Raw genomic sequence first — 113,021 nt, forward strand, 5'->3', positions numbered from 1 at the left:
GGCGTCCCCGAACCCGGGGGCGTGCCCGGACCAGCCGGCTCCGGATATCCGGCCGGATATCCGGGATGGCTGACCGGGGAACCGAAACCGTCCGGTGGCGCGGACGGCTGTCCACCACCCCAGTGCCCCGGACCGCTCGCGTGGTCCTGATCGCCCCAGGGGTCGACCGGCTGGCCGTACTCGTCGGTGGTCTGCCGGTCCGGGTCGTTCCACGATTGCGCCGGACCGGGGTACGGTCCGCCGGGCGGTCCGTAGTTGGCCATCGACTGTCCTCCTGGTACGGATCGGTGAGAGGCTCGCCACCCGCCTGGGACGAGCCTGCTGTGTCACCGTAGCGTGGCCCCCCAATGAGCCCACCTCCCGGAAGTGCGCCAACCTCGCCGCGAAGCGTGTCAACCTCGCGGCGAAGCGGGCCGACCTCGCGGCGAAGCGGGCCGACCTCGTGGCCCGGCGCCGGCTCGGCCGACGGGTGCCCTGCCCGCGCCTCGACCCGGTGGCGGGGCGGGGCGTGACCCCGTGACGGGGCGGGTCGTGACACCGGGCGTGGTGGCGGCGGCCGGACTCCTCGGCATCCTGCTCGGACCGCTGCTGCGCCGGCAGATCTTCCGGTACGTCCTACCCGGGGGACGGAGCTGTCCGCACTGCGCGGCGTTGCTCGGCGTGCCGACCCGGTGGAACCCGCTGGGCGTGCCGTCGCCGACCGGGCGTTGTCCGCGCTGCCGGGAAGCCGTCGGTCCGCGCACCGGTCTGGTCGAGGTCGTCGCCGCGGCCGTCTTCGCCGCGCTCGCCGCCCGGACCGACGGCGTACTCCCGCTGCTGGCGTACGCCTGGATCGCCGGCTTCGGCATCGTGCTCGGCTTCGTCGACGTCGCGGTACGGCGGCTTCCCGACCGGCTGACCCTGCCGGCGGCGGCCGGTCTCGCCGGACTGCTCGGCGCCGCCGCGCTCACCTCCGGCCAGGTCGGCCGGTACGCGGTGGCGGCGGCCTCTGCGCTGGCGCTGGCCGGTGCGTACCTCGGGCTGGTCCTGCTCTCGCCCGGCGGGCTGGGGCCGGGGGACGTCAAGCTCGCGATCGGGCTCGGGCTCGCCACCGGCTGGTACGGCTGGAGCAGCACACTCTACGGCGCGCTCGCCGGCCTGCTGCTGGCCAGCGGGTACGCCGCCGTGCTGCTCCGGCTGCGCCGGATCGGCCGCCGCGACCACCTGCCACACGGCCCGGCGATGCTCACCGGCGCGCTCGGCGCGGTACTCCTCGCCGCCTGAACCAGGAGCCGCATGGCGCGAGCGGCGGTGACGGGCGACGGCTCAGAGCAGCCGCAGTTGGCGGTCCCTCGGGCGGCGGGGTGCGCTGTCGCCGAGCCGTTCGAAGAGCCCGGCGTCGATCGCGTCGAGGAACGGCGACGGTACGCAGTCCCACTCCTTACCGTGTCGCAGTCGCCGGGCCACGTGGCTCAGGTAGAGCCGGTCCTGCGCCCTGGTCAACCCGACGAAGAAGAGCCGCCGCTCCTCCGCCACCTCCTCCTCCGACGGAGTGGAGCCCGGGAAGCGCAGCGGCAGCAGCCCGTCCTCGCACCCGGGCAGGAAGACCACCGGGAACTCCAGCCCCTTGGCGGCGTGCAGGGTGAGCAGGGTGACCGCCTCGGCGCGCGGGTCGAGCGCGTCCACCTCGGCGCCGGTGCCCAGCTGGGCCAGGAACAGCTCCAGGTCGTCGCCGCAGCGCCGGGCCAACGGGATGAGCAGGTCGGCGGCGGTCCAGATGTCGTCCGGGCCGATCCCGCCGGTGGCGTCCAGGGTGGGGGTGGCGTGCCGCTCGGCGAGTACCTGCCCGGCCAGGCGTACCCGGGCGGCGACGGAGCCGCCGAGGCCGTCGGCGTGCCGCAGCTCACGGGCGATCACCGAGACGCCGGGTCGGTCCCGCAGCCGGTTGTGCGAGCGCTTCTGCACCGGGATGTTGGCCCGGGCCAGCGCGTCCAGGATCGGTGCCGCCTGGGCGTCGGTCCGGTACAGCACCGCGATGTCGGAGAACGACACGTTCGAGGTGCGCCCGTCGATCCGGCCCGAGTCGAGGGAGCGGTGCGACAGCCCGCCGACGAGTTCGTCGACGGTGCGTACCACGAAATCGGCCTCGTCCGCGACGGAGGCCGCCGGATAGCGGCCGACCAGCGGTGCCTCCGGGTCGAGCCGGGCCGGGTCCAGCCGGCGCCCCCGGACCAGGGCGGACGGCGCGATCGCCTGCACGGCGGCGGCCAGGATCGGCGCCGACGAGCGGTAGTTGCGGGTCAGCCGCACCAGCCGGGCGTCCACGAAGTCCTGCGAGAACCGCAGGAAGTACGTCACGTCGGCGCCCCGGAACGCGTAGATCGCCTGGTCCGGGTCGCCGATCGCGCAGAGGTTGCCGTCGGCCGGGCTGAGCAGCCGGAGCAGTTCGTACTGCGTGGCGTCGACGTCCTGGTACTCGTCGACGAAGATCCACCGCCACCGGTCCCGGTACCGCCGCACCAGTTCCGGATTCTCCCGCAGCAGCGTCACCGGCAGGCCGACCAGCTCGTCCAGGTCGACCAGGTCCTGGCCGCGCAGCAGTTTCAGGTACGTCGCGTCGTCGTCGCCGGCCTCGGCCCGGGCGGTCGCCCGCTCGGTGTCGTCGGCGATCCGGAAGTCGTCCGGCAGCCCGGCGGCCCGGGCGTTCTCCCGCAGGATGGTCAGGCCGAGCGAGTGGAAGGTGCCGACCGTGACGTCCTCGGCGACCGGCCCGAGCAGCCCGTCGAGCCGGTGCCGCAGCTCCTCGGCGGCCCGCCGGGTGAAGGTGATCGCCAGGCAGTGCTCCGGATAGACGTGCAGCTCGGCGCAGAGGTACGCGATCCGGTGGGTGAGGGTGCGGGTCTTCCCGGTGCCGGGGCCGGCGACGATCAACAGCGGCCCGCCCGGTGCGGAGGCGGCGACCCGCTGCATCGCGTCGAGCCGGTCCAGCAGCCCGGTGCCGACCTCCTCCATGCCGGCGAGCATCGGCTCGAACGGCTCGTGCGGCGACGGCGGCGGGGCCAGCGGTGGCGCGGGTTCGGCCGGTGGGGCGGCGGCCCGGACCCGGCGGCGCGGTTCCGGCGGGTCGGCCGGCGCCGGAGACGCCGATCGGCCGGTCCGGGCCGGCGGCTTCGGCTCCGTGGGCGGTCGCTGCCGGGGGACGGGTACGTCGAAGAGCGCGTCCGCGAAGAGCGTCTCCGTCTGCCCGGCCCCGCCCCGGCCGCCGCCGGAGCCTGCGGAGAGTTCACCGGGTTCGAAGAGGGTGATGACGCCGTACTCGCCGTCGTAGCCGGGAATCCGGCGTACCTGGCCGCGCCGGAGTCGGGTGATCGCCTCGGCGAGGAGTTCGCCGCCGACCCGGCGGATCTCGTCCACCGGCGTGACGGTGAGGATGTCCAGCTCGGCACCGAGGCCGGCGACCAGGTTGTTGAGCTGCCCCTCCACCGTCTTCGACTTCGGGCCGACACCGTTGATCTCGCCGAGGATCTCGGCGAGCTGGATCAGATGGGTGACCTGCGGTCCGGCCGCCGGCCGGTACCCATCCGGCCGGTCGGCCAGGTCCTCGACCCGGCTCAGTACGCCGACCGTGAGCGGCTTGCCGCACTCCGGGCAGCGCCCGCCCGCCGCTCTGGTCCGTTCCGGCTCCCAGTTGATCCCGCAGAGCCGGTGCCCGTCCGCGTGGTACTTCCCCTCCTCCGGGAAGAACTCGATGGTCCCCCGCAGCCCGTTCCCGGTACGCAGCGCATCCCGCACCGCGTGGTAGTCGAGGTCGGTGGCGAAGACGGTGGCCTCCCGGGCCAGGGCCGGCGGGGAGTGCGCGTCCGAGTTGGAGACCAGCCGGTACCGGTCCAGGCTGGAGACCCGCCAGTTCATCCCGGGATCGGAGGAGAGCCCGGTCTCGACCGCGAAGATGTGCTCGGCGAGGTCGGCGTAGCAGTCCGCGATCGCGTCGAAGCCCGACTTCGAGCCGAGCGCCGAGAACCACGGAGTCCAGATGTGCGCCGGCACCAGGTAGCCGTCCGGGCTGGCCTCCAGGGTGATCTCCAGCAGGTCCCGGGAGTCCAGGCCCAGAATCGGCCGCCCGTCGGAGCCGATGTTGCCGATCCGGCCGAGCGTGGTGTTGAACCGGGCCACCGCGTCCAAGTCGGGCAGGTAGATCAGGTGGTGCACCTTGCGGGTGCGGTCGTCCCGCTTGTAGATGGTGGAGATCTCGACGCTGAGCATGTAGCGCATCGGGCTCGACTCGGCGGCGCTGGCCAGCCGGGGTGGGAGCCGGCGGACGATCTCCCGCTCCGCCTCCGGGCTGAGCCGGTAGAGCCCCGGCTCGGCCGGGTGCAGCGTCTCGCGCAGGTGCTCGTACCAGGCGGGGTGGGTGAAGTCACCGGTGCCGAGCAGGCTGATTCCCTTGCGCCGGGCCCACCAGGCCAGGTTCGGCATGGTCAGGTCACGGCTGCACGCGCGCGAGTATTTCGAGTGGATGTGCAGGTCAGCGACGAAGGGCGTAGCGGCGGAGGGAGAGCCGTCAGCGGGTGCGGCGCGCAACGGAGACACGCCGCATCCTGTCACGGACCCGTACGCGAGCGCGTGTCGCCACGCGCGAGTGTGATTTCTCGCCGATCAGGCGTCCTGAGTGGGCGGTAGAGCCCCGTGGGCGCCGCTGCGGTGCTCAGCTCGGGCAGGGGACCGGCGTGGCCGGGCCGGCGGCCGGACCGCCCGGTGTGGGGCAGGGCCGGCTCAGCGTCGATCGGGGCGGTGTCGCGGGCATCCGCCAGGTGACTCGGTCGCCGGCGAGGTTGGTGTAGCGAAGTGTCGTTTCCCGGGCCGGATCCGGGGGGCCCACCCGGTAGGCGAGCCACGCGGTGCCGCACTGGTGGTGATCCAGGCTCGTCGCGTGTGGGATGGGACGACCGGGCAGACCGATGAAGCCGGTTCCTGCCGCCTCGCCAACCGTCAATCCGAAACGGTCGAAGCCGAAGTAGTTGCGTTGCAGGTGCTCGCCGCCGGCGGGTTCCTGGGTGGAGCCGCCGCACATGCGAACCCGCACCGCGTAGGCGTACGGCGTCTCCGGGTTGAGGTTGACGATCAGTTCCGGCTGGTCGGCGGCCACCATTGTGCCGTTGGGCAGCGAGACGACGGTGCCCGGGTCGACGGTCCGAGACACCCGCGGCGCCGGCTCCGGCCGGTTGGCGCCGGAGGCGACCAGCGCACCCACGAGCACACTCGCGATCACGCCGCCGCAGGTCGCCGTGATGGCCAGGTCGCGGCGCCGCTTGCGTATCGCCCCGGCCACCTGGGCCGCCCAGGCCGGGTTCGGTGGTCGCCGGATCGCCGGCACACCGACCGTGCGCGCGTCGACCATCCGCCGGAGGTGCTGCCCTGCCCGGTAGGCGCCCCAGGTCAACGACACGGAGGAGAGCTGCCGGTCGACCAGGGAGGTGGCCTGGTCGCCCGTGTGGACGAGCAGCACGATCTGGTCGAACGCCACGCTCGACGTGGTGACCACCAGCCTGCGCGGACCGGCCCAGTGCTTCTCGACGACGGTGTCGAGCACGCCGATCCGGGTGGGAGAGCAGACAACCGCCCGCCGAGGCACCACCCGGTCGCGGAACCGGCGCCCGGTCGCCGGCTCGGGGGCCGTGCGCTCCGCCAGCGGGAACGGCGGCTCGCCGACCGCGGCGCCCGGCACCGAGTAGATCAGGCTGTTCCGCAGCCCGCGCAGCGCGTCCCGGACGGCATCGTCAGAAAGGTTCCGGTACTCGTCGGCGACGTGTTGCGGTGTCGGGTGGTCACCGCGGTGCAGGTGCCGCCGCGCGAGCCAACGCAACGCGGCCGGCTCATGTGGTGCGGCGGGCAGCGGTGCGTCGGCGAGCGCCCGGCGGAACCGTTCGACCTCCGCGTCGCTCACGGTGGCCTCGGTCAGGTCCAGCACCGTTTGCAGGGCGGCTTCGCCGGCCGCGACCTCCTTGCCGGTCACCGGGGCGGCGGCGCCGCAGACCAGCACGCGGTCGTCACCGACCGGGTACGTCGAGAGGTTGGCCTCGGTCGCGAGCGGCTCGAACACGACCAGCCGGCGGTGCAGCCGGTCTGCCAGCATGGAGAGCGCCACCTCGACGGCGGGCGTTGCGGGCGGCGCGATGCTGAACAGCTCACCGCTGCGCTGTAGCACGCAGCGCGGCGCCCCGAACGCGTCGACGGGCAACGGCGGCAGAGCCGGCGCCCCTGGTGCCGCCGGCCGATCGTTGCCGGCCAGCGTCGGCACATCGGTGCCGTTCGTCCAGTACACCCGGTTCGCGACGCCGAGCCGGGTGCGCGCGAAGTCGGCAACCGCCGCTCCGTCAAGGGTGCCGACCGCCAGCGGACCGAGCGCGGCGAGCTGCGGCAGGTAGCCGGGCCACCGGGCGACCAGATGTGAAGTCCACGGCGCCAGGGCGGGCAGTGACAGCGACGCCCGCTCCCGCAGCCCGTCGTCGAGCAGGATCTCCGGTGGCGCGGCAAGGAGTCGCTCGACCCGGTGCAGCCCGTCGACCACGGCCGCCGCCGAACCGACCAGCAGCAGCGAGCTGTCTGCCTGCCCGGCGACGAACTCCACCTGATCGAGCGGCTCGTGGCCGGCCCGGTCGACCGCCTCGGCCGGGCGGGTCAGCGTTCCCGTCAGCCACGCCCCGAGCAGCGCGAGGACGCCGAGTTGCTCGGTCGGCTGGTGCGCCAGGCCGACGGCGAACGTGACGCCCACGAAGGTCGGGCCGTCGACACGCGGCGCCAACAGCCATGGCGTGCCACCGTCCCGTTTCCAGGACACATCCACCATCGCGTCAGTCCAGCAGCCAGTACGCGGAGGCCGGGCCGTCGGTCAGCAGCAGCGCCCTGAGCACGACCGCCCCGCCGTCGACCGCCGTCCTCGGCTGGTCGAACACGAGACTGCCGCTGATCCGATCCCCCGCCGATATCGAGCCAAAACTTATCGAGTTGAACTCGTCTATCGGCGTAGGGGTGTCCGGGGTCTTCTTCAGACTGAAGTCCGCCTTGCTTCTCCAGGCCGGCACCTCGCTGCCCCGGATGAGATGGAAATGCAGCGGGTTGAACTCGTAGGTGCCTTCGACGCCTTCGAGGACGACGTCGAACACCACGAAGGCTCCCCGCTTGGGCTTGATCCGGACCCCGTTGGCGCTCTTCACCTCGGTGTGCACCTTCGGCCTGGAGAGCGTCACCTCGATGGTGGCGGACTTGTTGCCGAACAGGTTCTTGCCGCTCACCGTCACCGTGTTGCCCGGTGTGCCCGCCACGGGATCGGGCTGCGGCGCCTTGGACGCCACCTCCGGCAGACCGGGCGCACTCGTCCGGACGGCAGGAGCGCTGGGGGTGGGGGTTTGGGTCCGGTCCGCAACGACCGGCGGCTCGTCCGCGCCGCATCCGCCGACCGACACGGTGATCATCAGAGCACCCGAGGCGACGACCACGCGGAACAGCCGCCTACCGGTACGGTTCACGCATTCTGTCGGTTGAGCGACCTGTGATGCCATAGCCAGGAAACGTATACCACCGCGACCACCCGCGCCGGGCTCAGATCACCGGCCAGAACGCCGCGGCCGGACCGTCGGTCAGCAGCCATGACTCGATGACGACCGCCGCGTCGTCGACCGCGGACCGGGGCACGTCGAAGACGAGGTTGCCGCTGTTCCGATCGCCCGCCGACATCCTCCTGCTCTTCACGATCGGTTCGAACCCACCGGCGACAACCTCGGGTTCGAACCCGCCGCCGCCTTCCCGCCAGCCGGCCACCTCGGCCCTCGGTACGAGGTGGAAATGCAGGGTGTTGAAGTGGTAGACGCCGTCGATGACCTCGATGATGACCTCGAACGTCAGGTATCTGCCCTGTTTCGGCACCCCCACCTTGCCGCCGGGAAGCTCCACCATGGTGCTCACCGTCGGACCGGACAGGGTCACCTCGACCGTGGCGGACCCGGTGCCGCCGGAGGTCGCCCCGGTAACCCGCACCGGCTCGCCCAACGTCGCCGCCACCGCGTCGGTTCCGGTCACGCCGGTCGTGGGGCTGCGGCCGTCCGTCGGATTCCGGCCGGACCACGGTGTGTTGTCGACCAGGAGGACCGCCGCGACCGCCACGACCACGACGGCGGACATCGACGTCCAGGCGCGCCACCCGGGCCGGCGGCGTCGCGGCCGCGCCACCGGGGGCAGTGCGCCCGGCCGGGGCGGCACCGCTCCACCCGGTCCGGACGGCGCCGGCGCACCGCCGCCGGGCGGCGGCGACGGCTGGCGACCGTGCACGGCGGCGCCCCCGCGCACCAGGTCCGTTGGTTCGGCCCGTCCGATCGCGCTGCCGAGTCCGCCGAGCGCGACGACCTGTTCGGGCTGATCCATGACCGAAGGCGGGATGCCCAGCTGCTGGTGCAGCAGCGTGCCGACCAGTGGCACCCGGGTAGCGCCGCCGACCAGGAGCACCCCGGCGACGCGATCCGCGGCGATCCCGCTGCGGAACAGCGTCGCGGCGGTGAGCGCCACCGTCCGATCCAGCAGCGGCCGAGCCGCCTGCTCGAACTCCTCCCGGGTCTGGTGCACCTCCACGCCGTCCCACGGCAACCGGAGCGTCGCCACGGACGCCCGGGACAGCTGCTCCTTGGCGGCCCGCGCCTCGTCCCACAGCAGTTGGTGCTGCTGCCGCTCCTCGACGGTCGTCGGGTGACGCAGCCGCTGCCACCGCGCTGGATCCCGCCCGCCGGCCACCCCGCCGACCTGGTCGAGGACGACGGCGTCGAGGTCCAGCCCGCCCAGGTCGTCCAGCCCGTCGGTGGCCACCAGATCCCAGGTCCCGTCGCCACGATGCCGGATCACGCTGATGTCGAACGTGCCGGCCCCCAGGTCGTACACCACCAGCGCCGAGCCGGCCGGGACCTGGCGGCCGACGGAGCGGGCGAAGAACCGCGCGGCGGCGAACGGTTCCGGCATGAGAGCCACCGTGCCGAGCCCGGCGCGGTCGGCGGCATCAAGGAGCACCCGCCGGCGCTGCGGGCCCCAACTGGCGGGGTGGGTCAGCAGGGTACGCGCGACCGAGGCCGCGGACACCCGGCGGGCCTCGTCCGCGACCCGACGCAGCACCGCGGCGATCAACTCCGCCGCGGGGTATTCCTCCGTCCCCAGCAGAACCGCCGGCTCGTCCACGTGCCGTTTCGGGTACGGTTCGAACCCGGCCGGGTCGATCCGCGCGGCGCGCACCGCGTCCTGCCCCGTCAGCAGTCGCCGCCCCTGCCCGGCATGGACCGCAGAACGCAACAGCGGCGTGGCGTCGAACAGCAACGGGCTCGCCTGACCGTCCGGCAACCGTACGGCCGCGACCGTGTGCGCCGTACCGAAGTCGATCGCCAGCGTGAACCCGTCGACGTTCGGAACGCCCAGCCCGCCATTGAACACAGCCGCATTATGCCCCGGGGTCGCGGCGAGCTGGCTGCGCTGGGCACGGACGTTCACCGGGTCTGCCGTTCAGGCGGCCGGGCTGCGGGGCGCGTACTGGCTAGGCCGTCGAGCGCAGCTCGACCAGGGTCACCTGCGGCGGCGCGCCGACCCGGACCGGCGGCCCCCAGAAGCCAGCGCCGTTGGTGACATAGAGCTGGGTGCCGTCGATGGTGGCGTGCCCGGAGACGACCGGCTGCTGCGACCGGACCAGCAGGTTGAACGGCACGATCTGGCCGCCGTGGGTGTGCCCGGACAGTTGCAGGTCGACGCCGTGCCTCGCCGCCTCGTGCACGTTGATCGGCTGGTGCGCGAGCAGCACCACCGGTCGGTTCGGGTCCCGGCCGCCGAGTGCCGCGTCGAAGTCGGGGCCCTGGCCGAGCCCCAGTCCTTCGCCGGTCGGGTCGTTGACCCCGGCCAGGTCGAGGGCGCCGCCCCGGGCCAGGATCTCCTCGCGCCGGTTCTGCAGCACCCGAAGCCCGATCCGGTCCAGCTCGACCACCCACTCCTCGACCCCGGAATAGTATTCGTGGTTGCCGGTGACGAAGAAGCTGCCGTACCGGGACCGTAGGTCGCGCAGGGGCGCGGCGGCGGGGCCGAGCTCGCCGACCGTGCCGTCGACGAGGTCACCGACCACCGCCACCAGGTCGGCGTCGAGCCGGTTGATCATCGACACGATCCGCTCGGTGTGCGCCCGACCCGACAGCGGCCCGATGTGGATGTCGGAGACGGTGGCGATCCGCAGCCCGTCCATGCTCCGGGGGAGCTTGGCCAGCGGGATCTCGACCCGGTCGAGCTGCGGCGGACCGAGCGCGGTGCGGACGCCGTACCCGACGACCCCGGTCGCGGTGAGCCCGGCGAAGATGGCGGCACCCCGGGCGAGCAGCAACCGGCGGCCCGGGTCGTGATCGGGTGCCGGGGGTGCGGCCGGTGCGGGCGGTGGCACGGCGGTGCCTCCGGCGTCCGTCGCGCCGAGCGACGGTCCTCCGCTGGTGGTGCCGTCCGTATCGACAAGCGACGGCTCCGGGGTGGCGCTGCCCGCGGCGTCCGCGTCGCCGGCACCGAGCGTGGTGACGGCGCCGGACCCGGCCTCGACCGGGGCGACCGCCGGTACGGCCGCCCGGACGCGGCGGCGGCGCAGGGCCAGCCGGGCCACCAGCATCGGGATCTCCAGCACGGTCAGCAGGACCAGCAGGTAGAACATCACGGCCAGCCAGAGGTAGCCCGGCCAGGCCAGCCAGTAGAGGCCCCGCTGGGTGCCGACCAGCGTCGCCGGGGTGAGCAGGGCCAGCACCAGTACCGTCACCCCGCCGGCCCGGCGCCATCGCCCCGGCCGGGTGGTGTCCCGGACCAGTCGCTTCCACAGGTAGAGGTGGATCAGGCCGGTGACCAGCACCAACGTGCCGACGAAACCCAGAACTCCGAGCAAGGTGGCTCCTCAGCCGCCCGCGAACGGCGGCAGCACGTCGATCGTCGCACCGGGCGGCAGCGGTGCCTGCCGGTCGTGCCAGGTCACGCCGTCGACCAGGAAGCTCGCCATCGCCAGTACGGTCGCCAGCCGGTCGCCGTGCCGGTCGACCAGCTCACCGGCGAGCTGGTCGAGGCTGCCGCAGCCGGGAACGGTCTCCTCGGGTACGCCGGCAGCGGCCCGGGCGGCGGCGAAGTAGCGTACGACCAGGGTGGATGTGGACGTCATCGTCAGCCTCCGATCGCCGACATCGGGCGGGCCGGCTGAAGGAAAGACGGATCGTCGATCCCGTGCCCGGCCCGCTTGCCCCACATCGCCACCCGCCACCGGTCGGCGAGTTCGTCGTCGATGGCGCCGCCGCGCAGCGCGGCCCGCAGGTCGGACTCCTCGGTGGCGAAGAGGCAGTTCCGCACCTGCCCGTCGGCGGTGAGCCGGGTGCGGTCGCAGTCTCCGCAGAACGGCCGGGTGACGCTGCCGATCACCCCCACCCGGGCCGGTCGGCCGGCGGCGTCCGTCCAGCCCCGCACCAGCCAGGTCTCGGCCGGCGCCCCGCCGCGCTCGGCCGGATCGGGCAGCAGGGTGAACTCGGCCCGCAGCGCGGCGAGGATCTCCTCGGCGGTGACCATCGTCGACCGGTCCCAGCCGTGCTGGGCATCCAGCGGCATCTGCTCGATGAAGCGGAGCTGGTAGCCGTGGGTGAGGGCGAAGCGGAGCAGCTCCGGCGCATCCTCGTCGTTGACCCCGCGCATCAGCACGGAGTTGATTTTCACCGGGGCCAGCCCGGCGGCGACCGCCCCGGCCAGCCCGGCCAGTACGGCGTCCAGCCGGGGCCGCCGGGTCAGCTCGGTGAAGCGGGTCGGGTCGAGGCTGTCCAGCGAGACGTTGACCCGGTCGAGTCCGGCCTCGCGCAGCGGCCCGGCGAGCCGGTCGAGCCCGATCCCGTTGGTGGTCAGCGAGAGCACCGGCCGGGGGGAGAGCGCGGCGACGGCGGCGACGATCTCCGGCAGGCCGGGGCGGATCAGCGGCTCGCCGCCGGTGAACCGGACCTCGGTCACCCCGAGCAGGCGTACCGCGATGCCGACCAGGCGGATGATCTCGTCGTCGGTCAGCACCTCCGACTTCGGCAGCCAGGGCAACCCCTCGGCCGGCATGCAGTACGTGCACCGCAGGTTGCACCGGTCGGTGAGCGAGACCCGCAGGTCGGTCGCGGCCCGGCCGTACCGGTCGACGAGGCCCCCGACGTCCGGCCGCTCCGCCGACGTGCGGTCCGGCGCTCCCCCGGATCGACCGGAGCCGGATCGAACGGGAATGGTCATCGCTTGACGGTAGCGCGTCACACCGACAGCGCGGCGCGGGCCGTCCTACCTACCGCATCCCGGTAGGCCGCGCCGAAGAGCGCGGTGTGCACCAGCAGCAGGTGGAGCTGGTGCACCGGCACCCGCTCCCGCCAGCCGTCGGTCAGTGGCCACACCTCCCGGTAGGCGTCCATGATCGTGTCGAGGTGCGGGGCGCCGCCGAAGAGGGCGAGCTGGGCCAGGTCGGTCTCCCGGTGCCCGCCGTGCGCCGCCGGGTCGACCAGCCAGACCCGCCCGTCGGCACCCCAGAGCAGGTTGCCCGGCCACAGGTCACCGTGGATCCGGGCGGGCGGCTCGGCGCCGCCGTACTCCTCGATCCGGGAGATCACCCGCTCCACCAGGGTGATCTCGGCCGCGGCGAGCGCGCCGTTGTCGACCGACTGCCGCAGGTAGGGCGCGAGCCGGTGCTCGCCGAACCAGACCGGCCACGGGCCGGCGGACGGGGTGTTGTCCTGTGGCAGTGCCCCGACGAAGCCGGGCCGGTCCGCGCCGAAGGTGCCCGCGCCGGCCCGGTGCAGCGCGGCCAGCTCGGCGCCGAACCGCCCGGCGGCCGCCGGGCTGGGCTCACCCGGCTCCACCCACTCCAGCGCCAGCAACTCCGGCAGCGCCGCGATCACCTCCGGCACCGGGACCGCGCCGGCCGCGCGCAGCCAGCGCAGCCCGGCCGCCTCGGTGGCGAAGAAGTTCTCGGGTACGCGCTGAGTGGCCCCCTCGGGCCAGGACTTGGCGAAGACGGAGTTGCCGTCGTCCAGGGTGAGCCGGGTGGCGGCGCAGATGTCGCCCCCGGGCACCGGCGTCTCCCGGATCCGCTGGTGGGTGAGGAAGAGCGGAAGCTGCCCGGGATGCTCCCGCAGGTACGCCAGGTCCATCTGGGCAAGGTAGCCCTTCGCCGGACGCTCTTGGCCAACCAGGTGTCGCGACGCGGCGATCGGGAGTAGATATGAGAACGTGGCCGCTACCGCGATCCGACCGTACCGGCCGGCCGACCATCGGGCCGGTCGGCGGCTCTGGGTCGAGCTGGCCGAGCAGCACCGCGAGCTGTACGACGATCCGACCTTCGGCGGGACCGACCCGGGCGCGGCGTTCGAGGAGTACCTGACCCGGCTGGACCTCTCCGGGGTGTGGGTGGCGGAGCGGGGCGATGCCGGGGTCGTCGGGCTGGTCGGTCTGATCATGGATGGCCGGGACGGCCGGGTCGAACCGGTGGTGGTGACCGCCCGGCTGCGGGGCCAGGGGATCGGCCGGGCACTGCTCGACCAGGTCGCCGAGGAGGCCCGGCGGCGCGGGCTGGCCCGGCTCACCGTGAAGCCGGAGTCCCGCAACGCGGCGGCGCTGCGCTGCCTGCGCGGCGCCGGCTACGACCTGCTCTCCGCGATCGAGCTGACCGTCGAGCTGCGCCCCCGCTCCGGGGCCCGGGGCAGCGCCGTGGAGTTGCACGGGCAGAGCTTCCACACCTGAGCCCGCGTGTCGTCCGGTCTCCGACCCGAGGCCGGAGGTCGATCATCCGGAGCCGGTCCACTGCCGCTCACCTAAGATGTGGCGTTCAGGTCCCCGGACAGGAGGAGCCCGTCGTGACGCCCTCGGCGACGTTCCTGGCAGAGTGCCTGCGCCGGGCCGGGGTGCGCGACGTCGTCGCGGTGGAGCCGGTGACGGGTGGGCTCGCGGCACTCGCGGGCATAGCGACTCGCCGGGATGCGCCGTCGGTGTTCGTCAAGGCCTTCGCCGACGCGCCGGCCGACGACGTCTTCGGCGCGGAGGCCGAGGGGCTGGCCGCACTGCGCGACCTCGGCGGCGTGACGACGCCCGAGGTGATCCTGGCGGACCGGGAACTGCTCGTGTTGTCGGTGCTGCGGCCGAGGCCGCGCAGCGAGGCCTTCTGGGAGCGGTTCGCGCACGCGCTCGCCCGCCTGCACACGGGCACGGCCCATCCTCGCTTCGGATGGCACCGCGACAACTGGCTGGGCCGCCGCCGGCAGATCAACACCTGGCACGACGACGGCTTCGCGTTCTTCGCACAGCATCGGCTGCTCCGGTGGCTGGGGCAGCCCCGGGTCGAGGTGGCACTCGACCCGGGAGACCGGACGGCGCTGGAGCGGCTGTGTCACCGACTGCCCGACCTGCTGCCGGACCGGCCGGCATGCCTGACGCACGGGGACCTGTGGGCGCAGAACGTGCTGGCCACCCCGGACGGCCAGCCCGCGCTGATCGATCCGGCGGTGTCCTACATGTGGGCCGAGGTCGACCTCGCGCACGTGTGGTCCACCTCCCCGCCGCCCGAGGCGCACCGGTTCTTCGAGGTGTACGCGGAGCTGACCTCCCTGGACGCCGACTGGCAGGCCCGCATGCCGATCCTCCAGTTGCGGCAGCACCTCGCCGTGCTGGCCCAGTTCGACGACGACTGGGGTGCGGGCGACCAGGTCCGGGCCACCCTCGCCCCGTTCCGGACGCGCACCTGAGCAGCGGCAGCGGCACAGCGGCGCTACGGCTGGCGGGCGATCTCGGTGACGAGGGCGTACCAGGCGGCGGGAGTGAAGGCGAGAGTGTGGCCGTCGCGGTCCTGGGCTGGCTTCCGAAGGCGTCGAAGAATCCGATGCGAATGACTACGGGTCGCGGTTGGTGGCTGAGCAGCGGAACTACGAAGAGTAGCTGTGGATAGCCCCGGGCGTGTCGTCCACAGGCAGTGGACCGGGTACTCGATCATGTTCGTCGCTTCGGCACGCTCCCCGCCATGACCCCGATCGACCGAGCCGTCCTCGCCGTCCGTTCGACCGCCGACCTGCTCGCCGCCGTGCCGTACCTGCTCGGCTTCCACCCGGCCGACAGCGTGGTGGTGATGGCGCTGCGCGGCAACCGGATCGTCTTCGTCGCCCGTGGCGACCTGCCCGGCGTCCCGGCCGGGCCGGCGGCCGGCGGAGAGGTCGGCGAGGCCGCCGCGCAGGTCGCGGCGGTCGTCGCCCGGCAACAGGTCGAGACCACGACCGTCATCGGGTACGGCGAGCCGGCCCGGGTCACCCCGGCGGTCGACGCGGTGACCGCCGCCCTCGGTCGGGTCGGGCTGCCGGTGCTCGAAGCGCTCCGGGTGACCGGGGACCGCTACTGGTCGTACAAGTGCGCAGACGTCGACTGCTGTCCGGCCGACGGGCGGCGGTTCGACTCCTCGACCAGCCAACTCGCCGCGGCGGCCACCTTCGCCGGCCAGGTCGCGCTACCCGACCGGGACGCCCTGGTCCGGCGGATCACCCCGCTCGACGGGCCGGCTCGGGACGCGCTGCGGGAGGCGGCCAGGAGGGCGGAGGTCCGCCTCGACACACTGCTGGACCGGGCCCGGCCCGGGGATCCGCAGGGTCGCCGGGCGCTGCGCCGGGCCGGACGTACGGCGGTACGCCGGGCGATGCACCGGTACCGGACCGGCGGTCAGCTCACCGACGACGAGGTGGCCTGGCTCAGCCTGCTCCTGGTGCACCTGCCGGTCCGGGACGACGCCTGGCGGCGGACCGGCGGCGAGGAGTGGCACCTGGCGCTCTGGACGGACGTACTCCGTCGGGCCGAGCCCGATCTGGTGCCCGCTCCCGCCAGCCTGCTCGGCTTCGCCGCCTGGCGGGCCGGGCAGGGTGCCCTGGCCGGCGTGGCGGTGGAGCGTGCGCTGCAGGCGCGGCCTGAGTACTCGTTCGCCCAGCTCCTGGCCGAGGCGTTGCAGGCCGGCATCGGACCCTCCGTCCTCGACGACTGGCTCGACTCCGACCCCGACCCCGACCGGCCGTCGCCCCGGCCGTCGTCCCGGCCCGGAGACGAGGACGGGTGACGCGGCTTCGCGGCACCGGCGTCACCGCCGGGTGCCTCGGCACCTCGAAACCGGAGGTCGCTCGCAACCAGCCCCTTGCTCGGGGCGGGAGACATAGGAAAAGATGACCGACGATACGAGGTGTGCGGGGGCTCACTCGTCGGGTTTGGGTCCCGGGCCGAGGTTGGGGGACCGGTGAGACTCAAGCCGTTGATTATCGCGCTACTGCTCACCGCGGCTGGCGGCCTGGTCGGCACGCCGGCGGCAACCGCGGCACCACCCGCCGGTCCGCAGCCGTCCGCCAGCGCCGCCGACACGCTCGCCATGGTCGTCGGACAGTTCAACATGGCCGGTGGTCACCCGACGCACGGCGTCAAGGGCAACGAGGTCGCCGACGCGCTGGCCCAGGACATCAACCGGCGGGTTCCCCAGCTCGCGTTCCTGACCATCAACGAGGGCTGTCTGGACTGGCTGGAGCGGGTGGAGGCGCAACTGCCGGACCCCTACACGGTGCGCTTCGACCCGATCCGGGGCGGCAGCGGCCAGGTGGCGAACTGCAAGCACGAGTCGCCGTTCGGCAACGCCATCATCTACAACGAGGATGTCCTACCCGACCCGCAGCCCGTGGCGCATGACCTGCGTGCGCTGGAGGGCGCCGAGAAGCGCGAAATGCTGTGCCTGCGATCCGTCGCCAGGATGCTGGTGATCTGCACCGCGCACCTCGTCGCCTCGGGCGAGAACGTCGAGCAGCGTCGGCGGGAGGCGGCAGAGGTCAAGCGGGTGCTCGCGACCGACTATGCCGGCTACACCGTGATCCTCGGTGGCGACCTCAACGACGACCCGATCTCCCAGGCGACCAGCAATCTCTACCACAGCGGCTACGAGGGCATTCCGGGCCAGGAGGCGCACGGCGTCTTCAAGGAGGCGTTCAGCCCCTGCCGCAACGAGATCAAGGTTCGGTACCTGGGACCCGGCGGTGAGGAGAACTGGTGCCGGAGCGGACCGGACACCCACGGCATCAACAAGTTCGACTACCTGTTCGTGCCGCCGGAGGCGGTCGTCCACTCGTCCAGCGTCGTCTCGTCACCGCACTCCGACCACAAGCAACTGTGGGCCGAGCTGACGGTGCCGGTGAGCATCGGGCCGCTGGTGGACTCGATCATGGTGGTCGGAGACTCGATCAGCCAGGGTCTCGAGGGCGACTACACCTGGCGCTATCGGCTCGCCCAGCACCTGAAGGCGGCCGGGCGTGACGTCACCTTCGTCGGCCCCTACCGCGGCACCACCCGGCTGCCGAGAAGCCTGCCGGCGAACTTCCCCGACGAGTCGGCGCCGCCCTACTTCAACGGTGTCTACCGCGACGGTCTCACATTCGACAGCGACCACTTCGCGCAATGGGGCCGCCAGGCGCACCAGGTGAAGGACGACATCCGCGCTCGCGTGGGCCAGTACCAGCCGACCTACCTCCTGGTCGAGCTCGGCTTCAACGACCTGGGCTGGGGCGTGTCCGACCCGGACGGGCTGGTCGCCGACATGCGCACCCTCATCGCCAACGCCCGGTCCGCCAAGTCCAACATCCGAATTCTGGTCGCCACCGTCCCCCAACGCACACCACTGGACGTGCAGCCGGACCTGGGCGCCCGGATCAGCGCGTACAACGCCAAACTGGGGCCCGCCGTGCAGGCGCTGAACACGACGACCTCACCGGTACGGCTGGTGGACATCACCACCGGTTACGACCCGTACGCCGACGCCTATGACGGCCTGCATCCGAACCCGTTCGGCGAACACAAGATCGCGAAGGCGTTCGCCAACGTCCTGTGGAGCCAGTTCCAGGTCGGCGCGCCCTACAGCGACCCGTCCGGAAGCCTCCCGCATCTGGTGCCCGTGTCGCCCGCGTGGATGCGGGCCACGTCCACCGTCGCCGGGATCAAGCTGGAATGGCAGCACTCCTTCGGCGCCGGTGGCTACTGGCTCTACCAACGCGACGCAACCGCCGGCGAGGGGTTCCAGCGGCTGCCGTTGCAGATCCCGGCCGACTCGTGGAGCGTCAACTGGGTGATACCCGGCCACCGCTACGAGTTCTACGTGGTGGCCACCCGCGGGAACTGGCAGGCCAACGGGCCATCGCCGATCGCCTCCGTCACGGTTGCCAACCAGGAGACCGCGGCCGGCCCACCGAACATCACCGCGACGTCCGGGCCGGGCTACATCGACGTGCGCTGGGACGCCGCGACCGGGCCGTACAGCGACACCGTGCACCGGTACACCGTCTACTACCTGGACAACTCCGAGCCGGGCGCCATTGTCTCGACGAAGTCCACCACCGGCCGCTCCATCCGGTTGTCCGGCCTGGTCAGCGGTCATTCTTATGTCCTGGCCGTGTGCTCGGTGAACGCGGCCGGGGAAGGACTTCCCGCGCCCGGCCCAACCCTCACCGTCGGCTAGTTCCGGCACTGGCCGGCCCTGCTCCTGCCGGAGGTCGGGTCGCGGGCGGAGTTCCCCGATGCGTTCGGGTGTCCAGTGGTGTCCATCCATGTCCAGATCCACGCTCCGGGCGCGACGGGCGCTGCGAAGCCGCGGCATGGTCCACCCGGGCCGGGCAACGCCGGGTACCGGACCGGCGGTGAAGCGGGCGGACGCAGGGCCGTGCGCGGTCAGGTCGTGATCCGGGGATCTCCGGCGTACACGTTCATGGTGCCGCCCCGGAGGAAGCCGACCAGGGTCATCCCGGCCTCGGTCGCCAGTTCGGCGGCGAGGCTGCTCGGCGCGGAGACGGCGGCGAGCAGCGGGATGCCGGCCATCCACGCCTTCTGGGTGAGTTCGAAGCTGGCCCGGCCGGAGACCAGCAGCAGGTGTCCGCGCAACGGCAGGCGCCGATCCCGGACCGCCCAGCCGATCACCTTGTCGACCGCGTTGTGCCGGCCCACGTCCTCGCGCAGCACGACGAGTTTCCCGTCGGCGGTGAAGAGTCCGGCGGCGTGCAGTCCACCGGTACGGTCGAAGCCGCGCTGGGCAGCCCGGAGCTGCTCCGGCAGGCCGGCGAGGGTACGCGCCGGCACGGTGACCGGGTCCGTCGACACGTCGTGTCGGGACCGGGTCCGGACGGCGTCGATGCTTGCCTTCCCGCACACCCCGCACGAACTGGTGGTGTAGAAGTTCCGGGTCGGATCGGTGGCCGGTGCCGGTACGCCGTCGGCCAGCACGATGTCCAGCACGTTGTAGGTGTTCGGGGTGTCGGTGCCGGCGCAGAGCTGCGCGGTGCGTACGTCGTCGGCGGTCCGGATGATTCCCTCGGTGAGCAGGAACCCGATCGCCAGGTCGATGTCGTCGCCGGGGGTACGCATGGTGACCGCCAGCGGGGCGCGCCGGTTCGTCCCGGCCGGACCCACCCGGATCTCCAACGGCTCCTCGGCGGCGAGGTTGTCCCGGCGGCGCACCGAGACCCGGCCACCCGCCTCGGCGGAGTCCAGGTCTATCCGCAGTACGCTGCGCCGGCCACTGGCTCGTCCCATGCCGTAATCCTGCCTCGCTGCCGGCCGCACACCACCGGAAGCCTTGGTTACCGTTACCGGATGACCGGAACGGAACCGTCGACCGAGCCCTCGCCGATCGAGCCGGAGCTGGCCGGGTTCGCGGCTGTGGTGCTGGCCGGCGGGGCGGCCCGCCGGATGGGTGGTGCGGACAAGCCGGCGCTGCCGGTGGGCGGTCGCTCGATGCTGGACCGGGTACTCGCGGCGGTCGCCGACGCCGATCTCCGGGTCGTGGTCGGCCCGGCCAGCGCCCTACCGGCCGGGGTGCGGGCGACTCGGGAGCAGCCGCCCGGCGGCGGACCGGTCGCGGCGGTCGCCGCCGGCCTGGCCCTGTTTCCCGACACGGTCCCGGCACACACCTGCGACACGGGCAGTTCGAGTGCCGCACCGTCCGGCACCGGAATCGTCGCGCTGCTCGCCGCCGACCTCCCGCTGCTGACCACCGAGGCGGTACGCCAACTCCGTACCGCGCTGTGCCGGGCTGCCGATGCCGACGGCGTGGTCTACGTCGACGACGCCGGACGGGCGCAGTTTCTCTGCGGGGTCTGGCGGGTCACCCCGCTGCGGGCCGCGTTGGGTCGAGTCGCCGCCGCCCGCGACAGCGTCCTCACCGGTACGTCGATGCGCGCCCTGATCGCCGAGCTGAGCGTGGCCGAGACGGCGTGGCGGGGCACGGGACCGCCACCGTGGTTCGACTGCGACACTGAGGAGGACGTACGCCGGGCAGAGGAGTGGACCAGTTGAACGCGATGGAGCGCTGGGTGGCGGCAGCCTGTGCCGAACTCGACCTCGATCCCGCGCAGGTCGACGTACCCCGGGTCCTCGACCTGGCCCGCGACGTGGCGCACAACGTACTTCGGCCCGGCGCACCGGTCACCGCGTACCTGCTCGGGGTCGCGGTCGGTCGCGGCGCGGACCCGGCGGTCGCGGCGACCGCCCTCACCGCCCTGGCGACCGGCTGGCCGGCCGACCGGGCGCCCGCCGCACCCGACGGCGATTCCGAGTAGCTCAGCGGCTCCGGCACGTCACCCACAGTCGATCGCCGTCTGGGGATCGTCCGCGCCCCGGCGTTCACGTCACCAGCCCGGACCGGTACGCGTACACCACCGCCTGCACGCGGTCGCGTAGGTCGAGCTTGGTGAGGATGCGCGACACGTACGTCTTGACGGTCTCCTGACTGATCACCAGGCGGGCCGCGATCTCGCCGTTGGACAGGCCGTCGGCGATCAGGCGCAGCACCTCCAACTCGCGCGGGGTCAGTCCCACATCGTCCGGCGTGCCGTCGGCGGGGCGGATGCGCGCCGCGTACCTGCCGACGAGCTGCCGGGTCACCTCGGGCGCCAGCAGCGCGGCGCCGCTGGCGACGGTGCGGATGCCGTGCAGCAGCTGTGCCGGTGGGGCGTCCTTGAGCAGGAAGCCGCTCGCTCCGGCGCGCAGCGCCTGGTAGACGTACTCGTCGAGGTTGAACGTCGTCACGACGAGCACCTTGACCGGGTGGGCCACTCCGACGCCAGCCAGCAGGCGGGTCGCCTCGATGCCGTCGAGTACCGGCATCCGTACGTCCATCACCACCACGTCCGGGTGCAGCCGGCCGGCGAGGTCGACCGCCGCGCGCCCGTCCCCGCACTCGCCCACCACCTCCAGGTCGGGCTGGGCGTCGATGATCGTCGCGAAGCCGGTACGGATCAGCGCCTGGTCGTCGCAGACCAGCACCCGGATCGGCGCGGTCACGACGTGCTACCGATAGGGATGCGGGCCCGGACGACGAAGCCGTCATCCTCCCGGCTTCCCGCGCTGAACTCGCCGCCGAGCACGGTGACGCGTTCGCGCAGCCCGGCCAGGCCGCGTCCGCTCCCACCCGGGTCTCCGGGGTGCGTGCCCGAGCCGTCGGTGCTGATCTCCACCGTGATCTCCCCTTCCCCGTGCCGAACGTGCACGGCGGTGCGGCTGCCGTGGGCGTACTTCAGGGCGTTCGTCAGCGCCTCCTGCACGACCCGGTAGGCGGCGACCTCCGCGCCGCCGGTCGTCGCCGCCGGGCTGCCCTCCTCGGTGAACTCCACCGGCTGCCCGGCCTGCCGGGTCTGCTCGACCAGAGCGCGCAGCTCGCCGACGGACGGCACGCGCGGGTCGGCGCCGTGGTCGGGGTTGAGTAGGTCGAGCAGGATCCGCAGGTCGGCGATGGCCCGCCGGCCGGTGTCGGTGATGGCGGTGAGGGTGGTGTCGAGGCTGTCGGGGGCGGCCGTCAGGTAACGCGCCGCCTCGGCCTGCACGACCATCGCCGTCACGTGGTGGGTCACGACGTCGTGCAGTTCACCGGCGATGCGGGCGCGTTCGGCGGCGCGGGCGGTCGCGGCGACGTGACGGCGGCGCTCGGCCTCGGCGGCCCGGCTCTGCCGCAGCCAGGCCCCGGTACCCCAGGCGAGGGCCAAGGCCAGGTAGAAGGTGAGGAAGCCGCTCACGCCCTCGGTCGATCCCTGCCGGTGGAGGGCGACGGCCAGTGCGACGTACGCTGCGGAGCCCAGAACCAGGGTGGTGCGGCGACGACGTTCCAGGTGGGCCCCCGCGCTCAGCAACGCGATGGCCAGCGCGGCGCCCGCGACCGTGTGGTAGGCGCGCAACTGGTCGATGGTGAAGCCGAGCGACACCAGGGCGAGGGAGATCCCGGGCCAGCGCCGGCGGATCGCGAGCGGGAGGCACTCCAGGGCGATCGCCACCACGGCCAGCTCGTCGAACGGACGGCCGGGCAGGTTGCCGAGCTGCGTACCGCGGTCGTGCAGCACCGGGACAGCGGAGGCGAGGGCGATCAGCAGCGCCAGCGGGAGATCCCGGACCGTGACGGGCCAGCGCCGCCACGAGTCCGGGAGCCTCCGCAGGTCGACCATCAGGAGACAGTAACGCTCGCCGCCGGGGCGTCGACCGCGCGGCGACGCGGGACGATGCGACCGCGGCGGTGGGCCAGCCACATGAACACCACGGTCAGCACCAGCCCCGCCATCACCGTGTACAGGCTGCCCTCCGGCCCGAAGTCGCCGCCACTGAGCAGCGTCGGACCCGACGTGGTGGCGTCCAGCAGCCCCTTCGACTCGCCATTTCCGGAGACCACGACGCTGAAGATGCCCCCGGCGGCGAAGTTCCAGCCGAAGTGCAGCCCGATCGGCACCCACAGGTTGCGGGTGGCGACGTAGCAGGCGGCGAGCATGAAGCCCGCCTCGATCGCGATGGCAGTCGCGCCCCAGAGGCTGGCGTCCGGGTTGACCAGGTGGATCAGGCCGAACAGCACGCCGGTCAGCAACAGCGAGAGCCAGGTCCCGAGGCGTTCCTCGACGAGGCGGAGCAGCAGGCCCCGGAAGATCAACTCCTCGGTCGTGGCCGCGGCGGCCATGAACCCGAACAGCCCCACCAGGCCGGACACCGAGCCCATTCCGTGCACGTGGTAGCCGCCGAGCATGGCGATGTTGACGATGACGGCGGCGAACATGGCGAACCCGATCAGCGCCCCCCGGGCGATCCGGGCGCCGGCCCCGGCCCGGGCCAGCTCCGTGACCGCACGTCGTTCGGTACGGCGCACCACCCACCCGTACACGAGGAGCGCGGCCACGGCGGTCGCCACCCCGAGGGCAAGGGAGAGCCAGGGGTTGCCCGGCACCGCCATGACGGCCCGGTTGCCGACGAGGCTTACCGCCACCACGGCCAGGATCTGCTTCAACGCACGCATGATGGTTCCTTCGAGAGGTGTGGCGGCCGGAGCGCCGCGGTCACCTGGAACGCTATGGATTCGCTGGCCGGGAATCGTCACCGTGCGGTGGACACTTGCGGGTAGCTCTCTCGGGGGACAAGCCCGGTGCCGACGCCTACTGGGACGGCTCCCCGGGCGGGGGTCCGGGCGATTCGCGTCGCCGCCGGGCGAGTTCGGTCATCCGCTCGGCCATTCGCGGCGATCGCGCCGGTCAGCGGAGCCTTCGCCAGTGGTCTGGCCGCCAGTGACCCGAACTACAAGCCGAGCAGGCCGGTTTCGCTGATCACCTTCGTCGGCCGCGACGACCGGATCTCCTCCCGGATCTACAGCGGGCTGTCCCGATGGCAGAAGAACCTGGGCTGCACCGTCGGGGAGCCGGTCTGGGTCGACACGGCCAGAACGGTGAACCGTACGGTCAGCAGCTGTCCGGACGGCAGCCAGGTCGTCGACTACACGGTGAACGGGATGGGTCACGCCTGGCCGTCGGCGAGCGGCTACCGGGCCGCTGTCGACGCCACCGTCGCGATGTGGGAGTTCTTCGCCGCGAATCCCCGCCGGTAGCGCGGTTCTGTCCGATCGGGGTCCGCACTGTCCCGGCAAACCAATCGGCTGGGTAGGGTGTGCGGTGCCCTGACGGACGGAGGCGGTTATGGCGGCTGACAACCCTGAGGCGCCCAGGGACCAAGTGATCGAGGGGAACCCGGCCGAGCATCACGAATCGATCCTTCTCGACGAGCCGACCACCGCAGACCTCCGGGTGAAGGTGACCGAGGCGTGGCAGGAGTTCGCCCGCGCGCTCGCCGGCCAACTGCGCGGCCTGCCGACCGGTACGCAGATCGCGCTCACCCTCGACCCCACCGCCTCCGGCACCGGGGACGCGGTCTACTCGGTGAGCATCGAGGTCGGCGGGGACGGCCAGGTCGACCTGCGGGCGGTGGGCAACGCCGCCCTCCCCCAGGGGTACCGGCTGGACCGGGCCGCGGTCGCGGACATGATCGCGCTCGGCTGGTCGCCGCCCGGCGTGGTCGAGGGCTCCGGTGGACACTTCGGGATGCGGGCCGACACCAGCGAGGCGATCCGGCTCGCCAGCACGGTGTCGCGGACCCTGCGCGACGTGTACGGCGCACCACACCCGGCCTTCCTCGTCTTCCTGGTGCACGACGAGTCCGACGAGCCACTCACGGTCGAACCGCTCGGCACCGCCCGGCCCGAGATCGCGGCCGATCCGACCGCCGACCTCGACCTCGATCTCGACGAGGCGCTGGCGGCGGCCCGGACCGCGCAGAGCGGCAGCGACGCGATGCCGCTTCAGGAACGGGTCCGGACCGTGGTCTCGGCGATGCTGAAGTCGTCGGCGGACCAGCTCCAGGTCGACTCCGACGGCGACATCGGCATCCGGGCCGGTTCGGCGATGGTCTTCGTCCGGGTCCGGGACAACCCTCCACTGGTCGATGTCTTCTCCCCGGTGCTCACCGAGGTCGAGCCGACCGAGCAGCTCTACGTCAAGCTCTCCGAGTTGACCAACAGGATGCCGATCGGTCGGCTCTACTGCACCAACGACACCGTCTGGGCGTCGATCCCGGTCTTCGGCCGCAACTTCCAGGCGACCCACCTGATGCTCGCCATCCAGGTGATGACCGGGCTCGCCGACGAGCTGGACGACCGGCTGCACGGCGAGTTCGGCGGCCGGCGGTTCTTCGGCGAGGGCGACAAGGCGCAGCAACGGGACGCGGGCGAGCACCGCACCGGGATGTACCTCTGACCCTCGGTGCGGTGCTCGCCCGTCCCCGACTTGGTGACCGGAGGAGGAGCGCCCTCCAGGTCAGATCCGGATCACCGCCAGCGTGCCGAGGGTGCCCGGGTCGGTCGCCTTGATCGCGCCGTCGGACACGGTCCAGAGCACCCCGTCGACCATCAGCGAGCGGCGGATCGTCGCGCTGGAGTCGACGGACCGGGCCGCGGGGTGCTCCACCACTCCCGTCTCGGTGAAGCCGCCGTCGGCCACCCGCAGCACAAGCGCGCGGCCGATGGGCAGCTGCCCGCCGCCGCGGCCGGTCTGCTCGTACGTGGTCACCGGCACCACCAGGGTGTTGGTGGCCGGCCAGTAGAGGAAGGCGTGCGGGTCGAACTCGGCCTCGGAGTGGCCGTACCGGACGTGGTGTTGGGCGATCCGGGTCGGCCTGGTCGGGTCGGAGACGTCGAAGAGTGAGATCTGGCTCCCCTTGGTCCGCCCCTGTTGGTCCGCCTCCTGGCCGATCCCGATCAGCCGCCCGTCCCCGAGCGGGTGCAGGTACGACGAGTACCCGGTGATCTTCAACTCGCCGGTGACCTTCGGCGCGCGGGGGTCGCGCAGGTCCACGGTGTAGAGCGGATCGGTCTGCCGGAAGGTCACCACGTAGCCGATCCCCTGGGCGAACCGCACGCTGTAGATGCGCTCACCCTTGCCCAGCCCGGTGACCCGCCCGGCCTCGGTCAAGGTCCGCCCGTCGGCGCGCAGCACGTACACCGCCGAACTGGACCTGGGGTTCGGTCCCCAGGTACGTCCGCTGGTGGTGGCCACCCGCAGGTGCCCGTCCCACTCCGACATCGCGTACTGGTTGATCAGCCAGCCGGGCACGGTGGCGGCGGTGACGTAGCGGGGCCGGTCCGGGCCGGAGATGTCGAACTGGTAGATGTGGGTCTGCTCGTCCTTCGGGTCGGGTGCCCGGTCGCTGGCGGTCAGCGCCGGCAGCACCCGCCAGCGCTGGTCGCTGGCGAGGTAGAGCCGCGACCCGTTGCTGTAGACGGTGTCGCCGTCCGCGGCGACCGACACCGGGTCACCGTCGCCGAGGCTGGCGGCGCCGAGGTCGAAGCTGAGCAGGGTGATCAGTGAGGCGCCGGAGTAGACCGCCGGTCGGCTCAGCCGGTCGCAGCCGACCCGCCCGGTGCTGGTCTGCCCGCCGGTGCTGGTCTGGTAGCGGGGCAGCCAGGCGTCGATCGGTGCCTGCTCCACGATCTTCCGGTTGGCCGCGAGCCGCTTTTTCTCGTTGACCGGCCCCGCTCCCTTCTCCAGCGGAAAGTCGAGCCGTGGCCAGGAGCGGACCACCACCCGGACGGTCGGGCCGACCTGCCGTGCGTCGATCAGGCCGCCGTCGATCCGGTAGTCGCCGATGACCTTCGGGGCGCCGGTCAGGTCGACCAGGATCAGCCGGGGACCGACGATGGCCTGCGGCTGGTCGTCGGCGGGTGGCACGTCGGGCTCGCCCCGCCGGATCCCGCCGGGGCGGGCCACGCCGTGCTCCCGGACGAGTACCAGCGCCCGGTCGCCGTGCAGCAGCAGATCGCTGTCGGCCCAGCCGAAGTCCGGGATGGAGCTGACCTTCAGGGTGCCGGTCAGCCGCCGGCTCGCCGGATCGATCACCCGCAGGATGCCCCTGTCGACCGTGACGATGCGCCGGCCGTCGGTCTTTACCAGGTCCGGCTCGTCGACCCCGGCCTCGTGGGTGTTGGTACCCGAGTAGTCGGATCCGGCTCCCGGCGCGGCGGCGTTGTCCCGCTTCGCCACCCCCGCGTCGGCGTCGGCGGCGCGCTCGGCTCCACTGTTGGCCTGAAATGCGGGGGTGAGGGCGCCGCCGGGGAGACCGTACGGCCCGACGTGCGCCTTGGCCGCGGACCGGAGCCCGGCCAGCGCGCTCGCGCAGGAGTCGAAGGCGACCAGCCGCAGCCCGTCGGCCGGTACCCCGGAGTCGCGCGGCGGCGGCGGGACGGTGGGCTCGGGTTCGGAGGTGCAGCCGCTGAGCAGCGTGCCGACCAGCGCCAGGCCGGCGACGAGCGCCGTGCCGACGGCGGCACCGGATCGCGTTCCCCGTTCGCGTGTCATACGTCGTTCGACGCGCCGACCCGCCCCCACGGTTCCCCGCCCCGAGTCCGCGACCCGGTTGCCCCGGGCGCCGGCTGTCTGGCGGTGGGGCCGGTCACGACGGGGCGGGCGCGACGGTTGGGGAGTCGACCAGCCGGGACAGCACGATCATGCTCCGGGTCGAGGTGACGAAGGGCTCGGCGCGGAGCCGTTCGAGGGCCTGTTCCAGGTGCGCGATGTCCGCCGCCCGGAGGTGGACCAGCGCGTCGGCCTCGCCGGAGACGGTGTACGCGGCGACCACCTCGGGGTGCCGCCGGGCCGCCACGGTGATCTGGGTCGGAGTGGTCCGCCCGGTGCAGTAGAGCTCCACGAAGGCCTCGGTGCTCCAGCCCACCGCCGCCGGGTCGATGACGGTGGTGAATCCCCGGATCACCCCGGCCGCCCGCAACCGGTCGACCCGCCGCTTCACCGCCGGTGCGGAGAGCGAGACCCGGGCGCCGATCTCCGCGTACGAGGCCCGGGCGTCGGCAACGAGTGACGCAATGATTCGCTGGTCCACGCCGTCGATCTGCAACGTTCCGCCTCTCCCAGGCAACAGTTCTGGCTGTTGGTAAATCTGTACCGTACCTACCCTTGGATCCGTGAACCAGCCGAGGATCCCAAGAAAGCGGACATATCTCCTCTGTCCGCCGGAGTACTTCACCGTGGAGTACGCGATCAACCCGTGGATGGACACCACCACCCCGGTCGACCGGGAGTTGGCGGTCAAGCAGTGGCACGGGTTGCGGGAGACGCTGCTGGGCCTCGGTCACACGGTGCACGAACTCGACCCGGAGCCCGGGCTGCCGGACATGGTCTACGCGGCCAACGGCGCCTTCGTGGTCGACGGCACCGTCTACGGCGCCCGGTTCCGGCACCCGCAGCGGGTGCCCGAGGCGGCGGCGCACCGCTCCTTCCACGAGGCGCGGGGTGCGCGGTTCGTCGCACCCGCCGAGATCAACGAAGGTGAGGGCGATTTCACCTACCTGCCGGAGGCACACGGCGGGCTCATCCTGGCCGGGTACGGCTTCCGGACCGAGCCGGCCGCGCACGCCGAGGCGCAGGAGGCGCTCGGCCGACCCGTCGTCTCGCTCCGCCTGGTGGACCCGCGCTTCTACCACCTGGACACCGCCCTGGCCCCGCTCGACGACGGCAACATCGCGTACTTCCCGGGGGCGTTCTCGGTCGCCGCCCAGCGGGTACTGGCCCAGCTCTTCCCGGGCGCGGTCGTGGCCGACCAGGTCGACGCGTTCGCGTTCGGGCTGAACCTGGTCAGCGACGGCCGGCACGTGGTGCTCAACAGCGAGGCCGGCGACATGGCGGCCAAGGTCGCCGCCGCCGGCTACCTTCCGGTCCCGGTGGACCTCTCCGAGCTCAAGAAGGGCGGCGGCAGCGTCAAGTGCTGCGTCGCCGAACTGCGCGACTGAGCCGGCACCGCGCGGTCACCGTCAGCCGAGCGTCGCCAGTTCGCTGATCATGACGTTGGACAGCACCTGCCCGTCCAGCTGCACCTTGCGGAGATACCACTTCTGTTGCGGGGTACGCGGCTGGTTGAACTGCCATGGGCCGCGCGGGCTGTCAATCTGCCCGATCCGGCCGAGCGCCAGGTTCAGCTGCAGCGGGGTGAGCTCCTCGCGGGCGATCCGGATCGCCTTGCCGAGCACCTGCGCGGCGTCGTAGGAGGCCATCGCGTACGTGGTCGGGGTCGAGCCGTGCGCCTTGCGGAAGGCGGAGGCGAACCGGCGATTGGCCGCGTTGTTGAGGTCGGCGGAGTAGTTGAGCGAGGTGACGATGCCCTCCGACTCGCGCGGCCGGAGCTGGTCGAGCACCGTCCCCTCGGTGAGGAAGCCCGGCGCGTAGATCGGCTTGCGGTAGCCGGCCAGATGCAGCTTCTTGAGGAACTCGACCGCCGAGTCGCCGGAGAAGAAGCAGTAGACGGCGTCTGGATCACGGTTGACCAGCGTGGCGATGTGCGGGGCGAACGCGTTCCGGGCCGGCTTGCCGGGGAAGTAGTCGGTCCAGATCACCGGGTCGGCGATCCGGTCGTCGGACTCGCCGAAGCTCTGCCGGAAGCCCTGCACCGCGTCGAGGCCGACGTCGTACTTCGGGCCGATGATCGCCACCCGGCCGTCCGCACCGACCTGCTCCTTGACGTACGGCGCCAGCGCCCGTCCCGGCTCGTCGTTGATGTACGAGGTACGCCAGATGTAGACGACGCTCTGCAACGTCGACGGGGACGCGTTGGAGGCGATCATCGGGATCTTGGCCTCTTCCACGGCGTCCCGCAGGCCGAGCAGGACCGCCGAGTTGACCACTCCGGTGAGCGCCAGCACCCGCTGATCGACGAGCTGCTTCAGGGCGGCCTGCCCGGATTCGGGGGTCTCGCCCTCGTCTGCGATGATCAGGTCGACCGGATGCCCGCCCAGCCGCTGGTCGTTCAGGTCGAGATAGAGCTGGAAGCCCCGCAGCATCTCGTCGCCGATCGGCTTGTAGACGCCGGACTGGGCGACGATCATGCCGATCCGCACCGGCTCGTCGCTGAGCGGCTCCTCGGTCTCCGGGCCGTCCGCCCGACCGCACGCGGCGGCCAGCCCGGTGGCACCGAGCGCGCCGAGCGAGCCCAGCAGCTTGAGAGCTCGTCTGCGGTCCATCTCCGACACGGATCCCTCCCGGAGCGGCGCCGTGGGACGCAGCCCTCCCGGGGGTTCTACCGGGAACGCGATGCTACGTCAATGCCGTCGTCCGATCCTCCAGTCAGCCAATGTAACTCGGCCAGCACGGTTGTCCACCAGTGGGACAGCGGGTCGATCACCCCGAAGTGCTCGCATTCCGGCAGCTCAACGAAGCGCAGAGCGGTGTCGTCGGCCCCGGCGGCGTACCGGCGGCTGGCCGCCACCGGCACCTGCCGGTCCAGGGTGCCGTGCACGATCGAGGTCCGGACCGGGGGCGCCGCCGAGCGGGCGGGATCGGCCGCCGCGTACCGGTCCGGCACGTCCTCGGGACCGCCGCCGAGGAGCGCGGCCACCGCCCCACCGTCCAGATCCAGCCGGTACGCCTCGGCCAGGTCCGAGACCGGCGCCAGGGCGAGTACCCCGCGTACCCGGTCCGGGGCGCGCAGTGCGGCCCAGAGCGCGAGATGCCCACCGGCGGAGTGCCCGAGCAGCACCGGCGGGCCCGGGGCCATCCGCCCGGCCGGCAGCACGGCCTCGACCAGTCCGGTCAGCGCGATGATCCCGGCCGCGACGTCGTCGAAGGTGCCCGGCCAGCCCCCACCCGGCTGCCCCGTCCGGCGGTATTCCAACTGGGCCACCGGGTAGCCCCGGCCGGCCAGGTCCGCCGCGAGCGGGTCGGTGTGCCGGCGGTCGTACTCGGCCCGCCAGAAGCCGCCGTGCACGACCACCACCAGCGGCAGGGCCGGACCGGTGGCGGGCAGCCGCAGGTCGGCGACCTGTTCCGGCCCGGTGCCGTACCGCAGGCAGCGGTCGGGCGGGGGTGCCGGCCGGGTGAGCACCTCCCGCGGATCGGCGGGTAACTCGGCGGAACCGTCTTCGACCATGGTGCCGACCGTACGGTGCGGGCACCGCACACCGTCCCCGGCCGGTGGCCGGCGCGTGTCGGGGAAGGTCGTTGCGGGAAGATGGGGGGCATGACCGACGTGCCACATTCCCAGGAAGACAACGACGACTCGGCTCCGGCGGGCTCGCGCCCCGGCGGCGGCGCCGTACTGGTGGTCGGCCCGGACGGGCGCCCGGTCGGCACGGTGCCGACCGACGGCGATGCTCCCGGCGAGGACCCGTCGCGGTTGATCGAGCAGCCGGCGAAGGTGATGCGGATCGGCAGCATGATCAAGCAGTTGCTGGAGGAGGTCAAGGCCGCACCGCTCGACGACGCCAGCCGGCACCGGCTGCGCGAGATCCACCAGCGGTCGATCGTCGAGCTGGAGGACGGGCTCGCCCCGGAGCTGCGCGAGGAGCTGGAGCGGCTGTCCCTGCCGTTCGGCGAGGAGGCCGCGCCGAGCGAGGCGGAGCTGCGGATCGCCCAGGCCCAACTGGTCGGCTGGCTGGAGGGGCTGTTCCACGGCATCCAGGCGGCGCTGGTCGCCCAGCAGATGGCGGCCCGGATGCAGTTGGAGCAGATGCGTTCCGGTGGGCGCCCGGCGCTGCCGGTCGGTCCCGGCGGCTCGCTTCCGGGGATGCCGGGCGGTCACCCGGGGCAGCCCGGCGAGGGCCACAGCCCCGGCCAGTACCTGTAACTCCGGAGCCGCTCGGGCGGCCTCGGACCCACCGACCCGCTCCCGACCGGGCGGGAAACCCCAGCCCGGTCGGGTCGGGCGTGGTCGGTCAGGCCGGGCCGCCGCTCCGGCCCGTGGCGTCGCGGCCCGGCTCGGCGGCGTCGGGGACGTGAGTCGGATCGGAGTCGCCGGAGGCGTCCGTCGGGTCGGAGTCGAGCAGCGCCTCCAGGTACGCCGCCACCCCGTCCTCCTCGTTGCGCGCCGTCACGTCGTCGGCGATCTCCAGTACGGCCGGATGCGCGTTGGCCACCGCCACCGCCCGACCGACCCAGGTGAGCATCGGTATGTCGTTCGGCATGTCCCCGAAGGCGACCACGTCGGCGGCGTCCACCCCCCGCCCGGTGCAGTACCAGGCCAGCCCGGCCGCCTTGGTCACCCCGGCCGCCGAGATCTCGATCAGCCCGCTGTACGACGAGTGGGTCGCCTCGGCGAGCCCGGCCAGCGCCCCGGCGACCACCTTCACGAAGACGTCCGGGTCCTGCGCCTCGGCCCGGGCCAGCAGCTTCACCGCCGGTACGGCGTGCAGGTCGGCCGGATTCTCGATCGCCCGGATGTTCGGGCGGCCCCGCTCCCATCTCGGCGGATAGTCCATCTCGTGCCGGAACTCGCGGCCGTCGGTCACCTCCACCGCGAAGCTCACCCCGGGCACCTCGGCGCGGAGCCGCTGGACCACCTCGGCGAGCAGGTCGGGAGCGAGCGGATCGGCCCGGAGCACCCGGTCGGCGACCGGGTCGTACACCACGGCGCCGTTGGCGCAGACCGTCGGCAGCGGCTGCCCCAGCTGGTCGTAGACGTGCGGGAGCCAGCGGATCGGGCGGCCGGTCACCAGCACCACTCCGGTGCCCTCGGCGGAGATCCGGGAGATCGCCTCGACGGTACGGGGGCTGACCGTGTGGTCCGCCCGCAGCAGCGTGCCGTCGAGATCCGTGGCCACCAGCCGGGGTAGTCGTCCCATCAACGCGAGAGTAGTCGATCGAGGTAGACCGCTACCCCGTCGTCGTCGTTACGTAGCGTCACCTCGTCGGCGGCCCGGCGTACCGTCGGGTGGGCGTTGGAGACCGCCACCCGGCCCCAGCCGGCCCACTCGAACATCGGCAGGTCGTTCGGCATGTCCCCGAAGACCAGCACCTCGGCCGGGTCGACGCCGAGGGTCTGGGCGACCACCGACAGCCCGGTCGCCTTGTCCACCCCGGGCGGGCAGATCTCGATGAAGCCGAGCCCCGCCTGGGTGATCGAGGCCTGCTCCGCGGGGATGAGCCGGCGGGCCGTTTCGAGCAGGGCGTCGACGTCGTGGTCGGGCGTCCGGGCGAACGCCTTGATCACGTCCCTGGCCAGGCAGTCGACCCGGGTCCGCGCCTCGAACCGGTCCTGGTACGGCCAGGTCGCGTCGAAATCCCCCCAGAGGGGAGCATCCGGGACGTCCAGCGCCTCGACCATCACGGTCAGCGGACCCACCTCGGCCTCCAGCACCCGGAGCAACTCGGCCAGGGCCGGACCGGGCAGCCGCTCGTCGCGGAGGATCACCGGCCCGGCCGGGTCGGTCTGGTCGACGACCCGACCGCCGCCGGCCATCACCAGAAAGTCGGCGGCCCGGATGTCGTTGCGGGTGAGTTCCGCCAGCCTGGGCCCGCGCCCGGTGGCGCCCACCACCGGAATCCCGGCGGCCCGGACCCGGTCCAACACCTCGTGGGTGTACGCCGAGACGGTCTCGTCGGTGCGTACCAGCGTGCCGTCGAGGTCGGTGGCGATCAGCTTCGGCAACCCGGGTCGGGGCATAACTCCTCCTCCACCCCCGCCAACGCGCCAGGCTGGGAGGACTCGCCGGACCTGCTGCTACCGGATCAGCCGGCGGTGACGGGGCAGCAACCGTATCTCACCTTCCGGGGTGGCTCCATGACATTTGTGTGAAGTGCGCTTCACTGGAGGGTTCACTTCGGTTCGAGTACGTCCCGGCCGCCGAGGTAGGGCTGGAGAGCCTTGGGGACCCGTACCGAGCCGTCCGGTTGCTGATGGTTCTCCAGGATCGGCACCAGCCAGCGGGTGGTGGCCAGGGTGCCGTTCAGGGTCGCCGCCGTCTGCGGCCGGCCCTGTTCGTCGCGGTACCGCACGTTCAGCCGGCGGGCCTGGAAGGTGGTGCAGTTCGAGGTCGAGGTGACCTCCCGGTAGCGGCCCTGTGACGGTACCCACGCCTCGCAGTCGTACTTGCGGGCCGCACTGCTGCCCAGGTCGCCCGCTGCCACGTCGATCACCCGGTACGGCAGCTCGACCTTGGCCAGCATCTCCTCCTCCCAGGCCAGCAGCCGGAGGTGCTCGGCGTGCGCCTCCTCCGGGCGGCAGTAGGAGAACATCTCGACCTTGTCGAACTGGTGCACCCGAATGATGCCCCGGGTGTCCCGGCCGTACGAGCCGGCCTCCCGGCGGTAGCAGGACGACCAGCCGGCGTACCGGAGCGGCTCGGCGAGATCCAGGATCTCCCCCGAGTGGTACGCCGCCAGCGGCACCTCGCTGGTGCCGACCAGGAACAGGTCGTCGGCCTCCAGCCGGTAGATCTCGCTGGCGTGCGAGCCGAGGAAACCGGTCCCCTCCATCGCCTCCGGCTTGACCAGCGACGGGGTGATGGTCGGGACGAAGCCGTGTTCCACGGCCTGGGCGACGGCGAGCTGCAGCAGGCCGAGCTGGAGCAGCGCGCCCACCCCGGTCAGGTAGTAGAACCGGCTGCCCGAGGTCTTCGCGCCGCGCTCGACGTCGATCGCCCGCAGCGCCTCCCCCAGCTCCAGATGGTCGCGTGGGTTCTCGATCTCGGGCCGGGTGCCGACCTCGCGGAGTACCACGAAGTCGTCCTCGCCGCCGGCCGGGGTCCCCTCCTCGACCACGTTCGGGATCGCGTACTGCGCCTGGCGCAACGCCGCCTCGGCCTCGCCGACCGCCGCCTCGGCCGCCTTCACCTCGGTGGAGAGTGCCTTGGTCCGGGCGAGCAGCCCGGCCCTCTCCGCCGGGTCGGCCTTCGGCATCCGCTTGCCGAGCTGCTTCTGCTCGGCCCGGAGCGCCTCGAAACGCCCGACCGCCGCCCGCCGCTGCTCGTCGGCCCGGAGCAGGTCGTCCACCGCGGACTCGGACTCGCCACGGGCACGCTGGCTGGCACGTACGGTATCCGGATCGTCGCGGAGCAGACGCAGGTCAATCACGGGAACCGAGCCTACCGGTGCGCGGCGTTGCCGGTGTATCGAGATACGCCCGCCGAATCCGGGCGGTCCGGCGGCTCAGTGCGCGACCTGCCGGTCGATGCGCGACCTGCCGGTCGATGCGCGACCTGCCGGTCGATGCGCGACCTGCCGGTCGATGCGTGAACGGCGGCTCAGTGCGCGAACGGCTTGGTCGGGGCGACCGTCAGGTCGATCGGCGGCTGCCGGTCGTCGTCGTCCTCGTCGGAGACCTCCGCCGCGCCGGCCGCCCGGGGCCGGCGCCACGGCCAGTCGGACTCCTCCGCCGGGACGGGCCCGGCGGGTGCGGCCGGATCGGCGGCGAGTGCCGCATCGACCGCGCCTCGCCTGACGAAACGCCCGGCGAGCAGCAGGGCCAGCCCGAGCCCGCAGGTGCCGACGTACGCCAGCACGAGGCCCTGGCCGTACTCGACGACCAACCCGTCGAGCTGGCCGTACAGCTCCCAGCGGGAGCTGACGGTCTCCAGCGATCCGGTGGTGGCGAGCAGTATCCCGAGCAGCGCCACTACCCCGGCCAGCCCGGCGACCCGGGCGTTGTGGCGTATCCCGGGTGAGCCGAAGAGGACCAGCGCCAGGCAGCCGATTACCCCGACCACTCCGACCAGGTACGCCGTGCCGAACGCCTTCATGTCCGCCACCCCGCTGCCGAGGGTGATCGCGTTCTCGGCGGCCTCGACCGGCATGCTGGTGACCGCCCAGTCGCCGATCAGTGAGGCGAAGACGGCAGCCGCCCCGGCGGCACCGATCACCGGCACCAGTCGACTGTCCCGGCCGAGCCGGTGCAGGGCCAGCCCGGCTCGCCCACCGGTAGCCGGAGGGTCGCCCCACGACACGACGCTGGCACCCTCCCGCGTGGTATCCGTCGCGTCACCCGGGCGTGCGGAGTCCCGGGAGCCGGCCGGTCCGTCCTGGCGGGGGATGGAGACGTCGTCGGGCATGGTCGATCCCTTCCACGGCGGGCTCCTGGATCGATGATGGCACAGCGGTGGCCCGCCGGCGCCGTACGCGGGCCGGGGGTGGTCCGTCTGCCGACCCGGACCGTCGCGGGTGCTCGTTGGCTCGGATCGCCGCAACGCACACTGTGACCCGGATCGTCGCGCGGCCGGGCGCCATGGGCTAGCGTCGGCATTATGCCTATCCGTACCGCATCCGCCCGCTGGCAGGGAAATCTCACCGATGGTTCCGGCACGATCCGCACCGGAAAGGGCGGGTTCCAGGGGAACTACTCGTTCAAGTCCCGCTTCGAGGAGGGCGAGGGCACCAACCCGGAGGAGCTGATCGGTGCGGCGCACGCCGGCTGCTACTCGATGGCGTTCTCCAAGGCCCTCGCCGACGCCGGGTTCACGCCGACCTCGGTCGACACCACCGCGCAGGTGCACCTGGACAAGACCGACGCGGGCATGACCGTCACCCGGATCGACCTCGACACCGTCGGTGAGGTGCCGGGGATCGACGAGACTGAGTTCAACAAGCTCGCCGAGGCGGCCAAGGCAGGTTGCCCGATCTCCCGGCTGCTCTCGCCCGGGGCCGAGATCTCGCTGAAGGCCCGCCTCACCGCCTGATCCTGGCGGCACCCCTCCATCCGTACCGATCGCGGTGGTCAGGGCAGCTCCCGGTACCCGCCGAGCGCAGCACCGTACGCTCTGATCATCGCGATCGCCGACGTCGGCGCCGCGTCCGGGCGCCCGCCGCACCTCCCGTCGGGCGCCGGTCCACCCGCCGGGTGCGGCACAATTGAGCGGTGCCGGTCGAGATGAGCCGCGAGCGTTTCGAGGAACTGGTCGCCGAGGCCCTCGACGAGGTGCCGGAGGAGCTGCTCAACCTGATGAGCAACGTCGTCATCCTGGTGGAGGACGACTCACCGGAGGACGGACCCGAACTCCTCGGTCTCTACGAGGGGCACGCGCTGACCAGCCGGGGCTGGGACTACGCCGGGGTACTGCCCGACCGGATCCTCATCTACCGGCGGCCGATCCTGCGGATCTCTGACAGCGAGGACGACGTCGTCGACGAGGTCGCTATCACCGTCGTGCACGAGATCGCCCACCACTTCGGCATCGACGACGACCGGCTGCACGACCTCGGCTGGGGCTGACCGGCGGCGAGCCGTCCATTCCGACCGCCCTTGGGACCTACCTGCTTGCGGCGGTTGCCTACCCTCGGTCCTCCACCCCTCAGGAGGAACGTGATGCGCAGCGCCCTGTTTTCGGCAGAGAACCTGGAGAAGGAGTCACACCAGCCCGGCATGCGGCTGCAGAACGCCAAGATGCTGAAGATCGAGCTCAACGGTGAGGCGATGGCCCGGGTCGGCTCCATGGTCGCGTACCAGGGGCAGGTGCAGTTCCAGGCGCTGGGCTCGGGCGGGCTCGGCAAGTTTCTCAAGCAGAAGCTGACCGGCGAGGGCGTGCCGCTGATGAAGATCAGCGGTCGGGGCGACGTCTTCCTCGCCGACTACGCGGCGGACGTGCACATCATCGACCTGGAGCCGGGCGACTCGCTGTCGATCAACGGCTCCAGCGTGCTCGCCTTCGACTCCACCCTCCAGTACGACATCAAGATGGTCGGCGGCGCCGGGATGATGTCGTCGTCCGGGCTGTTCAACTGCGTCTTCAGCGGCTACGGCCGGATCGCGATCACCACCAAGGGCGCCCCGGTGGTGCTCAACGTCGACGCGCCGACGTACGTCGACCCGCAGGCCGCGGTGGCCTGGTCGGCGAGCCTGCAGACCGGCTACCACCGGGCCGAGCAGCTCGGCCTCGGCACGCTGCTCGGCCGGCGTACCGGTGAGGCGTTCACGATGAGCTTCGCCGGCCAGGGCTTCGTGATCGTCCAACCCTCCGAGGAACCGCCGATCCAGGGCATGGGCCGCCAGGAACAGGGCGGTGGCGGCGGCGGGCTGCTCAACCAACTGCTGGACTGACCGGCGTCCCGGGGCGTCCGGGCCGGGCGCCCCGGGACGCCGGTCAGGAGAGTTCGCCGGCACGCAGCCGGGCGAGCCAGGCCGCCGCGTCGGCGTAGTCGACGTCGGAGAGCCCGGCCGGCGCCGGGACGGGCCGATCGGCCACCGCCGTGGTCCCGCGATGCCTCGGGTACGACCCCAGGAAGCGCACCTCGGCGCAGATCCGGCGCAGCCCCTGGAGCGCCTCGCCGACCCGGTCGTCGGCGACGTGCCCGGCGCAGTCGAGGAAGAACGCGTAGCGCCCGAGCGCCTCGCCGGTGGGCCGGGACTCGATCCGGGTCAGGTTGACCCCGCGCACCGCCAGCTCCATCAGCACGGCGAGCAGCGCGCCGACCCGGTCGTGCGCGATGTAGACGGCGAGCGAGGTCAGGTCGTCACCGGTCCGGGGCGGCGGCGGTCCCGGCCGGCTGAGCAGCACGAACCGGGTCACCGCGTCGTCATGGTCGGCGATCTTGTCCGCGAGTACGGCGAGCCGCTGCCGGGCGGCGCCGATCGGCGCGCAGATCGCGGCGTCCTGCTGGCCGTCGGTGGCGGCGAGCGCCGCGGCGGCGTTGGAGAGCACGTCCACCACGACCGCGTCGGGCAGGTGCTCCCGGAGCCAGCGGCGGCACTGGGTGGACGCCTGCGGGTGGGCTGCCACGGTGCGCACCTCGGCGAGGCTCCGGCCCGTCGGCGCGGCGAGCACGAACTCGACCGGCAACACCACCTCACGGGTGATCACCAGCGGTTCGCCCTCGACCATCTCGTCCAGGGTCACCGCCACCGCGCCGCCGATGGAGTTCTCCAGCGGCACCAGCGCGGCGTCGGCGTCACCGGCCCGTACCGCGTCCAGCGCCTCCGGGACGCTGCGCGCCGGCGTACGCGTGCCGCGCTCGGCAGCCGGGATGGTCCGCAGCGCCTGCTCGGCGAAGGTCCCCTCGGGCCCCAGGTAGACGAAGTGGGTCGGCGGTGTTCCGGGCATGCCGTCCAGCCTACAAACCACCGAACGGCGGGGGTGCGTCACACACCGCCGTCCGCAGTGCCGGCGGCGCCTCGGCCCGGACCGTGATCGTGCAGACGTCGGTGCCGGCGGTGACCAGCCGCAACTTCCCGGGGCGGCCCCGGGTCACCGCCTGCAACGGCTCCCGGTCGGCCACGGTCACGATGCTGTACTGCCAGTCCTCCAGGCAGAGCGGCCCCGTCCGGTAGGTGACCCGGCCGGACCGGGGCAGGTTCGCGGCGCGGCGCAGCAGCGCGGTCACCTGGTCGCGGCTCGGCGCCCCGGGCGGGCAGGCGACCAGCGCGGTGGGACGGGGCGTCGGCGTTGGCGTCAGGCCCGGGCCGGACGTCGGGGTACCGGTGGGACCGACCGTCGGGGTGGGGGTCGCGCGGGTGGGGGTGGCCCCGGGCTCCTGGAGTTCGGGTGGCACGCCACAACCGGCCAGGCCGAGGAGGCAGCCGGCCAGGGTCAGGCAGCCGAGCAGGGCGCCGACGGCGCGGAGCCGGCCCGCGGCGGGGTCGGGCGACGGGAGACGGAGCACGGCCGGGTCCTCGGGCATAGGTGGCTGCCGTGGGTGGTGTGGCGGATGGTTCCGCCCATGGTAGGGCGTCGCCATGATCGACCACCCGTCAGGTGGCGATCCGGTGCCCGAACTGCCGCAGCGCCGCGAGCGCCTCGACGAGGCGTACCGAGGGGACCAGCAGATAGTCGGTGTCGAACGTCGAGAACGCCACTATATTGACCCGGGCATCGGCCAGCGGGACGACCAGGGAGGCGAGGATCCCGGTCAGGGCCAGGTCGAGCGGACCGGCCACCTGGAGGCAGCGCCACGGGGTCTCGGCGGTGGCGCCGTCCGGGACCCGGTCGACCCGACAGATGATCGACAGTTCGGCGCCGCTGCGGGTCACCGACAGCACGCCGGAGTCCGCCGGAGGGCTCAGCAGGCCGGCCGGCACCGGTGAGCCGGCGGGCAGCCGACACACGGCGTACTCCTCCGGCAGCAGCGCGATGTCCAGCATGAGGAGACCTTACGGGGGGTACGGCAGCGGCCCAACACCGCCGTCCGCCGGGATGGCCCGATCGCGACGCACGTCACGTGCGCGAAGCGCTCGCATCTCCGGTACGCCCCCGACCCTGGGGAACGCGCCCAGACCTCGGAGCCGGGTGCAGACCTCGGCGGAGGAGGAGTGTTCAGACCTCGGAGAAGAAGGTGAGCGAGCCGGCGACCCGGCCGTCGGTGAGGATCGGAGTGGCGATCGCGTCCACGGTGGTGGCGTCCGGCCCCTGGACCTGGGGGGTGCGGACCCGGAGCAGCCCTCGGGCGAGTCGGCCCGAGTGCAGGGCGAGCAGCGGGGGGATCTTCTCGACCTCCTGCTCGATCAGCTCGCCCCGGGCGGCGGTGAAGTCGAGCAGCCGCAGGTCGCTGCCGAGCAGTGGGAGGCCGAGCGCGTCGAGCGGGGTGCCGAGGCCGAGCAGGTGACAGCAGGACGGTGAGACGGCGGCGATGGTGGTTTCCCGGTCGATCAGCAGGCAGGGCTCGGCGGCCGTCGAGACCGACTCGGACCACCGGGCGAGCCCGTCGCGGTGACCTGCCCGGTCGGCGTCGTCGAAGCCGGTGGACCCGTGTCCGAGCGACGAGGTCGTCGGCGTCGGGAACGCCTCCGAGATCGAGAGTTCGACGTGGGCCACCGCGCCTCCTATTTGCCGCACCACGCCCCACGCTAGCCGGTGCCCAGTGGGGCCGCGACCCCCGCGATGCGCCGGCCGGTTGGGCCATCCCGCAGCCCCCGCCCGGTACGGCACACGCCCCGCGTCGCTGGGGCGGCGACGGGGCGCCGCCCGGCGGGTGGCGTCGGCGGTGACGCTACCGGCGACCGGCGTGCTTGTCAGCCGCCGTTCGGCCGTCCTCGTACCACCGGTAGTCGGCCGCCGAACGGTACGGGGCGTTCAACCAGGTGGAGGGGGACTGGGCGACCCGGGACAGCTTCTCCGCGGTGGCGGCGCTGATCCGGTTGCCGCCCGCGACGAGCAGCCGGTCGAGTTCCCGATGGGTCGCCACCAGGCACTCGTTGGGCAGTCCGTACACGCTGATCACGCCGGAGCCGACGAAGGTCAGCACCGGGGTGACCGGAATGGTCAGGCCGACCGCGTTGGAGAGCGCCTTGGCGGCCCGCTTCGCGTCCCGCCGCGCCTCCGACACGTACGCCGGCCGCTTGCCGTTGATCTGCACGACGTCCCCGGCGATCAGGACTCGGGACCGGCCGTGGTCGGCCACGGTGACCGCGAAGAGCCCGCTGGGGCCGATCGCCAGGAAGCCCGCACGCTCGTCCCGGGACCGGTAGTCCAGGTCGAGCATGCTCGTCTCGGTCAACTCGGTCCGCGGCCAGTCGACCACGTGCCACGATGGACCGAGGTGGTCGAGCCGGCTCAGTGCTCGGGCCCCGGCCGCCTCGATCCGGCGGGCGTCCCGCTCCGCGCGGCGCCGACGGGCCCAGTCCAGCGGCGTCGGCCGGACGGCCTCCAGCGGGGGAAGTTGGTTGACGGGTGCGGGAGGGAGGGCCCGCGCGGCGGGAACCGCTGAGCGTGCAGAAAAGACAGTCATCGTGACCTCCGGCAAAAGGTCCCTCGAAGTTATCTCCTCACTACGGTACGTGGCCAGACCTAGGGAGCGGCAAGTCGAAGCGCCGGAGTGAGTGTGGATGAATGCCCCATTCATCCGAAGCCCTTTTTCCCAGATGGTGCCAATCGCTGCCCTACGCTGCGAGGATGACCCACTTCGTGGACAGCGAGTGCGGGCGTCTCGGCACTGTACTTCTGCACCGTCCGGGACCTGAACTCGCCCGACTCACGCCCCGGAACAACGACTCGCTGCTCTTCGACGCGATCCCCTGGGTCGGCCGGGCCCAGGAGGAGCACGACGCCTTCGCCGCCGCGCTGCGCGAGCGCGGCGTCGAGGTGCTCTACATCGGAACCCTACTCGCCGAGACACTGGCCCTGCCGGACGCGCGGTCCGAGCTGACCGAGCGGGTGCTCGCCGACGCCCGACTGGGTGACACGCTGCGCCGACGGGTGGCGGAGCATCTCTCGTACCTCGATCCGGCCGGGCTGGCCGGAGTCCTGATCGCCGGTCTCGCCCACCAGGAGCTGCGACTCGGTGGCGACCGGGGCGGCGGCCTGGTCTACCGCCTGATGGACCGGCTGGACTTCGTGATCGACCCGCTGCCGAACCTGCTCTTCGCCCGGGACTCGTCCACCTGGATCGGCGACCACGTCGCGGTGACCAGCCTGGCCATGCCGGCCCGGCGCAGGGAGACCAGCCTGACCGACGCGATCTACCGGCACCACCCCCGGTTCGCCGGTACGCGATTCGTGTACGACCCCGGCCTGGAGCACCTGGAGGGCGGTGACGTCCTGCTGCTCGCCCCCGGGGTGCTGGCGGTCGGGGTCGGCGAGCGCACCACCCCGGCCGGGGCGGAGCGGCTGGCCCGCCGGGTCTTCGAGGCGCGCCTGGCGCACACCATCCTGGTGGTGCCGATCGCCCAGGAGCGCGCCACCATGCACCTGGACACCATCTGCACGATGGTCGACGTCGACGCGGTACTCATGTATCCGAACATCGCGGACACGCTCTCGGCGTACACGGTGGTGGCCGGCGCCGACGGCGACATCCAGCTCGACGGGCCGGCGCCGTTCCTGCGGGCGGCGGCCGACGCGATGGACCTGGACAGGCTCCGGGTGATCGACACCGGCCTGGACCCGGTGACAGCGGAACGCGAGCAGTGGGACGACGGCAACAACACCCTGGCGCTCGCCCCCCGGCTCTGCGTCGCGTACGAGCGGAACGTGGAGACCAACGCCCAACTGGAACGGGCCGGCATCGAGGTGATCCGGATCGCCAGTTCCGAACTCGGCTCGGGCCGGGGCGGCCCGCGCTGCATGTCCTGCCCGCTGGTCCGGGAGCCGCTGCGCCCGGGAGCGCCGCCCAGTTGAGGACGCGGACTCGCCCCGGTCGCCGAGGGGAGGGCGGCGGACCGGGGCGAGTCGCCTCGGGTGATGAGGCGGGTCAGCGGCGGCGCGGTACCCAGTGGAGGATCTGGGAGACGATCAGCGCGGGGTGCCGGTCGGGCAGTACCTCAAGTGCGCGGGCGAGGTGGGCGCCGAGGTACATCAGCAGCCCGACCCGGTCGCCCGCGAAGCCGACCAGCAGGGACAGGCGTGCCTGCGGACACGGCCAGGGGTGCTCACACTCGGGGCAGTCGTAGGTCTCGGTCGGGAAGTGCCCGTCGACCTGCCGCTCGCGTCTGCGGCGTCGGGCGGCGAACCGCTCCCAGCGTGCCGGTGGCCCGATCACCGGTCACGCCCGTACACCGTGCCGGGCGCGGTGCCCCTGCCCGGGGGTGAGGGCTCCGGGGCGGCCGTTGCCCAGGTGTGCGCGGGTGGGCGCGTCCCAGCCGGGTCGATGGGTGGGCGTGTCCCAGCCGGGTCGACGGTTGGTCGCCCGGGGCCGGGTCGGTGCGGGCGGCGCATCCAGGGTCAGGGCCCGGACAGGTGGGGCCGGTGGCCGGTAGGGTGCCGGCAGCACCCCGGCCGGCTCCGGGCAGCGCCATCGCTGGCCGCATCGGCAGTACCGCCAGAGGCGCCACCATGCGCGGCGGTGTCGGGGCTCGACCCTGCGGGCGTGTCTCATCTGATTGCTCCCGTCGGCGAGATGCGGACAGGGGCGGCACCGGCCCGGACACCGGCACCGCCCCCGTGGGCGCTTCGCCCGGATGGAAGGTCACGGGGGCCGGGCAAAAGCGCTTGCCCTCCACCCTGGACTCTTGACACGTAGTAGTGGAAGATGTGCAGTCAGCAATATAGATGTCTGTAGCATTCCCCTCCGCATGCGGGAGTAGTACGTGAACGAACTCCGGGAAGTCCTCAGAAGACATCGAGTCGGGCGCCGCATGACACAGGCGCAACTCGGCCGGGCGGTCAAGGTGAGCGCGTCACTGATCGCCGCGATCGAACAGGGCCGGCTCATTCCCCAACCCGAGACCGCCGCCCGGTTGGACCGGTTCTTCGACTGCGAGGACGAGATCCAGGAGGCCGCCGTCCTGGCCCGGCAGGATGCCCGGCCGCCGTGGCTGCGCCCCTGGACCGAACACGAGGAACGAGCCACCCTGCTCCGCTGGTGGGAGCCGCTCCTCCTGCCGGGCCTGCTCCAGACCGAGGAGTACGCCCGTGCCGTCCTGTACGGCGGGTGGTTGTCGGACGAGGTGGTGAATAGTGCCATCCAGGTCCGGCGGGACCGGCTCGCCGCTACCATCGACCGCCCCAAGCCTCCGACGCTGTCGGCCGTCATCAGTGAATTCGCGCTGGCCTTCGGGCCGCCCGAACTCCGCCGTGAGCAACTGAAACACCTGCTGGAGCTCAGCCAGCGACCGAAGATCCAGGTTCTCGTGGTGCCCCGGTCCGCCGGCCTACATGCCGGCCGACAGGGCGCTTTCGTGCTGGCGACGCTTCCTGGCAACCGGCGGGCCGGCTACGTGGATGACCAACTCCAAGGTCGGGTGGTGACGGACGGGGGAGATCTCGACCAGTTGGAAGTATCGTGGGAGATTGTCAGCGGGCTGGCCCTACCGGTGCAGCCGTCAAGGGACCTTCTCCAGAGAGCGATTGACGATGACGAGTGACGTGGCGCCCCGGTGGCGCAAGAGCACCCGCAGTGGCTCCAACCAGGGTGCCTGCGTCGAGGTGGCCGACAATCTGCCCGGCCGGGTGCTGGTCCGGGACACCAAGGACCGCGACGGTGGCACGCTGGCCTTCGGGCCGGCGGGCTGGCAGGCCTTCGTCGACCTGGCGAAGCGGATCGGCCCGGTCGGCTGACCGTCCCTTCACGACAGACGACCCCCGGCGGCACAGCCCGGGGGCGTCTTGTCTCCTGTCCGCCGGTCGAGCTGAGGTCAGCGGGCGCCGGCGGCCAGGAACGGTCAGCGTGTGCCGGCGGCCAGGAACATGGGGATCGCGACCAGCAGCCGACCGCTGCTGGCACGTCGGGCCTGCTCGTCAGTCCACGCTTCGGCCTCGTCGGCGCTGACCGCACCGGTCTGCCGGGCGGCGTCGGCGTGGGCGGCGACCATCGGCAGCATCGCGGCATCGGTGAAGATCATGGTGTGTACCTCCAGTTCGACGTTGCGGAAGCCGTGGTCGAGCAGCAGGTTGCGGTAGGCGCGGGCGATGCGCGGGTGTGGGACGGTGTCTGCGCGGGCGTGCACGATCCGGCGGGTCAGGTCCGACTGGTCCGAGTCGACGACAATCGTGTCCCAGTCCTGGCCGAGCAGCACGATGCGGCCGCCGGGAGCGAGGACCCGGCGGGCCTCGGCCAGCGCGGCGGCGGGTTCGGGCAGCACGTGGTACACCTTGTCGGCCCGGTAGCCGTGCGCCTGCCCGTCGTCCAGGGGCAGTTCGGCGGCGTCGGCGGCGCGCACGTCGAGGTCGGGGAAGCGGTTGCGGGCGGCGGCCAGCATCGCCGGATCGAGATCCACTCCGATGGCGCGGGCGCCGCGCACGGCGAGTTCGGCGACGGCGCGGCCGGCACCGCAGCCGACATCGATCACTGTCGCGCCGGAAAGCGGGCGCAGCAACTGGTAACTGCGTGCGCGTAGCGTGACGGCATCGGGCATGGTTTCGGCGGCATCGAGCATCCGGATGAGCTTTTCGCTGTCCGTGTAGGCAGTGTGCGTGTCGGGCATGCGCCCGAGTGTGCGACTTCAGGTGAACCTGAAGTCAAACAGTGGTCTCGTCAAGGTGACTCTGAGTCGGTGGAATGGTCGATGGAGTACTCGATCGGTGAACTGGCCGCCCGCTTCGGTCTGGCCACGCACGTGTTGCGGCACTGGGAGGACGTGGGTCTGCTCTCGCCGGCGCGGCGGGTGGCGGGCCGGCGGGCCTACGACGCGACGCACGTGACCCGGGTGGCGGAGATTCTGCTGTGTAAGGAGGCCGGGTTCAGCCTGGAGCAGTTGCGGGGGCTGTTCAGCGCTCCGGACCGGGAGCGGCGACGAGACCTGCTGCGCGGCCAGTTGGCCCAGGTGCGGGAGCGGATCGCCCGGCTCACGCTGTCGCAGACGCTGCTGGAGCACGGCCTGCGCTGCCAGCACCCGGACTACCAGGCGTGCCCGCAGTTCCAGGCGATGATACTGGCACGGCTGGACGGGGTCGCCCTGGACGATGCTCTCGACCACCCATGACAGCCCTGGTCGTGGATGCTGCCGTACCGGTCTGTCGACACATGCTGACGCACCACGAGCCCCGTCGACCCGCTCTGGTGTGGTCCAAGATTCTTGACGAGTTGTGGCGCGTGTCGAACCACAACTCGCCAAGAATCTTGATATGCCCGGGGTCAGCGCAGGGTGAGTTGGCGGCCGAGCAGGCCCTGCTTGGCGCGGCGGCCGGCGGCGTCCAGCGGGGCCGGGTCGGCCAGGGCGGCGGCGTACCGCTTCGCGACGTCCGCCAGCGGACCTTCCCAGGACTCCGGCGCGGCGTCCCGGGGAATGTCCCAGACCGGTACCAGCCGGCCGTGCGCCCGGAACATGCCGGCGAACCGGGTCTGCGGGCCGAGCGGCAGCTCACCGGCGGCGGAGAGCCGGGAGAGCGCGTCCAGCGCCGCGTCCTCGTCGTCGGGCAGCACCCAGCGGACATGGCTCTTGCCGGTGACCTGGCACCAGTACGCGGCCGGCGCGGCGGCCAGCCGGACCGTCGGGTAGATCGAGGCGTTGGCCCGCTCCAGCGACGCCTTGACGTTGGGGTCGTCGCCCGCCCCCGGGTCGAGCCAGAAATCGAACCCGTCGTGCATGGTGATGTCGAGCGGCCCGTCGACCAGCACGTCCGGCAGCCGGGGACCCTCGCCGGGCAGCGCCGGCACCGAGACCGTGCCACCCGGCTCGGTACGCAGCGCGCAGAGCAGCGCCTCGGCAAGGTCCCGGGAGACGTCGCCGGACTGCACGTGCCGCTGGAGACCGATCATGATCCGGCCGTCCGGCTTGGTGATCGCGGGCGTGGCCATCGGCAGCACGGTGGCCAGGGTGACCGGCCGGTCCCCGAACTCCTCCACCAGGTGCGGCGCGAGGGTCAGCGGAGCGGAGGCCGCCGGCACCAGCTCACGCAGCGCGATCCACTCCACCTCGTCGGTCAGCTCCTCGAAGGGACGGGGCACGAAGACGTCCCGTACCTTCTGTCGCTTTCCGTTCTGGTTTTCCCCGCTGGTGGAGTTGCTGCCGTCCGCTGCGGCGGACCGGGAACTCTTTCGACGCTTGCCCACGGCGAGACAGCCTAGGCGCAACCGGCCGGGCGCGGGCACCCGGCTAGGCGCAACCGGCCGGGCGCGGACACCCGGCGGCACCCTGGCGTCGGCGACGGCCGTTCAGCCGACGGCGACCGAATGCCGGACCGGTTGTACCAGCCGGGCCCAGACGCTCTGCCCCAGCCCGTCCCGCTCGACTCCCCAGTCGGCGGCGAGCGTGGCGACCAGGAGGAGCCCTCGGCCGTCCGTCGCGTCCGGCCCGACCTGGCGGACCCGGGGCGGGCCGGTGGAGCCGCCGTCGGTCACCCGGATCTCCAGGGTGTTCGCGGTCGGGCTGGTACGCAGCAGCCAGGTCAGCCGGATCATCCCGCCGGGCAGCGGCGCGGCGTGCCGTACGGCGTTGCCGAGCAGTTCGGCCGCCACCATCTCGGCGTCGCCGAGCAGGTCCGCCGGCACCGCACCGTCGAGTTCCGCACCGAGCCGGTGCCGGGCGGTACGGGCGCCCTGGGCGTGCTGCGGCACCAAAAGGCACCACGACCGTTCGGTCGAGACGCTCGACACTGCAGGTGCCTCCTCGACGGACCACCGGGGCACGGCGCCACCGGGCGACCTTGGTTCAGCCGCGGGGCAGCCGCACCTCTGCGACCGTACCGCCACCGTCGCGCGGGCGGAGGGAAACCCAGCCATTCTGCCGCTCGACGATCCGGCGCACGAGGTAGAGGCCCAGGCCGGCGCCGGGATAGCGGCGTCGGTCGCCGGACTCCCCCTGCCAAAAACGTTCGAATGCGCGTTCGACATGCTCCGGACGTACCCCGATTCCCCGGTCGCTCACCCTGAACGCCACCGTCCGCCGGTCGGCCTCCGCGGTCAGCAGCACCGGCGCGCTGTCCGGCGAGTACTTGCCGGCGTTGGTGACGAGTTCGGTGAGTACCGTCGCCAGGATGGCCCGGTCGCCGAGTGCCTTCGGCAGGTTCTCCGGAAGCTGGATCACCAGCCGGTGACGCAGCTCGGCGGGAAGGTCGGCGGCGGCGGTCCGGAGCGTGTCGAGCAGGTCGAACGGGACCGGCGGGGAGCTGCCGACCGGGTTCGCCTCGTTGGTGGTGGCGAGCAGTCGATCCACCAGTCGGGCCAGCTCACCGGCGCGTTGGCCGATCACCCCGGCCGCCTGCCGCCGGTCAGAGTCGGAGAGCGACTCCCAGTGCGTGCCGAGCGTGTCGGCGTAGCCCTTGATGACCGTGACCGGGGTACGAAGCTCGTGGCTGGTCACCGCCACGAAGAGGTCCCGGTCGTGGTCCCGGATGTGCTGGTCGCTGCTGTCCCGGAAGGTGACCACCCGGGAGGCGGCGGTGCCCGGCAGGTCCCCAGAAGTGATCTTCAGCCAGCGTCCGTCCGGCAGTCGATGGTCGAGTACCTGCCCCGGCGGCGGCACCGGAAACGGCAGCGGCCGGTCGAGCAGTTCGGCGGCGCACAGCCCGGTGACCTTCTCGGCGGCCGGGTTCCAGAGCTGTACGGTGGCGTCCCGGGTGACGATCGCCAGGCCGTCGGCGAGGGCCGCCACCACCGCGCCGTCGCCGTGCACCGGCAGGCCGGCCTGGTCGCCGTACATGTGCGCGACCGTGGCGGCCAGGTAGCCGAGCACGGAACGGTGTTCGGGGTCGTCGGGGCGCTCGGCCTCCGGGTAGAGCGCGTACAGGTTGCCGATCGTCAATCCGCCGATCTCGACCCGCGCGGCGAGCAGGTGGCGCAGGCCGCGCTCGTCCAGCTCCTCGGCCAGGTCCGCCGGAAGGACATCCACGCTCACCGCGCGTACCCCCGGACCGCAGACCAGATCGTCGGCCGGCTGCTCGATGGTCGGGACCGGTCGGCCTACCGCCCAACCCAGCTCACCGTTGCCGGAGACCACCCGCCCGCCGTTCGGGCCGAACTCGACGAAGGCGACGCCGGGCGCGCGGAGCGCCCGCGCGGCGACCTGCAACAGCCGGTTGAGCACGGGAAGCCCCACCTCGCCCGCGTTCAGCATCTCCATCACCTCGGCATGGCCGGCGATGAGGCAGGGGTAATCGGGGCGTTCCGGCATTCCCCGAGTCTGCCCGTTCGGCGGGTCTTTCGGCAGTACCGTCATCCGGCCAGCCCGGTCCGGCGCAGCGGTCCGGTCCGGCTCAGCGGCCCAACCGGTCGAGGACCATGGCGGGCCGGTCGGTGATGATCCCGTCCACGCCGCAGGCCAGGGCCAGGTCCAGTTCGGGGGCGTCGTTGACGGTCCAGACGTAGACCCGGTTGCCCGCCCGGTGCAGGGCCGGGACGAGCTGCGGACGGGTACGGAGCAGCTTGACGCTCGGGCCGGCGATCTGGGCGCCGAACGGCAGCCGCCCCCGGCGCAGCCCGGGAGGCGCGAGATCCAGCAGCAGTACCGTCGACAGTCGGGGCGCCAGCCGGCGGATCTGGCGGACGGCCAGCGGGGAGAAGGACATCACGGTCGCCCGGACCGGATCGTCCGGCCGGGGATCGGCCAGCCCGTGCCGTTCCAGCAGCGCGGTCAGGCGGCGCTCGACCCCGGAACCGTACCGGGTCGGGTGTTTCGTCTCGATCAGCAGCTCGACCTCGCGGTCGGCGGCCCGGACCGCCCGGAGCAGGGCGTCGAGGGTGAGCAGGCGGGTCCGCTCCGGAGCCGGCGGCAGGTCGCCGTCGGGCGCGGCGCCGCTGTGCCACGAACCGTAGTCGAGCCGTTCCAGCTCGGCCAGCGTGTACGCCCCGACCGGCCCCCGACCGTTGCTGGTGCGTTCCAGTCGCCGGTCGTGTACGCAGACCAGGTGCCCGTCCCGGCTCAGCCGTACGTCGCACTCCAACCCGTCCGCGCCCTCGGTCAACGCCTGAAGGTACGCCGCCAGGGTGTGCTCCGGCATCGTCGCCGAGGAGCCCCGGTGTGCGAAGACCAGCGGACGCGTCCGCTGCTCCGGCACCCCATCGCCTCCCGGCCGCTGCGGGGCTGGCAGGCCCGGCTCACTCCTCGCGCTCGGGGTGCTGGTTGGTTGTTCGCGCTGTGGGGCTCGCAGGCTCGGCTCACTCCTCGCGCTCGGGGTGCTGGTTGGTTGTTCGCGCTGCGGGGCTCGCAGGCCCGGCTCACTCCTCGCGCTCACGGTGCTGGTGGCCTTTGCGGTCAGATGATCCGGGCCGGTTGCCCGTCCTCGCTGGCCAGCGGGCGGCCGGAGGCGGCCCACTCCCGCATCCCGCCGTCGAGGTTGCGGACGTTGTCCCAGCCGTTGCTCATCAGATAGCCGACCACCTGGCCGGAGCGGCCGCCGGAGCGGCAGACGACCACCACGTCGCCGTCGGTCGGGATCTCGGACAACCGCGCGGGCACCTCCATCATCGGCAGATGGTGGGCGCCGGGCGCGTGGCCGGCCGTCCACTCGTCCGGCTCCCGTACGTCGAGCAGGTAGGCGTCGGCGGGTACCTCGGCGGCGGTCACGGAGGGAACGTTGGCTGCGAACACGGTTACCAAGGGTAGAGCCTGTCCGGGCCATCGCCGGAATCTACAGCCGGTTGACCCACTTCGGGTGCTGCCGTGCCCAGTTGTCCAGGTCCTCGCCGTGCATCGAGTCGAACAGGGTGTTCGCCGGCTCGTCGAGCAGGACGTACGAGACCTCGTCGATCGTCTCGGCGTGGGACGGGAGCTGGATGCCGCGCAGCGCGTTGGAACGGATCCGGCGCAGGCCGAAGATCAGGTCTTCCAGCGGTATCCCGTTGGTGTCGACGGTGAACGAGGAGCCGACGGCCCGGATCACCTGGTCCAGCCGGAGCGGGTTGCGGAGCATGTCCGTGGTGGTGACTTTGTCCATCATCGCCCGTAGCAGTTGCTGCTGGTGGCGCTGCCGGTCGAAGTCGCCGTTCGGCAGGTCGTACCGCTGGCGGGCGTAGTCGAGTGCCCGCGCTCCGCTCATCTGGTGGCAGCCGGCCTCGAAGACGTGCCGGGTGTGTATCGACCGGACCGGGGTGTCGACGCACATCCGAACCCCGCCCAGCAGGTCGATGGCGCTCTGGAAGCCGGCGAAGTTCACCAGGGCGGCGCCGTCGAAGCGGATTCCGGTGAGCCGGCTCAGGGTCGCGGAGAGCAGCCGGGTGCCGCCCTGGCCACCGCCGCCGTAGTGGAACGCCGAGTTGATTTTGTCGGAGCCGCCCGGCCAGCCGCTGGCCGGCGCGGGCGGGATCTCGACGAGCAGGTCCCGAGGTACCGAGATCAGGTAGGCCCGGTCCAGTCCGGCTGGCAGGTGGGCGATCATGATGGTGTCCGACCGCTGGCCGGTGCCGGGGCTGGCGGTGGGGCGCTCGTCGGAGCCGACCAGCAGGAAGTTGAGCGGGCCGGCGACATCGCCCCGTTCGCCCCGGGCCGCCGGGTCGAGGAGCAGTTGCTTGACCACGCTGTTGTCGTAGCGGTTGGTCAGGAGGTGCAGGCCGGCACCACCGACACCGGAGATCAGCAGCAGGACCAGGCCGAGCCCGAGCGCGACCTTCGCCCAGACCGGCGCGCTGCGCCGGTGCCGTGCCGACCCCTCCGGCTCGCCGGTACGACCGGAGCCGTAGACGCGTCCTGGCTGCCCGGGTTGACCCGGAGCCGCCCGCTTGGGTGTGAACGTGACCCCTCCCCGGACCCGGCTGAGTGAAGCTTCCTCAGCTCAGGCTAGGGGCCCGGTTTGAGCGTCTAGTGGCTTTTGGGATTTTCGCTGGCGCTACCTGCCCGCGCGGCCTACTTGCTCGGTGCCAGCACGCTCGGATTGTTGATGATGAACTCGTCCAGCCTGTCGTTCTTGACCGCCGTGAACATCTCCCGGCTGATCGGCTTGAGGGTCTCCCGACCGTTGCCGTTGCCGGCGAAGTTTCCCCCGTTGGTACGCAGCAGCACCAGGTCGTTGGCGGCCACCCCGCGCAGCGTGAAGATGAAGTTGGCGACCGGGACACCGCCGGTGTCCAGGATCAGCGCCTCGCCGGCCGCCTTCATCAACCGGTTGAGCTTGCCGATGTCGGTCATCACGCCGTTGCTCATGGCCTTCTTGGCCATCGCCTTGATCAGTTGCTGCTGGTTCTGCTGGCGGTCGTAGTCGCCGTGGGTGAGGCCGTAGCGCTGGCGCGAGTAGTCCAGCGCCTCCCAGCCCTCCATCTGCCGGCAGCCCTTCTTGTGTACCACCGGCTTCTTCACGCCGCTGGCCTTGTCGGCCTCGTGGTTCCACATCGGCTCGCCGTCGACCAGCTTCATGTGGTGCGACTTGACCTCCTGCCGAACGCACATCGGGATGGTGCCGAGGGCGTCGATGATCTTCTTGAAGCCGCTGAAGTTGATGATCGCCGCGCCGTCGAAGCTGATCCCGGTCAGCTTGTTCACGGTGAGTGCCATCAGCTGGGCGCCGCCGGCGAGTCCGCCGCCGTTCTGCGCACCGTGGTAGAACGCCTCGGTCGCCTTGGCGGTGCCGCCGCCGTACCTGCTCTTCTTGAACGCCGGCACCTGCACCTCGGTGTCGCGCGGGATGGAGAGCAGGTACGCCTGGTCGTGGGTGGCCGGGATGTGCAGCACGATGATGGTGTCGGCCCGGACGTTGTCGGCGTCCAGCCGGGCCCGCGCGTCGATGCCGAGCAGCAGCAAATCGATCGGGCCCTCGAGGTCCTCGCCGCCCTCGGCGTCGGACTTGCTCGCGGCACCGAGCAGGTTGTCCTGCTGGATGCTGCTGGTGGCCTGGTCGATCGCGACCTGCATGCCGACGATGGCGACCCCGCTGGAGAGCATCAGCACGGCGCCGAAGACCAGTGTGAGGCGGGCCCAGAGCGGTGTCCTGCGCCGGCGGGCGCTCTTGCCACCCTTACCCTTGCCCGTGCCGCTTCTGCCCGTGCCACTGCTGGCCCTGCCGCCGCTGGCCCTGCCGGCGGTGCCGGTCGGCAGATCCGGCCAGTCGTCGAGCGGCGCACCGGCCCCGACCGACGCGGTCGCGCGGGAGGGCGCGACCGCCGAGGCGGGCCGTGGGGGACGTCGGCGGGATTGCACCGGCATGCCTGCTCCAGGTTCAGGGGTGAGGGGCGGGACGCTGTGACATGGTGCGGACACCGGCCAGCCGTCCCGAGTCAACTACGTTACCTGCTCCTGTTCATCTACGGGTGAGCGCGCGGATCGGTTCAACCGCCGTCGGCCGGTGTGGGCGTCGGGGCGACGTTCGCCGCGACCCATTCGTCCATTGTGTCCGCCGCCATCGCGCGGTACATGGCCAGCGCCTTCTCCCGGTTCGACACCACCACCGACTCGCCGTTGATGGTCTCGCTGCCGTTGTGCGGGCTGGTGATGAACCGGAGGTTCTCGCCGCGCAGGTTGCGGAACTGGATCGCCATGTCGACCAGGGAGAAGCCCTTGTCGACGGTGACCGCGCTGGTGACCGACTTGAGGAAGGCGTTCAGTTTGGGTGGGTTGGTCAATGTGCCGGTACTGACCGCCTTATCCATCAACGCCCGTAGGAACTCCTGCTGGTGGCGCATCCGGGCGAAGTCGCCGTCCGGGAACTGCTTGCGCTGCCGGATCCAGTCCAGCGCCTCGGCCCCGTTCATGTGGTTGACGCCCTTTTTGAACTTCCGGTACGGCTTGTGGATCGAGGTGATGTCGCGCTCCACCTTCAGGTCGACCCCGCCCAGCGCGTCGGTGACCTCCTTGAAGCCGGCGAAGTCGATCGCCATCACATGGTCGATCCGGACGTCGGTGAAGCACTCCACGGTGCGTACCGCCAGGGGCAGGCCGCCGAACGCGAACGCCGCGTTGATCTTCCGCCGGTCACCGCTGCCGCACTCCGCCTTGGCGTTCTCCGGGATCGGCACGTAGAGGTCACGGGGTATCGAGACCAGGTACGCCTTGTCGTGGCTGGCCGGGATGTGCATCACGATGATGGTGTCGGCCCGCCACTTGCTGGCCTGGTCGATCGGGGCATCCGGATCCCGGGAGTCGCTGCCGACCAGCAGGATGTTCAACGCACCGCTGACCGACTGCGGCCGGCCGCCGGCCAGCTCGGCGAACGGGTCGGTCCGGGCCAGGTCGTTGTCGAGCCCACGGAGGTAGAGCCAGAGGCCACCGCTGGTGAGCAGGCCCAGTATCAGCACCGCGACGCCGACGACCAGGGCGATCCGACCCCAGCGGGGCCGTGGGCCGCGCCGGCCGGGGGAGCCGGGCAGGGCCGGACCACCGGGCCCGCCGGGACCACCGCCGCCGGGACCGGTCGGTGAACCGTAGTAACGGCCCTGACCTGGTACGCCGGAAACCTGCGCCCGGCCGGAGATCCGGCTCGGATCGGCCGCTTGACCTGGGCCGCCTGGCACCGGGGCCCGACCGGCGGATCCGCCGGCCGTCATCCGGTACGAACCGCCGGTCGCGTTCGGGGGAGGGCTCTCGAACATGCCCTCAGAGTACGTAGCAAAACCAAGAAATCGCTGTGTGCCACGGCCCGGCTGGCGCGAACCCGGTATCCTCCGCTACCCCGCCAACCGCTGGCTGAAGTGGTCGATCGTCCGACGCAGCCCCTCGGTGGGAGTGACCTCCGGCTCGTAGCCGAGCCGCTCCCGGGCGAGCGTGAGATCCGGCCGGCGCATCTCCGGGTCGTCGGCGGTACGAGTGATATAGGTCACCTTGGATCGGCTTCCGGTCAGCTCGGCGATCGTCTCGGCCAGCTCGCGCATCGAGACCTCGTGCTCGGTGCCGCAGTTGATCGGGCCGGTCTCGGTGGAGTCGAGCAGCAGCAGGATGCCACGGACCAGATCGCTGACATAGCAGATGGAGCGGGTCTGCGCGCCGGTTCCGTGCACGGTCAGCGGTTCGCCGCGCAGCGCCTGGGTGATGAAGGTGGGGATGGCCCGCCCGTCGTCCGGCCTCATCCTCGGCCCGTACGTGTTGAAGATGCGGACGATGCCGACGTCGAGCCCGTGGTAGCGGTGGTAGGCCATCGTGCTGGCCTCGGCGAACCGCTTGGCCTCGTCGTAGACGCTGCGTACGCCGATCGGGTTGACGTTGCCCCAGTAGGTCTCGACCTGCGGGTGCACCTGCGGGTCGCCGTACGCCTCGGAGGTGGAGGCCAGGATGAACCGGGCCCGGTCGGCGACGGCGCGGTCGAGCAGGTGCAGGGTGGCCAGGGAGCCGACCCGGAGGATCTCGATCGGCAGCGTCGCGAAGTCGGTGGGGCTGGCCGGTGAGGCCAGGTGCATGATCGCGTCGAACCGCTCGGTCATCGCCGGGTGGTGCCCGGGAAGTCCCTCCGAGACGTCGGCCTCGACCAGGGTGAACCGGGGATGGTCGGCGAGATGGGCGACGTTCTCCTTCGACCCGGTGACGAAGTTGTCCACCGCGACGACCGTGCAACCGCGCGCGATGAGCGCATCGACCAGGTGGGATGGGACGAATCCGGCGCCGCCGGTGACGAGGATCCGGTGTTCCGCTCCGAAACGCTGGGCTACCACCATGAGTCCCAGCCTACCCAGAAAGCTGATCACCGGCTGACCCGAGGGACCGGTCGGCTCGTGCCGGCCGGGAAGAGTGGACGGGGTGGTGCCGGCCACTTCGTGCCCGACACCACCCCGTCCTGCCCACCTGTCCACCGGCGTCCGCCGACGGCGTCGACGGTGCGTCCGGGGTACTGCCGGTCAGTGTGCGCCGGCGCCGGTGAGGGAACGTACCTCCAGTTCGGCGTACTTCTCCTCGTCGGACTCCTTGGAGATGATCGTGCCGATCCAGCCGCAGAGGAAGCCGACCGGGATGGAGATGATGCCCGGGTTCGACAGCGGGAACCAGTGCCAGTCGTAGTCCGGGAACATCGCGGTCGGCGCCCCGGAGACGACCGGAGAGAAGAACACCAACCCGACCGCGCTGATCAGACCGCCGTAGATCGCCCAGACCGCGCCGGAGGTGTTGAACCTCCTCCAGAACAGGCTGTAGAGGATCGCCGGCAGGTTGCCGGAGGCCGCCACCGCGAAGGCCAGGGCCACCAGGAACGCCACGTTCAGGTTCTGCGCGAAGATCGACAGCACGATGGATATCGCGCCGATGACCAGCGCCGCGATCCGGGCGACGTTGACCTCCTGCCGCTCCGACGCCTGGCCGCGCTTGACCACGTTCGCGTAGAAGTCGTGCGCCAGGCTGGACGAGGAGGCGAGGGTGAGCCCGGCGACCACCGCGAGGATGGTGGCGAAGGCCACCGCCGCGATGACAGCCAGCAGGGCCGCCCCGCCGACCTCGCCGCCGAGGAAGTCGACCCCGAGCGCCTGGGCGAGCTGTGGTGCCGCGGTGTTGCCGGCCCCGTCCTGTGCCCTGATCGCCTCCTGGCCCACCAGGGCCGCCGCGCCGAAGCCGAGGGCCAGGGTGAACAGGTAGAAGGTGCCGATGATGCCGATTGCCCAGAGCACGCTCTTCCGGGCCGCCTTCGCGCTCGGCACGGTGTAGAAGCGGATCAGGATGTGCGGCAGGCCGGCGGTGCCGAGCACCAGGGCTATGCCGAGGGAGAGCAGGTCGACCTTGTTGTAGAAGGTCTGTGTCGCGTTTCCGGCGACCTCGACGCCGTAGCGCAGTCCTGGTTCGAGGAACTTGGGACCCTCGCCGGAGGCGTTCGCGGCGTCGCCGAGCAGAGCGGAGAGGTTGAACTTGTAGTGCGCCAGCACCAGGATCGTCATCACCAGGGCGCCGCTCATCAGCAGGAACGCCTTGACGATCTGCACGTAGGTGGTGCCCTTCATGCCACCCACCGTGACGTAGATGATCATGAGGGCGCCGACCATGATGATGGTGGCGATCTTCGCCGCGTCCGCGTCCATGCCGAGGAACGTGGTGCCCGGCCGGATGCCCAGCAGCAGCGCCACCAGCGCGCCCGCGCCGACCATCTGGGCCAGCAGGTAGAAGATCGACACGGTGATCGTGGAGACCGCCGCCGCCGTCCGGACCGGCCGCTGCCGCATCCGGAACGCCAGCACGTCCGCCATCGTGTAGCGGCCCGAGTTCCGCAGCAGCTCCGCCACCAGCAGCAGGGCGACCAGCCAGGCGACCAGGAAGCCGATCGAGTAGAGGAAGCCGTCGTAGCCGTACAGCGCGATGATGCCGGCGATGCCGAGGAACGACGCGGCGGACATGTAGTCGCCGCCGATCGCCATGCCGTTCTGGAAGCCGGAGAACGAGCGGCCGCCGGCGTAGTAGTCGGTCGCCGTCCTGGTCTGTCGGCTGGCCCAGACGGTGATGGCCAGGGTCACCGCGACGAAGACCAGGAAGAGCGTGATGGTCAGGTTGCGGGCGGTGTTGTCGCCCGCCTCCGCGGCCAGGGTGAAACCGGCGAGGACATCTCGACTCATGACGCCTCCTCCTCCTTTCGCTCGTCCGTGACGCCGTTGAGTTCCGCACGGATCCGGTCCGCGATCGGATCCAGCTTCCGCCCGGCGTACCGGGAGTAGAACCAGGCGATCAGGAAGGTGGAGACGAACTGCAACAGGCCGAAGACGAGAGCCACGTTGATGTTGTCGGCGAGCTCGTGGCGCATGAAACCGCGCGCGTACGCGGAGAGGATCACGTAGAGCGCGTACCAGAGGAAGAACGCCACGGTCATCGGAAAGACGAAGCCGCGCAGCGCCTTGCGCAACCCGACGAACTCGTCCGACTGCTGTACAGCGACGTACCGGTCGGCGGGTGCGCTGGCCGGTGCGGGAGTGTCCGTAGACATGCTGGTCTCACCACCTTCGCAGGGGCAGGGGAGTTTCCGCGCACCGTATGGAGCCGCCCGGAGATCGGAAAGCAGTGATCCGAAGCCTGGTCAGCGGCTGCGCCGAACGGGCCGGTGGCTGCGCCGAGTGACCCGGGTCACGCCGCTCGGCGACAGACCCGGTCAGCCGCCAGCGGCCGGAGGACCGCCCGGTCAACCAGCGGCCGGACGACCGGCCCGGTCAGCCAGCGGCTGGACAGGTACGCCCGACCGAGCGTCGCTACTCGGCCAGCTCGCGGTAGCGGCCCCGGTGGTGCAGCAGCGGTGCCGCCGCACCCTCCAGCTCGACCGTCTCGATGGTGGCCTCGACCAGCAGCGCCCAGCCGTACTCCCGGGCACCGTCCAGCCGGCAACCGGCCCAGCCGCCGATCCCAGGCCCGCCCGGCACCGGCCCGTACCCGGTCCGTGTCCACTCGCCGGTGGCGAAGAGCCCGCCCGGGGCCGGAAACAGCCCGGCGAACCGGTCGGCGAGCTGCCGATGTGCCGGGCCGAGCAGCGTCACCGCGAACCGACCGCTGCCGGACGCCGCCGCCCACAGCTCCGACTCCTCGTCGACCAGCCCGAGCAGTCGCCCCGGCTCGCCGTCGGCGACCAGGGTGGACGAGACGGTCAGCCCGGCCGGGTCACCGTCCGACGGTTCGTACGCCGTCCAGAGCGTCACCGGCGCCGGCAGCCGGCCGCGCAGCCGGCGCACCGGGGAGCGGTCCCGCTCCGGGGTGGCGAACGGGTCGGTGTGGTGGATCTGCCCACCCGGCGACTCGGCTCGGTTCACCGCACCATTGTGCCGACCGGTCCGGGGGCGGTGGGCGCACCGGCGCAGTCGACACTCCGCTCCGTCGGCCCCGGTGCGCTCGAAGTCGGCGGCCATCCGGGAAACCCGGACCGCGACCGGAGGGTGTTAGCGGTAGGGATCTCGACGGGAGGGGCGGATGGCCCAGGAGAACGACTTCGAGGAGTTCTACCGGAGCACCCGGCAACGGGTGGTGACAGTGCTCTACGCCCTCGGCGGCAACCTGGCGGATGCCCAGGACGCCACCCAGGAGGCGTACGCCCGGGCCTGGCAGCGGTGGTCCAGGGTGGGTGGGTACCAGGACCCGGAGGCGTGGGTCCGTACGGTCGCGCTGTTGACGGGTCGAGGGCCCGCTCGCCGCGCCGCCGGGCCGCCCCGGCTCAGAGCCGCAGCGACTCCGGGGCGTGCAGCCGCAGCATCGTCGCGGCGACATCGGCCGGCGCCCGCCACCGGGTGGCCCAGGAGACGGTGGCCATCACGGTGAAGGCCAGCGGGACGGTCCAGGCGGCCGGCTGGGCGATCAGCACGGCCGGCCAGCCGGTCAACTCCGGACCGACCACGGTGAACAGCACCGCGCCGACCGCCGCGCCTCCGCCGGCCAGGATCCCGGCCGCCGCCCCGGCGTCGGTCAGGCCACGCCACCAGATGCCGAGCACCAGCAGCGGGCAGAAGCTCGACGCGGCGACCGCGAAGGCCAGCCCGACGACCTGGGAGACGTCCAGCCCGGAGACGTTCAACGCCAGCACCATCGGCACCAGCCCGCCGACGATCGTGGCCAGCCGGAAGTCGCGTACCGAGCCGCGGCCGAGCACGTCCGTGGAGAGCACCCCGGCCACGCTGGTGAGCAGGCCGGAGGAGGTGGAGAGAAAGGCGGCGAACGCCCCGGCGGCGACCAGCGCGGCCAGCAACTGCCCGGTCAGGCCGTCGCCGAGCGCCGCGCCGGGCAGCAGCACCACCACCGCGTCGGTCCGCCCGATCAGCAGCAGGTGCGGGGTGTAGATCCGCCCGAGCACGCCGTACAGGGTGGGGAACAGGTAGAAGGCGCCGACCAGGGCCAGCACCACCAGGGTGGTACGCCGGGCCGCCGCGCCGTCCGGATTGGTGTAGAACCGCACGAGTACGTGTGGCAGCCCCATCGTGCCGAGGAAGGTCGCCAGGATCAGCGAATAGGTGGCGAAGAGTCCTCGGTCGTCGTTGCCGGCCGTGCTCGGCAGCAGCCAGTCCGCCCCTCGGGCGGCGTTCACGCTGGAGACGTCCGGCACCGGGTCACCGGCGGCGAACGACAACTCGTCGCCGGGGCGTACCTCCCGGAAGGAGCCGTCCGGCAGGGTGAGCTTCGCCGGCTCCTCCACCACCACGGTGGTCGCGGCCGGGAAGACCGGACCACCGACCGGGGTCACCGGCGGTCGGGCGTCCGCCTGCCACTGCAACACCAGGAAGATCGCGGGTACGGCCAGCGCGGTGAGCTTCAGCCAGTACTGGAAGGCCTGCACGAAGGTGACCGCCCGCATCCCGCCCAGCGCGACGTTGGCGGTGACCACCGTGCCGACCAGCAGAGCGCCCAACTCGTACGGGCCACCGGCGACCGTGGTCAGGGTCAGCCCGGCGCCCTGCAACTGCGGTACGAGGTAGAGCCAGCCGATGAAGACCACGAAGACGGTGGCCAGTTTGCGCAGCCGTTGCGAGCCGAGCCGGAGCTCGCAGAAGTCGGGCAGGGTGAACGCGCCGGAGCGGCGCAGCGGCGCGGCCACGAAGAGCAGCAGCGCCAGATAGCCGGCGGCGAACCCGACCGGATACCAGAGCACGTCCACGCCGTACTTGAGGATCAGGCCGGCGATGCCGAGGAACGAGGCGGCGGAGAGGTACTCGCCGCCGATCGCCGCCGCGTTCCAGGTCGGGCTGACCATCCGGGACGCCACCAGGAAGTCCGAGGTGGTCCGGGCCAGGGTCAGCCCGTAGAAGCCGATCGCGACCGTGAGCAGGGTGACCCCGATGATCGCCGGCACCGTGTACGGGTTGCCCACCTCACCGCTCCGGTCGCTGCACCACGTCGGTGAAGTCCTGCTCGTTGCGCTCGGCCAGCTGCACGTACGCCCAGCCGATCCCGACCAGGAACGGGAAGGCGGCCACCCCGAGCAGCAGCCAGGGCAGGTTGACCCCGAACAGCTTGGCCGCGCCGACCTCCGGGGCGATCGCGAAGAGCAGTGGCAGCCCGCCGAGCCCGATCCCGACCACCAGCGACAGCCGCAGCGCGAGGGCGAGCTGGGCGCGGATCAACCCCCGGAGCAGGGCCTCGCCGACCTGGGTCTGCTCGGTCAGCTCGGCCCGGGTGCGCTCGGCGCCGGTGCCGCTGCGGACCACCTCGGCCAGTACCACCCGGGTCCGGCGCGGCGGTCCGGGCGGCCCCGGCTCCGGCTGGCGATCGATGGGGACGGCCACCCCGGCAGTCTCACCGCCTGACCGGGAATGTCAAGTCACCATCGCGGTCGCTGCGGACAGATCGGCCGCTTGGCCGGCGGGTGCTCGGCGATGATCCGCCGGGCCTCGATCCGGGCGAGGTTCGTCTCTCGCCAGTCGTCCGCCGGCAGGCCGTCGTCGTACTCGCGGAGTGCGCAGTCGCGCAGGTGGTCCGGCAGCCGGTCGAGCGCCGGCACGGCGTCGGCGGAGAGCTCGGAGAGGTACAGCACGTCGATCCGGCCGGTCCGCTGGTACCGCTCGACGTTGTGCTCGGCGATCAACCGGTCCGGGTTCGCCACCGCCAGCGCGAGCAGCGCGAGCACCGCGGTACCGATCGCCACTGTGGGGAGCCAGCGGGCGGCCAGCCGTACCCCGGCCACCGCGACCAGTACGAAGACCAGTCCCAGCCACGCCTCGCAGACGGCGACCAGCAGTCGGAGCCGGGTCGCGCCGTACGCGTCGGCGTAGACGTCCATCCGGAACAGCGCCGAGGCCACCACCACCAGGCTGAGCATGGTCAGCCCGCCGAGCAGGATCCGGACCAGGGCCCGGTCGAGCCGGCTCTCCCGGGGCGCCCAGCGGGCGGCGGCACCGATCACCAGCAGGGTGAGCACGGAGACGGCGAGGAGTTGCCAGAAGCCGCGCCGGGCGTACTCGGCGTAGCTGAGGCCGGCGGTGCGCAGGACGTGGTCCGAGCCGCCGAAGAGGGTGGTGAGCTGGACCGCCACGAACCCGGCGAAGAGTGCGTCGAGCAGCCCGACCGGGAGTATCCAGTCGACCCGGCGCAGCCGTCGGCTCGGGCCGGACGCCATTCCGGTCAGGTCCGGCGGGGCCGCGAGCACGTACGCCGCACCGAGCAATGCCGTACCGACCGCCGCGAACAGGAACACCCAACGGAGGACGGTGGTACCCGACAATTCCGGAAGCAGTTGGTCCAGCAGACTGGCGAAGGCCGCGTCGGCGGAGGAGAACAGCAGGCCGAAGACGACCAGCAGGCCGACCGAGACCAGGACGCTGACCAGCGTACGGCCGACCGCGAGTCTGCGGCCCGCCCGCGAGGACCGGGCCGTCCCCTTGACCAGCCACGGCACCGACCGGATCACGGCCGCCGGTGGCACCAGGGCGGAGAGCAGCATCGCGCGTACCGACCGGCCGTCCGCGAGGGTCAGCGTCGCGGTGACCGCCGAGGTGAGCAGGCAGAGTACGAACAGCCAGCCCGCCGCCCGGATGGTGCCGACGCCGAGCAGCGCGACGGTCGTGGCGGCCCAGAACGGCCGTACCCCGCCGATCCGCCGCCATCCACCGACCGGCTGGCTCGCCGCCGTCGTTGCCGGCTGGCTCGCCGCCGTCGTCGGCCGGTCCGCTGGCGTTGCTGGCCGGTCCGCCGTCGTTGTCGGGCGGGCGTTGCCGGAGGTGTCCACCGGACGCGCGGTGGGCCAGGCGGCGGTGACCAGCGCCGCCGCTCCGGCGACTCCGGCGAGCAGCCAGCCGAGACCGGGCCGGGTCAGCGGAAGGCTCACCGCGGCGACCGCTGCCGCCGTGCCGATCCCGACCAGTACCGGCTGGGTCGGACCACCGGCCGGTCCGGGCCAGCGGGTCGCGATCCAGGACGGCGGGGGCGGTGGTGGCACCCAGGGTGGCGCTGCCGGGGCAGCGGGCGCGGATACGCCCGACGGCGGGGCTGGGGTAGGTGCCGGTGTGGGTGGGGTACCGGCGCCGGTTGTCGACCGCTGCCCTGGTGCCGGGGCGTTCGGGTGCCGTGGTGCCGGTGCGTCAACGGGTTTGCTCGGCCGGTCGTCCATCGTCGGTTCCGCCTCGTTCGTCGGTTCGGCCTCGTTCCTCGGTTCCGCCGCCTCGCTCACCGCTGCTCCACCAGTACGGCGGAGTGGTCCCCGGCGGACGACGGCGGCACCACCGGCAGACTCACCTCGATCCGACAGCCGACCGGGTGGCTCGCCCGGCCGGTGGGACCGGGCCCGACCAGGGGACGGTCGGCGACGGCGATGGTGCCGCCGTGCAACTCCACCACCCAGTGCGCGATCGCGAGGCCGAGCCCGGTGCCGCCGTCGCTGGCCCGTTCACCCCGGGTGAAGCGTTCGAACACCTCCGGCCGGAGCCGAGCCGGAATGCCCTCGCCCTCGTCGGTCACCTCGAACCGCAGTTCGTCACCGATCCGCTGCGCGGCGACCAGCACGGTGCCGCCGGGTGGACTGTGTCGGGCGGCGTTGTCCAGCAGGTTGGCGAAGACCTGGTGCAGCCGTCGGGGATCCGCCTGCACGGTGAGCGCCCCGGACTGCGGGCGTACCTCGAACCGGACGTCGCGCCCGGCTCCGGCCGCGGTGATGGTGGCCTGTTGGATCACCTCGTCCAGGAACTCGGCCACGTCGACGTTCTCCCGGCGCAGCGGCAGCACCCCGGCGTCCAGCCGGGACAGGTCGAGCAGGTCGGCGACGAGGTGACCGAGCCGCTCGGTCTGGGCCAGCGCGACCCGCAGCGTCGGCAGGTCCGGCTCCGCCACCCCGTCCACGATGTTCTCCAGTACGCCCTGTAGTGCGGTGATCGGGGTACGGAGCTCGTGCGACACGTTCGCGATCAGCTCCCGGCGGCGCCGGTCGGCCTCGGCCAGGTCTCCGGCCATCTGGTTGAAGGCGGCGGCCAGCGTGCCGACCTCGTCCCGGGAACTGGCCCGGACCTGCCGGGTGTAGTCGCCCCGGGCCATTGCCCGGGCCGCCGCCGTCATTTCCCGCAGCGGGGAGGTCATGCCGTGGGCCAGCACCTGTGAGGTGAGCAGGGCCAGCCCGATGGCGGTCCCGGTGGTCCAGGGCGGCAGCCAGCCGATGCCGATGATGAAGACGGTCATCCCGGCGGCACCCGAACCGACGATCAGGATGCCGAGCTTCAACTTGATCGACCAGATCGGGTCGAGCGGTCGCGGCAGTACGTCCATCGTCCGGTTCACGGTGGCCCAGAACCTGGTCATGGCCGCACCTCCAACGCGTAGCCGACTCCGTGCACGGTGCGGATCAGATCGGCGCCGAGCTTCCGGCGCAGCGCCTTGACGTGGCTGTCGACGGTGCGGGTACCCGAGCTGTCGGCCCAGCCCCAGACGTCGGCGAGAAGCCGTTCCCGGGGCAGCACCATCCGGGGCCGGCTGGCGAAGTGCGTCAGCAGGTCGAACTCGGTCGGGGTCAGGTGCGCCTCGACCCCGTCGCGGCGCACCCGCCGCTCGGCCTGGTTGATTTCGAGGTCCCCGATCCGGAGGATCCCGGCGCCGTTGCGGGCCGCGGCCGCGGCCCGGTCGACCCGGCGCAGCAGGGCGTGCACCCGGGCGGCGAGTTCGCGTAGCGAGAAGGGCTTGGTGAGGTAGTCGTCGGCCCCGACGGCGAGCCCGACCAGCAGGTCCGTCTCGTCGTCCCGGGCCGTCAGCATCAGTACCGGGACCGGCCGGTCGGCCTGGATCCGCCGGCACACCTCCAGGCCGTCGAAGCCGGGCAGCATCACGTCGAGGACGACCAGTTCGGGTCGGCCGCTTCGGAACGCGTCGACGGCACCGGGTCCGTCCCGGGCGATCTCCACCTCGAAGCCCTCGGCACGCAGTCGGGCGCCCACCGACTCGGCGATGGTGCGCTCGTCCTCCACGACCAGGATCCGGCGTTGCGTCATCCCATGACTGTAGGAAGTCGGGGTGCGCGAACCTGGTTCACGTTGTGAACAACCTGTGCAGAACCGCGCCGTTCGGGGTGCGGCCGTCGGACCGGCGGGGGTCGGGTGTCAGCGGTCCAGATCGGCGCTGGTCAGCAGGCTGTTCAACCGGAGTAGCGCCGCCACCTCCGGTGCCACCGAGGCGACCAGGCACGCCGTACCGAGGACGGCGGCGCCGCGCAGGGCGGCGATCTCGTGCAGGGCGCGTGCCTGGGCGCCGCTGGCCACCCAGTCGTCGACCACCAGCACCCGGTCGCCGGGTCCCAGGTGCCGGTCCCGTACCCCGAGGGCGAACCTGCGGCCCCGGTAGTCGGTGGCGGTCCAGGCCCAGGTGGTCGGCTCGGCGATCCGCCGCTCGCCGGTGCTCTTGTACGCCGGGACGAAGCCGGCGCCGAGCGCGGTCGCGACCAGCGGCCCGAGCAGCAGGCCGGTGACCTCGGGCGCGACCACGACGGTGGGTGGGTCCGCCCGGTACGGCTCGGCGAGGGCCGGGCCGAGTCCGGCGAGGACGACCGGGTCCCGCCACCAGCCGGAGACGTCGCTGACCAGGTGCGTGCTCTCCGGTCCCGGGTCGGTCCACCGGAACGCCTCGACCAGCCGCCTGCTCAGCTCCGACCGCACGTGGACCATCTTGCGGCATGCCCCGTCCCGTCCGGGTACGGGCACGTCCGACCCAGTCGGGATCGGATGATCGGCTACACGTTCCACCACATAACCGGGCGAAAGCAGATGATCACGTTGACTTCCGAAGTACCACCCTCGTTACGGTCCGACCCGATCTCTGTTGTTCCTGGGAGAGGACGTGGCGGTGGCGGGGAAGCATGCCAGAGTTCGGATCCTGCGCTGGCGGACCGGCGCGGTCGCGGCCGGCGCGGTCGCGGTGGCGCTGGTCGGCGCGGGCGCGGCCGGCGTGGTGAGGCTCGGTGCGGAGCCCGCCGCCAACTCCGGCTCGGTGCCGGCGCTGGTCGAGTCGACCACCCCGGCCGCCCCGAGCGGGCCGGTGACGGCGTCGCCCACCCCGGAAGCGGTCACGCCCACGCCGACCCGGTCGCCCGGGCGCGCCTCGCGGGCCAGCTCCCGCCCGTCGCCGAGGCAGACCCGGACCGGTGCCGCGGAGAAGCCCGCCACCAAGCGGCCGGCGACCAGCCCGACGAGCCGGGTGGTGCGCAGCGGCTCGTGCGGCGCCTCCTACTACGACCAGGGGCAGGTGACCGCGAACGGCGAGGCCTTCAACCCGGACGCGCTGACCGCCGCGCACAAGACCCTGCCGTTCAACACCCGGGTCCGGGTGACGAACCCGGGCAACGACAAATCGGTGGTGGTCCGGATCAACGACCGGGGACCGTTCATCGAGGGGCGTTGCATCGACCTGTCCCGGGCCGCGTTCGCCGCGATCGCCTCGCTGAGCGTCGGCGCCATGGACGTGCGGTACGAGGTCCTCGGCTGATTCCGGGGCTCCTCACCTGCGCGGCCAGCCGACCGGGCGAGGGGCGGATGTCCCGCCGGCACCAGCGGTGCGACGGCTTGGCGACCGGGGCCGGCGCGTGACCTGAGGAAGGTGTTCGGAGAATGTTCGTTCGACGTGCAACGGCTGGCTGACCCGCCGACAAGATCCAGCGGATCCGGAGCGGTGGAATGCGCCAGGTGGCCAGAACCCGATCGGACGAGGAGCCAACTTCGTACAATCGCGGTCGTCGATCAGGCATGCTGTTCCGCGTACCCATGCGACTGATGCCACCGGGCCGTCGCCCGCTGAGCCAAGGTTCCCGCGCCGGTCTCGGCGCGGCCCTCGGGCTGCTCGCGCTCGTCTCGGTGGTCGAGTTCGCGGACGATTCCAAGGTCAACTATGTGGGGCTGGTCGCGGCTGCCCCGTTCCTGGCCGCCGCGTTCGCCTCCTGGCGGGTGGTACTCGCGGTCGGCGTGATCGCCACCGTGCTGGCCGGCTCGCTGGCCTGGGGTGGCCGGGTCGTGCCGCTGGCCAGCACGGTGAACCTGGTCGGCGTGGTACTGGCGACGGCGATCGCGGCACTGTTCGCGGTGATCCGGCAGCGGCAGGCGGAGCGGATCGCCGAGTTGTCCAAGCTCGCCTCCGTGGCACAGCAGGCGGTGCTGCGCCCGGTCGGCCCGCAGGTCGGCAGCCTGGCGGTGGCCGGGCACTACATCTCGTCGACCGCCGCCGCCGACATCGGCGGTGACCTCTACGAGGCGATCGACACCCCGTACGGGGTGCGGATCATCATCGGCGACGTCCGGGGCAAGGGATTGGACGCGGTCCGGCTGGCCAGCATCGTGCTCGGCTCGTACCGGCACGTGGCGTACGAGCGGGCCGACCTGCGGGCCATCGTGGCCGACCTGGACCGGGCGGTGGCCCGCAACGTCGGCGACGAGGACTTCGTCACCGCCGCCCTGGTCGAGGAGCGCGGCGGCACGCTCACCATCGTCAACTGCGGTCATCCGGCTCCCCTGCTGCTCCGTCGCGGTGAGGTGATCCCGATGGAGCCGCCGGCGCCAGCCCCGCCGCTCGGGTTCATGCCGGTGGTCCGGCCCCGGGTCGAACGGCTCGAACCGGGCGACCGGCTGCTGCTCTTCACCGATGGGCTCGGCGAGGCACGCCGGGACGGCGAGTTCTTCCCGACCGTGGACCGGGCCTGGCGGCTGCTCGGGCACGGTACGGTCGCCGACGGGCTCGCCTCGCTGGAGACGGCCCTGGTCGAGTGGGTACGCGGCCGACTCGACGACGACATCGCGCTGGTGCTGATGGAGTACCCGGGTCCGCACTCGGCAACCGCGTCGACGGTGCCGAGCTGGGAGGTCGGCGCCGCCGACGGCTGACCGCCGGGCCGGTGCGACCGCATGCGGATGAGATCAACCCCGCTCCGGGGGTGTCGCTGTGGTGCGGGTCACTCGCGCTGGTGCTCCACCCGACACTTACCCATGAGTAATATAGTTCCTGTTACTGCCGGGTAACCTGTGTTCGTGAGTCCGGGGGGCAGAGACGTATGAGCCACTACAGGAGCAATCGGCGAGACCTCGAGTTCAACCTCTTCGAGGTCTTCGGCGCGGACCAGGCGTTCGGCGTCGGCCCGTACGCCGAACTCGACGCCGACACCGCGCGGAGCGTGCTCGTCGAGGTGGAGCGGCTGGCCCGGGAGGATCTGGCCGCCAGCTACGCCTCCAGCGACCGCAACCCGCCGGTCTTCGACCCGGCCACGCACAGCGCGCCGCTGCCCGAGCCGTTCAAGAAGTCCTACCGGGCGTTGATGGCCTCCGAGTTCTGGCGGATGGACCTGCCGACCGAGCTGGACGGCACGATGGCGCCCCGCGCACTCTGGTGGTCGGCCGCCGAGCTGATCCTCGGCGCGAACGCACCACTGTGGATGTACGCCGGTGGGCCCTCCTTCGCGCACACCCTCTATCGGGAGGGCACCGAGCAGCAGAAGAAGTGGGCCAAGCTCTTCGTCGAGAAGCAGTGGGGCGCGACCATGGTGCTCACCGAGCCGGACGCCGGTTCGGACGTGGGCGCCGGCCGGACCCGGGCGATCCCGCAGCCGGACGGTTCGTGGCACATCGAGGGCGTCAAGCGGTTCATCACCAGCGGTGAGCACGACCTGACCGAGAACATCGTCCACTATGTCCTGGCTCGGCCGGTCGGGGTGGAGGGGGCCGGCGGCCCGGGCACCAAGGGGCTCTCGCTGTTCATCGTCCCCAAGTTCCACTTCGACTCCGAAACCGGCGAGCTGGGCGAGCGCAACGGCGTCTACGCGACCAACCTCGAACACAAGATGGGGCTGCGGGTCTCGAACACCTGTGAGATGACCTTCGGCGAGCACGGCGTACCGGCCAAGGGCTGGCTGCTGGGCGACGTACACGACGGCATCCGGCAGATGTTCCTGATCATCGAGTACGCCCGGATGATGGTCGGCACCAAGGCGATCGGCACGCTCTCCACCGGCTACCTCAACGCCCTGGAGTACGCGAAGAGCCGGGTACAGGGCGCCGACCTGGTCCGGTCGACGGACAGGAACGCGCCGCGGGTGACCATCACCCACCATCCGGACGTGCGCCGTTCGCTGATGCTCCAGAAGGCGTACGCCGAGGGCCTCCGGGCGCTGGTCTGCTACACCGCGACCTGGCAGGACCGGATCAACATCGCCGAGGCGAACGGCGACGAGGCGGCCGCGAAGCTGGCGAAGGGCGTCAACGACCTGTTGCTGCCGGTGGTCAAGGGTGTCGGCTCGGAACGGGCCTACGAGCTGCTCGGCCACGAGTCGTTGCAGACGTTCGGCGGCTCCGGTTTCCTCCAGGACTACCCGCTGGAGCAGTACATCCGGGATGCGAAGATCGACACCCTTTACGAGGGTACGACGGCGATCCAGAGTCTCGACCTGTTCTTCCGGAAGATCGTCCGGGACCGCGGTACCAGCCTGATGGCGGTGGCCGACGAGATCACGGCGTTCGTGGAGTCCGGCGGCGGGGAGCCGACCCAGGATTCGGCCGAGCCGGGTGACGGGCGGCTGAAGGAGGAGCGGGCGGCGCTGGGCCGGGCGCTCGGCGAGGTGCAGGCGATGGTCGCCACCATGACCGGGTGGCTCGGGGACGCGCAAGGTGGCGAGGCCCGGGCACTCTACAAGGTCGGGCTCAGCAGCCGGCGCTTCCTGCTCGCCGTCGGTGACCTGGTGGTCGGCTGGCTGCTGCAACGGCAGGCCGAGGTCGCGCTGCGGGCACTGAGCGGCGATGTGAGCCCGGCGGACAAGGCGTTCTACACCGGCAAGCTGGCCGCCGCCCGGTTCTTCGCCCGGGAGGTGCTGCCCCGGATCGGCGCGGACCGGCGAATCGTCCAGGGCGCCGACCTGGAGCTGATGGACCTGCCCGAGGAAGCCTTCTAGTCGGACGCGACCGAGAGCGATTTTCGGCGGCCGGTGGAGCTGTTGCTCCCCGGCCGCCGCGCTATTCTTGAGGCGGTGCTAGGAGCAGTTTGACCTGATTTGTCATGAAAGCCCACGACCCATCGCACGGGGGAGTGCAGCGGACATGGGCATCGGTACGGGAATTTTCCTCATCACCCTGGGAGCCATCCTGACGTTCGCGGTGAGGGCGAACGTATGGTGGCTCGATCTTCGGGCGGTCGGCTGGGTCCTCATCCTGGCCGGGGTCGCGGTGCTGGCCACCACGATGTGGTACTGGCAGGACCGCAAGAAGCGGGCGCGGACCCTGATCGTCGAGGAGAACAGGCTGTCGCATCCGACGGCGATGATGCCGCCGCCGCCGGATCCGCCGCCGCCGAGCGCGCCACCCACCTGACATCCCCGGTGCCCGGCCTGGTGGGATATGCCACCCGTCCGGGCACCGGTCCGTCCGGGCACCGGTCCGTCCAGCACGTGGCCGGCCGCGCGGTCAGCCCCGGGCGGTGTGCCACTTCACGATCGGTCCCGCCTGGGCGGCCACGTCCGCCCACTCACCATCGATGCGGTGGATCACGATTCCGCCGGTACGCAGCCCTTCGGGGTCGGCGTGCACCGGATCGAGCAGAGTGGACAGTTCCGAAATAGCCGGGTTGTGCCCGATCAGCAGCAGGGTGCCGGCCTCCGGATCCGTGGCGCGGACGAGTTCGAGCAGGTCCGCCGCGTGCCCGTGGTAGATCCGCGGGTCGTACCGGACCGACGGCACTCCGCCGCCGGATGGGCCGGCCGGCGCCGGAGCGGTCTGTCCGGCCGGGACGCCGAGCGGACGGATCGGCGGCGCGGCCATGCCCAACGCGACGTCGTGCCAGGTCTGCCGGGTGCGCTTGGCGGGTGAGCAGACGACCACCGTCGGCAGGTAGCCGCCGTGCCCCAGCCAGGCACCCGCGGCGGCGGCGTCGGCGTGCCCCCGTGCGGTGAGCGGGCGATCGGCGTCCGGTGCGGTCGTCGGCCGTTCGGCCTTCGCGTGCCGGAGCAGCACCAGGGTCCGCCCGGGTACGTCCGGCCGCCCCCCACCCAGGTCACCGTTTCCGCCGGTCCCACCGGCCGCGCTGGTCTCCGTCACGTTGGTCTCCCTGGATAGCCCGGCGTGCACGTCCGGTCCGCCCGGTCCGGCTGGTGCCGCCCGTCCGGTCCGGCCGCCCTCCTGCCGGTTCGGCACCGACAACGACGCTCTACCCAGCTTGCCGGATTCGGATGTGAAACGCCGGGGTATGTCGATGGATGCCGCGACCACAGCCGGAAACGGCACGGCCGGCGGCCCATCGGGCGGGCGATCGACCCGGCGGCACCAGTCGACAGCCTAGGAGGGCGACACAGTGGGCATCGGTGGCAGCATTTTTCTCATTGCGCTCGGCGCGATCCTCGCCTTCGCGGTCGACGTCGAGACGGGCTGGCTCAACCTGAACGTCGTCGGCTGGGTGCTGATGCTCGCCGGTCTGGTCGGACTGGTGATGACCAGTTACCTGTGGCGCAACCGTCGCCGCACGGTCGTCACGCCGGTGGCCGACCCGCGCGTGCCGGTCCGGGAGGAGCAGATCGTCGAGGAGTACCACGACGTGCGACGTCCCGGCCCCCCGCTCTGACCCCGAGGTAGCGGCTGACCACCCGGCTCACCGGGTGTTCCGCCGCAGACGGCATCGCGGCGTTCGGCCGGACAGGTCACCGGGGCGTTCCGCGGGCAGCCCGCGGGCGGTCAGGCGAACAGGGCGAAGTAGATCGCGACGTGATGGCAGATCGCCGCGACCAGGGTGCAGGCGTGGAACAGTTCGTGGTGCCCGAAGACCGTGGGCCACGGGTTCGGCCGGCGTAGCGCGTAGCAGACGGCACCGATGCTGTAGGCCGCGCCTCCGGCCACCAGCAGCGCGAGCACGGTGACCCCGCCCCGGTCCAGGATGTCCGGCAGCACCGCGACGGCCACCCAACCCAGCGCGAGATACAGCGGCGCGGAAACCCAGCGGGGCGCGTGCGGCCAGACCAGCTTCAGCGCCACCCCGGCCACGGCGCCGCCCCAGACGATCAACAGCAGGACGGCCGCGCTCGTCGCCGAGAGGACCAGCAGGCAGAACGGGGTGTACGTTCCGGCGATGAACACGAAGATCATCGAATGGTCCATCCGGCGCATCACCCGGTAGCCGCGCTCGGACCAGACCCGCCGGTGGTAGAGCGCGCTGGTGCCGAAGAGGCCGCAGACCGTGACGCTGTAGACGACGCAGCTGATCAGGGGCGTCCAACCGGGACGGGTGGCGGCGATCGCGCAGAGCACGACGCCGGCCAGCACCGCCACGAAGAAGGCGTACGCGTGCAGCCAGCCTCGCATCCGCGGTTTGCCCAGGTCGACGGGGCGCAGCCGGAGCGGGGCGGAGGTACTCACCAGAACAGGTTACGGCACCGTAGGTTACTCGGGGGTAGTGACCCGGCAGTGCTTCCGGTCACTGCCGCTCCCCCGACCGGTCAGCTGTCCAGACCACGCAGCACGAGCGGCAGCCGGCGTGCCCCGTCCGGGGTGACCCGCACCGGCACGCCCCAGTCCTGGCGGCTCAGGTGGCAGGCGGCGTGCTCGGCCTCGGCGTCGCAGGTGGCGGCCTGCGCGACGACCTGCAGCACCCCGGAGTCGACCCGGTCGTTCAGCACCAGCCGGCGGGACAGCTCGGTCCCCGCCCCGGCACCGTCGAGCAGCAGTTCGGGCGGGGAGGCGGAGACCTCCAGCCGGGTCGAGGGGCCGAGCGAGGAGTCCAGCTTCTGCCCCGGCGGCGGCTCGAAGATGACGTCCAGGGTCAGCTCACCGGCGGCGAGATCCGTCGGCGGACGCTCCGCACGGTGCCGGCTCCCGGCGATCGTGCTTGCCCCGGCCGCGGAGAGGGCGCCCGGCGCCAGCCGGCTCAGCCGGTGCCCGGCCGACTCGACCACCAGCACCTCGCCGTCCCCGGTCAGCACCACGTCGCTCGGCTCCGCGAGCCCGGAGGCGACCGTCGAGACCGTCGCGGTCTCCGGGTCGAACCGCCGGACCGCGCCGTTGTAGGTGTCGGCCACCAGCACCGAACCGTCCGGCAGCGCGCCGACGCCCAGCGGATGCTGGAACAGCGCCTGCTCGGCCGGGCCGTCGACGTGGCCGAAGTCGAAGAGCCCCTGCCCGACGGCGGTGCTCAGTACCCCGTCGGAGACGAACCGCAGTGCGCTGGTCTCACTGTCGGCGATCCACAGCCGACGGCCGTCGGCGGAGGTCGAAAGACCGGAGGGCTGCGCCATCCAGACGTCCGGCAGCGGCCCGTCCCGCAACGCCTCCACGGTGGTGCCGGCGTAGACGCCGACGGTCCGCTTGACCGGGTCGAACCACCAGAGCTGGTGGATGCCGGCCATCGCCACGATCAGGCGGTCGTCGTACCAGGCGAGATCCCACGGGGAGGAGAGGTCGGCGGCGAGCGCGTCGTGCGGGTGACCGTCCACCGTCGAACGCCACTGCCGGCCGGTACCGGCCACGGTGGTCACCTCGCCGGGCCCCAGCCGTACGCCCCGAAGCAGGTGGTTGACGGTGTCCGCCACCACGATGTCGTAGCCGGCGATCTCGGCGGTGTGCTCGGGCAGCCGGCACACCCCCTGCGGCTCGGCGAACCTGGCCACCTCGGCCGGGCCGTCCGACCGCCCCCGCTCGGCGGAGCCGATCCGGCGCAGCACCGTCTCGCCGTCCGGTGCCAGCTCCACCAGGGAGTGCCGGGCCGAGTCCGAGACCAGCAGGTTTCCACCGTCGAGCTCGATCGCCTTGCCGGGGAACCGCAACACGGTCTCCGGCTCGGCCGGTGGCACGTACGGGCCGTCGCCCCGGTGCAGCGTGCCCTTCGCCTCGTGCGTGGCGATCAACTCGTCGAGTAGTCGGGAGAGGCCTTCGGCGTGGCCCTCGCCGGCCATCGAGGCGACGACGTAGCCCTCCGGATCGATCACGTTGAGAGTCGGCCAGGCCTTCGCGGCGTACTGCTGCCAGACCGTCATGTCCGCGTCGTCGAGTACCGGGTGGGCGACGCCGTACCGCTCGACGGCGGCGGTCAGGGCGTCGGGGTCGCGCTCGTGCTCGAACTTCGGCGAGTGCACCCCGATCACCACCAGGGCGTCGCCGTACTTCTCCTCCAGCGGACGCAGTTCGTCCAGCACGTGCAGGCAGTTGATGCAGCAGAAGGTCCAGAAGTCCAACAGGACGCAGCGACCCCGGAGGTCCCGCAACGTCAGCTCCGCTCCGCCGGTGTTGAGCCACCGGCGGCCCTTCAGCTCGGGTGCACGGACGCGGGGCGAAGTAGCCATACCGCCACCCTGCCATGCCGATGCCGGGAAGGCCCCCGGGCCCCGGTCATTGTGCTGCGGCGAACCGGCCGATGGCCTACGGCGAGGAGTTGACCCGTGGCCGTGGCACGGTGGCGCCGGTGCGGCGGCGCATGTCGGCCAGCGCCTCCATCAGGGCGCCGCCCTGCTCGATGGTGATGTGAAAGACCTGCCGATCCTCGAAGTCCGTCCGGGCGAGGCGGATGAAGGGGCGCGGCTCGGGGTCGTCGACGTACTGCACGAGTTGAGCCATGACCTCGACCGCCTGCCGCTCGTCGCGGGGGTTGCAGTCGTACCACCGACTGGCGTGGGTCGGCGGTGAGGAATCCGGGTGGACGCCGCGAAAGGTCGCGGTACATTCGCCCGGGTCACACCAGCCCGGATGAGGATCGGTGGCCATCGGCGGCTCCTTGCGAACTGTCAGGATCTCGGGTTGGGACGTGCGTGGCTGGGGTGCTGGGTCGCCCTGGAGGCGGCGGAGGCCGCGACGCGGTAATCGCGGTCCGCCGCCGGACGAATGTTACGCTGCGTGACTTGACGGCCTCGGTCAGCAGTGCCGGGTAGACCCTACACAATGTGTGGTTGTCCCACTCGGTCAGGTGTCTGGCAGATTGTCGGCCGTAGTCAGTGCGCCGCGCGTCATGCCGGTCACCGGACCGTGGTCAACGCGGCCGGCGCCCGATGGTGGACAACGCCAGATTGCTCTTGACCCGCAACTCGGGGACGAGGAGCAGTTGTCGGAAGGCGTCCAGGTCGGTCGGGGACATACCCGCCTCGATCAGCTTCTGCCGGATCGCACCAGCGGTTCCCCACGGGAGCAGGCATCCGTGGCTGCCGCCGACCCAGGTCCCGGTGTGCCCGACGGTGTCGCACTCCGTCAGCCCCAGGTCGAGCATTGCCCCGTGCACCCGGCGGCCCCACTTCGAGCGGTTCCCGGCGTCCTGCAACGCGGTCTGGAACGCGTCGTGATAGGCCTCGAACAACCGGTCGGCCTCGTCGGGATCCGGTGCTGCCAGCACGCTGGTACGCCAGGTCGGCTCGAACTCCTCGACCGCCAGGACGCCGCCCGGGTTGAGGGCGTCGACGAGTTTCGTGAGGACGTCGATCCGCTGCGGCAGGTGTCCGAGGAGGAGCCGGACGTGGATGAGGTCGAAGCTGCCGGGCAGCGGCTCGGTGACGATGTTGTGCTCGCGTAGGTCCACCCGGGGATCCCGCCGACAGGGGCGCAGGTCGACATCGGTGGCGATCACCTCGCCGCGCGGGGCCAGCCCGGCGATCGTGCCGGCGATGCCGCTCGCGCCCACCGCGACCACCAGACACCGGGCGTCCTGGGATATCCCCGCGTCGCGGAGCCGCTGCTCGCTGAACGGGTCGTACACGCCGGCCAGTGCCCGGAGCATGACGTCGTTGTCGGTTTCGGCGTTCTGGAAGATGTACGTGCTCGGCACGGGTTTCTCCTCGTGAGGCGTCAGGCGGTGGTGTGGTGGATCCAGGGGGTGAGCGCCCGCAGGGTGGCGGTGAGGGCGTAGAAGAGGTTGATGCTCATCGCGGCGAGCACGACGATCGCCGCCCAGGCCAGGGCCGCGTTGGTCCCGGCGTTCTGGATGACGACGCCGAGCCCGTCGGTCGCACCGAACAGCTCGGCGACCGTCGCGCCGATGAGCGCGAGTGGTAGGGCGATCCGGAGGCCGCCGAAGACGTGCGGGAGCGCGGCGGGCACGCGGAACTTCAGGAAGGTGGCCCAGCGCGGAGCGTTGAGGGACCTGGCCAGCTCCACGAGCTCGGCGGGTGTGGCGGTGAGCCCGGTACTGGTGGCCAGGGCGATCGGAAAGAAGCACATCAGCCAGACCAGGACCACCTTCGGCCCTGCTCCGAACCCGCCGATGGTGACGAGTAGCGGCGCGAAGACCGGCTTGGGTGTGCTGCTGATGGTCAACAGCATCGGGTACAGGGCTCGTTCGAGCCGGTGGGACGCTGCGAGGACGGTCCCGAGCAGCACGGCGGAGGCGATCGCGAGAGCAAATCCCGCGATCGCCTCGCCGAGGGTGACGGCTGCGTTCCGCAGCAGATAACCCGGCTCGTCCCAGATCGCCGCGGCCACCGCCGGTGGCCCCGGCACGATGTAGGGCGCGATGTCCAGGGCGACGACCGTCAGCCACCACGTGGCGACGAATCCGGCGATGCCCAGCAGCGGCGTTCCGACGGTGGACAGCGCGGTCCGCCAACGCGGGATAGGTGCGGGGCCTGCGCGGTGCGGCATGCCGACGTGGCCTACCCGACCAGGTCGGGCGCGAGGATGGCGCTCGGGGTGAGGCCCATCGGGATCGTACCGGCAGCCTGGAGGATCGCGATGTTCTTGGCCATCCGCGACTCGTTGAACTGGCCGAGCGGGCCGTCCGACATGCCCTCGACGTACGCCCGCAGGGCCTTGACCTCGGCGACCGCCGCCGCCGGCGGCTGTCCCTGCGTCTCCTTCATCGACGAGTAGATCTGGCCCGCCTCCTCAGGGTGGTTGATCGCGTACTCCAGTCCCCGAAGCAGCGCCCGGTTGAAGCGGCGGACCAGGTCCGGCTTGTTCCGCGCGGTCTCAGTGGTGACACCGATGGCGGAACCGTGCAGGTCGCCGATGTAGTCCGTGAAGGGCAGCGTCACCACATCCTGCTTGGCGACCGTACGAACCGACTCGACCGCCGGGACGAACTGGCTGATCGCGTCCACCTTCTTCTGGGCGAGCATCGCCGCGTGCTGGGTCGCGATCGGGTTGCTCACCCACTTGACCTTGGAAGGGTCGAAGCCAGCCAGTCGCGCATAGGTGCTGAAAAGCAGGTAGTTGATGCCGCCGGGAAGGTAGGAGAGAGTCCGGCCGGCAAGGTCGCGTGGCGTGGCGATCCCGCTCGACTTGAGCGCGACGAAGCAGGCCAGGTTCCGCTGGTGCAGTACGGACGTGAGCCTGAAGTCCTTGAAGCCACCGTTACGGGTGAATTCGATCATCGCGCCGTTCACGTCCACCGTCGCGAAGGTGGCCTGACCCCCGGCCAGGGTCTTCAGGTTGCTCGTGGTGCCCTTGCCCGGAAGGACCTGCACCTCCAGCCCGACCTCGGTGAACCAACCCTTGGCCCGGGCCACGAAGATCGGAGCCTCGCGGCCCTGGAAGCCCGCCCCGCTCAGAATCGAAACCTTCTCCACCGGCTGTTGGCCGCTGTTCTCGCCGTCGCCGTCACCGCAGGCCGCTAGCGTCGCGGTGGCGGTAGCCGCCGCACCGGCCAGTAGGCGGCGGCGGGTCAGTACGAGCGTCATCTGATCTCCTCACACTTGGAAAGCTTGGTAAGCCAAGTTGATGGTCGGGATCCTCCGGCCGAGGGGCGCCCCCGCTACGGGCTGGGCGCGGATGTCCTGTGATGCGGGTCGTGGTCGGGCCGTTGTCGTGGCACGACGAAGGAGCGGGTGCGGACGGGCTCGGAGGAGCCGCCTGCCACGGAGATCACCCGGACCTGCCCAGCCAACTTAGATTGCCAGGTAGGCCAAGTCAACGTCGATGCCTTGGGTTGCTTGTGTTGCCAGGGGCGGCATGGTCCGATCTTGGAGGACTAAACAGGGGGACCTCATATGCCTGCACCTGCCTCGCCGGCCGAGCCGGTGTACCGCCGCGTCATGCGAGACGTGGAAGCCAAGATCGCGAGTGGCGAGCTTCGACCGGGCGACCAGCTACCCTCGATCAGCCAGCTCCGGGAGCAGTACAGGTGCTCGGCGCCGACCATCAAGCAGGCGCTGGCACGGCTACAGGAGCGTGGCGTGCTCCAGGGGCATCAGGGCAGGGGCGTGTACGTTACGCCCGCTCCCGACTGACTCCCGGCGCTGGGGCGGGCCCGGAGTGGGGCCCGCCCGTGGAAACGACAGACGCCCCGCCTGACGGAACCTTGGACCGCAGGCGGGGCGCCGGCCGGTTCGGCCGTAGCGGACCGCTACCCGCCGGCCGGTGCCGCCGCCGGTTGCAGGCAGAGCACCTCCTGGCGGTCCGGTATGACGATCGTCTGCGGAGTGTCCGGTGGGCACTCGTTCTTGTCGGTCACCTTCGAGCCGACCTTGAAGACGCCCTGCTCGGCGCAGTCCGCGATCACCGGGGTACCGCCGGAGTCCTTCACGCAGGCGCCCACCGCCGGGTTGAACGGGGGTGCCGGGTCGTCGCTGTTTATCTTGCCAAGCAGCCAGAGCGTGCCCAGCGGGATCGCCAGCAGCAGTACCGCCGCGATCAGCACCAGGGCCAGCACCTTGCCGTTGCGTACCTGCGGCGTCGGCGGCTCGGTCTTCGTCTCCGACTCCGCCACCTCGGGCTTGAACGAGTCGAACCTGCCCGGCTTGTCGTCGGGGGCACCCCAGCCCGGGCCGGCGGATGCGGGTGCCCCGGACGGAGGCGCGCCGCCAGGCGGCGTCCCGTACGTCCCGGGTCCCGCCCCGGGCGCTCCGTACGCGCCCGCGGAACCGGGCCGGCCAAACCCGGGGCCGTCCCCGTCCGGCCGGCCAAACCCGGGGCCGTCCCCGTCCGGTGGGCCGAAGCCCGGGGCCCCGGGCGGTGGCCCGAAGTCCGGCTGGCCGGGCGGTACGCCGAACCGGTCGGTGCCGGGCGGGGCGGACGTGCCGAACTGGCCCGGGCCGCCCGGGCCGGGACCACCGAAGCGGTCCCCGTCGAAGGGCGCGGGCCCGCTACCGGCGGGTGCGCCGAACTGGCCACCACCGGCCGGCCCGGAGCCGTCGAACCGGTCCGACACGCCCGCTCCGGGCCCGCCGAAGCGGTCCCCGTCGAACGGCGCTGGCCCGCCGAAGCGGTCCTGTTCGGCCTGTCCGGGTCCGCCGAGGCGGTCCTGTTCGGCCTGTCCGGGTCCGCCGGAACGGTTTCCGTCGAATGGGGCCGGCCCGTTCGTGCCGGGCCCGTCCACCGCGACTCCACTTTGCCCGGGCATGCCACCACCGGGACCGGTCAGGTCGGCGAAGGGCGACCCGCTCGACGGCCGGTTCGGGGCGTCGGGCTGCGGTGCCCGGGCGCCAGGAACGGCTACCCGGGTGGCCGGCGGGTCGCCGGGGAAGCCGTCGCCGTGCTCGCCCGGCCCCGGCTGGCCGGGCGGGGCACCATAGACAGCCGGGCCGGCCCGGCGCGCATCGACACCATCCGACCGGCCGCCGTCCCAGCCGTCGCCCGGTGCGCGGGCCGACCGGTCGCTGTCCCAACCGGGTGCGCTGCCCGACCGGTCGCTGTCCCAGCCGGCGGGGCGGGCCGATGGCCCTGGTTGACCGGCGTCCCAGCCGGCCGGCCCGCCCGCCGGACCCGACTGCCGGTCCGGTTCCTCGGTGCCGGCCGGGCGGCCGTACACCCGGGGTTTGGGTGCCGGTACCGAGGCTGCGGCGCCGAGGTCGGCGGGCGGCAGTACCCGGCTCGCCGCCGGTACGGCGGCACTGCCCGCGACGGCCCGGCCGGTTGGCCGGTCGGGTGCGCCGGCCGACTCCGGCTGTCCCGTCACCCCGGGTACCGAGACCCGGCCGGCGACCGCCGCGTCGGTCGGAACCCGCGGTTGCGGTACGGCGACCGATGCGGCCCCGGGCGTGGGCGCCGGAGACTGTGGTGCCGGGGACTGTGGTGCTGCGGACTGTGGTGCCGGGAACTGTGGTGCCGGGGACTGTGGTGCCGCCTCGGGCACGCCGGGCGCCCAGCCACCCTGGTCCCGGGCGGCCGAGCCGTACTCGTCCGGCGTCTGGCGGCCGGCGGGCGGGGAATAGTCGGCCGGTGGTGCCGCCGCCAGGCTGGCTCCGGGGATCCGGGTCTCCTGCGGCGGCAGCGGTACGGCGTTTCCGGGCGAGATCCCCGGTGCCGGACGCGGCTGGTACGCCGGCCCGTCCGGCTCACGCGCGTCGAACTCCGGCTCGCGCCGGGCCAGGTCGGGTTCGCGTCGGTCGAGGTTGGGCGGCCCCGGTCGGTCAAAGGCGGCTTCGCGCTGCTCGAAGGCGGCTTCGTGCCGGTCGAACTCCGGTCGGGACGGCTCGAACGGCCCCGGCCTGTTGTCGCCCGGTCCGGCCGACCAGGTCGGCGGCTGGGGGGCCCAGGCGGACGGCTGCGGTGTGCCGCCGTGCGGCGCGTCCGGCTCGGCGGACCGCTGTGGCTCGGCGGACGGCTGTGCATAGCCGCCCGGCGGGCCGCCGGAGTCCGGGTGGGACCCGGAGTCCGAACCGGACGATGCCTTTCCCCAGACCTCGGCCGCCGGCCACGGCTCACCCTCCGGGATCACCGGACGGTTGATCGGCGGGTAGCTGGGCGGCTCGCCGGGCTGACCGGCACCGGTCCAGCGCGGCGGGCCGGACTGGTTCGGCGGGCTTCCCCACTCCGGTGGGAAGCCCGAGCCGTCCGGCGGCGCCTGCGGTGTGCCGACGGACTCCGGGGGTGGGCCCCAGGGGCCGTCCGGGCGGGCGGCGGGCGCGCCCGGGGCTTCGCCGGGAGCTGCCCAGCCGGCCGGGCCGGGGTGAGCCGGGGCGGCCCCCGCTGATTCGTTCCAGGCCACCGGCGCGCTGGCCCGCCCGGCGGGCGGTGGCGGAGCCCAGCCGAAGTCGGCCGGTGGTGTACCTGCGGAACCTTGGGAACCCTGGGACGGGAACCGGTCGTCGGGGTGTGGTGTGGAATTGTCGTACGGGGTTGGGCCTGCGGCGCCCGGCGCAGCCTCGTCCGGCCACCGGCCGGGGTGCTGCGGATCCTCGGACGTCATGCGCGCGCCTCCTCCATCACATGTCGGCCGCGCCGGTCTCACGCGACGGTCACCAGCCAGGTTGCCGGCGACTCCGGCGTGACACCGGGCTGGGCAAGCTCCCCGCACGGTAACCGGTCCAGGCCGGCACCGCCCGGGCAGCGCGGGTCGCCGGGCCGGTCGTCCAGGCGAGCCGAACTGGCATCTGCTCGGCGCACTTCCTACCGGTTGGTCGGGGCGGCGACCGAGCTTCACCGTACCGGGCGGCGTCGCGGGGACGGTACTCCGGTCGTGGGCGGTTGGGAAACACCGACGGCCCGTCCGGAGCGCTCCGGACGGGCCGTCGATGTGGTGCGGAGGAGGTGAGGAGTCTGTCGCGAGGTCAGCCGTAGTAACGCCGCGTCAGCCGTAGTAACGCTGCGCGGCGATGAGGATCTCGTCGCGGACAGCCGGCGAACTCGTCGCCCGCAGTGCCCGCTGGATCGCCCGCGCGCGGCGCGCGCTCTCCCGGCGGTGACGAATTCGGTTGAGCATGCTCATGGTGTTGCGCCCCCTGGCTATTCGGTTGTGTACCGCGTTTGTCCTCTCTATTGAACCTCGCCGACGCCTTGACTGCCACCGATTATTAGGTGAGCTGAGACACGAGCCGAAGAATCAAAGGTGTGACGGCCAAAACAACGATGATTCCTCGTCACCGAACGGACACAGCCGGTGTGCCCGGGAGTAACCCGGGACACACCGGCTGCCGTCACAGGTGATGCCGTGTGTCGGAGAGTCAGGTCCAGCCGAGCAGCGCCGCCTCCGGATCGGCCAGGAAGTCACCCACGTCACGCAGGAACTTCGAGCCCAGCTCACCGTCGATGATGCGGTGGTCGAAGGAGAGCCCGAGCGTCGTCACCTGGCGGACCTTGACCTTGCCCTTGTGCACCCAGGGCATCTCCCGGACCGCACCGAAGGCCAGGATCGCCGACTCGCCCGGCGGCAGGATCGGCGTACCGGTGTCGACGCCGAAGACGCCGACGTTGGTGATGGTCAGGGTGCCGCCGGACATGTCCGCCGGAGCCGTCTTCCCCGCCTTGGCGGTCTGCACCAGCGCCGTCATCGCGTCCGCCAGCTCGCGTAGGCTGAGCCGGCCGGCGTCCTTGATGTTCGGCACGATCAGGCCGCGCTCGGTCGCCGCCGCGATGCCCAGGTTGACGTACTCCTTGACGACGATCTCGTCGCCGGCCCAGATCGAGTTGACCATTGGGTGCCGACCGACCGCCAGCAGCACGGCCTTGGCGACCAGCAGCAGCGGTGAGATCCGGACGTCCTGCCACTCCCGGCGCTTGCGCAACCGGTCGAGCGCCTTCATCGAGCGCGTCACGTCGACCGTCAGGAACTCGGTGACGTGCGGCGCGGTGAACGCCGACGCCGCCATGTTCTGCGCGGTCAGCTTGCGCACGCCCCGGACCGGGATCCGCTGCTCCCGGTCCGGCCCGAAGGCCGGCGCCGCCGTGCCCGCGCCGGTCAGCGCCGGCTCGGCCGCCGTCGCCGTGCCCGCCGCCGCCCGGTGTACGTCGTCCCGGGTGATCGAGCCGAGCGGCCCCGACCCGGTCAGGGTACGCAGGTCGACCCCGAGATCCTTGGCGAGTTTGCGCACCGGCGGCTTCGCCAGCACCAGTGCACCCGGCGCGGCGGCGTCCCCGCCGGCCCGGGGTGCCGGTGCCGGTGTCACAGCCGCCGGACGTACCGGCTCGACCGCCGCGCGTACCGGTTCCGGAGCCGGTGCGGCGACCGGGGCTGGAACACCGTTCGGAGCGGGTGCGCCGGCACCCTTGCGCGGGCGGCGCTTCGCGGCACCGGTACGCGGGCCGTACCCGACCAGCACCGCCGTCCGGCCACCCGGAGCGGGCCCACCGATCAGGCCGGGCTCGACGGCGCCCTCGGCGGGCGCGATCTCGACGGCGGCCAGCGACGCCGCCGACGGCTCCGGCAGGTCGCCGGCGCCCGGGTCGGTGTCAACGGCGAAGATCGGCGTACCGACGTCGACCACCGCGCCCTCGTCGTGGAAGATCGCGGTGATCCTGCCGCCCCACTTCGCCGGGATCTCGACGGCCGCCTTCGCCGTCTCGACCTCGACGACCGGCTGGTTCAACTCGACGGTGTCGCCGACCGCGACCAGCCACTTGAGGATCTCGCCCTCGGTCAGCCCCTCGCCGAGATCGGGCAGGGGGAACTCCCGCACGCGCGACATCCCGCTCACCACCCGAAGGTGCGGTCGACACCGTCGAGCACCCGGTCGAGGTTGGGCAGGTAGTCCTCCTCCAGCCGGGCGGCCGGATAGGGCGTGTCGAAGCCGGCCACCCGCAGCACGGGGGCCTCCAGGGAGTAGAAGCACTCCTCGGTGACCCGGGCCGCGATCTCGGCGCCGAGGCCGAGGTTGCTGGGCGCCTCGTGCACCACCACGCACCGCCCGGTGCGCTTCACCGACTCGTACACCGGAGCCAGGTCCAGCGGGGAGAGGGTGCGCAGGTCGATGACCTCCAGATCCCGGCCGTCCTCCTCGGCCGCGGTGGCCGCGTCCAGCGCGGTACGCACCATCGGGCCGTACGCCAGCAGCGTGGCGTCCCGGCCCGGCCGAACCACCCGGGAGGCGTGCAGCGGGTAGGCGTCACCGAGCGGGGCGTCCAGCTCCACCTGCCCCTTCTCGTGGTAGCGCCGCTTCGGCTCGAAGAAGACGATCGGGTCGTCCGAGGCGACCGCCTGCTGGATCATCGTGTAGGCGTCCTGCGGCGACGAGCAGGCGACCACCTTGAGCCCGGCGGTGTGCGCGAAGTACGCCTCCGGGGACTCCGAGTGGTGCTCGACCGCGCCGATGCCGCCCCCGAACGGGATCCGGATGACCATCGGCACCCTGACCTTGCCCTGCGAGCGGTAGTGCATCTTCGCCACCTGCGACACGATCTGGTCGTACGCCGGGTAGACGAAGCCGTCGAACTGGATCTCGCAGATCGGCCGGTACCCCCGGATGGAGAGCCCGACCGCGGTGCCGATGATGCCGGACTCGGCGAGCGGGGTGTCGATCACCCGGTTCTCGCCGAAGTCCTTCTGCAGCCCGTCGGTGATCCGGAAGACGCCGCCGAGCTTGCCGACGTCCTCTCCCATGATCACGACCTTGGGGTCGTGTTCCAGTGCGCGGCGCAGGCCGCGGTTGATCGCCTTGCCCAGGGTGAGGGTCTCGGTGGCCATCAGTGCACGCTCCCCTCGAACGAGTCCAGGTAACGGGCGGTGAACTCACGCTGCGCGTCCAGCTCGGGTGAACCGTTCGGGAACACGTGGTCGAAGAGGGTCAGCGGTTCGGGGTCGGGCATCTCCAGCACCCGCTCCCGCAGCCGCAGCGCCTCCTGCTTGGCCTGCTCCTCCACCTCGGCCAGGAACGTGTCGTCCGCGATGCCCTGCCTGGTGAGGAATGCCTTGACCCGGGCGATCGGGTCCTTCGCCTGCCACGCCTCGACCTCGCTGGCGATCCGGTAGCGCGTCGGGTCGTCCGTGGTGGTGTGCGCGCCCATCCGGTACGTGTACGCCTCGATCAGGGTGGGGCCCTGACCGTGACGCGCGTTGTCCAGCGCCGCCCGGGTCACCGCGTACGTCGCGAGCACGTCGTTGCCGTCCACCCGTACCCCGGGGAAGCCGAAACCGGCGGCCCGCTGGTAGAGCGGGATCCGGGTCTGCCGCTCCAACGGCTCGGAGATGGCGTACTGGTTGTTCTGGCAGAAGAAGACGATCGGGGCGTTGAAGACGGCCGACCAGATGAAGGCCTCGTTCACGTCGCCCTGGGCGGATGCGCCGTCGCCGAAGTAGGCGATCACCGCCTCGCCGTCGTCGGTGCCGGTCCGGCCGTCCATGTTCACACCCATGGCGTAGCCGGTGGCGTGCAGGGTCTGCGCACCGATGACGATCGTGTACATGTTGAACTTGAACTCGTTCGGGTCCCAGCCGCCCAGGTCCACGCCGCGGAACAGGCCCAGCGGCATGATCGGGTCGATGCCCCGGCAGTAGAGCACGCCGTGTTCCCGGTAGGTCGGAAAGGCCATGTCCTGCGGCCGCAGCGCCCGACCCGAGCCGACCTGCGCCGCCTCCTGGCCGAGCAGGCTGGCCCAGATGCCCAGCTCACCCTGCCGCTGCAACGCGGTCGCCTCGGCGTCCAGCCGGCGAACCAGCACCAGGTCCCGGTAGAGACCGCGATATTCCTCGTCGGTGAAGTCGACCCGGTACTCCGTACCGTCGGACCAGGTCACCTTGTCGATCCGGTCGCCCTCGGGCGTGAGTAGTTGCACCAGGTCACTGGTGCCGGGGGACTTCCCGCCAGATCGTCCGGACCGGGGTGTGGCTCGTCTGCCGCGGGCCGTACCCGCGGGATCGCCCTTCGCCATCCCTATCTCCCTGTCGTTCGTGCGTCGGCACCGGGGGTGTCCCGACCGCGCAGCTGGTGCGCCCGTCCGGCTGGTGCCGGACCGGGGGTGGCTGCCGCGCCTTTCCCCGGTAGGGGTAGCCACGCGGCTGGACCAGATTCTGGCCGAGCCTGGTCCGTCGAGCGCCGGCACCGCGTCCTGCCTGCCGCGGGGGTGCGCGAAGGTCGCGGCCGCGTTGCCGTCGGCTCCATATTCGCAGAGCAACGCGGTACCGCCACAGGTCGGCCTCGGCCAGATCCGAGCCGCCGCCTGCTTCGCACCACATAAACCGATTTGATCGGGTACGGAAGTCGAGCCGATCAAAACTCGGACCCTGACACGCTGTACGACGCTAGCCAACACAGGGTTACTCAGCCACTGTAGGTAATGGCAGCGTTACTGCTGATCAGATGTGTACCACCCGGCCGCCGCCTGGCCCGCGCCGCCGACGACGAGGAGTTTTCCGTGCCCAACCACGGTTTCCAGCCCCCGCCTCCGGTGCTGCTGGCCCGGCACCGCCGGTCCGGCGGCGCACACGTCGGATATCGGAGGGTGACCGGGGTGCACCGGGCGGAAGGGCTCGGTCGCCCGGCCCGCCGGTACCTGTTCACGGTCGCGCTCCTGGCCGGCACCTCCTCGTTGCCGATCATGGCGACCATCGGCAGCGGCTCGGCGACCGTCTCCGACGGGATGCGCCCGGCCGACGCCACTCCGTTCGTCCCGCCCCCGCCTGGTGCGCTCCCGCAGGTGCGGCCGAGCTATCCGACCGTGCCACCGGTGGCGGAACCGGGACCGGCCGGTACGGGTGCCAGGTCCGAGCGGTCCGGCTGGCTGCCGTTCCTCGTCCCGCCCGGCGCCGTGCCGGTCCGACCCGGCCCCTCCGGAAGCGAACCCGGCCGGCTGTCGCCGCCGATCGCCCCGCCCGTCGGGAACGAGCCGGGCGCGCCGGTACCGCCGGTTCTCGGGCCGCCGACCCAGTCGCCCGCGCCGCCGTCGCCGGTCCCGTCGCCGTCGTCCCCGCCGCCGTCACCGCTGCCGTCGCCGTCCCCGTCGCCGTCCCCGCCGTCGTCCCCGCCGCCGTCGCCGGCGCCCGAGCCGCCGACCGGCCCGCCGTCCACGGCGCCGACCGGTTCACCCGCGCCGACGGGCACGCCGTCCGTCCCGGCCGAGCCGAACTCCTCGCCGGCACCGACCGGTCCCGCACCGACACCGGGCGCGACGGCCTCGGCGGCACCGACCGCCACCCCCGGACCGACGGCCCCCGCGCCGACTCCCGCGCCGACTCCCGCGCCGGTACCCAGCACTCCGCCCGGCGGCACTCCGCCGGCCGCGACGGCGGCCTGAAGCCCGACCAGCGCCACGTGACGTGACGCGGCTTCGTGCCAATCGGTTCCAGGTCGCGCTCGGGCCGGTTCGCTCGGGCCGGCTCGCTCGGGCCGGTTCGGCTCCGGGCCGCTCGGGGCGGTTCGGGGCCGGTTCGGCTTCAGCCTCGGGTGACCGACGGGCGGAGCATCGGCGGGTGCAGCAGTTCGGCCGGGCCGCGCCGGAAGAGCTGGGCTGGCCGGCCCCGGTCGCCCTCGGTGACCCGGCCGGCGGGCTCCACGAACCCCGGGGTGCTGGTGACCTTGCGGTGGAAGTTGCGCGGGTCCAACCGGCTGTTCCAGACGGTCTCGTAGATCGTCCGCAGTCGGGCGATGGTGAACTCCGGGGGACAGAACGCGGTGGCCAGCGGGGTGTACTCGAGCTTGGCCCGGGCCCGTTCGAGCCCGTCGGCCAGGATGACGTCGTGGTCGAAGGCGAGTTGGGCGTCGGCGACCCGGGACACCGGGAGCCAGTCCGCCGCGGCCGCGTCCGTACCGGCCACCGGCGTCGGCAGGTCCGGCAGCAGCGCCAGGTACGCCACGGTGACCACCCGCCCCCGCGGGTCCCGTTTCGGTGACCCGTACGTGCCCAACTGTTCGAGGTGGCCGATCGGCTCGGGAACTCCGGTCTCCTCGGTCAGTTCCCGGGCGGCCGCGTCCGGCAGGTCCTCGTCGAAGCCGACGAACCCGCCGGGCAGCGCCCAGCGGTCCTGGTACGGCGGCACCCCCCGGCGTACCAGCAGAATGCAGAGTTCGTCCGCCCGCACGGTGAGGACCACCAGGTCGACGGTGACGGCGAACGGCGGGTATTCGGCCATCTGAATTATCACCACCTTGACGAGAAGCTACCACAGTGGTTATCGTCAGCAAGACGAGAAAGGATTCGGTCCCTTCCCGCCCGAGGCGGACCGACCTACCGGGACAAGGTCGTCGACCGGCAACGACGGCCTTCGGCGGCGCCGGCCCCCGGGCCGGCGCCGCCGGCCCGATCGGCTGGCGGGGGGCCAGTTCGGTCACCGGCGGTGCCGGCGGGCCCGACCTGCTCTCCCAGGGCGTGGCCCGCCGGCCCTCCGTGACCGATCGTTCCCGCCCCTCCCGCACTACCGGCCGGTAAGCCGACTCGGCTGGACTATTCACCGGCCAGTTACCCGTGGCTATGCTGACCTCCCTCGATAAGACCGGTAACCCCGGTGACCGACAGGGAGGCAGCGTGGGTCGGACCAGCAATCGGTGGAGCCGTGGCCTACTGGCCACCACGCTCGTCACAGCGCTCGCGGTGGTGGCCGCGCCGGCACCGGCACAGGCCAGTTCCGGCCTCGGGAGCCTCGGCTCCTGGGTGCTGCGGAAGGCAGTCACGGCCAAGGGCGTCCAGAAACACCTCAAAGAGCTGCAGAAGATCGCGGACCGCAACAACGGCAACCGCGCTTCCGGCGCACCCGGCTACGACAGGTCCGTCGACTACGCGGAGAAGGTGTTCCGTAAGGCGGGATACCGGGTCACCCGGCAGGCGTTCGACTTCCAGACCTTCCTGATCAACACTCCGTCCGAACTGGAGCGGGTGTCGGCGCCCGCCGGCGACCTGCCACACCGGATCATGAGCTACTCGGGCAGCGCCGACGTGACCGCTCCGGCCAGTGTGCCGGCCGGCGACTCCCAGGGCTGCGAACCGGGCGACTACGGCCCGGCGAACGTCGGCACGATCGTCGTGGTCAGCCGGGGCACCTGCCCGTTCGGGCAGAAGGCCAGCACGGCGGCGGCGTCCGGCGCGGCGGCGGTGGTCATCTACAACAACATCCCGGGTGACCTCTCCGGGACGCTGGGCAACGCGTACACCCTGGACTTCGCCGCCGTCGGCATCTCGCAGGCGCTCGGCCAGGAACTCGTCGGCCAGGTCGCCGGCGGCCTGACCCTGCGGGTCTTCACCGACACCTTCCGGGGGCAGGCCACCACCGAGAACATCTTCGCCGAGTCCCGCTGGGGCGACCCGGGCAACGTGGTGATGGCCGGTGCGCACCTCGACTCGGTGGCGGAGGGCCCGGGCATCAACGACAACGGCAGCGGCAGTGCCGCGCTGCTGGAGATCGCCGAGCAGATGCGCTGGTTCCCCACCAGGAACAAGGTGCGGTTCGCGCTCTGGGGCGCCGAGGAGGCCAACCTGGTCGGCTCGACGTACTACATCGCCAACCTGCCGCAGGCGGAGCGGGACAGGATCGCCCTCTACCTGAACTTCGACATGGTCGGCTCGCCGAACTACGTCCGGTTCGTCTACGACGGCGACAACTCGGCCTTCCCGCCCGGCACCGGGTCGGCGGCCGGGCCGCCCGGCTCGGGCGCGATCGAGAAGCTCTTCCACGACTACTTCCGGTCACAGCGGCTGGCCTCGGCCGAGACGCCGTTCTCCGGGCGCAGTGACTACGGTCCGTTCATCGCGGCCGGGGTGGACATCCCCTCCGGTGGTCTCTTCACCGGGGCAGAGCAGGTCAAGACGGCCGAGGAGGCCCGGGTCTACGGCGGCACCGCCGGTGTCTCCTACGACCCCTGCTACCACCAGGCCTGCGACGACATCGACAACGTCAGCCTGAAGGCGATCGACGAGATGTCCGACGCGATCGCGCACGCGATCATCACGTACGCCTACGACACCCGCAGCCTGGGCACCGCGCTGACCGGCCCGACCGGCGGGACCACCGCGCCGGCCGGCGGCGGTGGCGGCCTGCACGACGACCACGAGGTCGCGATCTGATTCCTCCGGTACGCAGACGCCGGGGCGGCGCGAGTGCGCCACCCCGGCGTCGTTACGTGAAACTGTCGGTGCTCTCCGTTAGCGTGGCGCCCGTGAACGTTCCACCCGTAGCCTTGACCTCGTGGCTTCCCCGACCGATCCCGGAGGTTCTCCGATGAGTGCCGCCCCGATCGCCCTCGACCGCCCCGGCCCGCACGGCTACACCACGGCAGACCTGCACGCCCTGCCCGATGACGGCCGGCGCTACGAGCTGATTGACGGGAGCATCATCGTGTCCCCCTCGGCCACGATCGACCACAACACCATCGCCCGGTGGATAGCAAACATCCTGGAGGATTCCTGTCCTTCTGATGATTACGCTGTCGGCACCGACCAGTCGACCACGGTCGACGCGTACAACGAGCCGCGGCCGGACGTGGTGGTGACCCGGGCGGAGCACCTGCGGCGTACGCCGTTCCCGATCGCCGACGCGCTGCTGGTGGTCGAGGTGGTGTCGCCGACCTCTGCGCTGCGGGACACCGAGACCAAACGGGCGCTCTACGCCCGGGCCGGGGTGCCGGCGTACTGGATCGTGGTGCCCGAGGAGGAGAAGCCGAGCATCTCCCTCGCCGAACTGGTGCTCGACCCGGGAAGCCGGAAATACCGGTACGTCACCCACTACACCACCGAGCCGTTCGCGACCGGGCAGCCGTGGCCGGTCCGGGTGGACCTGCCCGCGCTGACCGCCCGCCGGGCGAAGCTGATGGGCCAGCCGGTCGAGGAAGGCTGACCGGGGGCTATGCCGGGTCCTCGTCCAGGCGCTGCCGGTTCGCCTCGATCCAGGCGTCCAGCGCCGCCGGGTCGTTCGGGTCGACGCCGTCGGCGATGAGCTGGGCCACCGCCGCCGTCGCCGGACTGCGTCGCTCCCCGGTGGTGTAGAGCCGGACGAACTCCGGCACCATCTCCTCGATCGAGCTGTCGGTCTGGGCCGCCGCCTCGGCCGGCAGCCCGCGCAACCGGCCGGCGTACGCCGCCCAGCTCCGGACCACCCTCGGCAGCATCGCGGCGTCGTCCATGTCGAGTACCGCCCGCCGGTGCACCCAGTCGAGCAGCAACAGGCCGGCCACCGCCGGACTCCACCGCAGCGGGTCCGGCTCGGCGAAGGTCGCCGCGTGGTCGAGTACCAGGCTGAGGCAGAAGTGCAGCGAGGCGAGATCGGCCTCGGGTACCTCGGACAGGCCGAACCGGGCGGCCTCGGGCGAGGCGAGGAAGGACCGGACCAACCGGTCCCGCTCGGTCGTGGAGAGCGGCTCGGCCGCGTCGCCGATGACGGCGGTCGGCGCGGGCGGGGGCAGCAGCGCCAGCCGGGCACCGACCAGGGTCCGGTCGGTGGCGAGCGAACCCTGGTCGGGCAGGTCCCCCAACTCGTCGGTGATGTCCAGGTGCCGGGCGACCTCGCCGCGCAGCCGCGCCGGATCCTCCTCCCGGAACCAGGTCAGCGCGTCACCGGCACACATCTGCCGGATCTCGCCGAGGATCCGCTCGGCGGGACCGCCGACGAAGACGTCCTTGGTGATGCCGATGTTGTGGTCGACCAGGGCCACCACCGCGTGCTCCGGGCCACCCGCCGCACTGTCGTCATAGGCGAAGGTGGCGAGGTAGGAGGTTTGGTCGCCGTACACGTCGCCGTAGGCGTAGCTGCCGGTCAGGCGTACCTTGCCGAGCTGGTCGGACCAGGACGGCGCCTGCGCGCCCGGCCGGACCGAGGCGGCGCCGGCGGCGTCCGGCACCAGGGCCGCGAAGACGGTCCGGATCGTGGTCGCGGCGGCGGTACGCCGACGGGACGTCGCGGAGAGGAAGTCGCCCACGAAGTCCCGAACGGCATTGTTGCGATCCTCCTCCGCGATCGCGTAGACGCTGCCCAGCAGTGCGGTGCCGAGCATCTCGGCGTCCAGGGCGCAGTCGAGCTTGGTCACGTCGCGGGCGGCATGCAACACGGCTTCAAAAGGGGTCCGAGGCGAGGCCATGCACCGACCCTACGCCCGCTGGCGCCGGTCCAGCACGAGCAGCGCGCCGGGACCGAGCACGCCGAGCAGCAGCGCCCCCCGACTGGCGAGCAGATCGGCACTGCTCAGCGTGCCGGTGTGCGCCAGGTGGAAGACCAGGTGCACGGTGCCGAAGATCAGCAGCCCGGTCAGCACCACGGCGGTGACCCGACGGTCGTCGAACCAGGCGGCCGCCAGCAACATCACGCCCAGGGTCAGGAACGCCGCCCCGACGTCGGTCATCAAATGGGGGTTGTACGGCGGGTAGCCGGCCGTCCAGGAGAGCCCGAAGCCGGGGAAGTTGTCGAAGAACCAGCGTGGCGCCAGAACGGCCGGCACCCCCCAGCAGACGTGCAGTACGCCGAGCAGCACCAGCCCGCCCCGGACCAGGACCGGCCGCCACCCGCCGATCGGCGACGACCCGCCGCCGGCCGTCGGGGCGCGGCCGGTCATCGGCGGGCCGAGGCCACACCCAGGGCGGACCGTGCCTCGGCGTAGGCCCGCAGCACCTCGCGGACCGGGGTCACCACCAAGCCCCGGGCGGCTTCGGCCACGGCGTCGTGCATCCGGCCCTCGGCGCGCCACCGGGCCCGGCGGGCCGCCCACCTGATCACCGGCTTGACCAGCAGCGAGAGTAGTGCGCCGCAGAGCAGGCCGCCGAGCAGCAGGGCGGTGGGCAGCGGCGCCACCCCGACCATCGGATACTCCAGTTCCGGCAGCCCGAGGGCGCGTACCGCGTAGCCGAGGACCAACCAGCCCAGGCCGATCGCGGCGGCGACGGTGACCAGCCACTGCACCGCGTTGACCAGCCGCCACCAGACCGGCCGGCGCTGCACCCCGAGGTCGGTGGTGGCGACGGCCCGGTCGAGTGCGTCGGGCAGGTCGGCCAGCCGGGAGCGGGCCGCCGCCGTCACCGCCGCCGGCCAGGGATCCGGCAGCGTCGCGCCGGCCCGGTCGGCGACCGCCCGGACGGCCAGCCCGACCGCGGAGCGCTGCGCCGCGGTCGGCTCGGGCACCGAGGTCGCCGCCACCGGCGCGCGCTCGATGCCGAGCAGCCCACCCGGCTCCGGTGCGCGTTCCGGCGCGACGGGCGCCTCGCCGAGGTGCAGCCGGCGGAGCGGGTCGGGGCGTAGGCGTCGCAGGCCCCGGGCCAGCGGCCAGCCGGTCGCCGCCACCGCCCGGTGCCGGTACGCCTGCTCGGTCGCCTCCGCCACGGCCGGTACGCCGGCCGCGGCGGCCAGCGCGTCGATCAGCCGGCGGATCGTCGGCCGGTCCACGTCGTCGTCGGCCCGCCCCGGGGCGACCAGCCCGGCGAGCCCGTCGACGACCGCGTCCGCGTCTCCGGAGAGCCGGCGCAGTGCCGCCTGCCGCTGTGCCACCGCCTGCTCCAGCTGGGCCCGCAGCGGTGCCGTACCGGCGTCGGTCAGCGCCGAGGTGGTGAGTACCGGCACCCCGCTGAGCTGGTCGGCGTCGACCAGCCGGCGCAGGTCGGTGAGGACCCGGGGCAGGTCGTCCGGTGCCAGCCGGTCGGCCTGGTTGAGCACCACCACGGTGACGTCCCGGTGCCGGTGGAACTCGCGCAGGTAGCTGCGGTGCAGCACCCTGTCGGCGTACTTCTGCGGGTCGACCACCCAGACGACGAGGTCGACCAGGCCGAGCAGCCGGTCCACCTCGGAGCGGTGCGACCACTCGACCGAGTCGAAGTCGGGCAGGTCGAGCAGGACCAGGCCGTGCAGGGCCGCCTCGTCCGCCCCGTCCAGCGCGCTCTCCCGGACGAACCGGTGCCGGGGCAGTACGCCGACCCAGTCGAGCAGCCGGGTGGCGTCGTGCAGCGGCCCCCAGACGCAGGCGTGGGTGACCCCGGTGGTCGGCCGGCGTACCCCGACCGGTGACATCTCGAACCGGGCCAGCGAGTTGAACAGGCTGGACTTGCCGCTGCCGGTGGCACCGGCCAGCGCCACCACCGTGTGGTCGCGGGAGAGCGCCAGCCGGGTGCCGGCGCGCTCGATCAGGGTGTGCGCCGCGACCAGCCGTTCGTCGGGCAGGTGGCCGTCGACGACCCCGAGGAACCGGTTGATCGCGTGCAGGCGCTCGACCAGCCGGTCCGGGTCGGCCCGCTGGTCGGAGCGGAACGTGTCCCGGACCCTGCCCAGGATGTCCGTCATCGGGCCGCCTCCGCTCCGGCTGTCTGGTCCGCCCCGTCCCGCGCGGCGTCGACCAGCCGGGCGGCCTCGCGGAGCTGGTCGCCGTGGCCGGCGTCGACCCCGGCGGTCGCGGTGCGGGCCAGGTAGCGGGCCGCCTCCTCCTCGAAGAGTCGGTCGACCATACCGAGCAGCTCCGCCCGGGCCCGGGTGGCCAGGCTGCGGGTGGCCTGGTCGCCGAAGATCGCTTCCAGTACCTTCTGGGCGGCGACGGTGGTGCCGCCGGCCGCCGCCACCTCCAGCCCGGTCGGGATGAACGCGGTGGAGGCGAAGACGGCGATCATCACCGCCAGGCCGGTGGCGTTCACCGCGTACGCCGCGCTGCGGGCCACGAACCGCTTGTCGCCGCCGGAGGTGCGGACCAGCTCCAGTACGCCGCGCTGCCAGTCCCGGACCAGCCGCTCGGCCCGCTCCGGCAGGTCCTCGCCCGGCCGGGACAGCTCGCTGGTGAGCAGCGCGGCGCCGGCCGGATGGGTCTGCCAGGCCGCGGCGGTCTGCTCGGCGGCGGTGGCGGCGGACTCCCGCAGCAGGGTGACGAGCTGCGACTCGATCGCGCTGCGGAGCTGGGCGTTCGGGGCGGGACGGCCGGTCACCGCCGCGACGAGCCGGTCACGGAGCTGGCCGACCCGGGCCTCCAGGGTGCGGAAGAGTTCGCCGGTGCCGACGAACTCCTGCCATCGGGCCAGCACCTCGCCCCGGAGCAGCCGGCCGTCCCGCAGCGCCTCCTCGACACAGCGGCGGGCGCCCCGGTAGGCGCTGCGGACCCGTTCGTCCAGCGCCTGTGCGGCGTTCGCCTGCTGGTCGGCGGCGGTGGCCAGGCTCTCGACGGCCGGGCCGAGCGCGGCGACGGCGCCGTCGAGGGTCTGCCGGATCACCGCCGCCCGGGCCTCCGAGTCGGCGGCGAGCCGGCCGAACCAGGAGCGCAGCGGTTCGGTCAGCCGTCCGGGCAGCAGCCCCTGCCCGTCGACCACCGTCTCCGGGAGTACGAACAGCGGCGCGGCGTCGAGTTGGTGCTCGGCGAGCATCTCGGCCAGGTGCGCGGTCACCTCGTCGGCGGCTGCCGGCGGCACCCGGTCGAGGACGAGCGCGATCGCCGTGCCGCGAAGCCGGGCGGTGCGCAGCAGTTCCCAGGGCACCGCGTCGGCGTACCGGGCGGCGGTGGTGACGAAGAGCCACAGGTCGGCGGCGGCGAGCAGTTGGGCGGCGAGCGCCCGGTTGGCGTCCACCACCGAGTCGATGTCCGGCGCGTCCAGGAAGGCCAGCCCGGCGGGGAGCGCCGGTGCGGTGACCAGGTGCAGGGTGTCCGGCTGATCTCCGGGGCTGGTGGTCCGGGTCAGCCCGGGCAGCAGGTCGCCCTGCCGGAACCACGCCGAGTCGAGCGGGCTGCAGACCAGCACCGGCGAGCGGGTGGTCGGCCGGAGGACGCCGACGCTGCTGACCCGGGCCTGGACCAGGCTGTTGACCAGTGTCGACTTGCCGGCACCGGTCGAGCCGCCGACGACCACCAGCAGCGGCGCGTCGAGCCGGGCGAGTCGGGGCAGTAGGTAGTCGGCGAGCTGGGCCCGCAGCGCGGAGCCGAGCTGACGGGCTTCGTCCGCCCCGGGCAGCGCCAGTGGATAGGCGGTGACGTCGATCGCGCCCCGCAGCCGGGTCAGCGCCCAGCGCAGGTCCGTCCCCGCGTCACCGGCCGTTGGCACCGGCCCTGCGGTGACGGCGGGGTCGTCGGCCGGCGGGCGCCGGAGGGGGCTTTCGGCCTGCTCGCGATCCGCGTCGGCGATGGGGGTTTCCGGGCCGACCAGGGGCGTGCCGAGGCCGGTGGCCGGTTCGCCGTGGGTCGTCACGGGGTAAAGACTGCCCGATCCCTGCAAGACAGACAACAGGCGTGCTCGCCCACGGATCGGTGCGCGGCGCGCCGCCGGTTTCCTGGCCGGCTGTCCGGATACCCACGACCACCGTCGATGGCCTCCCGCGCGGACGGATTCGCGGTGGTGGAAGCCGCGCGGTGGGTTGCGTCGATGTGACTCAAGTCCGACTTTGCGCGTACGGCGGATCGTGGCACTATTGAGTCCGGTCCACTCAACTTGTGGTGGGTGCGCTGCGGGCGGTGCCCGTCACCTGCCTTGTAACGAAGCGAGGAAGCGAAGATGGCACGTGCGGTCGGAATCGACCTCGGCACGACGAATTCCTGCGTCAGCGTTCTCGAAGGCGGTGAGCCCACCGTCATCGCGAACGCCGAGGGCTCGCGGACGACTCCTTCGATCGTCGCGTTCGCCCGCAACGGCGAGGTGCTCGTCGGTGAGGTCGCGAAGCGTCAGGCGGTGACCAACCCGGACCGGACCATCCGGTCGGTCAAGCGGGAGATGGGCACCAACTGGTCCGTCGACATCGACGGCAAGAAGTACACCTCACAGGAGATCTCCGCCCGGACGCTGATGAAGCTCAAGCGGGACGCCGAGGCGTACCTGGGCGAGCGGATCACCGACGCCGTGATCACCGTTCCGGCGTACTTCAGCGACGCGCAGCGGACCGCCACCAAGGAGGCCGGGGAGATCGCCGGCTTCAACGTCCTGCGGATCGTGAACGAGCCGACCGCGGCGGCGCTGGCGTACGGGCTGGACAAGGGCTCCAAGGAGCAGACGGTCCTGGTCTTCGACCTCGGTGGCGGCACCTTCGACGTGTCGCTGCTGGAGCTGGCCGAGGGGGTCATCGAGGTCAAGTCGACCAGCGGTGACAACCTCCTCGGTGGCGACGACTGGGACGAGCGGGTCATCGACCACCTGGTGAAGACCTTCCGTGGCCAGCACGGTGTCGACCTGTCCCAGGACAAGATGGCGATGCAGCGGCTGCGCGAGGCGGCCGAGAAGGCCAAGATCGAGCTTTCCGCCGCCACCACCACCAGCATCAACCTGCCGTACATCACGGCCGGCCCGGCGGGCGGCGACGGTGCCCCGTCGGCACCGCTGCACCTCGACGTGACGCTGACCCGGGCGGAGTTCCAGCGGATGACGCAGGACCTGCTCGACCGCTGCAAGGGCCCGTTCGACCAGGCCATCAAGGACGCCGGGGTGAAGGTCTCCGACGTCGACCACGTGATCCTGGTCGGCGGCTCGACCCGGATGCCGGCCGTCTCCGAGCTGGTCAAGCAGCTCACCGGCCGGGAGCCCAACAAGGGCGTCAACCCGGACGAGGTCGTCGCGGTCGGTGCCGCGCTCCAGGCCGGCGTGCTCAAGGGCGAGGTCAAGGACGTCCTGCTGCTCGACGTCACCCCGCTGTCGCTGGGCATCGAGACCAAGGGCGGCATCTTCACCAAGCTCATCGAGCGCAACACGACCATCCCGACGAAGCGCTCCGAGGTCTTCACCACGGCCGACGACAACCAGCCGTCGGTGCTGATCCAGGTCTTCCAGGGCGAGCGGGACATCGCGGCCTACAACAAGAAGCTCGGCACCTTCGAGCTGACCGGCCTGCCGCCGGCGCCGCGCGGTGTGCCGCAGGTCGAGGTCACCTTCGACATCGACGCGAACGGCATCGTGCACGTCAACGCGAAGGACCTCGGCACCGGCAAGGAGCAGTCGATGACGATCACCGGCGGCTCGGCGCTGCCGAAGGACGACATCGAGCGGATGATGCGGGACGCCCAGGACCACGCCGACGAGGACAAGCGGCGCCGGGACGAGGCGGAGACCCGCAACCAGGCCGAGCAGCTCCAGTGGCAGACCGAGAAGTTCCTCGCCGAGAGCGGGGACAAGCTGCCGGCCGAGCCGCGCGACAAGATCAACGAGGCCCTCGGCGACCTGCGCTCCGCGCTCGGCGGGACCGACCTGGAGAGCGTCAAGTCGGCCCACGAGAAGCTGCTCAAGATCTCCCAGGAGGCCGGCTCGCTGCTCTACGCGCAGCAGCAGGCCGAGCAGGGGCAGCCGGGTGCCGCCGGCGCCGGCCCCGAGGCCGGACCGACCGGTGCCAAGGGTGGCGCCGACGACGTGGTGGACGCGGAGATCGTCGACGAGGACGACAAGAAGTGACGTTCCGCTCCCTGCGTACCCGGCCTGGCCGCAAGCACAACGGATTGAGGTAGTCGAATGACGGACAAGCCACGAGCCGCTGATCCGGAGTCCACCGGATCGGTGCCGGGTGGCTCCGCACCCGCCGACCCCGTCACGGACACGGCCGGCGAGGGCGTCGTCATCCGGAACAACCGGAAGATCAACCTGACCGACGACCAGCCGGGTTCGGCAGCAGCCGACCCGGACGGTACGACCGACGGCTCCACCCTGGCGGCGAAGGATCCGAACCCGGACCCCGAGCCGCCGGGCGACGCCGAGCCGGTCGTGGCCGCCGGAGAGGTCGACGACACCGCGTCGACCGGTGCCGCCGCCTCTGTCGACGACGCGAAGTCGGCCGAGAGCGGACCGGAGGTGGACGACTCGACCACCGATCCGGGTGACCCCACCACCGACGACTCCGGCGCCGAGACCACCGAGCCGGGCCCCCCGGTGGTCGACGACACCGAACTCGCCGAGGTGCTGGCGGCGGATCGACCGTCCGGCACGGACGGACCGGTGGTGGACGCACCGGTCAATCCGGTCGCCGAGGCCGCCGCCGACGCCGACGGGTCCGCCCCGCTCGGCGCCGAGCTGGCCGCGCTCCGGGCCGAGCTGGACGAGCGGGTCAAGGATCTCCAGCGGGTGACCGCGGAGTTCGCCAACTACCGCAAGCGGATGGACCGGGAGCGGTCCAGGGACGCGGACCGGGCCACCCGGGTCGTACTGGCCGCGCTGCTGCCCGTACTCGACGACCTCGACCGGGCCCGCGAGCACGGCGACCTGGTCGGGCCGTTCGGCACGGTGGCAGAACAGTTGATCACGACACTGGGCAAGTTCGGCCTGACCCCGTTCGGCGAGAAGGGCGACCCGTTCGACCCGAACCTGCACGAGGCGGTCGCGCACCAGACCTCAGCCGACGTCACCGAGTCCACCTGCGTCGAGGTGCTGCGCCGGGGCTACCAGGTCAACGACTCGCTGCTGCGGGCCGCGCTGGTCGGGGTGGCCGATCCGGAGCCGGAGTGAGTGCTCCGGTGCCGGAGGAGACCGGGTCGAAGCGAGGTTGAGCCGGTGCGTCGCGGTCGAGGTGCCACCCGTACGCCATCCGTCGGATGGGGTGCGGGCGGCACCTCGACCGCGCCACAGGGGAAGGGGGTGGACGACCGATGAGTTCCAAAGACTGGCTGGAGAAGGACTTCTACGCCGTGCTGGGGGTGGCCAGGTCCGCCTCTCCTGACGAGATCAAGAAGGCCTACCGGAAGCTGGCCAGGGAATCCCACCCGGACCACAACCCGGGTGACACCCAGGCCGAGGAGCGATTCAAGGCCGTCTCCGAGGCGTACGACGTGCTCGCCGACGCGCGCAAGCGCAAGGAGTACGACGAGATGCGCTCGCTCTTCGGGTCGGGCGCGTTTCGGCGCAACGCCCGGGCGGGCGGTGCTGGCGGCTACCCGTTCGACGTCTCGGACCTCTTCGGCGGGGTCGGCCAGCCGGGCGGCGCGGCCGGCGAGGACCGCCGGTTCGGCGGTGCGGGTTTCTCCGACCTGTTCAGTTCGATCTTTTCCGGCGGTGGTCCGACCCGGACCCGCGGCCCGGCCCGGGGCCGGGACGTCGAGGCCGAGGTCATGCTCGACTTCGGCGACGCGGTACGCGGGGTCACGGTGCCGCTGACGCTGCGCGCTCCCGGCGTCTGCGACACCTGCCACGGTGACGGCGCCAAGCCGGGGACGCTGCCCCGGACCTGCCCGCAGTGCCGGGGTGCCGGGGTCGTCACCCGCAACCAGGGCTCGTTCAGCTTCTCCGAGCCGTGCCGCGAGTGCCAGGGCGTCGGCACGATCGTGGACGAGAAGTGCCCGGAGTGCCGGGGTACCGGCGGGGTCACCAAGTCCCGCACGCTCAACGTGCGGTTTCCGGCCGGGGTGGCGGACGGTCAGCGGATCCGGCTTGCCGGCCGGGGTGAGCCGGGCGATCGGGGCGGCCCGCCCGGCGACCTGTTCGTCCTGGTCAAGGTCCGCTCCGACGACATCTTCGGGCGCAGCGGCGACGACCTGACCCTGACCGTGCCGATCACCATCGCCGAGGCGGTGCTCGGGACGGATCTGCGGGTGCCGACGTTGGACTCGTCGGTGACCCTGCGGGTGCCGCCGGGCACGCCGAGCGGCCGTACGCTCCGGGCTCGGGGCAGGGGTGTGTCGAGGCGGGACGGCCAGGCCGGCGATCTGCTGGTGACCGTGGAGATCATGGTTCCCGAGCAGCTCTCGCCGGAGGCCAGGAAGGCGCTGGAGGAGTTCGCCGCGCAAACTCCGGCGGCGGCACGGGAACATCTCGACGCCCGGGTGCGTCGTTTCAACTGAGCTGTTGGCAACGCGGAGGTGATCAAGGTGGCCGAGGATTACGTCGTCGTCTCGGTCGAGCAGGCGTCCGACGCCAAGGTCCTGATGATCTCGGTCGCGGCCCGGATGGCCGGCATGCACCCGCAGACCCTGCGGCAGTACGACCGGATGGGGCTGGTGCAGCCCGGTCGCGCCCCGGGGGGTGGGCGCCGGTACAGCGCCCGCGACGTGGCGCTGCTGCGTGAGGTGCAGCGGCTCAGCCAGGACGACGGTGTCAACCTGGCCGGCATCAAGCGGATCATCGTGCTGGAGCAGATGGTTGACGAGCTCCAGCAGCGGGTCGCCGGTCTACAGGCCGAGCTGGAGGCCGCCTACCGCCGGGTGGCGGAGCTGGAGGCGCTGGGCGGGCTGCCCCGCCGGGACCTGGTGCCCACCAGCCGGCCCTCGACCGCGCTGGTCGTCTGGCGTCCCCGCCGCGGCACCGATCCGTCGGCCTGACGCCGCCCGCCTGATACTCCCCGGCCGTCCCGGATCTCCTGCGAGGTCCGGGACGGCGGCGGGTCTTTCGGAGACCGACGGTTCTCGCATGTCGGGACACGGGCGACCCGATGGCGCTCCGAAACCAATACCCCGGGTGTTTCGCGAACATTACGCCCGAATCTCGGAATCCGTTAGTCTCAGGCTCTGAAACCATTACCCCCGGCCGGCTCGGGAGGCTTCACCGTACGAAGCGGGTGACGTCGGAGTCAGCGGATCCGCCGATCTTCGGATCTTCCGTCGGACGCCTTGGTGAAGGTCATGAAGCGTCATGTCGCTCCCGCCCGGCATGGGTAAGGGGCGGCGGGTCGCCGGGTCGTGTCCGGGTGCCATGCTACGGCGTGGCCCGTGGATACCTGCGGCTTGATCGATGAGAATTGATCAGCGTTTCTTGAAATGTGTATGGTTACAAGATTGTTTAATTGACGACAATCAATGTCATGGCTATGGTGGGCTGCGGGCGCGACCGCATCGCGACGACCGGAAGGAACTACCATGCCCAACGTGATGGCTGTCGGCGGCGTACTCGCGGCATTGTTTGCCTCGACGGTAGCTACCGAGCCCTTGGTGACCCCCGCCGAGGGGATCACCATCAGCGTGGAGACCGTCAACGGCTCGGGGTGCCCGGCGGGGACCGCCCAGGTCAGCACCGCCGCGGACAACACGGCCTTCACGGTCAGCTACAGCGACTACTTCGTCCTGGCCGGCGCCGGGGCGAAGCCGACCGAGTTCAGGAAGAACTGCCAGCTCAACCTGCGAGTGAAGATCCCACAGGGCTTCACCTTCGCGGTGTCCCAGGTGGACCTGCAGGGCTTCGCGTACCTCCAGCGCGGGGCCAGCGGTTCGCAGCACTCCAACTACTACTTCATGGGAAGTTCGTCCAACGCGCAGCAGAGCCACGAATTCACCGGGCCGTACAGTGGCGTGTGGCGGACGTCCGAGCGGGCCTCGACACTGATCTACGCGCCCTGCGGCCAGGAACGCAATCTCAACGTGAACACCGAACTGCGGGTGGATGTCGGGGACTCGGAGAGTGGTACGAGCTTCATGGCGATGGACTCGACCCGCGGCAGTGTGCGCAGCGTCTACCACCTCAGCTGGAGAGAGTGCTGACGCTCTGCCGTAGCAGCGTCCCCCGGGGCGGTCCGCTAAGTTAGCGCGAAGGGCCCCCGAGTCGGCCGATGGAATGGTGAATGTCCATCGAGCTGATTCGGGGGCCCTTGTGCTTTTCGGTGTCGCTCCTCGTCCTAGCACTCTTCCCGCCGTTGTGCATTCAGGTATAAGACATTGACGAACATCAATAAATAGAGTTAGGGTACAAGTGCGCGCGCGACATTATCGGCACGATCGGGAGGGAACCCATGATCAGTGTGCTGGCCATTGGCAGTCTCGTTGCTTCGATGCTCGGCGGCGCGATTGTCATCCCGACGGATCCGCCCGTGGAGCCTCCGGCAGAGAAGATTGTCATCGAGGTCATTACCATCAATGGTTCGGGTTGTCCGGCCGGGACCGCGGCCGTCGCGGTCGCCCCCGACAACACCGCCTTCACGGTGACCTACAGCGACTATCTCGCCCAGGTCGGCGTGGGGGCGCGGCCGACCGACTCGCGGAAGAACTGCCAGCTGGCCCTGCAGGTGCACGTCCCGGAGGGCTTCACCTACGCAATCCTCCAGGCGGACTACCGCGGCTACGCCTACCTGGAGAACGGTGCGACCGCGGTGGCTCGGGCGAACTACTACTTCCAGGGCTCCTCGCCGACGACGTACCGGAGCCACTCGTTCAGCGGCCCGCTGAACGACAGCTGGCAGACGACGGACACCGAGGAACTGACCTCGGTGAGCTACGCGCCCTGCGGTGAGATGCGCTTCCTCAACATCAACACCGAGCTGCGGGTGAACGTCGGCACGTCCAACCCGGCGACCACCACCAGCTTCATGGCGATGGACTCGACGGACGGCGCTATCAACACCATCTACCACTTTGCATGGAAGAAGTGCGAAGAGGCCTGACGTGGGCCCTCCGGGTTGGGGTGCCGGATTCCTGTTCCGGCACCCCGGCCCTGGAGGGCGGGGGCCCGCCCGGTCGGCCTGTCGGGCCGGTGCGGGAACCGGTGAAGAGGGTCATCCAAGTTAATGGATGAAGTTCGATACATCGCGCGGGCAACGGCTCGCGCGACGATGACCGAAGGGAGCCCCGGAAAATGTTGCACACGTTAGTCATCGGCAGTCTGGCGGCGTCGTTAATGGGCTTGCCGGTACTCGACGACCCCGTACCGACCACCAACCCACCCGCCGAGCGCATCACCGTCGAGATCCAGACGGTCAACGGGTCGGGCTGCCGGCTCGGCACGGCGGCGGTCGCCACGGCGCCGGACAACACCGCGTTCACGGTGACGTACAGCGACTACCTCGCCCAGGCCGGCGCGGGCACGCTGCCGACCGACTTCCGGAAGAACTGCCAGCTGGTCCTCCAGGTGAACGTCCCGGGTGGCTTCACGTACGCGATCGGACAGGCCGACTACCGCGGCTTCGCCCATCTCGAACGCGGCGCCAGCGGCATGCAACGGGCGAGCTACTACATCCAGGGCACGTCGGCGACGGCGAGCGCGACGCACAACATCGCCGGTCCGATCAGTGACAGCTGGCAGACGACCGACGTCACGGACGTGGCCGAGCTGGTCTACGCCCCCTGTGGTGAGGTGCGGCTGTTCAACATCAACACGGAGCTGCGGGTGATGCGGGGCACGTCGGACCCGAAGACGACCAGCTTCATGATGATGGACTCCACCGACGGCAGTGTCAGTACCACCTACCACTTCAACTGGATGCGGTGCGAGTAGGCCTCGCCGGGACCGGGTCCCGGCGCGCCCGAAACAGGTCGGCATCCACGCACACCGGTACGACGACCGTCGTCCGGGGTAGCGACGATTCAAGCGAAGAACCCGGCTGGCGCTCGTGGAGAGGTACTTCGAGCGCCAGCTCTTCCTGGTCGATCCCGGTCGACGGCCCCGCCTGGCCCGCCCGAGGATCACCGCTGCGGGAGTCCGCCCGGCCCACCACCGGTTTCCGGCCCGCGGGGCCGGTGAGATCAGTAACCTGACTGATGGTGCGAGTCCCGCGGACGCGGTCCTCCGGTACGCAGGTCAGGTCCCGTGCACCGCGCCGGCACCGCAGGTGGCCGGTGGTCCGGGGTCCACGGGGGGTCCCGGCCCACCGATCGCCGTCGACCGGTCGGGTGCCCGGGGCAGCGTCAACGGTCGGATGCCCGGGTCAGCTCAGCCGGCGAGCCTGCCGGACCAGGCCGCCCTCGCACCAGTCGCGGTAGTCGAACAGCTGCGGCCTCGCCTGGAGCATCCGGGTGTTGTGCGCCCAGATGGCCATCGGCTCGTCGCCGAGCCGCTCCGCCTGCTCGACCAGCTTCCGCAGCCGCCGCTTCGGATGGGCCCGGAACTTGGTCCGGATGCCGTCCGCCGCATAGATGTAGAGGCAGTGCAGCGCGAACCGGCGGGCCGGACACGACTGGTCCATCGCCAGATCGAAGAGTGTGCCGATCAGTCGGTCGCCGGAGACCAGCAGGTCCCAGTCCTTCGGCATGGTGTGCAGCGGGACCGAGTCCGGCTCGTAGGCCCAGGCTCGAAGCTCGGCGGGAGACGGGTCCACCGGGTTGGCAAAGCCCCGGAACGCGGAGTCCTGCACGCTCAACGGGCCGCCTTTCCGCTCGCGCGGCTGCCGGGCACCCGGCCCCCGCAAGACCTTGGCTACTGCGGCGACACGGTAACGCGCTGTTGCCAGCCTGCGAAAGGGCCGTCACGTGCTATTTCATCAACCCGTTACGCCGTGGTGGAACCGGCGCATCGGTGATCCCGCCATGTGGGTCGCGGACCCCACCGCGCCCCGGTTCACTCCGGAGCCGGTGCCGGTGCCGGGCCACCGGCGGCGGCCCGGCGTAGCCACCGCTTGAACCAGGCGAGATCGGGCAGCCGGGCCAACATCGGCCCGGTCACCACGGTGATCAGCACGTACGCGGTGGCCAGCGGGCCGAGTTGCGGATTGACCACGCTGGTGGCGACGGCCAGCCCGGCGATGACGATGGAGAATTCGCCGCGCGGCGCCAGCGCCACACCGGCCCGCCACCGACCCGGCAGCCCGATGCCGACCCGCTTCGCCGCCAGGTAACCGGTCAACACCTTGGTGGCCATGGTGACCACGGCCAGTGCCAGCGCCGGCAACAGCACCGGAGGTATCGCCCGGGGATCGGTGTTCAGGCCGAAGAACACGAAGAAGACGGCGGCGAAGAGGTCGCGCAGCGGCGAGAGCAACTCCGTCGCGTTGTGTGCCACCGGCCCGGAGAGCGCGATGCCGACCAGGAACGCGCCGACCGCCGCCGACACCTGGAGCCCGGCCGCGATGCCGGCGACCAGGAGGGTCAGGCCGAGCACGCCGAGCAGCAGTGCCTCCGGGTCCCGGGCGGAGAGCAGCCGGGAGATGAGGTTGCCGTACCGGATCGCCACCACCAGCACCAGGACCACGGTGAAGACCGCGATGGTCAGTGCGATGCCGCCACCGAGCAGGCTCTGCCCACTGAGGATCGCGGTGACCAGCGGCAGGTAGAGCGCCATCGCGAGGTCCTCGATCACCAGCACCGACAGGATGACCGGAGTCTCCCGGTTACCGACCCGGCCGAGGTCGGCCAGCACCTTGGCGATGACTCCGGACGAGGAGACCCAGGTGACCCCGGCCAGTACGACCGCGCCGATCCAGCCCCAGCCGAGCAGCAACCCGAAGGCCGCACCGGGCAGCGCGTTGAGCAGGCCGTCGACCAGCCCGGCCGGGGCCGCGGCGCGCAGGTTGCCGACCAACTCGTCGGCGGAGTACTCCAGGCCCAGCATGACCAGCAGCAGGATCACACCGATCTCGGCGCCGATCTCGAAGAACTCCTCGCTGGCCGAGAGCGGCACCAGGCCGCCGTGCCCGAAGGCGAGCCCGGCGAGCAGATAGAGCGGGATCGGCGAGAGCCCGATCCGCCGGCTGAGCCGGCTGAGCAGTCCGAGAGCGAGTAGTAGCGCGCCTGTTTCGATTAGCAGGATTGTGGTGTGATGCATACGCTCAGCCGTCCGGGTCGGTCTCGGCGAGGATCGCGGTGACACCGTCGAGTCCCTGACGGGTGCCGACCACGACCACCACATCGCCGGCTTCGAACCGGAAGGTTGGGTCGGGTGAGGCGATCACCTCGCGCTCCCGGAGGACCGCGACGATGGATGCGCCGGTACGGGTGCGAGTCTGGGTGTCGCCCAGCGGCCGGCCGACGTACCGGGAACCGGCCGGGATGGCGATCTGCTCGGTGAGCAGCCCGGCGGCCTGCTGGCGCAGCCCGGAGAGCTGTCCCAGCATCAGCGAGGCGCCGAGGATGTCTGCCAGCGCCTCGGCCTCGTCGTCGGTGAGCGGAACGTCGGCGGTGCAGGAATCAGGATCGTCCGGGTCGTACAACACCAGATCCCGCCGACCGTTGCGGTGTGTGACTACACCCAGCCGGCGTCCGGAGGCGGTGACTACGTCGTGACGTACGCCGATCCCGGGCAACGCCGTCTGCTCCACACGTACTCGCACGCGAATTACCGTACCCGTTGTCGATCGAGAGCCGATAACGGCGTCGGGGGCGGAACCCCGCCATCGGGTGACGGCTCGTGTCCGGTGGAGGTGACCGATGCGTCTGCGTGAGGAGCGCACCCGACGGGTACTTGCGCCGGTCCTGGCCGTCGCGCTCGTCGCCGGCTGCACCGGCGGCCCGGTCGGCCAGGTCCGGCGGACCGCACCCGGCCGGCCGGTCGAGCCGGACCCGTCGGTGGAGTCGCGACCCGCGCGGCTGCCCCTCCCGCCGGCCGCCGTGCCGCACCAGATCGAGTTCCTGGACGCGGCGCGCGGCTACGTGCTCGTCGCCGACTTCGGCGGGCGGACGGTCCCGGGCGAGCCGGCACCGGACCCGTCCGGGCCGAACCCGACCAACCTGCTCTTCGGTACCGCCGACGGCGGGCGCTCGTGGCAGCGCCTGCGGCACCCGCACCCGGCCGGCTTCCAGCAGTTGTACGCCGGCAACGACCACCTGGTGCTCTGGGTCGAGCCGGCGCGGTGGTACGTCTCCGGCGATGCCGGTCGGACCTTCCAGCGGCACCTGGGTGAGCGGGCCCCGGCCGGGTACCACCGGACGCAGGGCGTCTACCAGGTCTGCTGTGACGATGACGAGTCGCCGACGGTGGTGCGGTGGACCGGTGAGGGCCGCCGGAGCGTGCCGGCCCAGCCGCCGGTGCCGGGTCTGCGCGGCGTGGCGTACGCCGGTGACCGGCTGCTCGCCGCCGGGTTGGCGGACGGTCGTGCGTACCCGGCCGTCTCGCCGGACGGCGGTCGGAGCTGGCCGATCGCCGGGTTGCCGGCGCTCGGCGGCGGCCTGTCGGGCGTGCTGCCGATGATGGCGGCCGACGGCGACGCCTGGCTGGTGGGGCATGCCGGCGACCGGACCCGCTTCCCACGACTGTGGCGCCAGGCCGGTGCCGGAGAGCCGCCGGGCTGGGTGCCGGCCGACCCGGTGAATCCGCCGGAGCGCTTTGTCTCGGCGGTGCCGCTCGGCGCCGGGCGGCTGGCGGTGACCTCGCCCCGGGGGGTGGGACTGATCGAACGGGGCCGGTACGCGCAGCTGCCCTGGCCGGTCGGGGGCCACTACCTGCGGGTACTGGACGACGGTACGTTGTTCGCCGCGCACCCGCCCAGCGGCGAGGTGTGGCTCGGTCTGGGCTCCGGTACGGACCGGCGGTGGGTCGCCCTGCGGTTGACTGGTTGAGGAGGGCGGGCCGGGTGCGGCGGGTCGGGCCGCCGCGGGGAGCGGCGCCGGGCGACGAATGTGACTGATGTCACGCGGGCAGACTTGAGTGGAATAGACTCAACTCTGGTTGTGTCGTTCGTAGTGGAGGTGGTGTCGCCGGGTGGCGGCGTCACCGCCCGCCACGCTGCCGATGCCGGACCGTGCCACGGCCGGCGGACCGTATTGGGAGCCCATGAACGCCGAACGTCTCACCACGAAGAGCCGCGAAGTCATCACCGGCGCCGTCGCGACGGCGAACCAGCGCGGCCACGCCACCGTCGAGCCGTGGCACCTGCTGCTCTCCCTGCTCGACACCGGCGGGTCCACCGCGGCCGGGCTGCTGCGCGCGGTCGGGGCGAATCCGGCCGACATCCGGCGGGCCGCCATCCGGGCCGTGGAGAACCAGCCGGCCGCCCGGGGATCCAGTGTCGCCGAGCCGAGCCTCTCCCGCGAGTTCGTCAACGCGATCGGCGCGGCCGAGCAGATCGCCCGACCGCTCGGCGACGAGTACACCTCGACCGAGCACCTGCTGGCCGGGCTGGCCCGGGTCGGCGGCGCGGTCGCCAGCACCCTCAAGCAGGCCGGTGCGACCGAGGAGGACCTGGTGGCGGCCTTCCCGGCGGTACGCGGCGGCGACCGCCGGGTCACCACCGCCGACCCCGAGCAGACCTACCGGGCGCTGGAGAAGTACGGCGTCGACCTGACCGCGAGCGCCCGGGAGGGCAAGATCGACCCGGTGATCGGCCGGGACGCCGAGATCCGCCGGGTGATCCAGGTGCTCTCCCGGCGTACCAAGAACAACCCGGTGCTGATCGGCGAGCCCGGCGTCGGCAAGACCGCGATCGTCGAGGGGCTGGCGCAGCGGATCGTCGCCGGTGACGTCCCCGAGTCGCTGCGGGACAAGTTGCTGGTCTCGCTCGACCTCGGCGCGATGGTCGCCGGTGCGCAGTACCGGGGGCAGTTCGAGGAGCGGCTGAAGTCGGTACTGGAGGAGATCAAGAACTCCGACGGCCAGGTCATCACCTTCCTCGACGAACTGCACACCGTGGTCGGCGCCGGCCGGGGCGAGGGCTCGATGGACGCCGGCAACATGCTCAAGCCGATGCTGGCCCGGGGCGAGCTGCGGATGGTCGGCGCCACCACCCTGGACGAGTACCGGGAGCACATCGAGAAGGACCCGGCGCTGGAGCGGCGCTTCCAGCCGGTGCTGGTCGGCGAGCCCACCATCGAGGACACCATCGGCATCCTGCGCGGGCTCAAGGAGCGCTACGAGGTGCACCACGGGGTGCGCATCACCGACGCCGCCCTGGTCGCCGCCGCCGGCCTCTCCGACCGGTACATCACCGACCGGTTCCTGCCGGACAAGGCGATCGACCTGGTCGACGAGTCCGCCTCCCGGCTCCGGATGGAGATCGACTCCCGGCCGACCGAGGTGGACGAGATCGAGCGGGCGGTACGCCGGCTGGAGATCGAGGAGATGGCGCTGGCCAAGGAGCCCGACCCGGCCTCGGCCGAGCGCCTGACGCGGCTCCGCAAGGAACTGGCCGACAAGCGCGAGCAGCTCACCGCGCTCAGCGAGCGGTGGAAGCTGGAGAAGGAGCACATCACCCGGATCTCCACCGCCAAGGAGGAGCTGGAGCGGCTCGGCGGCGAGGCGGAGCGGGCCGAGCGGGACGGCGAGCTGGAACGCGCCGCCGAGCTGCGCTACGGCCGGATCCCCGAGCTGAAGGCCGCGCTGACCCGGGCCGAGGGCGAACTCGCCGGCCTGCAGGCCGACGGGGCGATGCTCAAGGAGGAGGTCGGCGCCGACGACATCGCCGCGGTGGTCGCCTCCTGGACCGGCATCCCGGCCGGCCGGCTGATGGAGGGCGAGACCGCCAAGCTGCTCCGGATGGAGTCCTCGCTCGGCGCCCGCGTGGTCGGCCAGGCCGAGGCGGTCGCCGCGGTCTCCGACGCGGTGCGCCGGGCCCGTGCCGGAGTCGCCGACCCGGACCGGCCCACCGGCAGCTTCCTCTTCCTCGGCCCCACCGGCGTCGGCAAGACCGAGCTGGGCAAGGCGCTCGCCGAGTTCCTCTTCGACGACGAGCGGGCCATGGTCCGGATCGACATGAGCGAGTACGCCGAGAAGCACTCGGTGGCCCGGCTCGTCGGTGCCCCGCCCGGCTACGTCGGGTACGAGGAGGGTGGACAGCTCACCGAGGCGGTGCGGCGCCGGCCGTACTCGGTGATCCTGCTCGACGAGGTGGAGAAGGCCCACCCGGACGTCTTCGACGTACTGCTCCAGGTGCTCGACGACGGCCGGCTCACCGACGGCCAGGGGCGTACGGTCGACTTCCGCAACGCCATCCTGATCCTCACCTCGAACCTCGGCTCGGCGGTCGTCTCCGACCTGACGCTGAGCGAGGAGGAGCGTCGGGAGGCGGTGCTCGCGGTGGTCCGCTCGCACTTCAGCCCGGAGTTCCTCAACCGGCTCGACGACATAGTGGTCTTCGCCTCGCTGACCGGGCAGGAACTGCGTGGGATCGTCGACATCCAGCTCGAGCGGCTGCGGCGGCGGCTCGCCGACCGGCGGCTCGGCCTGGACGTCACCGACGCGGCCCGGACCTGGCTGGCCGATCACGGGTACGACCCGATCTACGGTGCCCGGCCGCTGCGTCGGCTCGTGCAGTCGGCCATCGGCGACCGGCTGGCGAAGGCGTTGCTGGCCGGCGAGGTGCGGGACGGCGACACCGTCCGGGTCGACCTGGCGGAGACCAAGGAGTCGCTGACCGTCGACCGGATCTGACGGATCTGACGGACCCGCCCCGCCCCGGCCCGCTCGGCGAGCGCCCCGGGCCGGGGTGGGTCACCATTGGTGCCATGACCGAGTTTCCGGGACAGGTCGACGACCTGACCGCGGCGGTACGCGAACTGGCCGGCGCCGACGTCGTCGCGTTCGGCGGGGTGGGCCTCGCCGGCCAGGTGTTGCCGCCGACCGAGGCGTACCGGGCCGTCGAGGCGGCACTGCCGGGTCGGGCCGGGGAGGTCCGTCCCCGGCTGTCGTGGTTGCTGGCGAACGGCTCGGCCGCCGGCAGGGCGTACGCGGCGACGCTGCTCGACCGGCTGGACCCGGCGGCCGGCCGGGAAGCCTGGCGGGGACTGCTCGGAGATCCGGCCGAGCTGACCACCTTCAGCGGCTGCCTGATGGACCGGACCACCCTGGGCGAGTACGCCGCCGCCCGGGTCACCCCAGGCTGAGGCAGGTTCGCGGACCGCGGTCCGCACCGGTGCACGCCGCACCACCCAGCGGCGGTTTACCAGGAAACGACCGCGCCGGTACCGATACGGTGGTCCGGAATCTGGGAGAACCGATCCGGGAACACCCGATCCGCCCAAGCCGATCCCGGGGCCCCCGAGTCGGGGGGACCCGCGCCAGGAAAGGAGAGCCGTGTCGGAACCAGCCAATCCCGCGTCGACCGCTAGGCCGCGCCCGGGCACCGTCACCATCGCCACCTACCTGCTCTACCTGACGGCCGCCATGCTCGCCGTCACCGCGGCAGTAGGCTTCGCCACGCTCGGCGCCATCTCGACGGCCTTCCGGGATGCGTACGCCGGTACCGCCGCCGAGGGTGCCGAGGGCTTCGCCGTCGCCGTCACCGCATTCGGCGCCGTACTGCAACTGCTGATCGCCATCGGCCTGGTGGTGCTCGGCGTGCTGAACAACCAGGGCCGCAACGCCGCCCGGATCGCCACCTGGGTGGTGGGCGGCATCGGCGTCTGCTGCACCGGGCTCGGCCTCGCCGGCACGGCGACCTCGGGGATGAGCACCGGCGGCGCGGAGGACCTGCCGGACACGGCCGAGATCCAGCGCCGGCTCGAGGCGGAAGTGCCGTCCTGGAGCGAGCCGGTCACGACGGTTCTCTCGATCATCGCGCTGCTGGCGCTGCTCGGTGCGATCGTCCTGCTCGCACTGCCCGCCTCGAACGAGTTCTTCCGCAAGCAGCCGCCCGGCTGGGAGCCGCCGGTGCCAGGTGCGGCGTACCCGGAGCAGCCGCCCTACCCGGGCCAGCCGTCGACCCCCGGCGCCGATCCCGGGTACCCGCAGTACCCGCCGGCCGGGCCGCCGTCCAACCCGCCCGGCAACCCGCCGTCCAACCCGCCCGGCAACCCGCCGTCCAACCCGCCGTCCAGCTGAGCCTGCGCACCCGGATCCCCCGGTCGGCTCCGGCCGCCGGGGGATCCGGCACGTCCGGCGGCCGGCGACCAGCCGGGTGGCGGCGGGGGCGAGGCCGGCGGGTGGCGGCCGGGCGAGGCCGATGTCCGGGCGTGCCGGCGGAGTCGGGCTCCGCCCGGTGCCGGTCTTTTCCGATTCCGGACCCTCCGCTACCTTGTGGGAGCGGTACCGGTGGGCCCGGCAGGTACGACCGCCGGGTGCGGCTCGCGTCGCGCTCCGCCTCCGTCGATGCCGCGCCGGAACGAATTCTGCGGTACGCCCGCGAAGTCGTCCCGTACGCCCGCGAAGTCGTCAAGGTGAGGAAGCCAGTGCCAGCAGCCCTTCCCCCGCCGGACGCCGGCTCCGATGCCGGCGCGCGCCCGGGGATGGGTCGGAGCGGTGCCCGGCGCGCCCTGGTCACCGGCGCCACGGCCGGGATCGGCGCCGCGTTCGCCCGGCGGCTCGCCGCCGACGGCTACGACCTGCTGCTGGTGGCCCGCGACGCCGACCGGCTCGCGGAGTCCGCCGCCGAGCTGACCGCCCGGCACGGCAACACGGTCGACGTCCTCCCGGCCGACCTCGCCACCGATCAGGGGTGCGGCTCGGTCGAGGAGCGGCTCTCCGATGCGTCGGCGCCGGTCGACATGCTCGTCAACAGCGCGGGGATCAGTCTCAACCGGTCCTTCCTGCACTCGACCGTCTCCGACGAATCCCGGCTGCTCCGGCTGAACGTGCACGCCGTGCTCCGGCTGACCCTCGCCGCCCTGCCCGGGATGACCGGGCGGCGCCACGGCGCAGTGATAAATGTCTCTTCCGTCGCGGGCTTTGGGCCGGTCATGCCCGGGTCGACGTACCCGGCCAGCAAGGCGTGGGTGACCAACTTCAGTGAGTCGGTGGCCCAGTCGGTCCGGCCGATGGGCGTACGGGTGATGGCGCTCTGCCCCGGCTACACCCGTACGGAGTTCCACGACCGGGCCGGCATCAACATGTCGAAGACCCCGGACTGGATGTGGCTGCGCGCCGACGACGTGGTGCGGGATGCCCTTCGTGACCTGGATCGGGACCGTATGGTCAGCGTCCCGGACTGGAAGTACAAGGTGGCGGTCTTCGGCCTGCGGCACGCGCCGGGCAGGATCTGGCGGGCGGTAGCCAAGGACGCCCGGGGTCGGACCGGCCGCGGGGAGTTGTGATCCGGCCGTACGACGTGGTTCCGGCGCTCCGGACGCGGCGGTGAGGACACCCGACCGCAGGCAAGATTCAGTGCGGAGAGTAGCCGATTTTCGGTCCCGTCGGCCACCGCAGTAGCGGCGCGCACCGCCCTGTCACCGGGGCGACCATCCGGCTCTCACCTTGGCGCAGTACCCTTACCGGCCATGGGGGACCACGACGACCTGCGTAAATTCATCACTGACCTTGCCGTCGTGCACGGTCGGGTGGTGCTGTCCTCTGGTCGTGAGGCGGACTGGTACGTCGATCTGCGGCGCGTGACCCTGCATCACGCGGCGGCACCGTTGGTCGGCCGGACCATGCTCGACCTCACGGCGGGCTGGGACTACGACGCGGTTGGCGGCCTGACGTTGGGTGCGGACCCGATCGCCGTCTCGATGCTGCACGCCGCCTCGGCGACGTCACGTCGACTCGACG

General features: G+C 72.0%; 106 protein-coding genes and 2 pseudogenes (2 of these 108 running past the window's edge). 40 read left to right on the forward strand and 68 right to left on the reverse strand.

All coding sequences use genetic code 11. The features are described 5' to 3' along the window. A protein-coding gene (locus tag ABNF97_RS04430) for an LppU/SCO3897 family protein (RefSeq protein ID WP_349337726.1) crosses the window boundary here: on the reverse strand, positions 1-263 show its 5' portion. 652 nt of this gene lie to the left of the window's left edge; the window shows 263 of its 915 coding nt (coding positions 1-263); the start codon lies at positions 261-263; its stop codon lies off the left edge, out of view. Between the two features lie 253 nt (positions 264-516). Between ABNF97_RS04430 and ABNF97_RS04435 the strand changes: the two genes are divergently transcribed. After that, entirely contained in the window at positions 517-1,263 is a 747-nt protein-coding gene (locus ABNF97_RS04435) for a prepilin peptidase (RefSeq protein ID WP_165436621.1), read from the forward strand. Positions 1,264-1,305: 42 nt separating this feature from the next. Here the strand turns inward: ABNF97_RS04435 and ABNF97_RS04440 are convergent, their stop codons facing one another. From ABNF97_RS04440 to ABNF97_RS04475, 8 genes are all read right to left on the reverse strand, one after another. Next, on the reverse strand, positions 1,306-4,569 hold the full coding sequence (locus ABNF97_RS04440; protein ID WP_349337727.1) for a UvrD-helicase domain-containing protein: 3,264 nt from the start codon (positions 4,567-4,569) through the stop codon (positions 1,306-1,308). A gap of 115 nt (positions 4,570-4,684) precedes the next feature. Further along, positions 4,685-6,826, reverse strand: coding sequence for a peptidase M16 family protein (locus tag ABNF97_RS04445; protein WP_130461306.1), 2,142 nt, complete (start codon positions 6,824-6,826; stop codon positions 4,685-4,687). Positions 6,827-6,830: 4 nt separating this feature from the next. Then, a complete protein-coding gene (locus ABNF97_RS04450; protein ID WP_349337728.1) occupies positions 6,831-7,301 on the reverse strand; it encodes a hypothetical protein in 471 nt (156 codons plus the stop codon). Positions 7,302-7,578: 277 nt separating this feature from the next. Next, positions 7,579-9,444 carry an Hsp70 family protein gene (locus ABNF97_RS04455; RefSeq protein ID WP_165436622.1) on the reverse strand — a complete coding sequence of 622 codons (1,866 nt, stop codon included), beginning with the start codon at positions 9,442-9,444 and terminating at the stop codon, positions 7,579-7,581. Between the two features lie 100 nt (positions 9,445-9,544). Further along, positions 9,545-10,912 (reverse strand): metallophosphoesterase, encoded by a 1,368-nt coding sequence (locus tag ABNF97_RS04460; RefSeq protein ID WP_349337729.1) that lies wholly within the window; start codon positions 10,910-10,912, stop codon positions 9,545-9,547. A gap of 9 nt (positions 10,913-10,921) precedes the next feature. Beyond that, entirely contained in the window at positions 10,922-11,179 is a 258-nt protein-coding gene (locus ABNF97_RS04465) for a MoaD/ThiS family protein (RefSeq protein ID WP_130461310.1), read from the reverse strand. Positions 11,180-11,181: 2 nt separating this feature from the next. Further along, positions 11,182-12,267: a GTP 3',8-cyclase MoaA gene (gene moaA / locus ABNF97_RS04470; RefSeq protein ID WP_349337730.1), complete on the reverse strand. Its 1,086-nt coding sequence runs from the start codon at positions 12,265-12,267 to the stop codon at positions 11,182-11,184. 17 nt (positions 12,268-12,284) lie between these two features. Further along, a complete protein-coding gene (locus ABNF97_RS04475) occupies positions 12,285-13,175 on the reverse strand; it encodes a fructosamine kinase family protein (protein ID WP_349337731.1) in 891 nt (296 codons plus the stop codon). Positions 13,176-13,254: 79 nt separating this feature from the next. On the opposite strand from ABNF97_RS04475, the gene ABNF97_RS04480 reads away from it, so the two are divergent. The 4 genes from ABNF97_RS04480 (at position 13,255) to ABNF97_RS04495 (ending at position 18,535) form a co-directional block, all read left to right on the forward strand. Further along, positions 13,255-13,764 carry a GNAT family N-acetyltransferase gene (locus tag ABNF97_RS04480; RefSeq protein ID WP_349337732.1) on the forward strand — a complete coding sequence of 170 codons (510 nt, stop codon included), beginning with the start codon at positions 13,255-13,257 and terminating at the stop codon, positions 13,762-13,764. Between the two features lie 113 nt (positions 13,765-13,877). Continuing rightward, the gene (locus tag ABNF97_RS04485) at positions 13,878-14,762 is read left to right on the forward strand and encodes a fructosamine kinase family protein (protein ID WP_349337733.1); all 885 of its coding nucleotides are present in this window, start codon (positions 13,878-13,880) and stop codon (positions 14,760-14,762) included. 272 nt (positions 14,763-15,034) lie between these two features. Further along, positions 15,035-16,108, forward strand: a complete 1,074-nt coding sequence (locus ABNF97_RS04490; protein WP_349337734.1) for a DUF4192 domain-containing protein — start codon at positions 15,035-15,037, stop codon at positions 16,106-16,108. A 174-nt stretch (positions 16,109-16,282) separates the two neighbouring features. Beyond that, positions 16,283-18,535: a GDSL-type esterase/lipase family protein gene (locus ABNF97_RS04495; RefSeq protein WP_349337735.1), complete on the forward strand. Its 2,253-nt coding sequence runs from the start codon at positions 16,283-16,285 to the stop codon at positions 18,533-18,535. Positions 18,536-18,744: 209 nt separating this feature from the next. Here the strand turns inward: ABNF97_RS04495 and fdhD are convergent, their stop codons facing one another. Further along, positions 18,745-19,602 carry a formate dehydrogenase accessory sulfurtransferase FdhD gene (gene fdhD / locus ABNF97_RS04500; protein WP_349337736.1) on the reverse strand — a complete coding sequence of 286 codons (858 nt, stop codon included), beginning with the start codon at positions 19,600-19,602 and terminating at the stop codon, positions 18,745-18,747. 60 nt (positions 19,603-19,662) lie between these two features. Here fdhD and mobA point away from each other — a divergent pair, with 60 nt between their 5' ends. Both mobA and ABNF97_RS04510 read left to right on the forward strand, forming a co-directional pair. Then, complete coding sequence (mobA, locus tag ABNF97_RS04505) at positions 19,663-20,364, forward strand: NTP transferase domain-containing protein (RefSeq protein WP_207230432.1); 702 nt, start codon at positions 19,663-19,665, stop codon at positions 20,362-20,364. Positions 20,365-20,369: 5 nt separating this feature from the next. After that, positions 20,370-20,627: a DUF6457 domain-containing protein gene (locus ABNF97_RS04510; RefSeq protein WP_502930450.1), complete on the forward strand. Its 258-nt coding sequence runs from the start codon at positions 20,370-20,372 to the stop codon at positions 20,625-20,627. Between the two features lie 64 nt (positions 20,628-20,691). Here ABNF97_RS04510 and ABNF97_RS04515 read toward each other — a convergent pair whose 3' ends face one another. From ABNF97_RS04515 to ABNF97_RS04525, 3 genes are read right to left on the reverse strand one after another with little or no spacing between them, the layout of a single operon-like run. Then, positions 20,692-21,351 (reverse strand): response regulator, encoded by a 660-nt coding sequence (locus tag ABNF97_RS04515; protein WP_130461317.1) that lies wholly within the window; start codon positions 21,349-21,351, stop codon positions 20,692-20,694. Further along, on the reverse strand, positions 21,348-22,502 hold the full coding sequence (locus tag ABNF97_RS04520) for a sensor histidine kinase (RefSeq protein WP_349337738.1): 1,155 nt from the start codon (positions 22,500-22,502) through the stop codon (positions 21,348-21,350). The genes ABNF97_RS04515 and ABNF97_RS04520 overlap by 4 nt, the downstream gene beginning before the upstream one ends. Continuing rightward, positions 22,502-23,335, reverse strand: a complete 834-nt coding sequence (locus ABNF97_RS04525) for a CPBP family glutamic-type intramembrane protease (RefSeq protein WP_130461319.1) — start codon at positions 23,333-23,335, stop codon at positions 22,502-22,504. The genes ABNF97_RS04520 and ABNF97_RS04525 overlap by 1 nt, the downstream gene beginning before the upstream one ends. A 126-nt stretch (positions 23,336-23,461) precedes the next feature. On the opposite strand from ABNF97_RS04525, the gene ABNF97_RS04530 reads away from it, so the two are divergent. Together ABNF97_RS04530 and ABNF97_RS04535 are read left to right on the forward strand one after the other, a co-directional pair. After that, a complete protein-coding gene (locus ABNF97_RS04530; RefSeq protein ID WP_349337739.1) occupies positions 23,462-23,917 on the forward strand; it encodes an alpha/beta hydrolase family protein in 456 nt (151 codons plus the stop codon). 88 nt (positions 23,918-24,005) lie between these two features. Further along, positions 24,006-25,118, forward strand: a complete 1,113-nt coding sequence (locus tag ABNF97_RS04535; protein WP_349337740.1) for a T3SS (YopN, CesT) and YbjN peptide-binding chaperone 1 — start codon at positions 24,006-24,008, stop codon at positions 25,116-25,118. A gap of 60 nt (positions 25,119-25,178) precedes the next feature. Here the strand turns inward: ABNF97_RS04535 and ABNF97_RS04540 are convergent, their stop codons facing one another. Both ABNF97_RS04540 and ABNF97_RS04545 read right to left on the reverse strand, forming a co-directional pair. Continuing rightward, the gene (locus ABNF97_RS04540) at positions 25,179-27,215 is read right to left on the reverse strand and encodes a beta-propeller domain-containing protein (protein ID WP_349337741.1); all 2,037 of its coding nucleotides are present in this window, start codon (positions 27,213-27,215) and stop codon (positions 25,179-25,181) included. 94 nt (positions 27,216-27,309) lie between these two features. Next, positions 27,310-27,768, reverse strand: coding sequence for an Lrp/AsnC ligand binding domain-containing protein (locus tag ABNF97_RS04545; RefSeq protein WP_130461324.1), 459 nt, complete (start codon positions 27,766-27,768; stop codon positions 27,310-27,312). Between the two features lie 67 nt (positions 27,769-27,835). On the opposite strand from ABNF97_RS04545, the gene ddaH reads away from it, so the two are divergent. Further along, entirely contained in the window at positions 27,836-28,660 is an 825-nt protein-coding gene (gene ddaH, locus ABNF97_RS04550) for a dimethylargininase (RefSeq protein ID WP_349337742.1), read from the forward strand. A gap of 21 nt (positions 28,661-28,681) precedes the next feature. Here the strand turns inward: ddaH and ABNF97_RS04555 are convergent, their stop codons facing one another. Together ABNF97_RS04555 and ABNF97_RS04560 are read right to left on the reverse strand one after the other, a co-directional pair. After that, positions 28,682-29,893 carry an ABC transporter substrate-binding protein gene (locus tag ABNF97_RS04555; RefSeq protein WP_349337743.1) on the reverse strand — a complete coding sequence of 404 codons (1,212 nt, stop codon included), beginning with the start codon at positions 29,891-29,893 and terminating at the stop codon, positions 28,682-28,684. A 47-nt stretch (positions 29,894-29,940) separates the two neighbouring features. Beyond that, a complete protein-coding gene (locus ABNF97_RS04560; protein WP_349337744.1) occupies positions 29,941-30,789 on the reverse strand; it encodes an alpha/beta hydrolase family protein in 849 nt (282 codons plus the stop codon). An 81-nt stretch (positions 30,790-30,870) separates the two neighbouring features. On the opposite strand from ABNF97_RS04560, the gene ABNF97_RS04565 reads away from it, so the two are divergent. Further along, positions 30,871-31,485, forward strand: a complete 615-nt coding sequence (locus tag ABNF97_RS04565) for a bacterial proteasome activator family protein (RefSeq protein WP_486484522.1) — start codon at positions 30,871-30,873, stop codon at positions 31,483-31,485. Between the two features lie 88 nt (positions 31,486-31,573). Here ABNF97_RS04565 and ABNF97_RS04570 read toward each other — a convergent pair whose 3' ends face one another. From ABNF97_RS04570 to ABNF97_RS04585, 4 genes are all read right to left on the reverse strand, one after another. After that, positions 31,574-32,479 carry an HAD family hydrolase gene (locus ABNF97_RS04570; RefSeq protein ID WP_349337745.1) on the reverse strand — a complete coding sequence of 302 codons (906 nt, stop codon included), beginning with the start codon at positions 32,477-32,479 and terminating at the stop codon, positions 31,574-31,576. After that, complete coding sequence (locus ABNF97_RS04575; protein ID WP_130461329.1) at positions 32,479-33,300, reverse strand: Cof-type HAD-IIB family hydrolase; 822 nt, start codon at positions 33,298-33,300, stop codon at positions 32,479-32,481. Before ABNF97_RS04575 ends, ABNF97_RS04570 begins: the two co-directional genes overlap by 1 nt. A 152-nt stretch (positions 33,301-33,452) precedes the next feature. Then, positions 33,453-34,709: a serine--tRNA ligase gene (serS, locus tag ABNF97_RS04580; protein ID WP_349337746.1), complete on the reverse strand. Its 1,257-nt coding sequence runs from the start codon at positions 34,707-34,709 to the stop codon at positions 33,453-33,455. Between the two features lie 170 nt (positions 34,710-34,879). After that, positions 34,880-35,683: a hypothetical protein gene (locus ABNF97_RS04585; RefSeq protein WP_349337747.1), complete on the reverse strand. Its 804-nt coding sequence runs from the start codon at positions 35,681-35,683 to the stop codon at positions 34,880-34,882. Between the two features lie 192 nt (positions 35,684-35,875). On the opposite strand from ABNF97_RS04585, the gene ABNF97_RS04590 reads away from it, so the two are divergent. The 3 genes from ABNF97_RS04590 to ABNF97_RS04600 all read left to right on the forward strand — a co-directional run bounded on the left by ABNF97_RS04590 (position 35,876) and on the right by ABNF97_RS04600 (position 37,665). Beyond that, entirely contained in the window at positions 35,876-36,307 is a 432-nt protein-coding gene (locus ABNF97_RS04590; protein WP_130461332.1) for an OsmC family peroxiredoxin, read from the forward strand. Positions 36,308-36,498: 191 nt separating this feature from the next. Next, positions 36,499-36,840: a metallopeptidase family protein gene (locus tag ABNF97_RS04595; protein WP_130461333.1), complete on the forward strand. Its 342-nt coding sequence runs from the start codon at positions 36,499-36,501 to the stop codon at positions 36,838-36,840. Between the two features lie 93 nt (positions 36,841-36,933). Then, on the forward strand, positions 36,934-37,665 hold the full coding sequence (locus tag ABNF97_RS04600; RefSeq protein WP_130461334.1) for an AIM24 family protein: 732 nt from the start codon (positions 36,934-36,936) through the stop codon (positions 37,663-37,665). A gap of 43 nt (positions 37,666-37,708) precedes the next feature. Here ABNF97_RS04600 and pheA read toward each other — a convergent pair whose 3' ends face one another. The 5 genes from pheA to ABNF97_RS04625 all read right to left on the reverse strand — a co-directional run bounded on the left by pheA (position 37,709) and on the right by ABNF97_RS04625 (position 41,285). After that, entirely contained in the window at positions 37,709-38,665 is a 957-nt protein-coding gene (gene pheA, locus ABNF97_RS04605; protein ID WP_130461335.1) for a prephenate dehydratase, read from the reverse strand. A 10-nt stretch (positions 38,666-38,675) separates the two neighbouring features. Next, entirely contained in the window at positions 38,676-39,224 is a 549-nt protein-coding gene (locus tag ABNF97_RS04610) for a hypothetical protein (RefSeq protein ID WP_349337748.1), read from the reverse strand. A gap of 88 nt (positions 39,225-39,312) precedes the next feature. After that, positions 39,313-39,702 carry an ACT domain-containing protein gene (locus tag ABNF97_RS04615; protein ID WP_130461336.1) on the reverse strand — a complete coding sequence of 130 codons (390 nt, stop codon included), beginning with the start codon at positions 39,700-39,702 and terminating at the stop codon, positions 39,313-39,315. Between the two features lie 172 nt (positions 39,703-39,874). Beyond that, on the reverse strand, positions 39,875-40,372 hold the full coding sequence (locus ABNF97_RS04620) for a hypothetical protein (protein ID WP_349337749.1): 498 nt from the start codon (positions 40,370-40,372) through the stop codon (positions 39,875-39,877). Positions 40,373-40,547: 175 nt separating this feature from the next. Then, on the reverse strand, positions 40,548-41,285 hold the full coding sequence (locus ABNF97_RS04625) for a hypothetical protein (protein WP_130461338.1): 738 nt from the start codon (positions 41,283-41,285) through the stop codon (positions 40,548-40,550). Between the two features lie 164 nt (positions 41,286-41,449). Between ABNF97_RS04625 and ABNF97_RS04630 the strand changes: the two genes are divergently transcribed. Then, positions 41,450-42,673: an arginine deiminase gene (locus ABNF97_RS04630; RefSeq protein ID WP_130461339.1), complete on the forward strand. Its 1,224-nt coding sequence runs from the start codon at positions 41,450-41,452 to the stop codon at positions 42,671-42,673. A gap of 73 nt (positions 42,674-42,746) precedes the next feature. On the opposite strand, the gene ABNF97_RS04635 is transcribed toward ABNF97_RS04630, so the two are convergent. Then, positions 42,747-43,034, reverse strand: coding sequence for a flavin reductase (locus ABNF97_RS04635; RefSeq protein ID WP_130461340.1), 288 nt, complete (start codon positions 43,032-43,034; stop codon positions 42,747-42,749). 3 nt (positions 43,035-43,037) lie between these two features. Next, a complete protein-coding gene (locus ABNF97_RS04640) occupies positions 43,038-43,370 on the reverse strand; it encodes a hypothetical protein (protein WP_130461341.1) in 333 nt (110 codons plus the stop codon). Positions 43,371-43,581: 211 nt separating this feature from the next. Here ABNF97_RS04640 and ABNF97_RS04645 point away from each other — a divergent pair, with 211 nt between their 5' ends. Both ABNF97_RS04645 and ABNF97_RS04650 read left to right on the forward strand, forming a co-directional pair. Next, positions 43,582-44,358, forward strand: a complete 777-nt coding sequence (locus ABNF97_RS04645; RefSeq protein ID WP_349337750.1) for a helix-turn-helix domain-containing protein — start codon at positions 43,582-43,584, stop codon at positions 44,356-44,358. Further along, positions 44,348-44,551 (forward strand): DUF397 domain-containing protein, encoded by a 204-nt coding sequence (locus ABNF97_RS04650; protein ID WP_349337751.1) that lies wholly within the window; start codon positions 44,348-44,350, stop codon positions 44,549-44,551. The genes ABNF97_RS04645 and ABNF97_RS04650 overlap by 11 nt, the downstream gene beginning before the upstream one ends. 104 nt (positions 44,552-44,655) lie before the next feature. Here ABNF97_RS04650 and ABNF97_RS04655 read toward each other — a convergent pair whose 3' ends face one another. Continuing rightward, a complete protein-coding gene (locus ABNF97_RS04655; protein WP_349337752.1) occupies positions 44,656-45,417 on the reverse strand; it encodes a methyltransferase domain-containing protein in 762 nt (253 codons plus the stop codon). 81 nt (positions 45,418-45,498) lie between these two features. Between ABNF97_RS04655 and ABNF97_RS04660 the strand changes: the two genes are divergently transcribed. Further along, complete coding sequence (locus ABNF97_RS04660; protein ID WP_349337753.1) at positions 45,499-45,915, forward strand: MerR family transcriptional regulator; 417 nt, start codon at positions 45,499-45,501, stop codon at positions 45,913-45,915. Positions 45,916-46,067: 152 nt separating this feature from the next. On the opposite strand, the gene ABNF97_RS04665 is transcribed toward ABNF97_RS04660, so the two are convergent. The 12 genes and pseudogenes from ABNF97_RS04665 to ABNF97_RS04720 form a co-directional block, all read right to left on the reverse strand. Further along, on the reverse strand, positions 46,068-46,985 hold the full coding sequence (locus ABNF97_RS04665) for a DUF5926 family protein (protein ID WP_502930441.1): 918 nt from the start codon (positions 46,983-46,985) through the stop codon (positions 46,068-46,070). Between the two features lie 102 nt (positions 46,986-47,087). Further along, positions 47,088-47,489 (reverse strand): ATP-binding protein, encoded by a 402-nt coding sequence (locus ABNF97_RS04670; RefSeq protein ID WP_349337754.1) that lies wholly within the window; start codon positions 47,487-47,489, stop codon positions 47,088-47,090. A gap of 94 nt (positions 47,490-47,583) precedes the next feature. Next, positions 47,584-49,044 (reverse strand): sensor histidine kinase, encoded by a 1,461-nt coding sequence (locus ABNF97_RS04675; RefSeq protein WP_349337755.1) that lies wholly within the window; start codon positions 49,042-49,044, stop codon positions 47,584-47,586. A gap of 82 nt (positions 49,045-49,126) precedes the next feature. Further along, positions 49,127-49,927, reverse strand: coding sequence for a glycerophosphodiester phosphodiesterase (locus tag ABNF97_RS04680; protein ID WP_349337756.1), 801 nt, complete (start codon positions 49,925-49,927; stop codon positions 49,127-49,129). A 197-nt stretch (positions 49,928-50,124) separates the two neighbouring features. Next, positions 50,125-50,460: a rhodanese-like domain-containing protein gene (locus tag ABNF97_RS04685; RefSeq protein ID WP_130461350.1), complete on the reverse strand. Its 336-nt coding sequence runs from the start codon at positions 50,458-50,460 to the stop codon at positions 50,125-50,127. A 40-nt stretch (positions 50,461-50,500) separates the two neighbouring features. Further along, complete coding sequence (locus ABNF97_RS04690; protein ID WP_130461351.1) at positions 50,501-51,385, reverse strand: LCP family protein; 885 nt, start codon at positions 51,383-51,385, stop codon at positions 50,501-50,503. A gap of 326 nt (positions 51,386-51,711) precedes the next feature. Beyond that, a complete protein-coding gene (locus ABNF97_RS04695) occupies positions 51,712-53,004 on the reverse strand; it encodes an LCP family protein (protein ID WP_349337757.1) in 1,293 nt (430 codons plus the stop codon). A gap of 122 nt (positions 53,005-53,126) precedes the next feature. Next, complete coding sequence (locus ABNF97_RS04700) at positions 53,127-54,386, reverse strand: LCP family glycopolymer transferase (RefSeq protein WP_130461353.1); 1,260 nt, start codon at positions 54,384-54,386, stop codon at positions 53,127-53,129. Between the two features lie 75 nt (positions 54,387-54,461). Beyond that, positions 54,462-55,442, reverse strand: a complete 981-nt coding sequence (locus tag ABNF97_RS04705) for a GDP-mannose 4,6-dehydratase (protein WP_130461354.1) — start codon at positions 55,440-55,442, stop codon at positions 54,462-54,464. Positions 55,443-55,622: 180 nt separating this feature from the next. Continuing rightward, the gene (locus ABNF97_RS04710) at positions 55,623-57,314 is read right to left on the reverse strand and encodes a monocarboxylic acid transporter (protein WP_130461355.1); all 1,692 of its coding nucleotides are present in this window, start codon (positions 57,312-57,314) and stop codon (positions 55,623-55,625) included. Beyond that, positions 57,311-57,679: a DUF485 domain-containing protein gene (locus tag ABNF97_RS04715; RefSeq protein WP_130461356.1), complete on the reverse strand. Its 369-nt coding sequence runs from the start codon at positions 57,677-57,679 to the stop codon at positions 57,311-57,313. The genes ABNF97_RS04710 and ABNF97_RS04715 overlap by 4 nt, the downstream gene beginning before the upstream one ends. 259 nt (positions 57,680-57,938) lie before the next feature. After that, positions 57,939-58,472, reverse strand: a pseudogene (locus tag ABNF97_RS04720) (flavin reductase family protein); the annotation flags it as partial. Between the two features lie 175 nt (positions 58,473-58,647). Between ABNF97_RS04720 and ABNF97_RS04725 the strand changes: the two are divergent. Next, positions 58,648-58,840: pseudogene (locus ABNF97_RS04725) on the forward strand (sigma factor); the annotation flags it as partial. A 48-nt stretch (positions 58,841-58,888) separates the two neighbouring features. Here ABNF97_RS04725 and ABNF97_RS04730 read toward each other — a convergent pair. The 6 genes from ABNF97_RS04730 to ABNF97_RS04755 all read right to left on the reverse strand — a co-directional run bounded on the left by ABNF97_RS04730 (position 58,889) and on the right by ABNF97_RS04755 (position 65,288). Beyond that, positions 58,889-60,532 (reverse strand): sodium:solute symporter family transporter, encoded by a 1,644-nt coding sequence (locus ABNF97_RS04730; RefSeq protein WP_130461359.1) that lies wholly within the window; start codon positions 60,530-60,532, stop codon positions 58,889-58,891. A gap of 1 nt (position 60,533) precedes the next feature. Then, the gene (locus tag ABNF97_RS04735; protein ID WP_207230434.1) at positions 60,534-60,947 is read right to left on the reverse strand and encodes a hypothetical protein; all 414 of its coding nucleotides are present in this window, start codon (positions 60,945-60,947) and stop codon (positions 60,534-60,536) included. 35 nt (positions 60,948-60,982) lie between these two features. Continuing rightward, positions 60,983-62,596, reverse strand: a complete 1,614-nt coding sequence (locus ABNF97_RS04740) for a DUF4153 domain-containing protein (RefSeq protein ID WP_349337759.1) — start codon at positions 62,594-62,596, stop codon at positions 60,983-60,985. Between the two features lie 227 nt (positions 62,597-62,823). Further along, complete coding sequence (locus ABNF97_RS04745) at positions 62,824-63,945, reverse strand: ATP-binding protein (protein ID WP_165436623.1); 1,122 nt, start codon at positions 63,943-63,945, stop codon at positions 62,824-62,826. Further along, positions 63,942-64,628, reverse strand: coding sequence for a response regulator (locus ABNF97_RS04750; RefSeq protein WP_130461360.1), 687 nt, complete (start codon positions 64,626-64,628; stop codon positions 63,942-63,944). Before ABNF97_RS04750 ends, ABNF97_RS04745 begins: the two co-directional genes overlap by 4 nt. A 108-nt stretch (positions 64,629-64,736) precedes the next feature. Beyond that, a complete protein-coding gene (locus ABNF97_RS04755; protein WP_349337760.1) occupies positions 64,737-65,288 on the reverse strand; it encodes a phosphoribosyltransferase family protein in 552 nt (183 codons plus the stop codon). 187 nt (positions 65,289-65,475) lie between these two features. Here ABNF97_RS04755 and ABNF97_RS04760 point away from each other — a divergent pair, with 187 nt between their 5' ends. The 4 genes from ABNF97_RS04760 to ABNF97_RS04775 all read left to right on the forward strand — a co-directional run bounded on the left by ABNF97_RS04760 (position 65,476) and on the right by ABNF97_RS04775 (position 69,968). Beyond that, positions 65,476-66,114 carry a septal ring lytic transglycosylase RlpA family protein gene (locus ABNF97_RS04760; RefSeq protein ID WP_130461362.1) on the forward strand — a complete coding sequence of 213 codons (639 nt, stop codon included), beginning with the start codon at positions 65,476-65,478 and terminating at the stop codon, positions 66,112-66,114. Between the two features lie 257 nt (positions 66,115-66,371). Then, positions 66,372-67,499: a SpoIIE family protein phosphatase gene (locus ABNF97_RS04765; RefSeq protein ID WP_130461363.1), complete on the forward strand. Its 1,128-nt coding sequence runs from the start codon at positions 66,372-66,374 to the stop codon at positions 67,497-67,499. A 167-nt stretch (positions 67,500-67,666) separates the two neighbouring features. Continuing rightward, on the forward strand, positions 67,667-69,553 hold the full coding sequence (locus tag ABNF97_RS04770; protein WP_130461364.1) for an acyl-CoA dehydrogenase C-terminal domain-containing protein: 1,887 nt from the start codon (positions 67,667-67,669) through the stop codon (positions 69,551-69,553). Positions 69,554-69,698: 145 nt separating this feature from the next. Continuing rightward, complete coding sequence (locus ABNF97_RS04775) at positions 69,699-69,968, forward strand: DUF6458 family protein (RefSeq protein WP_130461365.1); 270 nt, start codon at positions 69,699-69,701, stop codon at positions 69,966-69,968. A gap of 93 nt (positions 69,969-70,061) precedes the next feature. On the opposite strand, the gene ABNF97_RS04780 is transcribed toward ABNF97_RS04775, so the two are convergent. After that, positions 70,062-70,646 carry a histidine phosphatase family protein gene (locus ABNF97_RS04780; protein WP_130465725.1) on the reverse strand — a complete coding sequence of 195 codons (585 nt, stop codon included), beginning with the start codon at positions 70,644-70,646 and terminating at the stop codon, positions 70,062-70,064. Positions 70,647-70,944: 298 nt separating this feature from the next. Here ABNF97_RS04780 and ABNF97_RS04785 point away from each other — a divergent pair, with 298 nt between their 5' ends. Next, the gene (locus ABNF97_RS04785; RefSeq protein ID WP_349337761.1) at positions 70,945-71,211 is read left to right on the forward strand and encodes a DUF6458 family protein; all 267 of its coding nucleotides are present in this window, start codon (positions 70,945-70,947) and stop codon (positions 71,209-71,211) included. Between the two features lie 110 nt (positions 71,212-71,321). On the opposite strand, the gene trhA is transcribed toward ABNF97_RS04785, so the two are convergent. The 6 genes from trhA to ABNF97_RS04815 all read right to left on the reverse strand — a co-directional run bounded on the left by trhA (position 71,322) and on the right by ABNF97_RS04815 (position 77,233). Beyond that, entirely contained in the window at positions 71,322-71,999 is a 678-nt protein-coding gene (gene trhA, locus ABNF97_RS04790; protein ID WP_130461367.1) for a PAQR family membrane homeostasis protein TrhA, read from the reverse strand. A gap of 80 nt (positions 72,000-72,079) precedes the next feature. After that, positions 72,080-73,918 (reverse strand): NHL domain-containing thioredoxin family protein, encoded by a 1,839-nt coding sequence (locus ABNF97_RS04795; RefSeq protein ID WP_349337762.1) that lies wholly within the window; start codon positions 73,916-73,918, stop codon positions 72,080-72,082. 76 nt (positions 73,919-73,994) lie between these two features. Continuing rightward, the gene (locus tag ABNF97_RS04800) at positions 73,995-74,336 is read right to left on the reverse strand and encodes a hypothetical protein (RefSeq protein WP_130461369.1); all 342 of its coding nucleotides are present in this window, start codon (positions 74,334-74,336) and stop codon (positions 73,995-73,997) included. Between the two features lie 262 nt (positions 74,337-74,598). After that, positions 74,599-75,384 (reverse strand): class I SAM-dependent methyltransferase, encoded by a 786-nt coding sequence (locus ABNF97_RS04805; protein ID WP_349337763.1) that lies wholly within the window; start codon positions 75,382-75,384, stop codon positions 74,599-74,601. A 20-nt stretch (positions 75,385-75,404) separates the two neighbouring features. Beyond that, positions 75,405-76,196, reverse strand: a complete 792-nt coding sequence (locus ABNF97_RS04810) for an ABC transporter permease subunit (protein WP_130461371.1) — start codon at positions 76,194-76,196, stop codon at positions 75,405-75,407. An 11-nt stretch (positions 76,197-76,207) separates the two neighbouring features. Further along, positions 76,208-77,233 carry an ABC transporter substrate-binding protein gene (locus tag ABNF97_RS04815; RefSeq protein ID WP_349337764.1) on the reverse strand — a complete coding sequence of 342 codons (1,026 nt, stop codon included), beginning with the start codon at positions 77,231-77,233 and terminating at the stop codon, positions 76,208-76,210. A 354-nt stretch (positions 77,234-77,587) separates the two neighbouring features. Between ABNF97_RS04815 and ABNF97_RS04820 the strand changes: the two genes are divergently transcribed. Continuing rightward, positions 77,588-77,782, forward strand: coding sequence for a winged helix-turn-helix domain-containing protein (locus ABNF97_RS04820; RefSeq protein WP_349337765.1), 195 nt, complete (start codon positions 77,588-77,590; stop codon positions 77,780-77,782). 116 nt (positions 77,783-77,898) lie between these two features. On the opposite strand, the gene ABNF97_RS04825 is transcribed toward ABNF97_RS04820, so the two are convergent. The 7 genes from ABNF97_RS04825 to ABNF97_RS04855 all read right to left on the reverse strand — a co-directional run bounded on the left by ABNF97_RS04825 (position 77,899) and on the right by ABNF97_RS04855 (position 87,273). Next, a complete protein-coding gene (locus tag ABNF97_RS04825) occupies positions 77,899-80,682 on the reverse strand; it encodes a hypothetical protein (RefSeq protein WP_349337766.1) in 2,784 nt (927 codons plus the stop codon). Positions 80,683-81,063: 381 nt separating this feature from the next. Beyond that, entirely contained in the window at positions 81,064-81,201 is a 138-nt protein-coding gene (locus tag ABNF97_RS04830) for a hypothetical protein (protein ID WP_165436625.1), read from the reverse strand. A gap of 235 nt (positions 81,202-81,436) precedes the next feature. Further along, positions 81,437-82,897: a dihydrolipoamide acetyltransferase family protein gene (locus ABNF97_RS04835; RefSeq protein ID WP_349337767.1), complete on the reverse strand. Its 1,461-nt coding sequence runs from the start codon at positions 82,895-82,897 to the stop codon at positions 81,437-81,439. 5 nt (positions 82,898-82,902) lie between these two features. Further along, on the reverse strand, positions 82,903-83,892 hold the full coding sequence (locus ABNF97_RS04840; protein WP_130461376.1) for a transketolase C-terminal domain-containing protein: 990 nt from the start codon (positions 83,890-83,892) through the stop codon (positions 82,903-82,905). Then, complete coding sequence (gene pdhA / locus ABNF97_RS04845; protein ID WP_130461377.1) at positions 83,892-85,076, reverse strand: pyruvate dehydrogenase (acetyl-transferring) E1 component subunit alpha; 1,185 nt, start codon at positions 85,074-85,076, stop codon at positions 83,892-83,894. The genes ABNF97_RS04840 and pdhA overlap by 1 nt, the downstream gene beginning before the upstream one ends. A gap of 776 nt (positions 85,077-85,852) precedes the next feature. Next, positions 85,853-86,455 (reverse strand): hypothetical protein, encoded by a 603-nt coding sequence (locus ABNF97_RS04850; protein WP_349337768.1) that lies wholly within the window; start codon positions 86,453-86,455, stop codon positions 85,853-85,855. Positions 86,456-86,577: 122 nt separating this feature from the next. Beyond that, positions 86,578-87,273, reverse strand: a complete 696-nt coding sequence (locus ABNF97_RS04855; RefSeq protein WP_130461379.1) for an NUDIX domain-containing protein — start codon at positions 87,271-87,273, stop codon at positions 86,578-86,580. 392 nt (positions 87,274-87,665) lie between these two features. Here ABNF97_RS04855 and ABNF97_RS04860 point away from each other — a divergent pair, with 392 nt between their 5' ends. Beyond that, positions 87,666-89,198 (forward strand): M28 family metallopeptidase, encoded by a 1,533-nt coding sequence (locus ABNF97_RS04860; protein WP_349337769.1) that lies wholly within the window; start codon positions 87,666-87,668, stop codon positions 89,196-89,198. Between the two features lie 154 nt (positions 89,199-89,352). Beyond that, positions 89,353-89,967, forward strand: a complete 615-nt coding sequence (locus ABNF97_RS04865; RefSeq protein ID WP_349337770.1) for a Uma2 family endonuclease — start codon at positions 89,353-89,355, stop codon at positions 89,965-89,967. Between the two features lie 7 nt (positions 89,968-89,974). Here ABNF97_RS04865 and ABNF97_RS04870 read toward each other — a convergent pair whose 3' ends face one another. Genes ABNF97_RS04870 through ABNF97_RS04885 form a run of 4 tightly spaced genes read right to left on the reverse strand, consistent with a single transcriptional unit; the run spans position 89,975 to position 95,264 of the window. Further along, entirely contained in the window at positions 89,975-91,204 is a 1,230-nt protein-coding gene (locus ABNF97_RS04870; RefSeq protein WP_130461382.1) for a glycoside hydrolase family 12 protein, read from the reverse strand. A 9-nt stretch (positions 91,205-91,213) separates the two neighbouring features. Then, a complete protein-coding gene (locus ABNF97_RS04875; protein WP_130461383.1) occupies positions 91,214-91,675 on the reverse strand; it encodes a hypothetical protein in 462 nt (153 codons plus the stop codon). After that, entirely contained in the window at positions 91,672-93,387 is a 1,716-nt protein-coding gene (locus ABNF97_RS04880) for a GTPase (RefSeq protein WP_130461384.1), read from the reverse strand. The genes ABNF97_RS04875 and ABNF97_RS04880 overlap by 4 nt, the downstream gene beginning before the upstream one ends. Continuing rightward, positions 93,384-95,264: an ABC transporter gene (locus ABNF97_RS04885; RefSeq protein ID WP_502930442.1), complete on the reverse strand. Its 1,881-nt coding sequence runs from the start codon at positions 95,262-95,264 to the stop codon at positions 93,384-93,386. Before ABNF97_RS04885 ends, ABNF97_RS04880 begins: the two co-directional genes overlap by 4 nt. A gap of 303 nt (positions 95,265-95,567) precedes the next feature. Between ABNF97_RS04885 and dnaK the strand changes: the two genes are divergently transcribed. From dnaK to ABNF97_RS04920, 7 genes are all read left to right on the forward strand, one after another. Further along, entirely contained in the window at positions 95,568-97,445 is a 1,878-nt protein-coding gene (dnaK, locus tag ABNF97_RS04890) for a molecular chaperone DnaK (protein WP_130461386.1), read from the forward strand. Between the two features lie 57 nt (positions 97,446-97,502). After that, positions 97,503-98,489 carry a nucleotide exchange factor GrpE gene (grpE, locus tag ABNF97_RS04895; RefSeq protein ID WP_349337771.1) on the forward strand — a complete coding sequence of 329 codons (987 nt, stop codon included), beginning with the start codon at positions 97,503-97,505 and terminating at the stop codon, positions 98,487-98,489. Positions 98,490-98,629: 140 nt separating this feature from the next. Beyond that, a complete protein-coding gene (dnaJ, locus tag ABNF97_RS04900) occupies positions 98,630-99,817 on the forward strand; it encodes a molecular chaperone DnaJ (protein WP_349337772.1) in 1,188 nt (395 codons plus the stop codon). Between the two features lie 84 nt (positions 99,818-99,901). After that, a complete protein-coding gene (locus ABNF97_RS04905; RefSeq protein ID WP_502930451.1) occupies positions 99,902-100,294 on the forward strand; it encodes a heat shock protein transcriptional repressor HspR in 393 nt (130 codons plus the stop codon). 534 nt (positions 100,295-100,828) lie between these two features. Further along, positions 100,829-101,446 (forward strand): DUF4360 domain-containing protein, encoded by a 618-nt coding sequence (locus tag ABNF97_RS04910; RefSeq protein ID WP_130461390.1) that lies wholly within the window; start codon positions 100,829-100,831, stop codon positions 101,444-101,446. Between the two features lie 248 nt (positions 101,447-101,694). Then, positions 101,695-102,342: a DUF4360 domain-containing protein gene (locus tag ABNF97_RS04915; protein WP_130461391.1), complete on the forward strand. Its 648-nt coding sequence runs from the start codon at positions 101,695-101,697 to the stop codon at positions 102,340-102,342. A gap of 191 nt (positions 102,343-102,533) precedes the next feature. Next, complete coding sequence (locus tag ABNF97_RS04920; protein WP_130461392.1) at positions 102,534-103,172, forward strand: DUF4360 domain-containing protein; 639 nt, start codon at positions 102,534-102,536, stop codon at positions 103,170-103,172. A 430-nt stretch (positions 103,173-103,602) separates the two neighbouring features. On the opposite strand, the gene ABNF97_RS04925 is transcribed toward ABNF97_RS04920, so the two are convergent. The 3 genes from ABNF97_RS04925 to ABNF97_RS04935 all read right to left on the reverse strand — a co-directional run bounded on the left by ABNF97_RS04925 (position 103,603) and on the right by ABNF97_RS04935 (position 105,939). Beyond that, complete coding sequence (locus tag ABNF97_RS04925; RefSeq protein ID WP_130461393.1) at positions 103,603-104,034, reverse strand: hypothetical protein; 432 nt, start codon at positions 104,032-104,034, stop codon at positions 103,603-103,605. A gap of 197 nt (positions 104,035-104,231) precedes the next feature. Next, positions 104,232-105,434, reverse strand: a complete 1,203-nt coding sequence (locus ABNF97_RS04930; RefSeq protein ID WP_130461394.1) for a cation:proton antiporter domain-containing protein — start codon at positions 105,432-105,434, stop codon at positions 104,232-104,234. A gap of 4 nt (positions 105,435-105,438) precedes the next feature. Next, positions 105,439-105,939 carry a cation:proton antiporter regulatory subunit gene (locus tag ABNF97_RS04935; protein WP_130461395.1) on the reverse strand — a complete coding sequence of 167 codons (501 nt, stop codon included), beginning with the start codon at positions 105,937-105,939 and terminating at the stop codon, positions 105,439-105,441. 97 nt (positions 105,940-106,036) lie between these two features. Here ABNF97_RS04935 and ABNF97_RS04940 point away from each other — a divergent pair, with 97 nt between their 5' ends. The 6 genes from ABNF97_RS04940 to pyrE all read left to right on the forward strand — a co-directional run. Next, entirely contained in the window at positions 106,037-107,164 is a 1,128-nt protein-coding gene (locus ABNF97_RS04940; RefSeq protein ID WP_349337774.1) for a hypothetical protein, read from the forward strand. Positions 107,165-107,378: 214 nt separating this feature from the next. After that, positions 107,379-109,970: an ATP-dependent chaperone ClpB gene (gene clpB, locus ABNF97_RS04945; protein WP_349337775.1), complete on the forward strand. Its 2,592-nt coding sequence runs from the start codon at positions 107,379-107,381 to the stop codon at positions 109,968-109,970. Positions 109,971-110,044: 74 nt separating this feature from the next. Next, entirely contained in the window at positions 110,045-110,422 is a 378-nt protein-coding gene (locus ABNF97_RS04950; protein WP_130461398.1) for a hypothetical protein, read from the forward strand. 190 nt (positions 110,423-110,612) lie between these two features. Continuing rightward, positions 110,613-111,359 (forward strand): hypothetical protein, encoded by a 747-nt coding sequence (locus ABNF97_RS04955; protein ID WP_349337776.1) that lies wholly within the window; start codon positions 110,613-110,615, stop codon positions 111,357-111,359. Between the two features lie 404 nt (positions 111,360-111,763). Continuing rightward, on the forward strand, positions 111,764-112,567 hold the full coding sequence (locus ABNF97_RS04960; RefSeq protein WP_130465726.1) for an SDR family NAD(P)-dependent oxidoreductase: 804 nt from the start codon (positions 111,764-111,766) through the stop codon (positions 112,565-112,567). A 183-nt stretch (positions 112,568-112,750) separates the two neighbouring features. After that, a protein-coding gene (gene pyrE / locus ABNF97_RS04965; RefSeq protein WP_130461399.1) for an orotate phosphoribosyltransferase crosses the window boundary here: on the forward strand, positions 112,751-113,021 show its 5' portion. It continues 269 nt past the right edge of the window; only the first 271 of its 540 coding nucleotides appear in the window; the start codon lies at positions 112,751-112,753; its stop codon lies beyond the right edge, outside the window.

It is taken from the genome of Plantactinospora sp. B6F1 (assembly GCF_040120695.1).
Classification (GTDB): Bacteria; Actinomycetota; Actinomycetes; order Mycobacteriales; family Micromonosporaceae; genus Plantactinospora.

Excerpts from the sequence above, each read along its gene's own strand:
- dnaJ (WP_349337772.1), top strand. The coding sequence starts at position 98,630 with ATGAGTTCCAAAGACTGGCTGGAGAAGGACTTCTACGCCGTGCTGGGG.
- dnaK (WP_130461386.1), top strand. The coding sequence starts at position 95,568 with ATGGCACGTGCGGTCGGAATCGACCTCGGCACGACGAATTCCTGCGTC.
- ABNF97_RS04565 (WP_486484522.1), top strand. The coding sequence starts at position 30,871 with ATGGGGGGCATGACCGACGTGCCACATTCCCAGGAAGACAACGACGAC.
- ABNF97_RS04630 (WP_130461339.1), top strand. The coding sequence starts at position 41,450 with ATGACCCACTTCGTGGACAGCGAGTGCGGGCGTCTCGGCACTGTACTT.
- ABNF97_RS04600 (WP_130461334.1), top strand. The coding sequence starts at position 36,934 with ATGCGCAGCGCCCTGTTTTCGGCAGAGAACCTGGAGAAGGAGTCACAC.
- ABNF97_RS04940 (WP_349337774.1), top strand. The coding sequence starts at position 106,037 with ATGCGTCTGCGTGAGGAGCGCACCCGACGGGTACTTGCGCCGGTCCTG.
- ABNF97_RS04870 (WP_130461382.1), bottom strand. The coding sequence starts at position 91,204 with ATGGCCTCGCCTCGGACCCCTTTTGAAGCCGTGTTGCATGCCGCCCGC.
- ABNF97_RS04910 (WP_130461390.1), top strand. The coding sequence starts at position 100,829 with ATGCCCAACGTGATGGCTGTCGGCGGCGTACTCGCGGCATTGTTTGCC.
- ABNF97_RS04475 (WP_349337731.1), bottom strand. The coding sequence starts at position 13,175 with ATGGACCTGGCGTACCTGCGGGAGCATCCCGGGCAGCTTCCGCTCTTC.
- ABNF97_RS04920 (WP_130461392.1), top strand. The coding sequence starts at position 102,534 with ATGTTGCACACGTTAGTCATCGGCAGTCTGGCGGCGTCGTTAATGGGC.
- ABNF97_RS04700 (WP_130461353.1), bottom strand. The coding sequence starts at position 54,386 with ATGTTCGAGAGCCCTCCCCCGAACGCGACCGGCGGTTCGTACCGGATG.
- ABNF97_RS04825 (WP_349337766.1), bottom strand. The coding sequence starts at position 80,682 with ATGACGTCCGAGGATCCGCAGCACCCCGGCCGGTGGCCGGACGAGGCT.
- fdhD (WP_349337736.1), bottom strand. The coding sequence starts at position 19,602 with ATGGGACGAGCCAGTGGCCGGCGCAGCGTACTGCGGATAGACCTGGAC.
- ABNF97_RS04650 (WP_349337751.1), top strand. The coding sequence starts at position 44,348 with ATGACGAGTGACGTGGCGCCCCGGTGGCGCAAGAGCACCCGCAGTGGC.
- ABNF97_RS04960 (WP_130465726.1), top strand. The coding sequence starts at position 111,764 with ATGGGTCGGAGCGGTGCCCGGCGCGCCCTGGTCACCGGCGCCACGGCC.
- ABNF97_RS04815 (WP_349337764.1), bottom strand. The coding sequence starts at position 77,233 with ATGACGCTCGTACTGACCCGCCGCCGCCTACTGGCCGGTGCGGCGGCT.
- ABNF97_RS04640 (WP_130461341.1), bottom strand. The coding sequence starts at position 43,370 with ATGAGACACGCCCGCAGGGTCGAGCCCCGACACCGCCGCGCATGGTGG.
- ABNF97_RS04675 (WP_349337755.1), bottom strand. The coding sequence starts at position 49,044 with ATGCCGGAACGCCCCGATTACCCCTGCCTCATCGCCGGCCATGCCGAG.
- ABNF97_RS04905 (WP_502930451.1), top strand. The coding sequence starts at position 99,902 with ATGATCTCGGTCGCGGCCCGGATGGCCGGCATGCACCCGCAGACCCTG.
- ABNF97_RS04875 (WP_130461383.1), bottom strand. The coding sequence starts at position 91,675 with ATGACCGGCCGCGCCCCGACGGCCGGCGGCGGGTCGTCGCCGATCGGC.
- ABNF97_RS04915 (WP_130461391.1), top strand. The coding sequence starts at position 101,695 with ATGATCAGTGTGCTGGCCATTGGCAGTCTCGTTGCTTCGATGCTCGGC.
- ABNF97_RS04590 (WP_130461332.1), top strand. The coding sequence starts at position 35,876 with ATGCCTATCCGTACCGCATCCGCCCGCTGGCAGGGAAATCTCACCGAT.
- ABNF97_RS04540 (WP_349337741.1), bottom strand. The coding sequence starts at position 27,215 with ATGACACGCGAACGGGGAACGCGATCCGGTGCCGCCGTCGGCACGGCG.
- grpE (WP_349337771.1), top strand. The coding sequence starts at position 97,503 with ATGACGGACAAGCCACGAGCCGCTGATCCGGAGTCCACCGGATCGGTG.
- pheA (WP_130461335.1), bottom strand. The coding sequence starts at position 38,665 with ATGCCCGGAACACCGCCGACCCACTTCGTCTACCTGGGGCCCGAGGGG.
- ABNF97_RS04705 (WP_130461354.1), bottom strand. The coding sequence starts at position 55,442 with ATGGTGGTAGCCCAGCGTTTCGGAGCGGAACACCGGATCCTCGTCACC.
- ABNF97_RS04795 (WP_349337762.1), bottom strand. The coding sequence starts at position 73,918 with ATGGCTACTTCGCCCCGCGTCCGTGCACCCGAGCTGAAGGGCCGCCGG.
- ABNF97_RS04830 (WP_165436625.1), bottom strand. The coding sequence starts at position 81,201 with ATGAGCATGCTCAACCGAATTCGTCACCGCCGGGAGAGCGCGCGCCGC.
- ABNF97_RS04695 (WP_349337757.1), bottom strand. The coding sequence starts at position 53,004 with ATGCCGGTGCAATCCCGCCGACGTCCCCCACGGCCCGCCTCGGCGGTC.
- ABNF97_RS04625 (WP_130461338.1), bottom strand. The coding sequence starts at position 41,285 with ATGACTGTCTTTTCTGCACGCTCAGCGGTTCCCGCCGCGCGGGCCCTC.
- ABNF97_RS04880 (WP_130461384.1), bottom strand. The coding sequence starts at position 93,387 with ATGACGGACATCCTGGGCAGGGTCCGGGACACGTTCCGCTCCGACCAG.
- clpB (WP_349337775.1), top strand. The coding sequence starts at position 107,379 with ATGAACGCCGAACGTCTCACCACGAAGAGCCGCGAAGTCATCACCGGC.
- ABNF97_RS04775 (WP_130461365.1), top strand. The coding sequence starts at position 69,699 with ATGGGCATCGGTACGGGAATTTTCCTCATCACCCTGGGAGCCATCCTG.
- ABNF97_RS04865 (WP_349337770.1), top strand. The coding sequence starts at position 89,353 with ATGAGTGCCGCCCCGATCGCCCTCGACCGCCCCGGCCCGCACGGCTAC.
- ABNF97_RS04535 (WP_349337740.1), top strand. The coding sequence starts at position 24,006 with ATGGCGGCTGACAACCCTGAGGCGCCCAGGGACCAAGTGATCGAGGGG.
- ABNF97_RS04855 (WP_130461379.1), bottom strand. The coding sequence starts at position 87,273 with ATGGCCGAATACCCGCCGTTCGCCGTCACCGTCGACCTGGTGGTCCTC.
- ABNF97_RS04770 (WP_130461364.1), top strand. The coding sequence starts at position 67,667 with ATGAGCCACTACAGGAGCAATCGGCGAGACCTCGAGTTCAACCTCTTC.
- ABNF97_RS04520 (WP_349337738.1), bottom strand. The coding sequence starts at position 22,502 with ATGGTCGACCTGCGGAGGCTCCCGGACTCGTGGCGGCGCTGGCCCGTC.
- ABNF97_RS04950 (WP_130461398.1), top strand. The coding sequence starts at position 110,045 with ATGACCGAGTTTCCGGGACAGGTCGACGACCTGACCGCGGCGGTACGC.
- ABNF97_RS04715 (WP_130461356.1), bottom strand. The coding sequence starts at position 57,679 with ATGTCTACGGACACTCCCGCACCGGCCAGCGCACCCGCCGACCGGTAC.
- ABNF97_RS04655 (WP_349337752.1), bottom strand. The coding sequence starts at position 45,417 with ATGCCCGACACGCACACTGCCTACACGGACAGCGAAAAGCTCATCCGG.
- ABNF97_RS04595 (WP_130461333.1), top strand. The coding sequence starts at position 36,499 with ATGAGCCGCGAGCGTTTCGAGGAACTGGTCGCCGAGGCCCTCGACGAG.
- ABNF97_RS04930 (WP_130461394.1), bottom strand. The coding sequence starts at position 105,434 with ATGCATCACACCACAATCCTGCTAATCGAAACAGGCGCGCTACTACTC.
- ABNF97_RS04560 (WP_349337744.1), bottom strand. The coding sequence starts at position 30,789 with ATGGTCGAAGACGGTTCCGCCGAGTTACCCGCCGATCCGCGGGAGGTG.
- ABNF97_RS04615 (WP_130461336.1), bottom strand. The coding sequence starts at position 39,702 with ATGCTGGACATCGCGCTGCTGCCGGAGGAGTACGCCGTGTGTCGGCTG.
- mobA (WP_207230432.1), top strand. The coding sequence starts at position 19,663 with ATGACCGGAACGGAACCGTCGACCGAGCCCTCGCCGATCGAGCCGGAG.
- ABNF97_RS04575 (WP_130461329.1), bottom strand. The coding sequence starts at position 33,300 with ATGCCCCGACCCGGGTTGCCGAAGCTGATCGCCACCGACCTCGACGGC.
- ABNF97_RS04765 (WP_130461363.1), top strand. The coding sequence starts at position 66,372 with ATGCTGTTCCGCGTACCCATGCGACTGATGCCACCGGGCCGTCGCCCG.
- ABNF97_RS04800 (WP_130461369.1), bottom strand. The coding sequence starts at position 74,336 with ATGGCCACCGATCCTCATCCGGGCTGGTGTGACCCGGGCGAATGTACC.
- ABNF97_RS04835 (WP_349337767.1), bottom strand. The coding sequence starts at position 82,897 with ATGTCGCGCGTGCGGGAGTTCCCCCTGCCCGATCTCGGCGAGGGGCTG.
- moaA (WP_349337730.1), bottom strand. The coding sequence starts at position 12,267 with ATGACCATTCCCGTTCGATCCGGCTCCGGTCGATCCGGGGGAGCGCCG.
- ABNF97_RS04585 (WP_349337747.1), bottom strand. The coding sequence starts at position 35,683 with ATGCCCGACGACGTCTCCATCCCCCGCCAGGACGGACCGGCCGGCTCC.
- ABNF97_RS04490 (WP_349337734.1), top strand. The coding sequence starts at position 15,035 with ATGACCCCGATCGACCGAGCCGTCCTCGCCGTCCGTTCGACCGCCGAC.
- ABNF97_RS04810 (WP_130461371.1), bottom strand. The coding sequence starts at position 76,196 with ATGCCGCACCGCGCAGGCCCCGCACCTATCCCGCGTTGGCGGACCGCG.
- ABNF97_RS04840 (WP_130461376.1), bottom strand. The coding sequence starts at position 83,892 with ATGGCCACCGAGACCCTCACCCTGGGCAAGGCGATCAACCGCGGCCTG.
- ABNF97_RS04525 (WP_130461319.1), bottom strand. The coding sequence starts at position 23,335 with ATGCGTGCGTTGAAGCAGATCCTGGCCGTGGTGGCGGTAAGCCTCGTC.
- pdhA (WP_130461377.1), bottom strand. The coding sequence starts at position 85,076 with ATGGCGAAGGGCGATCCCGCGGGTACGGCCCGCGGCAGACGAGCCACA.
- ABNF97_RS04445 (WP_130461306.1), bottom strand. The coding sequence starts at position 6,826 with ATGGTGGATGTGTCCTGGAAACGGGACGGTGGCACGCCATGGCTGTTG.
- ABNF97_RS04820 (WP_349337765.1), top strand. The coding sequence starts at position 77,588 with ATGCGAGACGTGGAAGCCAAGATCGCGAGTGGCGAGCTTCGACCGGGC.
- ABNF97_RS04660 (WP_349337753.1), top strand. The coding sequence starts at position 45,499 with ATGGAGTACTCGATCGGTGAACTGGCCGCCCGCTTCGGTCTGGCCACG.
- ABNF97_RS04750 (WP_130461360.1), bottom strand. The coding sequence starts at position 64,628 with ATGACGCAACGCCGGATCCTGGTCGTGGAGGACGAGCGCACCATCGCC.
- ABNF97_RS04710 (WP_130461355.1), bottom strand. The coding sequence starts at position 57,314 with ATGAGTCGAGATGTCCTCGCCGGTTTCACCCTGGCCGCGGAGGCGGGC.
- ABNF97_RS04745 (WP_165436623.1), bottom strand. The coding sequence starts at position 63,945 with ATGACCAGGTTCTGGGCCACCGTGAACCGGACGATGGACGTACTGCCG.
- ABNF97_RS04570 (WP_349337745.1), bottom strand. The coding sequence starts at position 32,479 with ATGGGACGACTACCCCGGCTGGTGGCCACGGATCTCGACGGCACGCTG.
- ABNF97_RS04465 (WP_130461310.1), bottom strand. The coding sequence starts at position 11,179 with ATGACGTCCACATCCACCCTGGTCGTACGCTACTTCGCCGCCGCCCGG.
- ABNF97_RS04510 (WP_502930450.1), top strand. The coding sequence starts at position 20,370 with ATGGAGCGCTGGGTGGCGGCAGCCTGTGCCGAACTCGACCTCGATCCC.